This window comes from Microbulbifer sp. SE14, from assembly GCF_059834885.1.
In genome coordinates this window covers 1-93,432 of the sequence record NZ_JCBAJA010000024.1, presented here as the reverse complement: position 1 = coordinate 93,432, position 93,432 = coordinate 1, and the positions used below count along the sequence as shown (strand labels likewise).

The window sequence follows — 93,432 nt, the reverse complement described above, 5'->3', positions numbered from 1 at the left end:
CGGCGATGGCCTCCGGGTAGCGGGATTGCCGCAGCAGCTTGTCGGCGGCCGCCAGCAGTACCGGCAGCGCCCGCTGGTCCGCGGGCCAAGTGTCGGCGAACTTCAGGCTGGGGGCTGGGGGCTGGCACGATTGTGGCCGTAGGAGCCTGCTTGCAGGCGAATGGCTACGGAGCTCCGCTCCATTCGCCGGGCACATCCCTGTGCCCGGCCCTTCGGGCAGCTTCGCTGCGTCAAATCGCTCCAGGCGATTTGATCGCTTGCAAGCAAGCTCCTACATGATGGCTCCATCTCAAGCTCGACGTTCTCAGCAGACCTTGAATAAATTCACCGGCACAAAAAATAAGGGCGATCACAAGGATCGCCCCTATGGATCAGACACCGGAGAAATTTATTTCTCCAGCACCTCGATCCGATCCACCTTCTGGAAACCCCGCGGCAGCTTGTTGCCGCGGCGGCCGCGCTCGCCGTGGTAGTGCTCCAGCTCGGGGATCTTGATCCTGGTGTGGCGCTTGCCGGCGTGGATCACCAGTTGGGCATCGCCCTCCAGCACCGCGATGCCAACCACAACCTCCTCGCGGCTGGCGGCGCGGGCCGAGGGGATATTGACGATCTTGTTGCCCTTCCCCTTGGCCAGCTCCGGCAGCTCCGACACCGGGAACACCAGCATGCGGCCCTCGCTGGTCACCGCGGCCAGCAGCGCCTCTTTCGGATTCTCCACCACACAGGGCGGCAGCACCCGCGCGCCCTTGGGCAGGGTCAGCATCGCCTTGCCCGCCTTGTTGCGCGACTGCAGGTCCGCCAGTTTGGCGACGAAGCCGTAACCGGCGTCCGAGGCCAGTAGCACCCGCTGCTCGTCGCTGCCCATCAGCAGCCCCTCGAAGGTGGCGCCGGAGGGCGGGTTGATACGGCCGGAGAGCGGCTCGCCCTGGCCCCGCGCCGACGGCAGCGAGTGGGACGCTATCGCATAGCTGCGGCCGGTGCTGTCCAGTAGCAGCGCCGGCTGGTTGCTCTTGCCGCGGGCGGCGAACTTGAAGCTGTCGCCGGCCTTGTAGTTGAGTGCGGCCGGGTCTATGTCGTGGCCCTTGGCGGCGCGGATCCAGCCCTTCTCCGACAGCACCACGGTGATCGGATCCGAGGACAGCAGCTCCGCCTCACTGAAGGCCCTGGCCTCCTCGCGCGCGACGATCGGCGAGCGGCGCTCATCGCCGAACTCGCCCGCCGCCTGCAGCAGTTCCTTCTTGATCAGGCTCTTCAGGCGGCGCGCGCTGTCCAGGGTCTTGGTCAGCATATCGCGCTCTTTTTCCAGCTCCGCCTGCTCGCCGCGGATCTTCATCTCCTCCAGGCGCGCCAGCTGGCGCAACTTGGTCTCGAGAATATATTCCGCCTGCACCTCGGTGAGCTCGAAGCGATCCATCAACTCCCGCTTGGGCTCGTCGTGGGTGCGGATGATCTCGATGACCTCGTCGAGATTCAGGAAGGCTACTAACTGGCCGGCCAGCAGGTGCAGGCGCCTCTCCACCTTGTCGAGGCGGAACTGCAGGCGGCGCCTGGTGGTGACGGTGCGGAAGCTCAGCCACTCGCCCAGTATCTTGTCCAGGGACTTCACCTGCGGGCGGCCGTCGATACCGATCATATTCATGTTGATGCGGTAGCTGCGCTCCAGGTCGGTGGTGGCGAACAGGTGGTTCATCACCGCGTCCACATCCACGCGGTTGGACTTGGGCACTATGACGAGGCGGGTCGGGTTCTCGTGGTCCGACTCATCGCGCAGGTCGGCCACCATCGGCAGCTTCTTGGCCTGCATCTGCGCCGCTATCTGCTCCAGCACCTTGGCGCCGCTGGTCTGGTAGGGCAGAGCGGTGATGACGATATCGCCCTCCTCCCTGCTCCACAGCGCGCGCATCTTCACCGAGCCGCGGCCGGTCTCGTAGACCTTCTGGATCTCCGCCCGCGGCGTGATGATCTCCGCTTCGGTGGGCATGTCTGGGCCCTGGATGTATTCGCACAGCTCGGCGACGGTGGCCTTGGGGTTCTCCAGCAGCGCCACGGTCGCGTCGACCACCTCGCGCAGGTTGTGCGGCGGAATGTCGGTAGCCATGCCCACGGCGATGCCGGTGGTGCCGTTCAGCAATATGTTGGGTACCCGCGCCGGCAGCACCGCCGGCTCGTCCATGGTGCCGTCGAAGTTCGGCTGCCAGTCCACGGTGCCCTGTCCCAGTTCCGACAACAGCACCTCGGAGTATTTGCCCATGCGCGACTCGGTGTAACGCATGGCGGCGAAGGACTTGGGATCGTCCGGGGAGCCCCAGTTGCCCTGGCCGTCGATCAGCGGGTAGCGGTAGCTGAACGGCTGCGCCATCAGCACCATTGCCTCGTAGACGGCGCTGTCGCCGTGGGGGTGGTACTTACCGATCACGTCGCCCACGGTGCGCGCGGACTTCTTGTACTTGGCGGTGTTCTTGAGCCCCAGTTCGCTCATGGCGTAGACGATACGCCGCTGCACCGGCTTCAGGCCGTCGCCGATATTGGGCAGGGCGCGGTCCAGGATCACGTACATGGAGTAGTCCAGGTACGCCTTCTCTGTGTATTCCTTCAGCGGCAGTCGCTCTGTGGCCTCAAAGACGGAGGTGTCGGTCATACAGCTCTCGTTATTCTGTTCGGAAGGAGCGGATTATGGCGGCGATTGGCGGCCGGTTCAAAGAGCGGCTCACTCAGGGACCTGCAAATTTGCGGGCTCGGGGCCCGCGGGCAGTTCATTTTGCAACCAGGAGCGGAACAGCTCGACCTTTGTTCGCTGCTCCCCGCCAACACCCAGCAGGTAGTAGGCAAAGCCGGGCAGGCGGCACTCCGCGCGGTAGGGCTGTAGCCAGCCGTGGCGGACGGCGGACTCGACCAGCAGGTTGCTGGCGAACGCCAGGCCCTGGCCTGCCAGGGCCGCCTGGATTACATGCAGTTCCTGGTCGTAACTGTGTTGCGGCGGCCTTTTTCCACGCGGCGCAAAGCGCCGCCGCCACTGTGACGCCGTAATGGCGGGCAGCCGGGGATTCTTCCAGCGGGTTTCAAACAGCGGGACCGGCTCGCCTTTTTCCAGCCGCGCGATGCAGTCGGCGGTGCCGTAAATTCCAAACTCCTCGCGAAGCAACAGCTCCGCCCCGCTCTCGGCCGGCAGCCGCCCGTAGCGAATGGCAACGTCCACCCGCCGATCGCGCTGCAGATCCACCAACCGCTCATCGGTCTGCACCACCACCCGCAAGTCCGGATAGGCGCGGTAGAAGCCCTGTAATCGCGGCACCAGCCACAGGGAGGCAAAGGCACTGGTGGTATTGATGGTGAGCGTCTCGGGTTGGCCGGCGATCTCCTCGATCGCATCCGCCAGAGTCTGCAGGGACAGGCGCGCGGCGTCCGCCAACCGCCGGCCGGCCCCGGTCAGATGCACCGCGCGTGTGCGTCGCTCGAACAGCGCCGTGCTCAGCTGCGCCTCAAGGTTGCGGATCTGGTGGGAGACCGCCGTGGGTGTGATATGCAGCTCCTCCGCCGCGGCCTTGAAGCTCCCGAGACGCGCGGCAGCCTCGAATACCCGGATGCTGTTCAGGTTGCTCAAACCACTGTACATATCGCCGCCCACAGATGAAATTTTTTCATCTATAGGTGAGAAAGCATCCTTTGTCAACGCGGCCTCCGGAAAGCATATTTGCAGTACAAACCCAGACAGAAATCCGGAGTCCAATATGAAAAAGATACTGAAGATAGACGCAAGTGCGCGCAGCGCCGACAGTGAAGTGCCGGCCCACCGCTCCCTGTCCCGGCTCCTGTCGCGGCATTTTCAGGAGCAGTGGCACAAGCACAACAACGGAGATCTGTTCATCCACAGGGATGTGGGCGCGATGCCGCCGGCCTTTATCAGCCAGGACTGGATAGCCGCGGCGTTTACCCCGGAGGCCCGGCGCAGCAGGGAGCAGCGGACACTGCTGGCGCTGTCCGACCAGCTGATCGATGAGGTGACACAGGCAGACCTGATACTGGTCGCTACGCCCATGTACAACTACGGCATGCCCGCCAGCCTCAAAGCCTGGTTTGACCAGGTGATTCGGGTCAACAAAACCTTCACCTTCGATCTGGACCGCGGCGACTTTCCGCTGGAGCCTGTGCTCTCCAAAAAGACCCTGGTGCTGCTGAGCGCAAGTGGCGAGTTCGGCTTCGGGGCTGGCGGCATCCGGGAATCCATGAACCACCTGGGCCCCCATGTGCGCACCTTGGGCCACTACCTGGGTGTCGAGGACTTTCACGAGATTCGCATCGAGTACCAGGAGTTCGGTGATGACAGGCACCGAAAATCGATCGAGGATGCACTCCGGTCTGTGGAGCAATTGGTAGAGGCATTGACCGGGAAAGTGCACGCAATGGTTTGAACTAAACCCAGGTCAGTGAAAGCAATGAATCAACTTTCACGCCACCTGTGGTAACTTCTCCTGCATCCTGAAAAAGAACGACCCCTAATGGAATACGGGAGACCACTGATGCCCACTCTGTTCGCCTTCCTGCACCACCTCACCGCCTTCGCCCTGGTCGCCGCCATCGCCATGGAGCTGGTGCTGCTGGGGCAGAAGTTCACCATTGAGAGCGCGCGCAAGCTGCAGGTCATCGACCGGGTCCTGGGCATTTCCGCCGGCCTGTTGCTGGTGGCGGGCCTGTTGCGGGTTTTCTATTTCGAGAAGGGCGCCGCCTACTATTTCCACAATGGCGCCTTCCACGCAAAACTGGGCCTGTTTTTCCTGGCCGCCTTCCTGTCCATTTACCCGACGGTGCGCTTTATTGCCTGGAACAAATCCCTGAAACAGGGGCAGCTGCCGGATGTCAGTGAGAACCAGAGGAAGCTGATGCGCAGGATTGTACATATCGAACTGGCGGCGATCGTGGGCATACTGCTGTTCGCGGCGATGATGGCGCGGGGCGTCGACCAGTTCAGCTGAACAAGAAAAGAAGGCTGGGCGAAACGGACAGAACATTGGCGAAACTCACCCTCAAAGGCGTCGCTATCGGCGACCTGGAAAAAGTCGACCTGGAAGTGGCTGCCGGGGAGATCGTCTGCCTGTCCGGCCCTTCCGGTGCCGGCAAGAGCCGCCTGCTCAGGGCAGTCGCGGACCTGGAGCCCCACAGCGGAACAGTGCGCCTGGGCGATGTGGAGCAGGCCTCTGTGCCCGGCCACCGCTGGCGGCGCTCGGTGATGATGGTGCCGACGGACAGCGCCTGGTGGTTCGATACCGTAGGCCCGCACCTGGACAAACCCATGCCCAAGGCCCTTAACGCCCTGGGCTTCGGCGATGAAACAGCCGACTGGTCGATAGACCGGCTGTCATCCGGGGAAAGGCAGCGCCTGGCCCTGGCGCGGGCCCTGTCCCGCGAACCGAAAGCGCTGCTACTGGACGAACCCACCGCCAACCTGGACGACAAGACCACCCGGCAGGTGGAGGAATGGCTGCAGTCAGTGATTCGCGAACACCGCTGGCCGGTACTCTGGGTGGCCCACGATCGGGAGCAGATACGGCGGGTGGCCAGGCGGCACTTCCACATCGAGGACTCGCGACTGGTGGAACGGGAGCTTCGGGAATGAATGCCATCGCCCTGTCCTGGTGGCAACTGGCCCTGGCGTCCTCCCTGGTGCTGGCGCTGGCCGCCTGTACCTTTGTCGCACGCCTGGGCGTGGGAAAATCCCTGCTGGTAGCCGCGGCGCGCACCGCGATCCAGCTGGCGCTGATCGGCGTCGTACTGGAGGCGCTGTTCGCGGTGGGCAGCCTGCACTGGGTGGCGCTGATGGGATTGGCCATGCTGCTACTCGCCGGTCGCGAAGTGGTCGCCCGGCAAAAATACCGGCTGCGCGGCGGCTGGAGCTTCGCCATCGGCACAATGTCGATGTTTATCTCCGCCTTCAGCGTGACGGTGCTGACCCTGATCGCGGTGATAGGCCCAGAGCCCTGGTACGAACCCCAGTACGCCATCCCGCTGCTGGGCATGCTGCTCGGCAACACCATGACCGGCGTGGCCCTGGGCCTGGACCGGCTCACCGAGAGCGCCCGCCGCTCCCGCAATATCATCGAAAACCGCCTGATGCTCGGCGAACCCTGGGCCCGGGCCTGCGGCGACTTCCGTCGCGAGGCCATGCGCGCGGGGCTGATGCCGATTATCAATTCCATGGCCGCGGCCGGCATCGTCTCCCTGCCGGGCATGATGACCGGCCAGATACTTGCCGGCAGCCCGCCGGCACTGGCGGTGAAATACCAGATACTGATCATGTTCACCATTGCCGCCGGCACCGGCTTCGGCACCTTCGCCGCGGTGGCCGTCTGCGCGCGGCGGCTGTTCGACGGGCGGGAGCGGTTGCGGGTGGACCGGTTGACGTCGGGTGGTCGCGACTGATTTTCCGGGGGAAGCTGTAGAGAAACCGCAACGCGGCAGTAATGAGGCGGGATTTCCGAGAGCATAAAAGTGGCGGCGCGCAGCCGCCAGCACCATGTTAAAAGCTCACGCTTACCTCAAACTGCATAGAGTTTTCCGCGCCCTTATCGCCGGTATAGCTGAAGTAGGCCAGGGAGCCGGAAATACTTTCATTGAACGCAAAGCGCGCGAAGGGCTTCAGGTAGGTGTCGCTTTCTATGCTGATATCCTCGCTATAGCAATTGCGACAATTTGTGATACCGCGATCGATATCAAAGTAGCGATAACCCGCGTTCAGGCCCAGTGCAAAGCCGTCGCTGAGGGGGTACTGGATACCGCCGTCGAAATAGAGGGAGCCGGCATCGATGCTGGAATCCTCGGTGGACTCGTCGCCGGTCCAGTCGTTTTCCACTCTCTGGGAGAACTCGTCCTCATCATCGATAAAGAAAAAGCTGGCACCGGCGGTAAAGTTGAAAAGGCCCTTTTCACCGCTGTAGCTCACACCCAGCCCAAAACCGCTGTCGGAGATACCGTTGGCCGCGGCGATATCGCTGTTGAAACTGATCATCTCGCCGCTGAGGCCCCAGCTGCCGCGGTATTCCGCGGACTCACTGCCTACCTCTTGTGCCGCCGCCGCGGAAGAAACAGCTCCCAGAACCAGGCCAACCACCAGATTTTTGTATTTATACACTTCAAATTTCCCCTAAAGACTCAATAGGAGATCGAATTAGAAAATTGTGCCTGAGTGATTTCAACAAGTGCACTGTGCCGGCGCAAACGATGTGACGCAGATCACAAAAAAACCGGAACCAAATGATAAAATCGAACAGTATTGCGAGCAGGGCCATAACCCCTTAGCACGTGCGAAGTCCGAGAATGGCCTGAAATGCGGCCGGACCAGCGTTCGGCGACTGGCAGGTTCTGCTGTCAGGATTATCAGAACTCTGTTCAACCGGAGATGCCAAGATAGACATATTCGAAGTGGATCGAAGACTAAGGAGTATCGCTATTGGTCTACTGATCGCCGTTGGTAAGGTGCTTCTCCCGCGCCTCATTAATCAGACCGCCAGCCTTCAGGGTCTCTATCTCCTCTTCGGAGAGATCGTGTTGCAGTTCTACCGTTTCACCGGTGGTATTGTTTTTCAGCTCCACCAGTTTGCCGGGTTTCAGCTGCTCGACGGGCTTGTCGATTTCCAGCGCCGCGTCCTGTTCCAGCTTGTCGTAGTCGGAAGGGTCGCTGAACAGCAGCGGCAGTACGCCGAAGTTGACCAGGTTGCGGCGGTGGATGCGGGCCATGCTCTTGGCGATCACGCAGCGTACGCCCAGGTAGCGCGGCGCTATGGCGGCGTGTTCGCGGCTGGAGCCCTGACCGTAATTCTCTCCGCCGACGACGAAGCAGTCGCCCTTCAGGTCCATGGCGCGCTGGTAGAAGTTTTCGTCGACGCGGGAGAAGGTGTAGCGGCTGATTTCCGGAATGTTGGAGCGCAGCGGCAGTATCTCGGCGCCGGCGGGGAGTATTTCGTCGGTGGAGACATTGTCGCCGGCCTTCAGCAGCAGAGGTCCCTTGAGGGTTGTCGGCAGCTTCTCGAAGTCCGGCAATGGCTTGATATTGGGGCCCTTGACCAGTTCTACCTCTACCGCTATCGCCCCTTCAGGTAAAGAGTCCTGCGGCGGTTGCAGCAGGGGGCGCATATCCGGCAACTCTTCCGGTTCCTCAAACGTCGGGTAATCCATATCCAGGTCGCGAGGATCAGTGATCTCGCCTTTCAGCGCGCTGGCTGTGGCGACTTCCGGGCTGCACAGGTAGACCTGGTCCTCCTTGGTGCCGGAGCGACCGGGGAAGTTGCGCGGCACTGTACGCAGGCTGATGCGGCCGCTGGCCGGGGCCTGACCCATGCCGATGCAGCCGCCGCAGCCGGTCTGGTGCAGGCGCGCGCCGGCCTGCAGCAGTGTCGTCAAGTCGCCGCTGCGACTGATTTCCTCGAGCAACTGGCGCGAGGTGGGGTTGATATCGAAGGAGACATTGTCGTCGACGCGTTTGCCGGCGACCATGCGCGCGGGAATCACGAAATCCCTTAGGCCCGGGTTGGCGGAGGAACCGATATAGCTCTGGTAGATCGGTCTGCCCGCCACCTCGCGCACCGGTACCACCTTGTCCGGGCTGGACGGGCAGGCAATCAGCGGCTCGAGTTTGGACAGGTCGATGGTGTCCTCCTCGTCGTAACCCGCGCCCTCGTCGGCCTTCAGTTCGACATAGTCATTTTCCCGCTGCTGCTGCTTCAGGAAGGCTTTCACGGCATCGTCGGCGGGGAAGACGCTGGCTGTGGCGCCCATCTCCTGGCCCATATTGGCGATTACATGGCGATCCATCGCCGTGAGTTTTTCCAGGCCGGGGCCGCGATACTCGACGATCTTGTTGACGCAGCCCTTGACGGTCTGCCGGCGCAGCATTTCCAGGATGATGTCCTTGGCGCTGACCCAGGGCGGCAGTTCGCCCTCGAGGGTTACGCCGAGCACTTTCGGCATCTTCAGTGCGAAGGGCACGCCGGCCATGGCCATGGCCACCTGCAGGCCACCGGCGCCGATCGCCAGCATGCCCATGGAGCCGGCGGCGCAGGTGTGGCTGTCGGAGCCGAGCAGCGTCTTGCCGGGAATACCGAAGCAGGACATATGCACGGGATGGCTGACGCCGTTGCCGGGTCGGCTGTACCAGAGGCCGTACTTGCGGCAGGCACTCTGCAGGAACAGGTGATCGTCGGCGTTCTTGAAATCCGTCTGCAGCAGGTTGTGGTCGACATACTGGGCGGACACTTCGGTCTTTACCCGTGGCAGTCCCAGCGCCTCGAATTCCAGCATCACCATGGTACCGGTGGCGTCCTGAGTCAGGGTCTGGTCGATCTTCAGCTCGATCGGGGTGCCCGGCTCCATGGAACCGCTGGCGAGATGGTTCCGGATCAGTTTCTGTGCCAGGTTCATGGCCATAGTTTTCACCATTTGCAAAGTATCCGCTTTGAGTATTACCCGCGGCGCCCCCTCTCCCTAAAGGGGAGACGCTAGTTGGAGAATTCCACCCGCGGTTCGTCGAAATCACGTCCATTGTAGTCCGGCGCGCAGGGGATCAATTCGCGGGCGGATATGCCCGCATCCAGCAGGAAGCTCTCTACCTTGCGGCTGCGTTCCTGCGCCAGGCGCTCGAATTCCTCGAACAACATCAGCGGCGGATGGCGATAGAAGGACTCGCGCGCCTTGCGGCTGCCGCCCAGACCGGGAGTGGAGTTCGGGTAGAGTGCGTGCCAGTCGCGCGCATTGGCGATACCGCAGATGCCGGGGCGGGCGTCCTGCCGCTCGCGCAGGGTGTCGACCATCTCCCGCAGCTGTTCCCGCGCCTCAGCGCTGAGTTCCACACTGCCGGGTTCGAAAGTAATCGGGTCGAAATCCACCGCGCGGAACCTTCCCCAGGCGAACTTGGCCAGGGTGTAGAAGCCGATCGGGGTGAAATAGCTGAGCAGGGATTCAAGGATCGCCCGTTGCAACAGGTGGCTGAAGATGAAGCTGAAGGAGAATTTCGGGTCATAGAGATCGCCGGTTACCGGCATTTGGAAGCGGACATTGCCCTGGCCGTCCTTCAGCAGCATCAGCGCAATATCCAGCGGAATAAACGACGACTCCACCGGCAGCTGATCATCTTCGCGCACGCGGCGTACCTTGATCTTGTTCAGTTCCATATCGGCGAAGGCATCGACCTTGTTTTCGCGTATCCGGATATTCAACACCGCGTCCAGCTGCCCCTGCAGTATCTTGTAGCCGAGCAGCCTGGCCATATAGGGCGTGGCCGGGATCAGGCTGGTATTTTTGATATAGCCGGTCAGGTTGGCGTTCCATTTTCGGATACCCAAGTAGTCGATGGTGCCGGCCAGCTGAAACTCGCCGAAGCCGCCGGGGCGCCCGTTCAGCAGCACTACCGAGGAGGGGTGCTCCGGGTGGTTGCTGACATTGAGCATGGTCAGGTAGATGGCCCTGATCGGCAGCCGCGCCCGGTACTGGCCCCCGCGGTCCACCCAGGTGAAGGTGCCGAAGCGCACGTCGAGTTCGTGGATAAGGTAGCGAAATCCCAGCTTTTCGGTCACGGCTTCCGCCGCGCGCACCAGCGGCGTTTCACCCCTACCGGTCAGCACGGCGAGCTCCTGCAGGAGCGGGTATTCCCCCGCACGATTGCGCACCACTATCAGGCGGGGCCGCAGCGCGTCGACCTTGACGATCTCCAGTTGGCGGCCGATCTTGTCGTACTCAAATTGCTCCACCGCCATTCCCGCCAGCCGGCCCACCACGGAATGTCGATGGTATTCCGGCGCGTCCTCGGGCCGCTCGAAGAGGGCGAAGTCCGCAGCTTCCGCCCGCAGGAAGCGAAACTGCGCCCTGTTGCTGAGCAGCTGCTCCACTGTGACACTTTCCCCGCGCACCAGCTGTCGCCCGTCGCCGGACAACAGCTGTATACCTTCGAGCCGCAGCTGCGCCAGCGCCAGGCCCTCATCGCCAGCGCGATAACTGCCGCTGGTAGCGACGCGTTCCACTACCAGGCAGTGGTCCACGCGTTCGATATAGCCGCGGGGCAAGCAGCCGGTGACCCTCTCCAGTTGCAGTTGTTCCGCCACCACGGCACCGGTGCCGAAGCGCAAGCGCTCCGAGAAGAGGGATTCCAGTTGCAACAGCTGCGCCGGCAGCCCCGCTGGGTAGTCCGGCTGGATCAGCCGCAACCCTTCTATGGAGAAACCGCGCAGTTCGGTGATGCGACCCGCGGCGGTATCGATGCGCTCGATAGCACCAAGCCGGACGCGCCCCAACTGGTAACAGGGCGCCAGGCGCGTATCCCCCAGGGCACCGCTTGGCAGGCAACCGCTCAGGCCGGACAGGCTGCCGATCGACGCCTCGTCGCCACCATAGGCGAGATGGTCCAGTTGCAGTTGGGCAATTTCCCAGGGCTCACCGGACTCACGGCCGATGGCCAGCCCCGTCAGTTGAACACTTCCGCCGATGGAAAAGGGCGCAGTTAGCGAGATCGCCTGGGTTCCGGGCAGGTAGAGGTCACCCAGGCGGATACAGCCCTCTCCCAATGGGCCCTCCATCGCCGCGGCGATATCCTCGGCCATTTGCCTTACCGGTCCGGCGAGACAGCCGCGGAAGTCGTGCACCCGTAGATCCGTGACCCACAGGGTGCGGCCACCGTTCCAGCGCAGTTTTTGCCAGCTAAGCCGCTGGAACCCCATATCGGCGTATTCACCTTCCTCCTGCCACAGGGCTATCGGTTCCGAGTGCAGCGCCCCCAGTTCCAGATTTGTTGCGGCGGACGTCAGGCCGATGCGGTTGACGCCGGCAAAGTCCAACTCTTCCGCGGTGACGCAATCTGCGATGCTCCAGGTGCGCAGGTTTTCGGGCACCAGGGTCCGGAGCCCGCAGGCGAGCAGCCTGCGCACTTCCAGTCCGTGCAGTTCCAGTGCCTGCGGGGTCAGCGCCACTCGCGCCACCTCGATGGCATCGATGGTCCACAGGGACTCCGCCACCGGCGCCACTTTCAGTTGTGTTTCGCCGAGGGTGAGCCCGGTTTCCTGCCCAGTTCCCTCGCTGCGCAGATCCTGCGCGGAAACACAGCGCGGCAGGCCGGAGCGCAGGGTAAAGTCGTGGGGCAGGCAGGCGTGCAGTTCAGCCGCGGTAAGATTCCGCACCTTCAACTCGGTGGGCCTGTTTGCGCCGCGGGGCCAGCGTATTTCCAGTTGCGGCGCCAACAGTTTCTGCAGATCGACGACATACTGCTCGCCCTCTTCCACCAGCATTATCCGCTGCGCCAGTGTGCCGCTCAGGTCCGCGGAAACTTTTCGGCTGTCGACAGCCAGTTCGAAGTTTTCTCCCAGGCGCAGATCCCGCAGTTCCGCGCAGCGGATATCCAGGGCCGGAGCTTTCGTTCCGGGCGCGAGGCAGGCGGAAAAGTCTTTCACGGAAAACTGCGGCAGGGAAACGTAAGTGCTGCGATACGGCGGGGGCAGATAGCGCAGGCGCGCGGCCGGCAGGCGCAGGCCATTCAGTTGCAGCAGCTCCCTTCCCGCCGGGGTCTTGGCGAGGGCGTGATCGAGGGTCAGCTGTCCCGCCTTGAAGTCCACACCGCCCTGCCAGGCAACGGCCAATGGACTGTGCTGGCGCAGGTTGCGCAGGTCGAAGCAGGCGGGCATCTGTTGCGGCTTTTTATAGAGCAGCTGTGCCCAGCTTTTTGGCAGACAGCCCTGCAGGCGGCTCAGGGAAGCGCTGCGCAGCTGCAGATTGGGGCTGGCGATATCCGGCAGCCGTGCAGCGTCATCCGTGGCACCATCCGCGGTCGTCGGGCCGTCGCGGCGGCGTTGCGCCAGTTCCTCCGGCAGCAGGCCTTTTTCATCGCCGTAGGTTTCATCCCCACCGCTTTCCATTTCCGGGCTCGGCGGCTGTCCCGCGGTGACCGGCATTGCCACCGAGCCGCTCTGGCCGCGGTCGACCCAGGGGTGGTCGCTGTCGGCATTGCGGCGCAGGAAGCCTTCGCCGGTGTGCAGTTTCTGCAGCAGCAACCCCCTGTCGCCATTCAACTGCTCCGCGAGCAGCAGCCGCTGCAGCTGCAGTTCGCCCGCTATCAGGTAGCCGTCCTCACCGCCCCGCCAGGCGAAGTTGCCACGCCCGCGCAGGTTCGCCAACTCCGCACACAGTGGCTGCAGTTTCGCCGGCAACAAACCATCCGGCAGGCAGCCGGACAGGGACTGCAGGCCGAAATCCTGCAGCAGCAACGGCGCCTCCGCACCGAACAGATTGATACGCTGCCAATGCAGCTTCTGCAGCCGCAACTGCGGCTGTCCCTCGAGCCCGAGCCGGAACTGGGCCAGCTTCAGCGGGCCGCTGGCAAATCCCCAGGGGCTTTGCTGTGCGCGCGATGCAAAACGCAGCTGCAGCGGCTCGGCACTGTGCAGCCCGGAGAGGCGCAGGCAGTAATCCGGCCGCTGCCACAGCTGCCCGGGGATACAGCCGATGGCGCTCTCCAGTTCCACGCTGCCGATTGTCAGCCGGCGCGTCGTGCCGCTGTATTCCAGTGCGCCGAGCAGCGCCAGGTGGGCGGTGAGCGGATTGTGGATATCACCCTCCAGGTCCAGCAGCTGCACCTGCTGCAGGCGGGCGGGGCCGGTGTTCACCGCCAGTTTCTTACTCCAGTCGAAAGCCACCGGGTCCGGCAGCTGCAGGGTGCCGGCGCGCACGCAGTAGTGATGATCCTGGTTGCGCAGGCCCGTCGGGCACCAGTAGAAGGCGCTGGCGCCGCCGCTCTGCCAGCTCAGCTTTTTCTGCGCGCGGACATAGTCGAAGTCGACCAGTGACAGCGTCTGCGCGCGCCAGTTGTGCCAGCGCCGACCGGCGTGGCGCAACGCTATGCCCTGGCCGCTGGCGCGGTGCCAGCGCACCTCGGCGCCCCTGCCGAAGCTGAACAGCAGATCCCCCTCGAGCTGCAGCCGCCGCGCGACGCCACAGTGACCTATCAGGCGCCCCAGGGCCGGCAATGCGTCGGCCCAGCGCTGCGGTGGGCAACTGCCGAACATGCGCGCCGCCAACTCGTCCGCCGTGATCCGGTTGCCGGGACGCCGGTAGAGGCCTCCGGTCAGTTCCAGTTTCACCAGCGCGGTATCGACTTTGCCCGAGTTTTTCTCCTGCATCAGCAGGTTGCGCAGGCTGAGTTTCTGCGCACCTATGGTGAGATCCAGCGGTTCGTCGCCGCGTCGCTGCATGCCCAGTAAAAAGTCCCGCAGCTGCAGGTTGTCGAACCCGACACAGCTCGGAGAGGACCAGGCCGGGCGGTGGCGATAGCAGAGGGTGCCGTCGCGAATGCGCACCCAGTCCAACAGCAGTTCAAAATCGCGATCCCTGCGCGGCCCCTGTCCCAGCGCCCAACCGCCGATCTCCCACTGGCGCCCGCGCTCGCCGATACTGGATTCCAGGTCCATGTAAGCACCGTCCAGGAAGGCCCGCTGCAGTCGCACGTTGCCGCGCAACAGTTGCCACCAGCTGTAGTCGAGCATCAGTTCCCGGGCGCGGAAGCCGCGGCCGTCTGCATTTTCTATATCTATGCCGCGGGCGACGACGCGCAGGTTCGGGATCGAAACCCGCAGGTGGGCGATCTCACCGTGCAGCCCGCGCTGCTGCAGCCACCTTTCGATATAGGGGGTCAATAGCGTGGAGACGGTGATGGATGCGACGCCCAGCAGCAACAGCACAGCGACCAGCCACCACAGCAGGCGTCGGACCGGGTCGATAAGCTGGGAACTCTTTAGTGGCATTCTTGAAAAGCGGCGCCGGAATGAATTTAGCGAACCCCGAGGCAAAGCTGGGCCCAATAAGTAAAGACCAAGTTGAAAGCTCCGAACGGCCCTGCTGCCGATCGACCAATTTTAAGTGCCGCTCGGTAAAGACTTATGCTGGCGCCGGCATTCGCGATAATGCGCCCGCGCGCCGCCGCAGGCTGTCTACTATTTATCCAGCGGCTAGAATATGCGGCAGTTTATGTCGCGCAGTTTTTCCGCCGCGACAGTTACAGCACCCTTTCATTTTTTTGCCGGCGAGAAACCATGCAGGAGTACCCCAATTACCAGGACATAGTCCTGGTCGGTGGCGGCCACGCCCATGCGATAGTGCTGCAGATGTGGGCCATGAACCCGCTGCCCGGCGCGCGCCTGACACTGGTTTCCCCCCAGGTGCAGACCACCTACTCCAGCATGCTGCCGGGGATGGTGGCGGGGCACTATCGGCTGGACGAAACCCATATCGACCTGGGGCGCCTGTGCCGCGCCGCCGGCGCGCGCTTCATGCAGGCTTTCGCCCACGATATCGATCCGCTGGAGAGAAAGATCTCCCTGCTCGGACGCCCGGACCTGGAGTACGACCTGCTGTCCCTGGACGTGGGCACCACGCCGGCGCGGGACCTGCCGGGTTCCGAACTGGCGATCCCGATCAAGCCCATAGGGCACTTCCACCGCTACTGGCAGCAGCTGCAAAAGCGCGTGCACAACAGTCGCGCCTCGCTGAAGCTGGGCGTGGTCGGCGGCGGCGCCGGCGGCTGCGAGCTGGCCATGGCCATGGCCCACGCGCTGGAGGAACAGCTCTACTCCGGCCGCGTCGAGGTGCACCTGATCCACAACGGCGACAGGGTGCCGGAGGGTTATCCGCTGTTGGCACGCAGCCTGGTGGCGCGGGAACTGAAGCGGCTCGGTGTCCGCCTGCACCGCAACTGGCCGGTGGCGGCGATTACCGAAGAGGGCGTGCAGGGCGAGGACGGCCAGGCGCTGGCGCTGGACCGGGTGCTGCTGGCCACCAACGCCTGTGCCCCGCCCTGGCTGGCCGGTTCCGGGCTGGCCCTGGACGAACAGGGCTTCGTGCTGGTGGACGCCAAGCTGCGCGCCTGCGGCCATGACAATGTACTCGCAGCCGGCGATGTGGCCAGCTTCGCCGGGCAGCCGCTGCCGAAAGCCGGCGTCTACGCGGTACGCCAGGGGCCGGTGCTGTTCCACAATCTGCGCGCGACCCTGACTGGAAAGGCATTGAAAGACTATCGCCCGCAGAGACACTTCCTCAGCCTGCTCTCCTGCGGCGGCCAGCGCGCGGTGGCGGTGCGCAACGGCATGGCCCTGGTGGGTGGCCCCCTGTGGCGCTGGAAAAACTATATCGACCAGCGCTTTATGCAGCGCTTCAGCGAGCTGCCGGTGGCACATGACATGGGCAAGCGGGAATCCATGCGGCCGCGGGAAATAATCAGCGAGCGCCACGGCGAAACCCTCGCGGCCACGCGCTGCAGCGGCTGCGGGGCCGAGGTGCTGCACCGCACACTAAAGAAGCTGCCGGTACAGCAGTCCGGCTTTTTACGAGGCGGTACCGGCGACGACGCCGCGGTGATGGAGCTGCCCCGGGACAAACTGCTGGTACAGAGTTCCGGCCAGCTGCGCGCCCTGGTCGCAGACCCCTGGCTGTTCGGCCGCCTGGCGGCGCTGCACGCCCTGTCCGACCTGTTCGCGATGCATGCGCGGCCGATCACCGCCCAGGCGCTGGTGACCCTACCCCTGGCCGTCGCCGAACTCACCCGGCGCGATTTACAGCAGTTACTGGACGGAGTCGTTTGCGAACTCAACCGCCACCAATGCGCCCTGGCCGGCGGCCACACCGCCGAGGGCTCGGAGTTGCAGTTGGGCCTGACAGTGAACGGCCTCGCCGACCCGGACCAACTGCTGGAGAAAACCGGCGCCCGCGCCGGCGACTGCCTGGTACTGAGCAAGCCCCTCGGAACCGGCGCTATCTTCGCCGCCGAGGGCCTGGGCAAGGCCAAGGGCCGCTGGGTGCAGAAGGCGTTGGAAACCATGCTGCAGAGCAATGCCGCGGCCGCAGAGCTGTTCGCCCGCCACGGCGCCCATGCGCTGACCGATATCACCGGCTTTGGCCTGCTCGGCCACCTGCTGGAAATGCTCGCCGGCGACCGGCGCCAGGACACCACCTTGGGCGCGACCCTGATCGCCGAGCGACTGCCGCTGATTCCCGGCGCGGCCTATTGCGCGGACCACGGCTGGCTCTCCAGCCTGCAGCCGCAGAATGCCGCCGCCTACGGCCATATCGACAACCCGCAGGAATGGCGGCAGCTGCCCCACTGGGAACTGCTCGCCGACCCGCAGACCTGCGGCGGCCTGCTGGCCGCGGTGCCGGCGGACAGCGCCGGGGACTGCCTGCAGGCGCTGCAGCAGGCCGGCTGCAGCCAGGCGGCGATTATCGGCACGGTGACCAGTGTCGGGTCGGCACTGCGGCCAGTCCGCCTCCTGCACAAGGGACACTGGCGCGAACTGGTCGCGCGGGAAGCGGAAAGCCTGCACAGTCAGATCTGAATTTGCCAAACCGGATTTGGCGGGAGATACTACCTGTCAAACAGCCCGCCGATACACATAAGGGCATCCCCAAGAACTTCCACCGTAGGGTGCGCCGGGAAGGACCGAAGTTTTAAGGAAAGCCTGTAAAAACTGTTCAGCGGCACAAGAAGAAATGGTCTTCACAGATTGGGGAATCGGCTTTTTTGCAAGCTCAGGAAGACCATAGTTATGAAGAAAATCGTAATCGTTGGCGGCGGTGCCGGCGGCCTGCAACTGGCCACCCGGCTCGGCCACCATTTCAGTTTCACACCATTCCTCAAACGCCGGCGCAAGTCCCCCGCCGCACAGATCACCCTGGTCGACAGGAGCCGCACCCATATCTGGAAACCCCTGCTGCACCAGGTGGCCACTGGCGCGCTGGACTCCAGCCTGGACGCGCTCAATTACCAGGTACATGCGCGCGCCAACGGCTTCAATTTCCAGCTCGGCAGCCTGCAGAACCTGGACCGCGAGCGCCGCGTCATCGAACTGGCGCCGGTAGTCGACGACGAGGGCCGGCAGCTGGTGCCGGCGCGGGAACTGGAATACGACTACCTGGTGCTCTGCATCGGCAGCCAGAGCAATGACTTCCACACCCCCGGCGTGCGCGAACACTGCGTTTTTCTCGACAGCAGTGAACAGGCGCGGCGTTTTCACCGCCTGCTGCTGGACCGCTTCCTGCAACTGGAAACCCGCACCGCAGAAAAAGTGCAGATCGCCATTGTCGGTGGCGGCGCCACCGGGGTGGAACTGTCCGCGGAACTGGTGGATGCCAGCCGGCAGATGGGCAACTATTATTCTCCAAATCGGGGCCATATCCAGCGCAATTCCCTCAGTATTACTCTGATCGAGGCGGGACCACACCTGCTGCCGGCGCTGCCGCCGCGCCTGGGCAACAACGCCGAGCGCGAACTCAGCAAACTGGGCGTGCGCGTGCTCACCGGCTGCGCCGTGGCCGAGGCCAGCGAAGACGGGCTGATCACCAGGGACGGCGAGAAGATCCCCGCCTCCGTCCGCGTCTGGGCTGCCGGCGTCAAGGCGCCGGACTTTCTCGCCCAGCTGGACGGCCTCGCCGTCAACAGGCTGAACCAGATCGAAATCACGCCGGATTTGCAGTCGGCCAGCGACCCGAACATCTTCGCTCTCGGCGACTGCGCCGGCTGTATCGATATTGCCGAACAGCGAGTGCCGCCGCGCGCCCAGGCGGCACAGCAGATGGCCGGCGTGGCCGAGCACAACCTGATCGCGAAGATCGAGGGCGGGCCGCTGAAGCAGTTTCGCTATCGCGACCGCGGCTCGCTGGTATCGCTGAGCAAGCACACCGCAGTGGGCAACCTGATGGGCACACTGGTCAAGGGCAGCCTCACCATCGAGGGCCGCATCGCCGGCCTCGCCTACCGCTCCCTCTACCGCATGCACCTGGCCGCGGTGCACGGCTGGGCCAAGGCGATGCTGATCTACTTGGTGGGCCAGGCAAACCGCTTTGTTAAACCGCGGTTGAAAATGCATTAATCTGCCGCCCGGGGGCGCGGAGCTCCAGCTCCGCACGCGGGCCACAGGCCCGCTCCGGGCGAACCTTGTGTTCGCCCAAACATACTACCGGGTCGGAAGCAAAGAATACCCCTCTCCCGGGACACGCTGTGAATACGTCCCTGTACGCTCGTAATCGGCATCCCTGCCTCATACGGTCCCGGGAGAGGGGTATTCTTCCCTTCCGCCTTATTAGTAACTGGAAAAATAAAGTGCATTATCAGCGCATCGTCATACTCACCGGCGCCGGCATCTCCGCCGAATCCGGCATCCGCACCTTCCGCGGCGCCGACGGCCTGTGGGAAAACCACCGCCTCGAGGACGTGGCCACCCCCGAGGCCTTCGAGCGCGACCCGCTACTGGTACAGCGCTTCTACAACGAGCGCCGCCGCCAGCTGCTGTCCCCGGAAATCGCCCCCAACGCCGCGCACCTGGCGCTGGCGCAACTGGAGAAACACTTCCCCGGCGATGTGCTGCTGGTAACCCAGAATATCGACGACCTGCACGAACGCGCCGGCAGCCGCAACCTGATCCATATGCACGGCGAACTGCTCAAGGCCCGCTGCAGTGTCAGCGGCCAGTTGTTCCCTCTCCGCGAGGACCTCACCGTCGATGCGGTATGCGAATGCTGCCAGCGCAGCGGCACCCTGCGCCCCCATGTGGTCTGGTTCGGCGAAATGCCGCTGGAAATGGAGCGCATCTACGATGCCCTCGGCGACTGCGACTTGTTTATCAGCATCGGCACCTCCGGCAACGTCTACCCGGCGGCGGGCTTTGTCGAATGCGCCAATATGGCTGGCGCGCACAGTGTGGAGTTGAACCTGGAGCGCAGCAGTGTCGGCGATGCCTTTGCGGAGCACCGCTATGGGCCCGCATCGGATGTGGTCACGCAGTTTGTGCGTGAATTATTGGCAGCTGGTGGCGACAACTAATCCTGCGCTGACAATTCGGCTCTGGTGTCGGGCCCGAAGTAACCGATGGGAGAGGTAAAGAGGGGCGGGATGTGAAGATGGGAAACCCTCCCGGCACCGAAATATCCGGCACCGGGAATTCGATAAGAACAGAATCAGATCTTCCACTCTTTCACAGTTTCCAGGCCATGCTCCGCAATCCAGTCATTCAACTGTTTCGGGTTGCGCTTTTTCTTTTCCACGGTGGCGCCGGTGTAGGGGTTGCGGTAGTGGCCGGTATCCAGTTTCGGCTCGCTGGACTTGCTGGTAGCGGCGCGACGGGTGCGGCGGGGGGCTTCACCCTCTCTCTTCAGCGTGCGCGCCACGCGGGCTTTCAGGGTCTGTACGAAGCCCGGTGCATTCTCGTCGTTCAGCTGGCCAACCAGCCAGTTCACTATTTCCTCGCCGCGGACGACGAAGAATTCCTCTTCCGCCATATCGTATTCTGCTGCCAGGTTGATCAGCGCCTTGTCGAAGGCGATTGCACCCTCTTTCTTGCGCTCTACCTGGGCCATCTGCTGCTGCAGTTCTTCGATTCTGGCCTGGTGTTCTGCGATTTGCTGTTCAATCTGGTCGTATTCTTGAAACATTCAATAAACCTCGATGGCTGCCATTAAAAATACACAAATAGAATCTGTGCCGGGCACAGCATTAAGTTCCGGAATTCGGAATAGATAAAATTGTTTAATAACACCACCGGACAAAACTATAAGTCCGACGGGCTATAACGCTTAAACCGATATATCGGCGCAAAATTGACCGTATAAGGTACAAAGGTCTGCACGGGATTTATACGGCAAACACTGGAAATAAGATTAGTCGGGAACAGGCCGCCACACGACCTATACCGCAGTGTCGCTTATATCACTCGACCGAGGCGGCGAATAATAAGCCTTCGCCGGCAAATATCAATAGCAATTTACTATATTGTACCAGAGCCCCACTGCAATCGAATACACGATAGCTATTGGGGAGCGTCTAGTGACTATTTTATGACCCGTTAGACCGGTTTCAGTTCCATGTCCAAATCCCGCGATATCCACCATATCCCAACTCTGGCCGCACTGATGACACCATTTCCCTACCATATCGATATCAATGCCACCGTGGAGGAGGCCCTGGCGCTGATGGAGGAGCACCAGGTGCACCACCTGCCAGTCACCCGCGACGGGGACCTGGAAACGGTCATATCCCGCGGGGATATCGAGCGAGCCAACTCCCCGGGGCACCGGCTGGAGGAGCAGCAGCTGTATGTGCACGACCTCTGCGCCCGCCGCCCCTATATCGCCGATATCCACGACCCACTGGACAAGATACTGCTGGCCATGGCGGATACCGGTATCGGTTCGGTGCTGGTGATGCGCGAAGGGGAGCTGGCAGGCATAGTGACGGTTACCGACGCGCTGCGCTTCTGCGGCAGGTACCTGGCGGAGCTGGCACAGTCGGTGGATGACTCGGTCGCCTGACGGCGAGCGGTCAGTGGTGAGCGGTCAGTGCCGTGTATGCCAATTCGCACCAATCACCGACCACTAACCACCGACCACTCCTCAAAGCGGCCATACCCACAACAGCATGGGCACGCTAACCACCACCACCAGTATCTCCATCGGCAGCCCCATCTGCCAGTAATCGCCGAACTTGAAGCCGCCAGGGCCCAGGATCAGGGTGTTGTTCTGGTGGCCCACCGGGGTCAGGAAGGCGCAGGATGCCCCTATGGCCACGGCCATCAGGAAGCTGTCCGGGTTCACGTTCAACTGACCCGCGGCAGAGAGGGCGATGGAGCACATCACCGCGGCAGTGGCGGCATTGTTCATGAAGTCCGACAGGGTCATGGTCACGACCAGCAGTATCACCAGCGCTATCAGCGGGCTGCCCTGGGCCACGTTGTCGAGCATCCCCTGGGCGATCAGGTCCGCCGCCCCCGTCTGCTCCATCACTTCCGCCACCGAAATGAGCGTGCCCAATAGCACTATTACTGAGCCGTCGATGGCCTCGTACATGCCCCGCAATGGCACCACCTTCAGCGCCATGAATGCCAGGGCACAGGTGGCAAAGGAAATGGCTGCCGGCAACAGGCCGAAGGCGGCGCCGCCCACCGCGATAGCCATGGCCAGCAGGGCCACCGCGGCCTTTTCCTTGTTGGGGATGACAATGTCCCGCTGGGCCAGGGGCACACAGCCCTGTTCGTAGGCGAAGGTGTTCAGGGCGTCGTCGGTGCCCATCATCAGCAGGGCATCGCCAGCCTGCAGCGGCGTGGATCTTAGCCGGCGCACCGAGCGGCGCCCCTGGCGCGACAGGGCCAGCAGTTGGATCTCGTAGCGCGCCGGCAACCGCAGGAACTGGGCGGTGCGCCCGACCAGGGACGAATCCGGCATCACCACCAGCTCGCGCAGCTGGATATCGGCCCGCTCACCACTGGGCTTCTCTTTTTCCTTTTCCTTCTTTTTCTCTTCTTCCTTCCTTTTTTCTTCCCCGCCTTTCTCCTTCTGTTCGCCGTCCTCCTCGCCCTTTTTCTCGCCTTTTTCCAGCTCCGCCGCCAGCTTCAGCCCCAGACTGGAGATGGCTGCGGACAGGGCCTCCGGTTCCGCCTCGATCACCAGGATGTCGCCGCTGAATACCCGCTGCCAGGGGGTGGCCGGGGACACGCGGGCTTCGGTATGAACCACCCCCACCACCTGGGCGTCCTCGTTCTCCAGCATCTGCGCTATCTCGCGCAGGTTCTTGCCGGCGGCGGCGCTCTTGTCCTCCACCAGCGCCTCGGTCAGGTAGGTGCCGGTATCGAAAGTGGCCGCGCCCGCCTGGGTGCGCGCCGGCACCAGACGCCAGCCGATCAGGGCAACGAACAGTATCCCTACCAGCGCCACTACCAGACCCACCGGGGTAAAATCGAACATGCCGTAGCTGCCAGCGCCGGCGCTGGCTCGAAAGCCGGACACGATAAGATTCGGCGGTGTACCGATCAGGGTGGTCATGCCGCCGAGGATGGTGCCGAAGGACAGGGGCATCAGCACTTTGCCCGGCGGCAATTGGTGTTTGTCTGCCACGTCCGAGGCCACCGGCATCAACAGTGCCATGGCGCCGACGTTGTTCATGAAACCGGACATCAGCGCGCCGATACCGGTCAGGGCCGTGATCGTCAGGGTAATGCTGCCCCGCTTGGGCACCACCCGCTGCGCCAGCGCATCCATGGCGCCGGTATTCTGCAGACCTCGGCTCAGGATCAAGACGCAGGCCACGGTCACCACTGCCGGGTGGCCGAAGCCGTCAAAGGCATTCTCCGGATCGATCAGGCCGGTGAAGACACAGGCCAGCAGCGCCGCCAGCGCCACCATATCGTGGCGCCAGGGCCCCCGGATAAACAGCACTATGGTGACCGCGAGAATGATGAGAATGGTCAACTGATCCACAGTCATGAACAATTGCGTCCCTGCCACCTGTTAATTCATCGCCGACTATTCAGGTTACACTGCGCTGAAATTCCGGGAGACACGATTTGCGCCAGAACACCGCCGATTACAAAAGACTCTTTCTCGACGACACGCCGCTGATGGACGCGCGCGCGCCGGTGGAATTCGCCCGCGGTGCCTTCCCCTGCGCGGAGAACCTGCCGCTACTGGACGACCGCCAGCGGGAGCTGGTGGGCACCGAATACAAACGCAGGGGCCAGCAAGCCGCCATAGACCTGGGCTGGCGCCTGGCCACCCCGGAGGTGCGCACCGCGCGCCTGGAGGCCTGGAGCGACTATGTGCGCCGCCACCCGGAGGGCTACCTCTACTGCTTTCGCGGCGGCCTGAGATCCCGCACCACCCAGCAGCTGCTGCGCGACCAGGGTATCGACTACCCGCTGGTGGAGGGCGGCTACAAGGCGATGCGCAACTTTTTACTGGAAGAGCTGGACAATCAGTGTGAGCGGCTGCCCCTGATCGTGATCGCCGGCCACACCGGCTGCGGCAAGACTGAACTGATCCAGAAGGCCCCGCGCGCCGTGGACCTGGAGGGCATAGCCCGCCACCGAGGCTCCAGCTTCGGCCGCACCGGGCAGGAGCAGCCGGCGCAGATCGACTTCGAGAATTGCATCAGTATCGACCTGCTGAAGCTGGCGCAGCTACCGGGAGCCGTGTTTGTGGAGGACGAGAGCCGCCTGATCGGCCGTTGCGCCCTGCCACCGGTGCTGCAGGAGGCCATGAAGCGGGCGCCGCGGGTGCTGGTACAGGAGCCGGTGGAGGCACGCGCACAGCGTATCGTGCGCGACTATGTCGACCAGGCACTGCCGCGCTTCGCCGGCTCGGAGCAGGGTCCGGTCGAGGCATTGGGAGAGGAGCTGCGCGGCAACCTGGGCAGGATCCAGAAACGCCTCGGCGGGCTGAGATACCGGCAACTGGACGAACAGCTGGAGGCCGCGAACCGGGAGCTGGCCTCGAGCGGCAGCGCCGATGCGTATATACCGGTGGTGGTGGCACTGCTACGGGAATACTACGACGGCATGTACGATTACCAGATCGGCAAGCGCGAAGGGGGGGTGCTGTTTCGCGGCAGTTTCGACGAAGTGGCAGAGTGGCTGGTGAGCGATCGCTTCCTGCAGGAGCGGCCGGGCAACAGCGTCCCCTGCTAGGTCTTCAAGGCTATCCGCCGCAATTTAAAACGCCGCGCCACAATCCAGTCCCGCAACCGCCGCGGCAGCCAGCGCGCCATCCACGGCAGCAGGCTGCTCTTGTTGCCGATGCGCACTATCGCCGGCGGCCGCTTCTTGAGCAGCTCCTTCACCAGCTTCCTCGCCATGGCGCTGGCCAGAGTGGCGTTCTGCTGTGACTCCTGTGCCCGCGCCCGCACCACCTCCTCCTGGCGCTTGTACCAGGAATCCGGGGCCAGCAGGCCGCGCAGGGAGACCTCGGCGTGGCGGCCAAACTCGGACGCTATGGCACCGGGCTGCACCGTCATTACGCGGATACCGAAGGGCTTCAGTTCCAGGCGCAGCACCTCGGAAAGGGTGTGCAGCGCCGCCTTGGACGCGCAGTAGGCGCCGGAGAAGGGAGTTGGCATGACGCCGGACACCGAACCGATATTGCAGATAAGGCCGCGACGCTCGGAGCGCATCAGCGGTGCGCAGGCGCGGATCAGCGCCATGGGGGCAAACACATTGGTGCGGAACTGGTTTTCCAGCGCTCTGGTATCCAGCTCCAGCAGTGGGCCCATCTGGCCGAAGCCGGCATTGTTGACGAGGATATCCAGGCGGCCGTAGGCGGCCTTGAGGGCGTGCACCACTCGGTTGATATCCGCCTGGGAATTGACATCCAGGGCCTCGGTGGCGATACCCATGTCCGCAAGTTCCTGCAGGCTCTCCGGACGCCGCGCGGTGGCGATGACGATGGTGCCGCGGCGGTGCAGGGCCAGGGCCAGTTCGCGGCCTATGCCGCTGGAGCAGCCGGTGATCAGCGCCACCCGATCCGGCACCACATAGCCGCGGCCGATCTGCGCCAGGCTCTCGGCGGCGAAGGTATGGTCGGATGGTCGGAATCTGGAAGCCGGCGGTTTACTCACGGGGACTGCTCCGCTTGCTGTTGCTTGAAATGCGGGTTGTCGATGATGCCGAAAATATTGCCGTAGGGGTCGAGGAAACTGGCCATCCGTATCCCCTCCCCCACGTCCACGATTTCACCGTGCTGGCGCGCGCCCAGCGCGTTGATGCGCTCCACCTGGGCGGCGATGTCGCCCACGCCCCAGTAGGCGATGACGCCGTCGGCGCGGCTGGTGACACTGCGCGCGTCCGGGTTCAGGCCCAGTTCGTAGCCGCCGACATTGAAGCCCACATAGCACTCGGAATCGAAATAGGGCTCCTGCTCCAGCAGTTGGGTGTACCAGGCCCTGGCCTCGGCGATATCGGTGACGCCGTAGATCACTGTGCGCAGGCCGAGAAACTGCCCCATTGAGACTCCCATGATTATCTACTGCAGTTCGTGCTCCAGCTGCTCGAGCAGGTCCAGCGGCTCCAGCTCGATACCTTCCAGCTCCGAATTCCAGTTGATGCCAACCAGCAGTACGTCGTCATGCATGCCGGTCAGCCAGTCGTCCATGAATTCTTCCAGGTCGATGGCTACTACCTGGTAGTCGGCCCAGTCGCCGTCGGCGTGGATCTCGGCAAACTCGCGCTGGGACCAGAAGGGCATAACGTCTGTCTGCGGATACTTCTCCGATTCGCACAGGGCAAAGCCCTCGTCCCCCTGCAGCGCCCAGACACAGCCCTGTTCCGTGGCCTCGGGCAGAAAGCGCGCGCAGTTGTCCTCGAAATCGTCACTCAGGGGTTCGACTTGCATGGGTTCACTTTTCCGGGCTTTTGAAGGGAATTGGAACGCAGTTTACGCCAGATTTCCGGGGGCACCAACGACCTGGCGCCAACCTTGCGCATCGCAGCGGTTCATGAAATTCATTCGGCGAGCGTCAACTTTTATTTGACCCGCTCAAAGAGCGCCATGGATTCGACGTGGTCCGTGTGCGGGAACATATCCATTACCCCGGCCTTGGCGAGGCGATAGCCGAGTGTCGCCAGTTCGCCCGCGTCCCGCGCCAGGGTGGCCGGGTTGCAGGACACATAGACAACCCTCCTGGCACCGAAGCGCGCCAGTTGGCGCACCACCTCCAGGGCGCCGCCGCGCGGGGGATCCAGCAGTACCCTGTCGAAACCGCCGGCGGCCCAGGAATGCGCCTGGATATCCTCCGTCAAATCGGCGGCGTGGAAGCTCACGTTTTTCAGGCCGTTCAGGGCTGCGTTGTCGATGCCCCGCTGAGTGAGCGCCTCCTCACCCTCCACCCCCACCACCTCGCGGGCGCGGCGCGCCAGCGGCAGGGTGAAATTGCCGAGGCCGCAGAAGAGATCCAATACCCGCTCATTCGGCTGCGGGCCCAGCAGTTCTATCGCCTGCGAGACCATCTGCCGGTTGATATTGAAATTGACCTGCACGAAGTCCAGCGGGTGGAAGCGCAGGGTCAGGTCGAATTGCGGCAGCTCATAGCTCAGGTATTCAGCACCGCCCTCGGGCCAGATCCGGTGCGCGCTGGACGCGTCAGTCGGCTGCAGGTACAGGTGAATGCCGGTATCGGCGGCGAACTGCAGCCAGCGTTCGCGGTCCGCCTCGGCCATCGGTTTCAGGTGGCGCAGCACCATGGCCGCGGCGCCCTCGCCGACCGCCACTTCCAACTGGGAGAAATGCGCGCGGCCGTCGCTGTCGTTGACCAGCTGTTTCAGGCGCGGAATCTGCGCGGCTATGTCCGGGTGCAGCACATGGCACTCGCCGATATCGGTCAGGTCGTTGGAGCGCTTTTCGCGGAAACCGAATACAAGTTCTTTTTTTCCCGAAGGGTTCTTTATAACGCGCATGCCGATGCGCCCCTTGCGCCGGTAGCCGAAGGGTTCGGCTACCAGCGGTGGTAACATCTCCGGCACTTCTATATCGCCGAAACGGGCCAGCTGATCCAGCAGGATGGCCTGTTTTTCCCGGATCTGTGCCCCGGGCTGCAGATGCTGTACGGAACAGCCGCCGCACAGGGCCACATGGGGACAACGCGGCTCGCAGCGGTCCGGGGACGGCTGCAGGATTTCCACCGTCGCACCCTCGTCGAATCGCGAGCGGCGTGACGTATAGCGGAACCTGACCTCTTCGCCGGGCAGTGCATTGTCGATAAATACCGTCTTGCCGCCGACGCGGGCTATGCCGCGCATATCGTGGCTGAATTTTTCCACCGTCGCCTCGGCCCGCGCGGGCAGCGGCTTTTTTGTGGGTTTCGAAGGGGAAAAGAAGCGAGGCTTTTTGGCCATAAATTAAAAAAGCAAATCGAATAGTAGTTGTAGGAGCCTGCCTGCAGAGGGGGATCAACCAGCGGCATCAGAGAGTGAGGCGGTGGCCGTTGTCCCGCAGCCAGCGCCGCAGTTCCCGGTAGCGCGGGCAGGCGCTCTCCACCAGTTGCCAGAAGGCACGGCTGTGGTTGTGGTGGCGCAGGTGGGAGACCTCGTGGGCCACCAGGTAATCCACCACCGGCTCCGGCGCCTGGCAAACCAGCCAGTTGTACTGCAACTCGCCGCGGATGCTGCAGTGGCCCCACTTGCTCCTGGTGCGGCGCACGCGCACGTCGCTGAATTCCAGCCCCAGTTGCTCGGCCAGGCGCGCGGACTTGTCCGTCAGCAGCGCCAGCGCCTCGCGCTGGTAGAGCCGCTGCAGGGCGGCCTGCAGCTGGCTTTCATCCGGCTGGCGGTGACGCGTGTAGAGGGAGATTGTATCGGCGTTTATGCCGCTTGCGCTGCTGCGCTCCGCGCGCAGCAGCGGCAGCCGCCGGCCCAGCCACGGAAAATGTTCCCCGAAGACAAAATCGTAGGCGGGCACCTGCGCCGCGCGCTCACCGGCACGCAGCAATTGCGCGCACACCCAGTGGATATTTTCCTGCAGGAACTGGTGGCCATAGCGCGCAGCGCAGCGCTCGGGAATGCGCACCTCGACACCGGACGCCGCCAGCACCAGGCCCAGGCGCTTGCGCCGGCGCGAGCGCACCAGCCGGTAGGGAATATCCTCGTAGACGAACTGTTGGAGCTGGTTCATTGACCGCCGTGCGGCACCACCGCCATGGTGATGCGGGAGATGCAGCTCAGCTTGCCACCGGGGGCGCTGATGCGGATTTCCCACACCTGGCTGCTGCGGCCGATATGCACGGGTTTGGCGGTGCCGCTGACCTCACCCTCCGCCACCGGGCGCAGGTGGTTGGCGTTGATCTCCTGGCCGACGCAGTAGAATTTTCCCGTGTCCACCACCAGGTTGGCGCCGATGGAGCCGAGGGTCTCCGCCAGCACCACACTGGCGCCGCCGTGCAGTATGCCGAAGGGCTGGCGGGTGCGCTCGTCCACCGGCAATGTGCCCACCAGGTAGTCGTCGCCGATTTCGGTGATTCTCAGACCGATATGGCCGGGCATGCAGCCGGCGGCGCTCTCGTTCAGTTGTTCGAGGGTGGGTTTGGTGTGCCAGATTGCCATGGGGTTACTTCCAGATTGAAAAATTCCGTGGCGGCCCTGCTGCCGGTGGCCATCCGGGAAAAAACCTCATCGGTAATATTTCCCGGATGGCCACCGGCAACAGGGCCTTCGCGTCGAGATTTTGTCTCGCCCGATTGTGCAGGGGCGAACCTTGTGTTCGCCCGAGCGGAGCTGCCCGGGTCAATAGAAAAAACCGAAACCAAAACCAAAGCGGTGCAACTGCATATCCAGCAGGCTCAGCTCCCGTCTCAGTGAGCTGCGACGGAATTGCAGGGCGCGGATACTCTGCTCGTCCTCGGCGCTGGCCAGCGCCGCGTTTACCGCGAAGAGCTCGCGCTCAACATAATCGTGGCGCTGGGCCAGGCGAAGATATTGAACTTCCACCTGGTAGTCGGCCAGGCCGCGCTGGTATTCGGTCATAAACAGGTCGGCGGTGGGGCCGGTGCAGACGCCCTCGTAGCTGTTGCCGCGGCGGCCCTGGTAGTAGCCGTTCTCCGGCGTGCAGAATTGCTCCACCCCCTCCTCGTGGCCGCGCAGCCAGGCCTCCGTATCCACGCGCGCGCCGTACTCCTGGCATTTCTGCGCTATCTCGTACACCAGCGACTGGCCACGCCCGCGGGCGCCGTCCTGCAGGCCGCGCTCGTACCAGAGGCCGGCCCGGCACTCCTCCTCGGAGACCAGGGCGCAGCCGGCGAACAATGCAGGCAACAGTATCAGAAGTCGTTTCAGGGTGTTCATGGCAAAATCAACCAAAGCGCTTGTCGGCGACAAAGGGATTCGTCTGTCGCTCCTGCCCGAAGGTGGACATGGGGCCGTGGCCGGGGATAAAGCGCACATCGTCGCCCAGTGGCCACAGCTTTTCGGTGATGGAGCGGATCAGTGTGTCGTGGTCGCCCTTGGGAAAGTCAGTGCGACCGATGGAGCCGGCGAAGAGGACATCGCCCACCAGCGCCAGCTTGCCCGGGCGGTGGAAGAAGATCACATGGCCGGGGGTGTGGCCCGGGCAGTGGTGCACTTCCAACTCTTCATCACCGACGGTAACTGTGTCGCCCTGTACGAGCCAGCGGTTCGGGGTAAATGCCTCCACCGGCGGAAAGCCGAACATCTGCGTTTGCAGCGGCAGCTGCTCTATCCAGAAGTTGTCATCCTCGTGGGGTCCCTCCACCGGCAGTTGCAGCTGTTTGGACAGGGCCGCGGTGCCGCCCACATGGTCCAGGTGGCCGTGGGTCAGCAGGATCTTCTCCAGCTTCAGGCCGCGCTCTTCCACTGCCGCCAGTATCTTCTCCAGGTCGCCGCCCGGATCCACCACCGCGGCCCGCCTGCTGTCGTCACACCAGAGCAGGGTGCAGTTCTGCTGGAAGGGCGTGACCGGGACAGTGTGGAATTGCAGCGACATAACGAAACCAGACCTTCGGGAAATGGGACGCGGATTATACCGCGGCCGCCGCCGGAGTTCGCGCCGCTGCCGCCGGGCGGCGCCCGCGGCTCTTCTTCAGCAGTTCGCGCAGGTCCTCGAGCAGCTGTTGCTGCACCAGTTCACTGTTCCAATAGCCGTCGTGGGACACCAACTGCGGGCCCCAGTGGGACGCGCTCCAGTCCGCCAGCGGGCGGGTCTCGTAGTCCCGGTACACCGCCTGGTTGTAGGAGGGGGAGAGCGGCTTCAGCGGCCAGCCGAAGAGATCATCGGGGTGATAGAAGTTCTTCCAGCGGAAGTTGTAGCCGCGGGTATCGGCGGTCACCGCCTGTATCTGGTCCCTCGGCATGCCGGCGCACCAGAGGGGATTGGTGGCACCGAGGGTATACCAATGGCTCAGGGTCTTCAGGCGCAGGAAGAGGTCGCGGGCCGAGCCCTTGTGCACGCCGCGGGGACCGCCGTCGCGCCATATGCCGAAGTTGACACTGGTCTTCTGCGCGTCCCACAGGTAGTTGGAGAGGTTGACGCAACCCACCGAGTGGCTGAGCAGCACCACCGGCGCATTGTCGGAAGCGGCCTTGGCCGCCTTCTCCAGGGTCGCGTAGATCGCCTGCTGGGCCTTCTCGTAGTTGCCGCCGCGCTGCTGGATATCCCCCATCTGCGCCGCCGTCTCGGCCATGCCGTAAAGCATGAATTTACGCGCGCGCAGGAAGTCCATGTCGCGCTTTTGCATGCCCTCGAAGACCCGCTCGATATTGGTCTGCAGGTGCGCCTGGCAAAGGATGGTGTCGCAGTGCAGCCGCGACCAGTCGTCCCCCAATCCCTCGCGCAACGCCGCGAACAGCGGTTCGGCAAAGCCCTCGTCCACCGCCCCCATGCCCGGCGCCGCCAGGATTACTATATCGGCCATTTTCCGCCCCGTTTTAGTTGTATCTGGCGCTCAGGGTAGCTCACTTGGCCCAAGCGCCCGTCGTTATTGTGAAAATGGACACCGCTGAATTGGACGAAACTACCACTTAGTCCACAGATTGCAAAGGAAGTCCCGCCCCGCGGACCGGCACAATGCCAGGCCTTGCCGGTCGGAGCCCTTGGGTTCCGCCCCTAGTCCCCCAGGGAGGGGGATGTAACAGCCCTGTCGCCGCGCCACCCTTATGGTGCATAATTGCGTCTGTACAAAAATCAATCATTCAAGACGACCGGCATTCAGCGATGCTACTGACCTCCAAATACAGCCTGCCGGACTGCCCGGAGCACACGCTGGCGCGCCCGCGCCTGCTGTCGCTGCTGAACGACAGCCACAGCGACCAGCTACTGCTAGTCACGGCACCGGCCGGCTACGGCAAGACCACCCTGGTCTCCGCCTGGGCCGCGGCCCAGGACAACCCGGTGGCCTGGTACTCCCTCGACGCCAGCGACAACGAACCCGGCCAGTTCTGCCGCTACCTGGTGGAGAGCGTGCACCGCGCCACCGGCAACGGCGTGCCGGAAACCCATAAAGAAACGCACCAGTTGCTCGGCGCGCGGCAGCGCCTAGATCCCTCCCTGGTGATCAGCCAGCTTCTGGCGGAACTGCGCGGCCTGCCCAGCGAACTGCGCATCGTACTGGATGACTACCACCAGATAGACAACGAGGCGGTGCACGATGCCACCCGCTTCCTGCTGCGCCACGCCCCCGCCGGTATCGGCGTGGTGCTGACCAGCCGCAGCCAGCCCCCCCTGGGCCTGGCCTCGCTGCGCGTGGCCGGCCGCCTGCTGGAGCTGGGCAGCGACGAACTGGCGCTCAACACCGAAGAGATAGCCCAGCTGCTGCAGCAGCGGCTGCCCTTTACCCTGGACAGCGACCGCGCCGAACAGTTGCACCAGCTCAGCGAGGGCTGGCCACCGGCGGTACAGCTGTTCGCCCTCTCCGTGCGCGACCGCGACGAGGTGGACCGCTACCTGGCGGAACTGGAGCGCGGCCACAGCCATATCCTCGACTACCTGGCCGAGGAGGTGCTGGAGCGGCTGGACCCACAGCTGCGCGAACTGCTCGCCTGCACCTCGATACTGACCCGCGTCAACGCCCGACTGGCGGAACAGCTGAGCGGCCTCGACGGCGGCCAGCAGTTGCTGGAACAGGCGGCGCGACGCGGCCTCTTCCTGCAGGCGCAGGACTCCAGCCGCCAGTGGTTCCGCTACCACCCGGTCTTTGCCCGCTTCCTGCAGCGCCAGCTCACCGACCCGTCGCGCCTGCAGGCACTGCACCGCGCCGCCTGCGACACCTGGCAACAGCTGGCCCAGCCGCTGGAGGCACTGCGCCACGCGCTGGCGGCGGAGGACCTGGAGCGGCTGCGGCAGCTGCTGGCGGCGCAGGGCGAACAGCTGCTGCGCGAGGGCCAGACCCGGGTGGTCAACGACTGCCTCGACTGGCTCGGCGCCGACGAACTACAGCGCAACGCCCGCTTCACCCTGCTCGCCGCCCGCATGGCGCGAGACAACTTCGAGCACGACCGCTGCGAGAAACTCCTGGCCACCGCCGAGAGCTGGCTGCAGCGCGAGGACCCGCGGCAGTGGCGCGAGTACGAGGGCGCCTTCGCCGCCGCCCGCGCCCAGGCCGCCGTGGCCCGCGGCCAGACACTGCTGGCCAAGGAGTACGCCGAGGAGGCCCTGAACCTGCTGCGCGAGGACCAGCCGGGGGAGCGCATCGCCGCCCTGCTGGTCACCGGCGAGACCGGCTTCTGCCTCGGCGAACTGGAACGGGCCAGTGCGCACATGCAGGAGGTGGAGGCCCTGGCCATCGCCGAACACGACTACCCCAGCGCCGCCTGGGCCATCTGCCAGCAGACCGAGATCGCCATCGCCCAGGGCCTGCTGAAAAAGGCCTCGGCGCTGCAGGAGCGCGCCCAGTTACTGGTGCAGGAACATCACCTGAGTGGCCTGCCCATCTCCGAATTCATCTGCCGCCTGCGCGGCCAGCTGGAGTGGGAACGGGGCAACCTGGACGCCGCTGCCGCCTGTGCCCGCCGCGGCATGCAGATCAATCGCAAGGTGGGTGAGCGCTGGCTGCTGCCGGAGTACACGCTGTTGTTGAAAGTGGCCCAGGCCAGGGGGGAGAAAGAGGAATCCCTGGAGTGGCTGGCGCGCATCGACCGGCTGCTGACCGGCGAACGCTACCACCGCGACTGGGTGGCCAACGCCGACGCCGCTCGCATGCGCGCCTGGCGCGCCCTGGACGACCACCAGGCCATAGCCGCCTGGCTGGAGCAGGCGGAAGCGGTGGCGGACAGGCCCAGCAACCACTTCGAGCAGTGCCACGGGCGCAACCATGTGCGCGCGCTGATCGAGCTGCACCGCTGGTCCGATGCCAACCGCCTGCTCGCCCGCCTGCAGCAGCTGGCGCGGGACTGCGGCCTGGTCACCGACTGCCTGCGCAACCTGGTGCTGGAGGCGCACCTGCTGTGGCTGCGCGAGCGGCGCGACGGCGCCGTCAATGCGATCCGCGAGGCGCTGAGTATCGCCGTGGAGCGGGATTTTTGTGCTTCCTTCCTGCAGGTCGGCAAGCCGCTGATCGTGATGCTGAAGGCGGCCCTGGAAACCGACTTGAGCGAGGCGGAGGCCGACCGGGCCCGGGAGCTGATCAGGCAGGCCCAGCAGCAGCCGGAGCTGGACGGCGGTATCCGCATCGAACTGGACGAAACCATCATCCGGGAGATACTCGACAGCGATGCCGTGCCCGACTTCCTGCGCCACTCGCCCCTGACCCCGCGGGAGTGGCAGGTGCTGAACGCCATCCATTCCGGCCTCTCCAACGAGCGCATCGCCCGCCACTTCAAGGTGGCCCCCAGCACCATCAAGACCCATATCCGCAGCCTGTACCAGAAGCTGGACGTGAAGGACCGCCAGGAGGCCATTGCGTTGGCGGAGCAGATGCTGCGCTCGGTGCAGGATCAGCCCTAGATCGGGACTCGGGAAGATCGTAGGGTGGATAAGCGTCCAGCGCATCCACCAACCCTGGTGGCGGATGCGCTGGACGCTTACCCGCCCTACGGCCGCTCCTACAGGGATAATCGCCAAACCTGCCTGTCCTTCCCCCTCCTCCCCGCGCAGGGAGGAGGCAGCCCCCGGCTGGCGCCGCCATACTCACCCTATCCTTTATGGGCGTGGGCCCCGCCCGCGATCACGAATAATGAAATAGGCAGTAACCTATGAGCGGCAACAATGGAGAATGGTGGCGCAACGGCGTTATCTACCAGATCTACCCCCGGAGCTTCTGCGACGCCAACGGAGACGGCATCGGCGACCTGCCGGGCATCACCCGGAAGCTCGACTATGTGCAGTCCCTCGGTGTGGACGCCATCTGGATCTCACCCTTCTTCAAGTCGCCGATGGCGGACTTCGGCTACGACGTATCCGACTACCGCGACGTGGACCCCATCTTCGGCAATCTCGCGGATTTCGATGCGCTGATCGAGGCCGCCCACACGCGCGGCCTGAAAGTGATCATCGACCAGATCCTCAGTCACTCCTCCGACCAGCACCCCTGGTTCGAGGAGAGCCGTTCCAGCCGCGACAACCCCAAGGCCGACTGGTATGTCTGGGCCGATCCCAAACCGGACGGCAGCGCACCGAATAACTGGATGTCCAATTTCGGCGGCAGCGCCTGGCGCTGGTGCACCCGCCGCCGCCAGTACTACCTGACCAACTTCCTCAGGGAACAGCCGGACCTGAACCTGCACAATCCGGAAGTCCAGGAGCAGCTGCTGGCAGACCTGAAATTCTGGCTCGACCGCGGCGTGGACGGCTTCCGCCTGGACGCCATCAATCACGCCTTCCACAACCGGTCACTGGCCGACAACCCGCCGCGCCCGCTGGAGCTGGACGAAAAGGGCCTGCCACCGGTCAACACCTACCAGTACCAGTGGCATATCCACGACAAGTCCCAGCCGGAGAACCTGGTGTTCCTGCAGCGGGTGCGCCAGCTGATGGACCAGTACCCGGGCACCATCACCATGGGCGAAGTGGGCGACGACAACACCCACAAGGTCATGGCCGAGTACACCACCGGCGAGCGCCTGAACATGGCCTACTCCTTCGACCTGCTGACCGAGGAGTGCTCTGCCTCCTTCCTGCGCAATACCCTGGAAAAGAACCGCGAAGTGATCGAACAGGGCTGGCCCTGCTGGTCCATCAGCAACCACGACGTGCCCCGCTCCTTCACCCGCTGGAACAAGGGCTTCGAACCGGAGCAGGCCCTGGCCCGCGCACCGCTGTTCCTGCTGATGCAGCTGACCCTGCGCGGCAGCGTCTGCCTCTACCAGGGCGAGGAGCTGGGTCTCGAAGAGGCGGATATCGCCTTCGAGGACCTGGTGGACCCCTACGGCATCAATTTATGGCCGGAATTCAAGGGTCGCGACGGCTGCCGCACCCCCATGCCCTGGAGCAACAGCGGCGAGATCAACGCGGGCTTCTCCAAGGTGAAGCCGTGGCTGCCGGTACCCCCGGAGCACCACCACAAGGCGGTCAGCGTGCAGGAAGGGGACTCGCACTCGATGCTGAACCGCTTCCGCGCCCTGCTCGACTGGCACAGGAACCAGTCGCCGGCGCTGGCCACCGCCGGGCAGGAGGTGGTGGATACACAAAACGACCTGCTGGTGTTCTACCGCCGCGCGGAAAAAGAAAGCTATCTGGTAGCACTGAACCTGGGCAAGGGCGAAGAGACCTTCGCCCTGCCCGAGGAGATGGCCAATGCGGAGGACATAACCCCGCCGCTATTCACCGGCGAACGCGATGGCGAGAGGCTGGTGCTGCCGCCGGCCGGCGCGCGGGTGCTGCACCTGAAGAAGAACTAAACGGCAATTGCCGAGCACACCCCTGTGCTCGGCCCTTCGGGCAGCTTCGCTGCGCCAAATCGCTCCAAGCGATTTGGTCGCCTGCAAGCAGGCTCCTACGAAGCACCCTGTAGGAGCCTGCTTGCAGGCGAACAACGAAATCAGGAAAGAATACAGAAGTTCAAGAAGCGCCCCGGTGCCAGAACCGCCATTCGTCCGCCGGGGCGCTTCGCCCTGTCAACTCCCAAGCAGTTTTTGCGCGTCTCTCCTTTCGACGTCTGCTTCCCTCGCCGGCCCCGTGCCGGCTTTTTTTTGTGAGATGGGGAAGTTATTTCTCGACGTGCGCTTCGATCAGCGTCTCGGCGATGCGCGGCAACATCTCGGCGGGGGCGTCGCCGCCTTTCAGCGTGAGCAGGGAAATATAGGCCCCCTCGACCAGCAGGTAGAGGGCATCCGCCAGGGTGTCGGGATCGCGCGCCTCTATTTCCCGGCACAGCCCGCGCAACCGCTCGCGAATACGGATTTTGTTCTCCACGATCACCGCACGCCCGGGGTGATCCTCCTCGTGCAACTCGACCACGGCATTGGCCATGGGACAACCCCGCGGCTGCGCATCGCACTGGTGGCTGAAGGCCGCCATCAGCGCCATCAACTGCGCCCTCGGATTCCCGGCGTGTGGCGCCACGACACTGTCCCACCAGGCCCAGAAATCACGGTCGTGATCGCGCATGCAGGCCGCGACCAGTTCGTCCTTGGAATTGAAATTGCGGTAGAGGGTCATCTTGGTGGCGTCGGCCTCGCAGGCGATGCTCTCCACCCCCACCGCGCGGATGCCGTAGCGATAGAAGAGATCCTTGGCCGCCTCGAAGATGCGGTCCCGCGCCGAGCGGCGAACTTCGGGGGCGGCGATTTCATTATTTTTTGCTGCACACATGACATGACCCTGTTGACCCGAGAGTGACCGGTCAGTAACATCCGGAATGTTACCGAACGGTATCGTCACATTCTTGCGGGACCCGCCTCTCAAGTCAAGGTCGGGCCCGCCCCCCGCCAAGTGAAGAAGGAGTTTCGTCATGAATCGTCGCCCCCCCATAGCGCCGCTGGCCCTGCTGGCTGCGGTCATCGGCACCGGGGCCCTGCTCGGCACCTGGAAATACGGCGCCCTGCAGCGGGCCGAGGCGGCCTCCGCCGCCCAGCCGGAGCCGATGGAAACCGTCACTGCGGTGGCGGCAGAGGCGCGCCAGCAGCAACCCACCACCACCGCCGTCGGCACCGTGCTGGCCCTGCGCTCGGTCAGTCTGCGCAACGAACTGCCCGGCACAGTGAGCCGTGTGAACCTGAGTCCCGGTGAAATCGTCGAGGCCGGCACCGTGCTGGTGGCCCTCGATGTGTCGGTGGAAGAGGCGGAGCTGGCGGCCAGCCGGGCCCAGGCCCAGTTGGCCGACACCGTCTACCGGCGCCTGTCGCGGCTGCGCGAGAGCGGCGCCGTGTCCCAGGACGAGCTGGACCGCGCCAGGGCGGAGCTGGATGTGGCCCAGGCCGGCATCCGCCGCGCCCGGGCCGTGATAGCGCGCAAGACCATCCGCGCCCCCTTCCGCGCCCGGGTCGGCATCGCCGACCTGCACCCGGGCCAGTACCTGGACCAGGGCACGCTGCTGACCACCCTGCAGGGCGTGGGCGACGGCGTGCACGTGGACTTCACCGTGGCCCAACAGGTGGCGCAGCAGCTGCGCGAGGGGGATGCGGTGGAGATCCTCGCAGGCGCCACCGCGCAGCCGGCCGGCGCCACCATCGTCGCCCTGGATGCCCGCGTCGATCCGGAGACGCGCAACGCTGCGGTGCGCGCGCGCATCGGCGGCGCGGAACGCACACCCGCACCGGGCGCCTCGGTACAGGTGCGGGTGCCGGTGGGCCCAAGCCGCCCGGCGGTCACCGTGCCGGTGAGCGCGCTGCGCCGCGGGCCCGAGGGCGACCGCGTCTTCGTGATCGAGCAGGACGCAAACGGCAACAGCCGCGCCCGCCAGCGCCTGGTGCAGGCCGGCGCGGTGCTGGGGGACAGCGTGGTGATCGAGCACGGCCTGGAAACCGGAGAGCAGGTCGCGGCGACCGGCTCCTTCAAACTCTACGACGGCGTGCTGGTGTCCGTTGCGGCCGAACAGCTGGCCAGCACCGGGAGCACCACCGGCGCCGGCAGCCTCTAGGCAGCAGATCCCAAAGGATTAAGGAAGATTTACCATGCGTGCGTTTACCGATGTCTTTATCCGCCACCCGGTGCTGGCACTGGTGGCCAACCTGCTGTTGCTGGTGGTCGGCTGGCGGGCCCTGTCGTCCCTGCCGGTGCAGCAGTACCCGACCCTGGAGAGTTCCTCGGTGGTGGTAACCACCGTCTACACAGGCGCCAGCGCCGAAACGGTGCGCGGTTTCCTGACCACGCCGATTGAGCGCGCCGTCGCCGCCATCAGCGGCGTGGACCATATCGACTCCACCAGCCGCGCCGGCGTCAGCACCGTCACCGTGCACCTGAAACTGAACCACAACAGCACCGCGGCCCTGGCCGAGGTCACCGCGCGCCTGCAGCAGGTGCGCTCCGAGCTGCCGGCGGAAGCTGAGCCACCGGTGGTGGAAGTGCAGCGCGCCGACCGCCCCTACGCCACCTTCTACCTCGGCTTCACCTCCTCCGAACGCGACGTACCGGCGCTGACCGACTGGCTGTCGCGCACCCTGCAGCCACAACTGGCGACCCTGGAGGGCGTGCAGCGGGTGACCTTCGAGGGCGCGCAGCAGCTGGCCATGCGGGTGTGGATAGACCCGGACCGGCTGGCGGCGCTGAACCTCTCCCCCGGCGACGTGCACGCCGCCCTGCAGCGCAACAACTACCTGGCCGCCGTGGGCCGCACCAAGGGCGACTGGGTGCAGGTCAACCTGCTGGCCAACACCGACCTGCGCTCGGTGGAGGAGTTCGCCAACCTGATTGTCGCCGAGCGCGAGGGCGCCACGGTGCGCCTGCGCGACGTGGCCCGGGTGGAGCTGGGCGCCGAAGAGGCGGAGATGGTGGCCAAGTACAACACCCAGGAAAACGTCTACCTGGGCGTCTGGCCGCTGGTGGGCTCCAACGAGCTGGAGGTGGCGCAGCGCCTGAAGGACGAGATGGAGCGTATCCGCCCGACCCTGCCCCAGGACGTGGAGATGCGCCTGGTGTGGGACGGCACCATGTTCATGCGCGACGCCCTGAAGGAAATCAACAAGACCCTGATTGAAACCATCCTGATCGTCGGCCTGGTAGTCTACCTGTTCATGGGTTCCATCCGCACCGCGCTGGTGCCGCTGATCGCCATGCCGGTGTCGCTGGTGGGCGCCGGACTGGTGATGTACATGGCCGGCTTCAGCCTCAACCTGCTGAGCCTGCTGGCCATAGTGTTGTCGGTGGGCCTGGTGGTGGACGACGCCATCGTCGTGGTGGAGAACGTCGAGCGGCATGTGCGCGAGGGCAAATCGCGGATCGCGGCGGCGCTGGCCGGCGCGCGCGAACTGCGCGGGCCGGTGATCGCGATGACCATCACCCTGGCCACCGTCTATACCCCCATCGCCTTCCAGGGCGGACTGACCGGCGCCCTCTTCCTGGAGTTCGCCATCACCCTGGCCGCCGCAGTGGTGGTGTCCGGTTTCGTGGCCCTGACCCTGTCGCCGGTGATGAGTTCGCGCTTCGTGCACCCCCACGGCAAGGAGGCCTGGCTGACCGTGCGCGTCAACCGCATCTTCGATGCGGTGAGTCGCCTCTACGCCCGCGCATTGGATTCCGCCCTGTCCATGCGCTGGGCGGTGGTGGCGACGGCGCTGATGGTGACCGCGGCCGCCTGGCCGCTGCACCACTTCTCCAAGAAGGAGCTGGCGCCGGTGGAGGACCAGAGCCATATCAGCCTCTTCTTCGAGGCTGCGCCGGACTCCACCCTGGCCGCCAGCAACCGCCACTCCCAGGCTGTGGCCGGGGCCATCACCGCCCTGCCGGAGACCGAATTCACCTGGTCGCTGACCGCGGCCTGGGGCGGCTTCGGCGGCCTGGTGGCCAAGGACTGGAAAGAGCGCGAGCGCTCCACCGCGGAGATGTTCGGCGACGTCTACGCCGCCGTATCCCAGATACCGGGGCTGCGCGTCTTCCCCAGCCTGGACGCGCCCCTGCCGACGCCGGGCATGTACGACGTGGAGATGGTGCTGCTCAGCGACGCGCCCCTGGAGGAAATGCAGGCCCTGGCCCAGCAGGTGATGAACGCCGGCTGGGCCAGCGGCAAGTTCCTCTACGTGGACAGCGACCTGAAGATCGACCTGCCCGAGGCGCGGGTGGTGCTGGACCGGGAGCGGGTGGCCGACCTGGGCCTGGACCTGGCCGGTGTGGCCCGCGAACTGGGTACCCTGCTCGGCGGCGGCTACGTGAACCGCTTCAACTACTACGACCGCAGCTACAAGGTGATACCGCAGCTGGGGGACGAGGACAGGGCCACATTGTCGCCGCTGCTGGACCTGAAGATCCGCGGGCCCGGCGGCGAGCTGGTGCCGGTGTCCTCCTTCACCCGCATAGAGACGGAGACGGCGCCGCGCGCCCTGCACCGCTTCCAGCAGCGCAACGCGGTGCGCATCTTCGGCGGCGTCAATCCCGGCGTAACCAAGGAGGAGGGACTGCGGGTGCTGGAGGAGGCGGCCCACAGCGCCGGCGGCGCCCTGGCGGCCATCGACCACGCCGGCGAGTCGCGCCAGATCCGCCAGGAGGGCGGCACCCTGTCCGCCACCCTGGGCTTCGCGGTGCTGCTGATTTACCTGGTGCTCTCGGCCCAGTTCCAGAGCTTCCGCGACCCGCTGATCGTACTGCTGGGCTCGGTGCCCCTGGCCATCTCCGGCGCGCTGCTGTTCACCTTCCTGGACTTCACCACCCTCAACATCTATTCGCAGGTGGGGCTGATCACCCTGGTGGGCCTGATCGCCAAGAACGGCATACTGATCGTCGAGTTCGCCAATACCCTGCAGGCCCGCGGCCTGGCCAAGATGGCGGCGCTGCGCGAGGCCTCCCTGACCCGCCTGCGCCCGGTGCTGATGACCTCCGCCGCCACAGTGTTCGGCCACCTGCCGCTGGTGCTGGTGTCCGGCCCCGGCGCCGAGGCGCGCAACAGCATCGGCACGGTGCTGGTCACCGGTATGGTGCTGGGCACACTGTTCACCCTGTTCGTGGTGCCGGTGTTCTACTCGCTGATCGCGAGCGAGCGACGCTCGCAAGCCGAGCCGGAGGAGGTTGTCGCCGCCGGCGAGCCGCCCAAACTGGCTCTCGCCTGACGACCCCGACGCGCTTTTCGGAGTCTTCTTTCCCCGCCGGCCTTGTGCCGGCTTTTTTCATTCGGGCCATCCATGGCCCTCACCCTGCGGGCAGCCTTCGGCTGTGCAAAACGGTAGTCCTGCCGTTTTGTATTCCCTATTCTCACCCCCCATGGCAACCGGGAGAGAAACCGTATGAATGTTAAGGAATTTGCCAGGCGCGCAGGCATCAGTCCGCACACCGTCCGCTATTACGAAAAGATCGGCCTGCTGCGGGATATCCAACGCCTGCCCAACGGCCACCGCGACTTTTCCGAAAAAGACATCGCCTGGATCGGCTTTGTGCAGCGGCTGAAGGAAACCGGCATGCCCCTGGAGCAGATCCACCGCTATGCAGACCTGAGGGAAGAGGGTGAATCGACTCTGGAAGAGCGCCAGCGGCTTCTGGAAGAACACGCCGCCACACTGGAAGAAAACCTCGCCGAACAGCAGCGCCACCTGGAAAAGCTCCGTGAAAAAATCGTCCTCTACGAATCCGCGACAGGCGGGCATAAAACGCCCTTGACTTAGAGTCCACTCCAACCCCTAGGCTGCCGCTGAACCTGTCGGCAGGAGCAAAGGCCAGTGCAAAACAGAAGTCCAGCCCCAGGCAACCGGGCCAGAAGGGGTTTTCTCCACACGGCCGGGCTGCTGGCTGCAGCGGCCTGCGGCCACTGCGCCCTGCCCAGCTGTTCTTTATTTTCTCGGGAGGAAAACATGAACGCAGACAACGATGAGCGCTTCAAACGGGGCTGGGAAAAACTCAGGGAAATAGACGGGGAGGCGGGCGAGCGGGTTATCGAGTCCCTGAAGAGTATCGCCCCGGACCTGGGGCGCTACACCATCGAATTTCCCTTCGGGGATATCTACAGTCGGCCCGGGCTGGATCTCAAATCGCGAGAGATCGCCACCGTCGCCGCGCTGACTGCCCTGGGCAATGCGGCGCCGCAGCTGAAGGTGCATATCCACGGAGCTCTGAATGTGGGCTGTACTCCGCAGGAAGTCATAGAGGTCATTGTTCAAATGGCCGTCTACGCGGGTTTCCCGGCCGCATTGAACGGCGCCTTTGCGGCCCGGGAGGTTTTCTCAGAGCGCGGGCTGATCGAGGCGTAAAGTGCGGTTCAGGGGCGGGAAGTTTTTGTTGGGTACCGCAGCCGGCGTTGCAGCGACCTTATATCGGTAGAGGGGGTGCCCTGGCTGCGGAAACCAGCCTGAACTGGAAGCATTTCCCGGCCGGTGAGAAGGGTTTCTTCCGCGCGCCGGGACTGCTCAGCGGCGCTCGCGAAGCGATTCTTATTGACGGTGGTTTTGCTTTTCCCGATCACCCTGCAAATCGGCGCCAAGGGTGAAATGAAGTGGGGCTGATGGCGGTGGGGGTAATCTCGGCATCGGCTACCCGGCCTAAACCACAGCGGCGGACAGACTCTCGGTGAGGAAGGCGGCCAGCGGCCGCACCAGCTCCGCCTGGGCGGTATCCTCGCCGATCAACACTATCTCGGTCATCGGCAGCGGCGGCCAGTGCTCCGGTACGCGCAGTTCCTTCAGCCCCTCGCGCACGAAGGCGCGGCCGAGAACCGTGACGCCGAGGCCGCCGGCCACCGCCGCCTGGATGCCCATCAGGCTGCTGGCGGTGCAGGCCGGGTACCAGTCGCGGCGCAGCGAGTCCAGGGCCCCGGTCATCACCTCGCGATAGGTGCAGGGCGGCGGCAGCAGCACCAGCGGCAGCGGCTCGCCGAAGTCCGCCTCAAAATCCGCGGCCGCCATCCACACCAGCGGCTCGCGCCAGATGACCCGGCCGCGCTTGGCCTCGCCGTCCCGCTTGGCGATCACCGCGTCCAGGTCCCCGGCCTCGTAGGCGGCCAGGAGTTCGCAGCTCATGCCGGTCTTCAACTCCAGGTGCACGGCGGGATAGAGGCGGCGGAAGCGCGCCAGCACCCCAGGCAGCTGCTGCGGAATAAAATCCTCGGCCACCCCGAGGCTCAGGCTGCCCACCGCCGCCGGCTCCAGCAGTTCGCGCACCGAGGCGTCGTTCAGTTCCAGTATCCGCCGCGCCGCCACCAGCAGCTGTTCACCGTCGCCGGTCAGGTTCAGGGAGCGGCTGCTGCGCTCGAACAGGCGCCGGCCGACACTCTCCTCCAGGCGCAGTATCTTCTGGCTCACTGCGGACTGGGAGCGCCCCACCACCTCGGCGGCGGCGGTAAAGCCGCCGCTCTCGGCCACGGCGACAAAGGCCCGCAGCAGGTCTATCTCCAGGTCCGGATAGCGCATGGTCGCCCACCTAGTTACAAAACGAATCAATCCAATTAAAACTATTCGTTTCTCTTCTTTTCGGCAAGCCCCTAAGCTTTTATCAACGTCACTAGTCACCCCCGGACTCGGAAAAGGATGCCAGAGTCCAATGCCAAGGCCCTGATGCCGGGGGCCATTTGGGAAAAGCGCCTGCGGCCGGTGGACAGACCAATGAGGCTTTTCCCAAATGGCCACCGGCAGCAGGGCCGCCCAAGATTTTCTCACTGGCGACAGGGGGCGTGAGTAGTTATTTCTCAACAAAATGATTGCTACAGAAAGAGGAGCAACCCAGATGAAAGCCATTGGCTACTACAAACCCCTGCCCGTCGACGACGAGGAGTCCCTGCTCGACCTGGAACTGCCACTGCCGTCCCCCGGTTTGCGGGACATCCTGGTCAAGGTGGAGGCGGTGTCCGTCAACCCGGTGGACACCAAGGTGCGCGCCGGCGCCACGCCGCCGGAGGGCAACGCGCGCATTCTCGGCTTCGATGCCGCCGGCACCGTCGAGGCGGTGGGCCCGGAAGTGACGCTGTTCAAAAAGGGCGATCAGGTCTTCTACGCCGGCGCTATCGACAGGCCCGGCAGCAACAGCGAATACCAGCTGGTGGACGAGCGCATCGCCGCGCGCAAACCGGATTCCCTGTCCTTCGCCGAGGCCGCCGCGCTGCCGCTGACCGCCATCACCGCCTGGGAGCTGCTGTTCGATCGCCTGCGCGTCCCCTACGGTGTAAAGACTCAGGATGACGCCCTGCTGATTATCAACGGCGCCGGCGGCGTCGGCTCGATACTGACCCAGCTAGCCGCGCGCCTGACCGGCCTGACGGTCATCGCCACCGCCTCGCGCCCGGAGACTGTCGCCTGGTGCAAGGCGATGGGTGCCCACCATGTGGTCAATCACCGCGAGCCATTAAACGAGGAACTAAAACGGATCGGCATTCCCCAGGTGCGCTATGTGGCCTCCCTCACCGGCACCGACCAGCACCTGCCGGCCATCGTCGAGCTGCTCGCCCCCCAGGGCGCCATGGCGGTGATCGACGACCCGGCCACGCTGGATATCAAGCCTTTCAAGAGCAAGTGCCTGTCGGTGCACTGGGAATTTATGTTCGCGCGACCGGTTTACCAGACGGCGGATATGGCAGAGCAGCACCGCCTGCTGAGCGAGGTGGCCGCACTGGTGGACGCCGGTGTGCTGAAGACCACGCTGAAGGAGGAGTTCGGCACCATCAATGCCGCCAACCTGCGCCGGGCCCACGCGGCCCAGGAGAGCGGGCGCAGTATCGGCAAGTCGGTGCTGGCCGGTTTCTGAATTCGCGTTGTGCGGGATTGATAGAACTGCGCCGGGTTTAAGGGCTTTTTACTCCAGACTGCACAGGTCTGTCCGGTGCGGCACCAGGTTAAAACTCAAGTTTCGGAGTTCACAGGTGTTGCCAGGCCGGAAGGGAAGAGCCTTCGAGCGGCCCTGCTGCCGGTGGCCACCTGGAAAAAAACCTCATCGGTAAATATTTGCCAGGTGGCCACCGGCAGCAGGGCCTCCCACTGTGCCACCCGCAGTCTTCCTGCCCTCGATGTGAACTCCGAAACTTGAGTTAAAAACCCTACTCCACCCCCCAGCGGCAGACGCCTTTAATGTCTATTTCGGCACCGAGGCGCCTATAGAAGCTGATGGCCTGGTGATTATCCTGTTGTACTTCCCACCTCAATCGATGAAGGCCGCGGGCCCCGCAGATTTCCCTGGCTTTGTGCATCAATGCTTCACCGGCCCTTTTCCCACGAAATCTCTCCCATACGAAGACATCATCGATATTCATATAAGAAGAACCGAGCCAGATCGAGTAATTCCAGGTGTAAGAAAGATATCCCGCCACCTCCCCGTCTATTTCCGCCAGCAGAATCCCGAACTTTGGCGAGGGACCAAACCCGGATTCTTCTAGCTCAGCCCTGTCTGTTACAACGTATTGCTCCTGATCGTGGTACCGCGCTATAGCCAGGATCAAGTCGTATACAGCATCGATATCAGTCCCGGTTGCTTCTCTGACAGAGATCACTCAATTCTCCTCTTTTAGTTTTATCGATCGTTCTCGGTAGCGGGCAAAGGCGACATGGCACTGTTCGGCAGATCTGACCTCGCCCACCGCCGCTTTCCCTCCAGGCGGTATTCACGATACCTCTCGGCTCCACTAGCATAATCCTGCATTCACTCCCTGCAACAGGCCCGTGCTCCTTGCCCTTGGGAACCACGAACCTTTCCCCCACCTCCAAGGTCACTATCCCATCCCTGAACTCGATGTCCAGGCTGCCTTCTATGACAATGAACACCTCATCCGTCTCCTCGGGGAGCCCGGATCAGGAGATTGAGACCGAGACGCGGAATGAGCTGATGTGCGGATTCGGCTGGCCGATCACGATTTTCAACCGCTCCCACTACGAGGATGTCCTGGTCCAGCGGACTCTTAATGTTAGTGTGCAATCATTAAGATATTAACTGGAGCGCCCCTACCATAGTCGCGGATACCATACTCACCGAGGCTCTTGCTCTATGATGATTATCACCAGTGCATCCAGAACGGCAAGATCGTGATCGACGACATTCCGGTGTTGGGCGCAGAGTTTATCCTGCCCTTTAAGGCCAGGGCCTGACTTGACCCCACCAGCCATAAAAATGGAGGCCAGTCTGTTGACAGTAAAGCCATTAAAAGCATCGCAATGATGTGTTTCGCTTGTCTGTCTTGCCCGCCCCCACCCAACAGATTGATATGGCGGAGTCTATTAAGCAGGACATGGTGGAATTTTTGACGGCCATGACCGTTGAAGAAGGGTTGAATCTGCGGGACTTCGGTATCCCCAACCGCCTAACAAAAGTGTTGGAAAATCTGCGCACCATCCATCAGCTGGGAGCTTAACCGGACGGCTAATCCTCACTGCGCCTTTCCACCCAGCGCCCGGCAAAAAAAACCAGCAGGCCGCCGGCGGCCAGTACCGCGCCCACCAGTCCGGTGGAGGACCAGATGAAGCCCGCCTTCACCGTCACCCCGGCCAGCCAGGCACCCAGGGCATTGGCCAGGTTGAAGGCGGCGTGGTTGAGGGAGGCGGCGAGGGTCTGGCCGCCCTCGGCCACGTCCATCAGCCGGGTCTGCAGCGGCGCGCCCAGGGCCATGCTGGTGCCCACCAGCCCGACGAAAAGCAGCCCCAGCCACGCGGAATTGGCGGCGAAAAAGAAGAGCCCCTGCACTGCGGCGCACCAGACCAGGATCAGCGGAATCGCCCGCAGCAGGTTCCAGTCCGCCACCCGCGCACCGATCAGGTTGCCGAAAATGCCGCCCAGCCCGAACAGCGCCAGCACCAGCGGACCGAGGGATTCGGCCATGCCCGCCTGCTCGGTGAGGGTCGGCATCACATAGCTGAAAATCGCGAACATACCGCCGAAGCCGACGCCGGCAATGCCCAGGGTAAACAGCACTTGGTGCTTCGCCAGCGCCGACAGCTCCCGCAGCGGGCTGGCCTCCGGATCCCGCGGCTGTACCGGCACGAAGCGCCACACCAGCAGCGCGGTGAGCAGCGCTATGGCGCCGACCGCAGTGAAGGCCAGCTGCCAGCCGAACAGGTTGCCCGCCCAGGTGCCCAGCGGCGCGCCGATCAGTATCGCCACCGTCAGCCCGCTCATCACCCGTGCCACCGCCCGCGCCCGCTGCTGCGGTTGCACCGCCGCCGCGGCCACCAGCGCGGCCACGCCGAAATAGGCCCCGTGGGGCAGGCCGGCGACAAAGCGCAGCGCCACGAAGGACCAGAAGCCCGGTGCAAAGGCACTGGCGATATTACCCAGGGCGAAGACGATCATCAGCACGATCAGCAGCGCGCGCCGGGGCGCCCGCGCGGCCAACACGGAAATAATCGGCGCACCCACCACCACCCCCAGGGCGTAGCTGCTGATCGCGTAGCCCACATCCGGCGCGGTCACATTCAGGTCCGTGGCCACGCGGTTCAGCAGGCCCATGATCACGAATTCGCTGGTCCCGATACCGAAACCGCCCAGGGCCAGGGCGAATTCGGCCAACCCGGAACGGGAAGCGGGAACCGCGCGCCCCTCGGCGACGGCTACGGGAATTGCGGGGGAGGACATCTGGGGTTTCCTTACATCTGGTGGAAAAAACAGCGGAAGAGTGACCGCCATTCATAACATTGCGATATCTGTGCCAGCTTGTCATCAACCCCCGCAATCAAAACAGGGGGATGAGTTGCTCGATTGCGGAAAGAAATTTGCAGTATTGGAAGCTGCTGACAATTTGGTTACAGCAGCCGCGGATCGACCGCATCCGCCATCGCCTCATAGCCCTTGTCTCCCGGGTGCAGATGGTCGCCGGAATCGTAGGCGGGAAGGAAGCGGGACGGGCGCTGCGGGTCCCTGACAACCGCATCGAAATCGACCACCGCATCGAACTCCCCGGAGCCGCGAATCCAGCGATTCACCGCCTGCCGCAGCTTTTCCTTTTCCGCGGAGTAGTAGCCGGCCATCGGGGTCTGGTCCAGTGCGCCCTCGAAAGGCGTCAGGGTGGCGCCGACAATGCGCACGCCACGAATATGCGCCCGCGCGATCAGCTGGCGATAAACGGCGATCAATTGCTCCGCCGACGGCAGCTTTTTGTCCGGAGCCAGCGCCGAGCCCGGCCAGCCGATATCGTTGATACCCATCAGCACGATAACGGTTTCCACACCCGGCTGGCCCAGCACATCCCGCTCGAAGCGGGCCAGAGCGTTTTCACCCATCAGGCTGGCGAGCAGGCGCGCGCCGGAGATGCCCGCGTTGACCACCGCGATATCTTCCTCCGCCAGGCGCGCGGCGAGGAAATCCGGCCAGCGATGGTTGCTGTTCAGGCTGGAGGTATTGCCGTCGGTAACGGAATCGCCGAAGGCCGCCACGGCCCGCGCTTTCCCGGCGGTGTCCACCAGTATGCCGCTCAGGAAAATTCGCGTGTTGGTGGTGTCTTGCACCTCCATTTCCCGCTTATCCACCTGGTTGCCGGCGCCGATATAGGCGGTCTGCAGGCCGTCCCAGTGGAAGGTCTCCGGCGGCGTCGGCTCCGGCAGGAAGAGGCTGACCGCAAGCTGCTGCAGCGGCGCCACCGCCAGGTCTACCGGATCGCTGATCACCTCCGCACCCTGCGGAATAAGCAGTTGTTTCTCGCCGGAAAAAGTCAGCGCGCGGTTGGAACCGGGCACGATTTCCGATTCGCCTCCGGACAGCGCCAGCTGCGCGGCGTCTATCCGCAGTGGCCGGGAGCCGTACTTGTTGGACAGCACCACCCTCACCCGCTCGCCGCCGATACTGATCCGCGCCACCTGGCGCAGTGTCTGGTTCCAGAGGTGGAAGGGCGCATTGGTCGGCAGCGCAAAATCGCCGCCCCACAACGGCTGCGGGCTGGCAGACCAGGTGGCAACCCAGTTGCGCTCGCTTTCCCCGGCGGCCTGCGCCAACGGCACAGCAAGAACCGTCCAGGCCAGGAGCAGACAAAAGAACCAATTGCGCGGTGCGCCCTGTCGATTGAATTCCATTCGCTGTTCTCCACTACTGTCGCCATCAGGCGATGGTGTCCACCGCGCCGCCGTCCACCCGCAGGGCCGCGCCGGTGGTGGCCGAGGCCAGGGGTGAGGCCACATAGACCACCATATTCGCCACCTCCTCCACCGTCGCCGGGCGCTGGAGTATGGAACTGGGCCGCTGCTCCTTGACGAAGGCCACCCCCACCTCCCCGATCGACTGGCCGGACTTTTCCGCGTCCTCCCGCAGCATCTCCTCCACCCCCTCGGACAGGGTCGGCCCCGGCAGCACCGCGTTGACGGTCACACCGCTGCCCGCCACCCGCTTGGCCAGGCCGCGGGCAATGGCGAAGCCGATGCCCAGGGTGGAACCGGTCACTATGGCGGTCTTGCCGGATAGATCGATGTTCATAACAAACTCCCGTTTTACATTTATCCACACGGATGGGCCGCGCGCATCTCCATTTCAGAATGTTTCCCGGCCTTTTCCAGGCGCAGGCTCAGCAGCGCGGTGGCAGTCGCGGCCAGCGGTACCAGCGCCGCCACCCAAGTGAGCGCGGCCAGCCCCAAACCCAGATCGATCACATAGCCGCCCAGCCAGGCACCGATGGCGTTGCCCAGATTGAAAGCGGCGATATTGAAACTGGAGGCGAGGCTCTGGCCCGCGCCCTCGGCCTTGGAGAGCACCCACATCTGCAACGGCGGCACTGTGACAAAGGCAGCGGCGCCCAGCAGGCCGACGAAGATCACCGCGGTAATTTTGCTGTGCACGGCGAAGGTCATCAGCCCGAGCACCACCGCCAGCAGCAACAGGCTACCGAGAACGGTCGGCACCAGCCGGCGGTCGGCGAGGCGCCCGCCGAGCAGGTTGCCGGCGATCAACCCGGCACCGAACACCAGCAGGATCGGCGACACCGCGGCCTCATCGAATCCGCTGACTTGCGTGAGGATGGGCGCGATATAGGTGAACACTGCGAACACACCGCCGAAGCCCAGCACCGTAGTCAAGAGCCCCAGCAAAACTGGCGCCCGCGCCAGGGCGCGCAGGTCCGCGCGCCAGTCTGCGGCGGCGGGTGCCGAGTGATCCCGCGGCACGAAGGCCGCGATCACCGGCAGCGCCACCAGCCCCACCAGAGTCACCGCCCAGAAGGTGGCGCGCCAGCCGAACGCCTGCCCGAGCCAGGTACCGAAGGGCACGCCGAGAATGTTCGCCACCGTGAGCCCGGTGAACATGATCGCAATGGCTGAAGCCTTCCGATCCACCGCCACTAGTCCGGTGGCGACAATTGAGCCAACCCCGAAGAAGGTGCCGTGGGCGAAAGCGGTCACCACCCGCGCCAGCATCAGAATTTCGTAGTTGGGCGCCAACGCACAGGCGGCGTTGCCCAGGGTGAAGATCCCCATCAGCACCAGCAGCGTCAGCTTGCGCGGCCAGCGCGCAGTGAGCGCGGTCATCACCGGCGCACCCACGACCACACCCAGTGCATAACCGGAGATCAGCATGCCCGCCGCCGGAATGGAAACCGCGAGATCCGCGCTCACCTCCAGCAGCAGGCCCATAATCACAAACTCGGTGACGCCGATACCGAAGGCGCCGGCGGTGAGTGCCAGCAGCGCCAGCGGCAGGCGCAGTGAACCGGTTGCAGTTGCGGAACAGTTCATTGCGCCCGCTCCGCCAGCGCTTCCAGCAGCAGCTGCGCCACCTTCTCCGACGAGGCCGGATTCTGGCCGGTTATCAGCAGGCCGTCGCGTAGGGCAAAGGGCTCGAAGTCGGGGCCGGTTTTCACCGTCGCGCCCAGTTCGCGCAGACGGCTCTCGAGCGCGAAAGGCACCACGCCCATAAAGCCGGCGGCACGCTCCTCACTGTCGGTGAAAGCGCTGAGGGTGCGCCCGGCCACCACCGGTTTGCCGTCCGCATCGCGCGCGCCGACCAGTGCCACCGGTCCGTGGCAGACGGCGGCCACCGGTTTATTGGCAGCCAGGAACTCCGCCACTATGCGCCCCACCAGCGGATTCTGCGGCAAATCCCACATGGTGCCGTGGCCGCCGGGGAAGAAGACTGCGTCGAAGGACTGCCAGTCCACCTCCGCCAGCGCGCGGCTGGATTTCAGCGCGCGCTGCGCCTCCGGGTCATCCAGGAATTTTTCCACCTGCGGAGGGTTTTCGCCGCGCGGACTCAGGCTGCGTGGGTCCACCGGCAGTTCGCCGCCCGCGACGGAAACCACCCGCACCTGTATCCCCGCCTGTTGCAGTTCCATATAGGGCACCGCCAGTTCATCCAGCCACACGCCCGTGCGCTCGCCGCCGGGGCCCATCTCCCCGTGGGAAGTCACAATAATCAGCACCTGCAGCGCCTTATTGATTACTTCGATCATTACCTGCCTCCTTTCTAACAATACTCGGCGGGCACTATTGTGGTGTCGCGAGGCGCTGCCGATAATTGGCATTTCCTATAAAACACTTTTAAACAGTATTTGAAAATGCCAAATCTGAACGACCTGCGCCTGTTCGTGGAAGCCGCCCGCCTGGGTTCGCTCAGCGCCGCCGCACGCAGCCTGGAGCGCACCCCGGCGGCGGCCAGCGCCAGCCTGAAGCGGCTGGAAGAGGAGCTGCAGGTGCGGCTGGTGGAGCGCAACACCCGCAGCCTGCGCCTGACTCCCGAGGGCCTGCTGTTCCGCGAGCGGGTGGAGCCGGGGCTGGCGCTGCTGGAGGACGCCCGGCAGTCGGTGCACCGCGACTGCGCGGACGTCAGCGGCGAGATACGCCTGACCGCGCCGGTGGACTTCGCCCGCCAGTGGCTGCGCCCGCTGATGGATGAGTTCCAGGCCCTGCACCCACAGGTGCGCTTCACCCTGCTGTCCGGCGACACGCTGCGCGACCTGGTGTCGGAACCCCTGGACCTGGCACTGCGCTACGGCGAACTGCCGGATTCGGCGCTGGTGGCACGGCGGCTGCTGGACAACCGCCGCCTGGTGGTGGGCAGCCCGGCCTATTTCAAGCGGCGCGGCCACCCGCAGCACCCGCAGGACCTGCTCAGCCACAATTGCCTGATCTATTTCAGCAGCGGCGGCGCCTACCGCCGCTGGTCCTTCCAGCGCAAACGCGAGACCCTGGTGGTCGAGGTGAGCGGCGACCGCACCTGCGACGACGGCGCCCTGGTGCGGGAATGGGCACTGGACGGCGCGGGCCTCGCCTACAAGAGCGAACTGGATGTGCGCAGGGATATCGAGGCCGGCCGGCTGGAGCCGGCGCTCACGGACTGGAGGGGCAGCTCGGCACCGCTGAACGCAGTCTACCCGGGCGGCGGGCCGCGGCCGGTGCGGGTGCGGCGGTTTGTGGAGTTTCTGCGCGAGCGGCTGGGCAAATAGCGGATTGAAGGGGGCAAAGAAAGTGAAGCTCTGGCGCTCGGATATAGCGGAGCGCGCCGTCAGCGAAGTGCAAGTTGGCACCAGGTACGTGCTCAGCCTCGGCTGGGTCCCTGGAAGCTGAGAATGCGGCCCGGCAGGGTTTCGCTGTCGGGCGCCATTCGATGATGGCTGTCAGCCGCCCTGCTGTGCAAACGCGGCCATATCCATCCACACCAGCTCCCAGATATGCCCGTCCAGGTCGCGGAAGGCGCGGCCGTACATAAAGCCGTAGTCCTGTGTCTCCCTGAAAATGCCGCCACCCGCGGCAACGGCCTTGTCGATCAGTTCGTCGACCTCCACGCGGCTTTCGGCGGACAGGCAGACCAGCACCTCGGTGCTCTTGTCCGTGTCGCAGATCTCCAGCCCCGGCGTAAAGCCGCTGAACTTGTCGCGGGTGAGCAGCATGACAAAGTTGCTGTCGCTGACAACCATACAGGTGGCGGTGTCGTCGGTGAACTGGGGATTGAACTCGAAACCGAGCCGGGAGAAGAACTCGATGGATTTACCCAGGTCGGCGACGGGCAGGTTGACGAACATTTTTCTGGACATGGTGTTTCCTCGATGTAACCAGGTTTAAAGAAGTTTGCGTAACCTGGTCGCGGGGGTGCTCCGCCAATCGACAGGGGCTATTAAAAATTTTCGCAGGAGCCCTCCTCTCTCCCCACCCGCTTTCAAACCCGCGCGCGCAGAAAATCGGCAAACACCCGCAGCTTGGCCGGCAGATGCCGGCGGGACGGATAGTAGAGGTAGAAGCCCGGCGAGGCGGGGGACCAGTCTTCCAGTACCGATTGCAGCCGGCCCGCCTCCAGGTGCTCGCGCACCGCGTCCTCCAGCAGGAAGCCCAACCCGAGGCCGTCCAGCACCGCTCGCAGCAACAGGTCGTTGTCATTGCTGGTCAGGGGCCCCTCCACGGCGATCTGGCAGCGGTGCCCGCGCCGCTCGAAATCCCAGCGCTCCACGGCGCCGCTGCCAGTGTAGCGGTAGCGAATGCATTCGTGTTGCAGCAGGTCCTGCGGCTGATCTGGCGCACCGCGGCAGGCCAGGTATTGCGGGCTGGCCACCACCAGCCAGCGCAGTGGCCGGCTCACCGGCAGCGCCACCATATCCTGCTCCAGCGCTTCCCCCAGGCGGATGCCGGCGTCGAAGCCGCGGCTCACCAGGTCGGTCAATGTGTCCTCCACCAGGATTTCCACGCGGGTCTGCGGGTAGGCGCGGGCGAAATCGGCGAGCGCCGGTTCCAGCAGGTGCGGTACTGCGAGACGCGGCGCGGCAATACGCAGTGTACCGGATGGCTGGCCGCCCCGTTCGTGCAGCTGCTCCACCGCCGCCTCTATCTCCCCCAGGGCCGGCGCTATGCGCTGCAGGAATTCACACCCGGCCTCGGTCAGTCCCACCCGCCGGGTGGTGCGCTGCAGCAGGCGGGTGCCGAGGCGCGCCTCCAACTGGCGCATCGACTGGCTCAGCGCCGAGGGGGATACCTCCAGTTCCGCCGCGGCTCGGGTGAAGCTGGCGTGGCGGGCGACGCAGGCAAAGGCCTGCAGGCTGTCCGTAAGCATAGGCAGATTAGTAAGTTTTTCTTAATAGTGAATAAAGATAGTTGCTGTTTTTCCACTTAATCGCAATCCCTAACCTTCGACTGCACGGGCCGCCGGGCCCCAATACCAATCACTCGCAAGGAGCAGTCCAATGAACAGTGCAACCTCAACCCCCCCGCGCAGCCTGCAGGGCCGCGTGGCCATAGTCACCGGCGCCAGCTCCGGCATAGGCCGCGCCAGCGCGCTGGAGCTGGCCGAACGCGGCGCCAGGGTGGCCGTGGCCGCGCGCCGCGAACCGGAGCTGGAACAACTGGTGGCGGAAATCCGCGAAGGCGGCGGCGAGGCGCTGGCGGTGCGCACCGATACCTGCCGCGAAAGCGATATCGAACGGCTGGTGGCGGCCACCCTGGCCGAATACGGCAGCATCGATATCCTGTTCAACAACGCCGGCACCGAGGGCGTCTTCGCCCCGCTGCTGGAGCAGACCGCCGAGACCTACGACCAGGTGTTCGAACCCAATGTGCGCGGCGTCTTCCTGATGATGAAACACGCCGGCAAAGTAATGCTGGAGCGGGGCAGCGGCACCATTATCAATAACGCTTCCATGGGCGGCCTGATCGGCTTCGAGAACGGCGCCCTCTATATCGCCACCAAACACGCGGTACTGGGTATGACCAAGACCGCGGCGATCGAGTGGTTCCAGAGCGGCGTGCGCGTCAATGCGCTCTGCCCCGGGGTTATCGATACGGCAATGCCCGGCCGCATCTGGCCCTCGGCGGAAGCCATGCAGGAGTTCGCCCGCGCCAGCGTCGCCGGGCGTGCGGGGGCCCCCGAGGAAATGGCGAAGATAGTCGCCTTCCTCGCCTCCGACGACGCCTCGTTTATTTCCGGCCACGGCCTAGTCGCCGACGGCGGTTACACCATCGCTTAAAAAGGAAAAACCATGGAAAAACCATTGACCCTGGTGGCCCTTATCCGCGCCAAGGCGGGTATGGAGGAGGAACTCGGCCGGCGCCTGCAGGCGCTGGTGGCTCCGACCCGGGAGGAGCCCGGCTGCATCGACTACGACCTGCACCGCTCCGACGAGGACCCGGCGCTGTGGATGCTGTACGAGAACTGGCGCTCCCGGCGTGACCTGGACCTGCACTTCGAGACGCCCTACCTGAGGGATTTCCTCGGCCGCGCGGAAGAATTGCTGGCGGAGGAAATGGACCTGCGGTTTTTCTCGCCGGTGTCCGTGCAGGATTAGCGATCAATCTTCTGCGGAATACGCGATGGACACGGATTGTCTGTCGCTAACTGAAACATCCAGATAAAAACGCCGTTTTTCCAGCGCCCTTGCGCCGAGGCGCCGGTAAAAATCAATGGCGCGTTTGTTCCATGCAGGAGTCTGCCACTGCATCTCCACCAGCCCCGACCTGCGAGCCTCCGCTACAACACTGTCCAGCAGTCGCCGGCCAATACCCATTCCACGCCGGGCCTCGCACACATAGAGGCAATCCAGGTGCAGATATTCCGCAGCGGTCCAGGTACTGAACTCGCGGCTGGCCGCGGCGTAGCCAAAGAGATTTTCCGCATCCGCTGCCAGCCACAGGTGCACCCGCGGCCCTGCGCCGAAAGCGGCGGCCGCCAGCCGCTCCGGGAGCTGCGCGTCGGCGCAGAAAGAGGCCGCCTCGAAGGCTGCGTGTTCGGCGATCAGCGGCAGCAGCTGCGGAATGTCGGCCGGCGTCGCCGGCCTGATTTCTATTTCCACTGATTCTCAGCCGCGGGCCAGGCCGAAGCCCTCGTCGATCCAGCCGGTAACCCCGCCGATCATCTCCTTCACCGGTCGTCCCAGTTGGGCCAGTTTCAGTGCCGCCTTGGTGGAGCCGTTGCAGTGGGGCCCGGCGCAGTAGACGACAAACAGTGCGTCCGCGGGAAATTCCGCCAGGCGCGCCGGGGTGAGCTTCCGCGTAGGGATATTGACGGCCCCGGGCAGGTGGCCGGCGGCGAAGAGCGTCTCCATGCGCACATCCACCAGCACAAAGTCCTGCTGCTGGTGATTCATCGCGTACCAGACGTCCGCGCAGTCGGTCTCAAACGATAACCTGGCGGCGAAGTGGGCCGCGGCCTCGGCGGCATTTGCGGCCGGGGTCTTGCTGACGGTGGTGCTGGGTGAATTGGCGACTGGGTCGGTCATGGCTGGGTCCTTGTGTTGATTGCTGTGCGTGAATTGTCGGTATTCGACCCGCCATCGGTAACTGGCAATTTTGCCAAGGTTCGTATAATTTCTGCCAACCCGCTTTTGGAGACCTGCCCATGTCCGACAATCATTCTGTCGCCCTGGTGGCCTACGACGGCCTGTGCACCTTCGAATTCGGCGTGGCGGTGGAGGTGTTCGGCCTGCCGCGCCCAGAGATGGCCCAGTGGTACGACTTCCGCGTCTGCGCCGCGGAGCCGGGCCCGCTCAGGGCCACCGGCGGTATCCGGGTGCTGGCCGATGGCGGCCTGGAGGATCTGAGGAGTGCCGGCACAATCGTCGTGCCCGGCTGGAAAGGCATCGATGTGCCGGTGCCGGCGGAACTGCGGCAGGCGCTGCGCGACGCCCTCGGGGCCGGCGCGCGGCTGGTTTCCATCTGCTCCGGCGTGTTCGTGCTGGCGGCAACCGGCCTGCTTTCCGGGCGCCGCGCCACCACCCACTGGCGCTACGCACAGCAGCTGGCTGCGGCCTATCCCGATATTCAAGTGCAGGCGGAAGTGCTCTATGTGGACGAGGGCGACCTGCTCACCTCCGCCGGCAGCGCCGCGGGCCTGGACCTGTGCCTGCATATAGTGCGCAGGGATTTCGGTGCGCGCGTCGCCAACCAGGTGGCGCGGCGGCTGGTGATACCGCCACACCGGGACGGCGGCCAGGCGCAATTTGTGGAGGCGCCGCTGCCGGAGAAGCGTGCGGAAATATCCGCGCTCTTCGACTGGACGCGCCGCAACCTGCACCGGGAACTGAGCATCGACACCCTGGCCCGGCGCGCGAATATGAGCCAGCGCACCCTGATCCGCCGCTTCCACGAAACCGTCGGCTGCGCCCCCAAGCAGTGGATACTGCGCGAGCGCATCAACCGCGCGCGCAATCTGCTGGAGGCCAGCAGCCGCTCCGTCGAACAGATAGCGGCCGAATCCGGCTTCGGCTCCGCGGAAAACCTGCGCCACCACTTTCGCGAGCAGTTGCACACCTCCCCCGCCGCCTACCGGCGACGATTCGCCGAATCGGTTTAGTCCAGGTAGGCGGGGAATTCCGGCAGCGCGGCAAAATCCTCCGGTGCGTGCTGGATCACCAACCTGGCCCCGTGTTTTTCGATCAGCTTGCCGATGCGCTCGAAAGAGGCGAGCGTCTCCGCCCGGCTGGTGTTGATCGCCGGGATCCGCGCGTGGCGAAAATTGGCGCGGGTGTGGTAGAGATCACCGGACAGAAGCAGGGTACCGGCATTGGCCAGTCGCAGCATCAGCACTTGGTGGCCGGGCGTGTGACCGGGCGCGCGCAGTATGCGCACAGAGCCATCGCCGAAGACATCGCGATCCAGGTCGAGCAGCTGTTTATCCGCCTCGTCTAAAACTTTCAGGCCGCCCGGGTCGACGCCAAAGGGCGTCGGCGAGCCCAGCGCCCATTCCAGCCCGCGGCGGTTGAGCAGGAAGGTGGAATCCGCAAACTGCGACGCGTTGCCGGTGTGATCGAAATGAAAGTGCGAGAAGGACACGAACTCGATATCCGCCGGTGCCAGTTCCAGCTGCTGCAACTGTGTACGCAGGGTGACCGGTATGCGCGCGGTAATGCCCGGGGCTATTTCCACCCCGCCCTGCCCCGCCAGCCTGTCTCCCAGCCCGGTGTCCCAGATCAGGTCACCCCGCGGGTGCCGGATCAGGAAGCAGGGCACCGTCATGCTGCCACCCACGCCGGCGTACTCACCCGTGTCCTCGAACAGCGCCATGCTTTCCAGCTTCAGACTTCCGCAGTCCATGGCGTAAAGGCGCGGCCCTGCCGGCGCCGCCGACAGGGACTGCGCCACTGTGACGGCAATGCAGAGCAGGAGCCCGCTGACGATTGGCCTCAACATAAAACCTCCAACTGGTACTGATTAAAAACGCGAGATGGTCAGACTACCGTTGATCAACCCTCTCCAGTTACGATACTTTCTCCTGCTATTGATTCCTGAATTTCTACAATGGTGGGCCTATGGCAGATCGGCTGGCGGGCGTCCGGGTTTTTGTGGAGGCGGTGGAGGCGGGCAGCTTCTCGGCCGCGGCGGAACGGCTGCACCTGTCGCGCTCCGCAGTGGGCAAGGCCATAGCGCGACTCGAGGAGCGCCTGGGCACGCGACTTTTCCATCGCACCACCCGCACACAGAGCCTTACCAATGAAGGGCAGTTGTATTACGAACACTGCAAACAGGCGCTTGAACAGCTGCGCGCCGGCGAAGCCATGCTGGAATCCGGCAGAAAAGAAGTGCGCGGCCTCCTGCGGGTCAGCGTACCGGTGCTGTTCGGCCGCTACTGCGTGGCCCCGGTACTCACTCGCCTGGCGCAATCCCACCCGGAGCTGGAACTGGAGCTGTCATTCAGCGATCGCAATGTGGCGCTGATCGAGGACGGCTTCGATCTGGCCGTGCGCAGCGGGCGCCTGTCCGGCGACAACCTCATAGGACGCAGGATTGCGCAACATCATATGTGCCTCTGCGCCGCGCCCGCTTACCTGCAAGCCAAAGACGCCCCGCGCTCGCTCGACGAACTCGGAAAACATGAGGCCATTGTCTACCAGAGTGGGGGCCGCCGGCGCAGCTGGCTGTTTGCGCAGGAGGATGGCAAACGGATTGAAATAGAGCCCGCGGCGCGGCTGCGCTTCGACGACCTGGAGGCCATCGCCGATGCGGCCGTCGCCGGCCTGGGCCTGGCCTGGCTCCCCTCCTGGCTGATCCGGGAGCGGCTGCACAGCGGCGGACTGGTACAAGTGCTGGCGGACCGCCCGGGATTCAGTTTCGACATTCACGCCCTCTGGCCGCAGACACCGCAACTGCCCTACCGCTTGCGAGTGGCAATTGATGTTCTGGTAGAGCAGCTGCCGCCGCTGACCACGATCGGCAGCTATCGATCAGATGCGGTGGAAAAACGACGAGACGACATCCCGGCGCCAATCTCCTGAGGATACACTGGGCAGCTGTCCCACAGAAAAGGAGTTCTCGAATGATGAGATCAATTTACAAAGCTTTGACGACAAGACTGCGGACAAGCTTATCGATTGCGATTGCGTTCACCCTGGTTTTGCCCAAGGTGCTCCACGCCGAATCAATGCCCGAATCTTCCGCCGTACATCAATTGCGCATTTACGAGTTGTACAAAGACAATACCGGCGCTTTTCACGATCGCTTCCACAAGCACGCCATGCGGATCATGGAACGCTACGATTTCAACATCGTATCCACCTGGGAAAGCGAGCAGGAGGACAAGGTGGAGTTTGTCTACCTGCTGAAATGGCCCGACGAGGAGACCATGAAGGCGCAGTGGGAAAAGTTTATGGCCGACCAGGAGTGGAAGGACATCAAGCAAGTCACCGGCAAGAAACACGGAAGGTTTGTCAACGGCATCGAAGACCGCAAGCTGATTCTTACCGACTATTCACCGCGCGATTCCCTGGCCCTATAGCCCCGTCTCCTGCAAGGTGCCGGGGAGCCGTATTTCAAGAGCCGGATGAAGGAGAAGCGGCTAATCTTCTCCCTGCAGTTCCCGGCTCATAAATACGCTGTAAGGATCCTCCTTGTAATCCGCAAAGGGCCCGCAGTAGCTGAAGCCGAAGCGACTGTAGAGCCTCCTGGCCGGCTCGAAGGCAGCCGCCGAGCCGGTCTCCAGGCTCACCCTTTGGTAGCCGCGCCGGGAGGCTTCCTCGAGGATATGCTGCAGCAACTGCGCCGCGACGCCCTTGCGTAAATGGGCCGAAGCCGTGCGCATCGACTTTATCTCCCCGTGGCGCGCATCCAGCACCTTGAGCGCACCGCAGCCGAGCAGTTCCGGTCCCTCCCAGGCGCTCCAGAAGGTGATTTCCGGCCGGCGCAGGGCTTCCAGGTCCAGGGCGTGGATACTCTCCGGCGGGGAGTGCAGCCCCATATTACGCAGGTGCTCATTCAGCAGCGCAGCCACTTCGGGCCCCGTCAAATCGTCGACCTTGATTTCCATAATCTCTTCCACCTATCGACCGAAAATAACCCGCCGTCAGATAAGCAATAATTGTGCCCAAGGGCCCTGCGCGAACCTAACCCAGCTTGTACTGCAGGTGCTGCCTGACACCGGGCCAGTCGTAGTTGGTGATGCTGAAAATCACCGAATCCCTGATCCGCCCGTCCGGCAGTACCTTGTGGCTGCGCAGGACGCCCTCTTGCTTGGCACCCAGCCGGAGTATCGCGTTGCGGGAGGTCTGGTTGAGGTAGTCGGTCAGGAACTCCACGCGGTTGAGGCCGAGGGTCTCGAAGGCGTGGGTCAGCATCAGCAGCTTGGCCTCGGTATTGACATGGGTGCGTTGGAAGGATTTGCCCAGGAAAGTGAAACCGATTTCCACCCGCCGGTCCTGCAAGCTGGCGTGCATGAAGCGGGTGGAGCCGGCGATGCGGCCGGTTGCCTTGTCCACTGTAGCGAACGCCAGGCCGTCACCCTGCTCCCAGGCCGCCTCCGCGTCGAGGAAAAATTCGTCCAACTCCTCCACCGATGGCACACTGGTGAAGAACAGCTTCCACAGCTCGCCGTCCTCTATGGCCCCCGCCAGCGCCTCCCGGTGCTCCCGGGCCAAGGGCTCGAGGCGCACATGCCGGCCTTCCAGGGTAACCCGCTCAAATTTCATCGCTCTACTCCAAAATCCCCGTTTATCCGCTGCCAGCCCCAGGAGTGCAGTCGGGCCAGTGTCAATTATCCGCGCCATTATCGGAATGCAGGACATTGGGCTCGGAAACCGGCGTGCCGTCCGCGTGGAAAAAGGGCGAGGGCCGGTCCTTTCCCGTGATTTTCCACAGCGCCAGCTTGTAAACAGTCCTGACCACTTCTGTCATCGGGAAACCGCGCTTCCTGATTTCCTCCGGAAGCCCCTCGCTGGCAAACCTGGTACCCGAATAGCCGCGCACCGGTCCCAGGTCCCTGTCGCGGGACTCCCGGTTATCCATAAAACTGTGAATCATGCCGACGAAGGGACCGGTCGCGGACAGGGTATTGCCTATCGGCGTCTTGCAGCACCCCGTGTACCAGCGGAACATGCCCTTTTCGCTCAGGCGCAGGCAAAGGATCTTCTCGCGGCCTTTGGTGATTTCGATCTGGGAGGGCGTCAACTGGAAAATATCCGTGCCGCCGTACTCGTCCAGTACATCGCCTGCGCGATCCAGGCAACGGGTGAAGGCCTGGCAGTCATCGCAGTAGCAGACGACCCGGTTGCCGGAAGCCGGTGTCACCCCTCTTGCGACACCCTGTACTTCGCCGCAGTCGCACTTCAACGGTATATCGGCCACAAGTTCCTCCCTGTCTTCCATTTACCGGGTTACTTCAGCACTTTTATCGAGACTCATTCTTTATCCCGAAACAGTGCTCGTCCGCCGGGAAGCTTCCGTTCCTGACTTCCCGGGCATACTCGGCGAATACTTCCCTGATCTGCACACTGAGATCAATGTATTGTTTGGCAAATTTCGGCGTATAGTCGGAGAAGAGGCCGAGCATATCCTCGGTGACCAGAACCTGCCCGTCGCAGGCCGGCGAGGCACCGATGCCAATGGTCGGAATAGACACGGCCGCAGTCACCTGCCGCGCGGCACTTTCGAACACGCCCTCCACCAGCAGGGAAAAAGCCCCGGCCTGCTCGTAGGCCCTGGCCTCCCTGACCAACAGATCCGCTGCGGCCTCGTCCCGCCCCTGCGCCTTGAAACCGCCCATTGCATTGGCGTGCTGGGGCCGCAGGCCGATGTGGGGCATCACCGGAATGCCCCGCTGCACCAGGAACTCCACAGTTTCCACCAGTTCCAGCCCGCCCTCCAGCTTCACGGCCTGGGCCCCGGTTTCCGCCAACACCCGCGCCGCGTTCCTGAACGCCTGTTCTTTCGACTCCTGGTAGCTGGCAAAGGGCATGTCGACCACGACACAGGCCCGCTTGGCCCCGCGCAGAACCGCGGCGCCGTGGGCGATCATCATTTCCAATGTGACCGGCAAGGTGGAGTCGAAACCGTAGGCCACCATGCCGGTGGAATCTCCGACGATGATCAGATCAACGAAAGGGTCCATCATTTCCGCCATCGGCTTGGTATAGGCAGTGAGAGAAACAATGTTTCCCCTACCCTTCATCGACCGGATTTTGGTAATGGTGACCTTGTCATTTGAAGTATGAGCACTCATAACGCCTCCACTGCTCAGTTTTGACGGCAACCTTCTCTGACAGAAGGCATCCAAAACGAAGATCCCGCACCGCCACTCAACGGAGCGGTGCCCTGTTGTAAATAACCGGCATCTGTCCCCGCCACTGATGCCAGAGCTGATCAGCCGTCAGCAGTTCGGCCATAAAGTGGGCCACGTTGATCCTGCTGGTCTCACCCGCATTGAAGATCGCGCTTCTGGTCGGCGAGGGGTGCAGGTCGTATCCGGTAACCTCGTCCTCGTCCAGCAGGCTGTCCGGGCGTACCACGGACCACTGGATATCCTTGTCCGCCTGGCCGACTTCCGTGCGCAGGAAATCAGCAGCCCTTTCATTGTCCAGCTGGGGGGGCACCAGGACGCGGACCAGCCCGATGACGCATTGCTGGGCAAGGGAAACCCTTTCAGGAATATCCCGGTTGCTGTTGCCGGCGGTATTCATCAGCACAAACCTGACGGGCTCCTGCGGCCCGTTGGCTTTGATGGCATTGCACAGCCTGCGGGTGGCATCGGTCACCAGCCTGCGCGGGTGGCCGAAAATCCCCTTGAAACTCAGGTTGTGGCCCAGGCAGGAGGCGACGGCATTACAGCCATCAACATGCTCGGACATTTCCGTATCACTCAGTTCCAGAAGGCTCGCGTGAATCACAGACAGTTTGGCGCGGCTGCGGATATCCTCCGGTAGCCTTTCCGGCGATCGCACCATGGCTCTGACGGTCCGCCCCCGATCGAGTAGCTGTCGCACCAGCAAACGGCCAGTGGCCCCGCTGGCGCCTACTACGAGAACTGTCATTGCGCTTCCCTCCCTGGGTTCCAACTATTTTCCCGACAATATTATGGGTGCTTCCATAAATCTACTACGCAGTCGCCATGGCCTCAGCAAGATTCTGTACAAAATCCATAAAGTCCCGCTCACACCCGCTGGTAAATCCCACCACCAGTCCCTGGGGTACAGGATCTTCCCGCAGGTAGTGCTTGCTCAGGGCCAACACCTCAAAGCCCCGTTCCACCATCTGCCGGGCGATATCCCGATCGGAATACTGCCCATCCAACATCAGGGTGAGGTGCATGCCGTGTGGGCGCGTCTCTACGGAGACCGGCAGCTGGTATTGGCTGAGCAGCTGTAACAGCCGGTCCCGCTTGTCGCGATACAGGGCCCGCATCTGGCGCAAGTGCGCCAGGAAATAGCCGCCCTGGATAAAATCCGCTATCGCATTCTGCATCAGGATCGCAGCGGCGCCATCGCTGAATTCCTTGGTCGCGTGGAATTTTTCCAGCAGCGCCTCGGGCACCACCATATAACCTACGCGCAGCTCCGGGGACAGCACTTTGGAAAAGGTGCCCACATAGATAACCCGCTGGGCGCTGTCCAGCCCCGCCAGCGCGGTGAGCGGTTCGCCATCGTAGCGGTACTCGGCATCGTAGTCGTCCTCGATGATCCAGCCGTCGGTCTCGCCGGCCCAGTTCAGGATTTCGAGGCGCCGCTCCAGGCTCAGAGTGGAGCCGAGGGGGAACTGGTGCGACGGAGTCAGGCAAACCACCTTCGGACCGCCAGCGGGCGACTGCAGGACGCGATCGAAGCGGGCCCCCTGCTCATCCACCGGCAGCGGCTGTAATCGGAAGCCACAGGCACTGAACGCCTGGCGCGCGCCCTGGTAGCCGGGATCCTCCACATAGACCTGCTCGCTGAACGCCCGCAGCACCCTTGCCGCCAGGTAGAGGCCCTGCTGGCCGCCGCTGGTAATCAGCACCTGCTCTTCGCGGCAGCACACCCCGCGGTAGGCGCCCAGATAGGCGCCGACCAGTTTGCGCAGGCGCCGGGCACCCGCGAGCGGCGGCCTGGATCTGGCAACGGTCGCCTGCCTCAGTGCACCGCGCAGCACCTTGTTCCAGGCGGGAGATGGAAAATGCCCGGCATCCGGCAGGGCGAAGCCCAGGCGCAGGGGAAGGGGTGGTTCGGCCGCGGCGGTTCCGGGCTGGCGCCCCGCCGCGCTCCGCTTCGGGTTCAGCAGTGCGCGCGCCGATATTCCGCGTACGATCGTCCCCCGCCCCACCGCCGAGTCGACAAACTGCTCATCCGCCAGCAGTTCGTAAGCGGCAATGACCGTATTGCGCGCAACGCCGATTTCCGCCGCCAGCTCCCGCGATGACGGCAGCTGTACACCGGCCTGCAGGTTACCGTTCAGAATCAGGTCGCGGATATAGGCGTACAACTGGCGGTAGCGCGGTGTGTCGCTATCCCCCTGGAACACAATGGCGCTGAACGGAATACCGCTGGTCGGTTTCATAAAAGGACCCATTGGGCCGCCGGTAATGGATCTACCGCCTCACCACCGCGCCCCTTAAGCTGGGTCCATCGGAAACAAGGGGGATCTGATGAAGAAATACGTGATGCCGGCACTATTCTGGCTGTTCCTGATGCACGGCTCAAGCGCCACCGCCCAGGCGACCGACCTTTCCGTGAAATTGATCGATGGCGGCGGGTTTTCACTGCGCCGGGATGCGAACGGCAAGCCGTTGCTGCTGAAGTTCTGGGCCACCTGGTGCCGCGCCTGCCTCAAGCAGATGCCGGACTACCGGCAGCTCCATGAGCAGTACGGCGAGCGGGTGCAGTTTCTCGCAGTCAATGTCGCCATCAACGATTCACCGCACCTGGTCAAGGCCGCGGTACGCGAACACGGACTGGCGATGCCCGTGGCCTACGACGAGATGGGTGAACTGTGGAATCGCTTCAACGTTATGGGCACGCCCATGTACCTGCTGCTCAATGCCGAGGGGGAAACCGTCTTCAGCGGCTACCGCCACGACGAACGACTGATACGGGCACTGGAAAAACTTTCAGCTGCAAAGCAGAGCGCCGCACCCCGGCCGCCGCCGCTGCTGGCCGACTTGGACGGCAATGCACAGCAACTGGTTCCTGATCCCGGAGAGATAGTGATCGCCTATCACTTTGCCACTTGGTGCGAATCCTACCTGAAGGATACCGATGCGGAGCGCGTGCAGGCCTGCGCGGGGTTTCGCCGGGGTATCGAGCGGCTCGGGCAGATACCCGGCGTCAGGCTGATCGGCTTCGCCACCCGCTACAGCAGCGACAGCGAAAGCCTGCGGCGCTACCGGCACCAACACCGTATCGACCATCCCCTGGTTTTCGACGAGGACGGGATATTCGCCAGGCACTTCGCTGTGCGGGATTTTCCCCACCTGGTCGTGCTGCGCCAGGGTGCCGCCCCCCGGCACTGGCAGCGTATCGATGACAGTCTGCTTCGACATTTGCAACCCTGATCACTGAGGAAACCACCCATGAACATGACCGCCATAGCCGAATTGCCGACCCGCTCCGCTCCCGCTACCGATACCCCCTGGGTCCCCCTGGGCGAGGGCAAGGCATTCAAGCCACTGCGCTTCCTGCGCGACAACCGCGGCTTTGTGGAACTGCTGCGGCTGGAGCCGGGCGTGGAGATAGGCTGGCACCGCCACACTGGTGAAGTGCACGCATACAACCTGCAGGGTACGCGCGAACTGCATACGGGCGAATGCATAGGACCCGGCGACTATGTGTACGAGCCGACCGGGAACACCGACAAGTGGCGCGCTATCGGCGATGTGCCGCTGGTAGTATTCGTGGTGGTCACGGGCGAGGTCGAGTACCTGGATGCCGACGGCGAAGTGAGTGCCCGCTACAGTGCGGGGACACTGCTGGACCTCTACCGGCATTATTGCGAACAGCAGGGGCTGGCAGTTCTGGACCTGGTAGACTGAGGAACTTCCGTGCTATACCCTATGGCTGGATGTGCGCCGAGGGCCTGCGCAGCGGAATTTCCTTAAGCGGATTCCCGCCATCGATAAAAAGGCGGCCGTCCTCGGTCAAGGATCGGGCGATACAGAGAAGTGCGGCCCGCTCGATTTCCGGGTGGCGCCCATCCAAGGCGCCAACCCGTGTGGCGAACGCAATGTCATAGAGTGCCTCACCTTCATCCAGGGAAAACTCCTCGACCGCCACCTTACGAAACTCCAGCCGCCCGGAACCGATCTGTTCCCCGGATCCGGCAATAGCCTGCGCGATAGCCCTGGCCGAGCGATCGATAGCGAGAACATGCCCTCGCCCTATACGCTCGGCGACGGCGCGGGCGGCAACGCCGGGCCCACAACCGATCTCGAGCACGCGCATACCCGGCCGCAGAGGAAGCGCCTCGACTATCGCCGCCAGTCTCGGAGAAATGGTTCCAGCCATAACACTTTATCCGAACTTACCTTTTATTCCCCGAACTGCTTTTATTCCCCGAACTACTTTGGCACTCCATCAGGAATCACAGGGGCTTATGCTGGGTACCTTCTCCCGGGGTGATGAATATCACCCTGGCCTTCGCATCAACTTTTGCGGTATGCCAGACACCTTGCGGCACAATGACATAATCCCCGCAATTCTCGAGCGTAAGAGACTCTTCGCCAGACTCCAGCTGCAAGTGGAAATGCACTTTCCCGGACAACAGAATGACCACCTCATCGCCTTTCGGGTGCATCTCCCATTTCGCCCAGTCTTCCGCAAACTCATAAGCTGAAACCAACTCATGCCCTTCAAAGCCATTGTACTCCCTTCCCAGGCGCTCATACAGGGAGGAATCATTTCTCTCCACCACTGCCCGCTTCTCCGGGGCGATTACCACAAAATGATCGAAGACTGATCGAATCGCGTCCTGCATATCATAACCTCCTCTATTGGTACTTTTTCGGCACGTAGCGATAGCGCCCCGTTATTTGGTACGTACAGCATACCATCAAGCTTTTTGCATGAATTCATACTGTATATTGCTATTATCAAAAATATATATCTTACCCCGCTGAGGGTGCACAGGAAATCGCCCTCCATTGTGAATCATGAGCGTCCATGATTCTGTCTTCGATCATTTGCTTCCTCCGGCTTCTCCGTCAATGAAAGGGGCGCACCTCGACCGGCGCCCGGCAGGCGACGGCCGCCTTCCGCCCCCATGCCAGTGCCTCGCTCAGGTCAGCGGCTTCCAGCACCCAAAAACCACCCACGTGCTCCTTGGTTTCCAGATATGGTCCGTCGGTGATGAGCACCTCACCATCGGGTTGCGGCCGCAGCGACCTCGCGCAGTCCGCAGGAAGCAGGCCACCAACGAAAACCCTGACACCAGCGGCCTTCATCTCGTCGTTGAACGCGTCAATATCGCGGGCCATCGCTTCGTCCTCTGCGACGGCCGGATCGTAGTCATCGGGGTGGTGAATAGCAACCAAATACTGCATCCTGATTTCTCCTGTAACGATCTTCGGGCAGGACAGTTGAGCTAACAAGGCCGTAGAAAAAATTCACGACAACACCGTCTACGGCTGCTTTCAAGTTATTGGGTCGCTCGCAGGTATAGCCGCCGAGTCCATCCACATGGCCCCCAGCTGGGCTACAGCCTGTGCGCCGTCGTCTGTTAGTCGAACACCGAACCCCGATTTCGACAGAACAGAAAAATCGACATTCCTGCACTCTTATCCAGCCAGGACAAAACGGTCTTCGAGCCTCGAACCCCATACGTTCAGCCCTTCGTAACCTTATGTTTCATTGACATTTCCCTGTCCTTAGCAAGACCGCTCGAATATCGGTCGCGGAGACCGTTATTCAAGCATCGGCGACGCGCTGCACGCTGGGGGCGCCGCGCTCCAGCAGGGCCCAGGCGTGGTCCCTGCCCGCGGCAATCAGTGCAGCCCCGGCCCCGCCGATACTGGTTTGCAGGGTGCCGGCCAGGGGTAGCACCAGTTGGTGGTTGTCGTGGTGGTGCCGCCGGGTCTCCCGGTCATAGCTGCGCAGGTCAAGCAACAGGCTGGAACTGGACATGGGCCGATAATAGCGCCCCGGTGAATCCATGGATGGCTCTAACCGAAGCTGCCGTCATTCCCTTTTGATGTAATCGCCCACCGGCATTCGATCCTACCATCGTTTCCACTTGTTGTGGCTGCGGCCACGGCGGCCCACTCTGCGGCGAATGCCGGAATATATCGGCAGGTCGCGCTGGGGAAAAAATCACTGCTTGTTGTCGCGTCGCCGGACGTGAGGGAGTCTTTTGCCCCGCAAAGGTGCGCGCAGCGGGCACCGCTCGCAAATCGCTGTTGTTTGCAAATCTTTTGCAATAGAGAGGTGCGCAATGCTAAGCCGTTCTTCCCTGCTAAAAAGATCTTCACTGGCTGCCCTGCTGATTGCCGGCGGCTCCGTACTACTAAGCCCACTGGTCCAGGCCGTCGACTACGGTTACCAGTTCCTGCGCCAGGGAACCACCTACCAGGATCGGTGGGTGGGACAAGCCTGGTGGCGCCCCGAAGTTGTCGGCGGCACACCGCATATCAGGATTGTTCTCAGCGAGCAGAAAGCCTACTTCTACAGGGGCGGTCGCCTGGCCGGCATTTCGCCGGTCTCCACCGGGATGGCCGGGCATCGCACCCCCACCGGCAACTTCCGTATCTCGGAAAAGAAATACAACCACCGCTCCAATCTCTACGGCCACTACGTCAGTCGCGGCGGCTATGTGCTCAGGAGCAACGTGGATGTACGCCGTGATCGCAGACCTCCCGGAGCCATTTTCCGCGGCGCGTCCATGGATTACATGATGCGCATCAACGGTGCCATCACCATGCACGCGGGGCATGTGCCCGGCTACCCGGCCTCCCACGGCTGTATCCGCCTGCCCTGGCATATGGCGAAGATCTTCTTCCAGAATGCCACCGTGGGCACCAGGGTTTCCGTGGTGCATTGAGCTCAGCGGTATCTGGATTCCGGCCTGCGCCGGAATGACGACAGTAGGATGTAGGGGCGAACCCTGTGTTCGCCCTCGATGTTTCAGGTGGGGTCTTTCAGGCCGGTTTTTTCCTCCGCCGCCATCCGCACGAAATAATCGTGGGCCGCGCGGTTGACGAGCTTCGCCAGCAGCAGCGTGGAGGTCATGGTCGGAATCGCCATGATCGCGTACATGCCGATAATGATGCTGTTGACCGCATTCAGTGAGGCCACGGCGCCTATCACGATCAGCGCGATATAGGCCGCCGAATAAAATCCCTGCCAGCGGCTGCCGAACAGGAAGACGAAACACTTCACGCCGTAATACCAGAAGGTGACGATAGTGCTGAACGCCAGCGGCAACACCATCAGCAACAGCAGTATCGGCCCCCAGTGGCCGAACACCTCGGAGAAGGCATTGGCGGTGAGCGTCACCCCCTCGATGCCCTCGCTCCCGGCCCAGGCGCCGGTAAGCAGAATCACCAGCGCGGTGCAGGTGCAGATCACCAGCGTATCGACAATCGGCCCCACCATCGCCACCACGCCCTCGCGGATCGGCTCGCGGGTCTTGGCCGCGCCGTGGGCCAGGGATTCGGTGCCGATGCCGGCCTCGTTGGAGAAGGCCCCGCGGCTGATACCGGTGGCGATCACCGCGCCCAGGGCGCCGCCGGCCACCGCCTTTCCGGTGAAGGCATCGGTGAAAATCAACGCGAAGGCGGCCGGCACCTGCTGCCAGAAATAGCCGATCACGATCAGCGTCAGCGCCAGGTAGAAGAGCACCATACCCGGCACCACCCGCACCGCGAACTTGCCGATGCGCTGGATGCGCCCGGCGATCACCACCGCGGCCGCTGCGGCCAGTACCAGGCCGACGACGAAATCGAACATCAACGAGCCGTCTGCCGGCACCCAGCCCAGCGGCACGGCGAAGGATTCCCGCAGCAACTGCACCGTCTGGTTGGACTGGAACACCGGCAGCATGCCACACAGCCCCGCCACTGCGAACAGCATCGCCAGCGGCATCCACTTCCTGCCCAGCCCCTCGCGGATCACATACATGGGCCCGCCCTGCAGCTCGCCGGCGGAATCCCGCCCGCGGAACATCACCGCCAGGGAGGCGGTGTAGAACTTGGTGGCCACGCCGACCAGCGCGGTCACCCACATCCAGAAGATGGCGCCGGGCCCGCCGGTGCTGATGGCGATGGCCACCCCGGCGATATTGCCGAGCCCCAGGGTGCCGGACAGGGCCGTGGACAGCGCCTGCCGGTGTGGCACCTGGCCCGGGTCGGTGGGATCGTCGTACACACCGCGCAGCAGGTCGACGCTGTGGCCCAGGTGGCGATAAGGTCGGCCGCGGGAGTAGATCAACAGGTAGAGGCCGCCGCCCACCAGCAGTACCAGCAGCGGGGTTCCCCAGACAAAGGAAGCGAAGGCGGCGAGGGCCCTCTCTAGGATCAAGAGGATGGAGGCGAGAAGGGACATGGAAGCAGTTTCATTCTATTCAAACCCATCATCCTGACGGATTTTGAAACTGCTCGCAAACACCGCCCGGCATGTTGGGCTTCGCTACGCCCACTCCAACCTACGCGTAGGTTGGGGTGAGTCTCGCGAACCCCAACATCAGGAGTTCTTCACCACCTTGATCGGCGGGCGGCGGCGCGGTGGAGCGTCCGACTGGCGCCGCACCAGGGTGTAGTCCAGCAGCAGTTGCCGGCACTCCTCCTCCTTGCCGGCGCGGCGCGCGCGCACCTTCTTCACCAGCAGGTCCACGGCGGCGCGGGACATCTCGATAATGGGCTGGTGAATGGTGGTCAGCTCCGGCCAGATGGTGGTGGCCAGCGCCGTGTCGTCGAAGCCGCACACGCTGAGATCGCCGGGCACGTCCAGGCCGCAGCGGTGGGCCACGGCGACAGTGGCCGCGGCCATATCGTCGTTACTGGCAAAGATGGCCGTGGGAATCACGTCGCCGCCGAGCAGCTGCTCGGCGGCGTCCAGGCCCGATCGGTAGGTGAAGAGGCCCTGGGCCACCAGTTCGCCCGGCGCCTCCAGGCCCGCCTCGCGCAGGGCGTCGCGGTAGCCCTCGAGGCGGCGCTCGCTCGCTACCTGGTTGGTGTCGCCGACGATAAAACCGATGCGCTGGTGCCCCAGGGAAATCAGGTGGCGCGTCATGGCGTGGGCGGCCCGGTAGTCGTCGATACTCACCGCGGAGACATTCTCCTGCGGGCGGCTGGTGGCGATGGCCACCGCCGGGGTGTCATTCGAGTCGAGCACTTCCAGCAGCTGCGGGGAGTCGGACAGCGGCGGCGGCAGCAGTATGCCCTCGACACCGCGGGAGATCAGCCGGTAGGCCACCTCCTCCGCATCCAGCTCCACATCGCACTTCTCCACGATCAGCTGCACATTGTAGCGGCTGGCCTGCTCCAGGCCGCCGACCAGCAGCTCGCTGAGGTAGGCGGCACTGGGGTTGCTGTACAGCAGGCCGATATTGATCTGATCCGCTCCCGCCAGGCTGCGCGCCGCGCGGTTGGGCGTGTAACCGAGGGCCTCGATGGCCGCATTGACCGCGTCCCGGGTCCGGGCCCGCACATTGCTCTCGCCGTTGATCACCCGCGACACCGTCATCGGCGATACGCCGGCCTCGCGGGCGACATCACTGATGGTGGGCGCGCTGCCGCGCTGGCGACGAGGTTGTCTCTGCTTCACTTTTCGTTGGCCTGCATAGGTTGCAACAACCGCCCGATAGTAACAGAAAAATGCGGGCCCGCTAGCCGTACATCACTTCGCCCGGCCCTCCCCCGGGCAAGCAAGGAATGACCGTTCCGGAGGACAGACGCGCCAGAATCAAGAGGACGGCATGTCGGCGGGACAGTACTTTTCCAGGAACTTGTGATGTATGGGCATATTGTCCACAGCACTGGCAATATTTTGCTGGAGTGATTCGAGTGCTCGCCGCAGGCGCTCATCCCCCAGCAAGGCCCCCATATGGTGGTGGCTTCGGGGCATCAACCCCTGCCCGATCATCACGAACAGCCACGAGGCAGTGCGGAAGAGCTCCTCGCTCGCAGGCCTGACATAACCACTGTCACTGAAAAGCTCAATGCGCTCGGTAAGCGTATCCGGGATACCCATATCGCGGCAATCGCGCCAGAAGGACGTGTCGTCGCGCCGTGTCAGCTTGTAGTGCAGGATGATGAAATCACGGACCTGCTCAAAGTCGTCGCGCATTTGCTTGTTGTAACGCGTAGCGAGCGCATCGAGATTCCCGTCAAATGGAAATAGCTGGATCAGGCGCATGGCGCCGATCTGGATAAGATGGATGCTGGTACTCTCAAGCGGCTCAAGGAAGCCGCTGGAAAGACCGATCGCGACGACATTCTTGTCCCACGCCTTGCGACGACGCCCCGTCACGTAGCGAATGAGACGCGGCTCCGTGAGGGGCTCCCCTTCGAGATGATCGAGCAGCTCGCCATGTGCCCCCGCTTCCGATTGATGCGCGCTGCAGAAAACCAGGCCGTTGCCCACACGATGTTGCAGCGGTATACGCCATTGCCAACCGGCACTGCGCGCCATGGCCCGCGTATAGGGCGGTGCGCCCGCGGTCGCTTCAGTTTGCACCGCGAGCGCGCTGTCAGTCGGCAGCCAATGGCGCCAGTCTTCGTAGCCGGCAGCGAGGGTCTGTTCGATCAGGAGACCGCGAAAACCGGTGCAATCAACGAATAGATCACCGCTCACCCGATCGCCGCTTTCCATCACCAGCGCCGTGACATAACCGTTCCCAGGGTCCTGCTCGACGCGCGCGATCTTGCCCTCGATGCGCCTGACACCCTTGGGCTCGAATTTCCGGCGCAGGAACCCGGCGTAGAGTCCCGCATCCAGGTGATAGGCGTAGTTGATCTTCGACGACTCCGATACCGCGAACTTGCCCGCGGCCGCGGCCTGGTGTTCGAAACAATAATCACCAATATCACCGCCGAACCCTCTGGCTTTCGCCATTAACCACATATGGTGAAAATCGGCCATCCAGGTCGATTTGCCGACATCGCCGAACGGGTGGATATAGCGATCACCGATCCTTCCCCAGTTTTCGAATGATATTCCCAGCTTGAAGCTCGCCTGGGTTGCGCGCATGAATTCGCGTTCATCAATGCCCAAGAGTGCATGGAATGACCGAAAAGTGGGAATGGTCGCTTCGCCCACGCCCACCGTACCGATCGCGTCGGATTCCACCAGGGTGATATCCAGCAGGGGCCCCAGCTGCTGCGCGAGTGCCGCCGCAACCGTCCAACCAGCTGTACCACCGCCGGCGATAACAACGCGCTTGATTGCCTGCTCCCGCTGTTTCTGCATACCGGAATCCCTCAGCGATTGAGACGGCGCAGCAGCACAGAGCGCAGGCGCCGGGCCCTAGATTCATCCAATGGCCCGAGATAGCCGCGCGCAGCATCGGGTAAGTGTGCAGCTACCCGTCCCGCCGGCCCGAACACGTAGTAATCAAACATGGCGCGCCAAGCGCGCTTTTCCGGTTCGGGACGATCGCGCAAACTCAACAGCGCGTGTAACAAAGTGTTCTGCGGAGTGTCCACGAAATCAGGCACAGTGTTCCACCAGTAATTGACCATGATATTGAAAGGGTCGAGCGCGCTGACCTGATGCCACCACATCGCCGGCAGGTACAACGCATCGCCGGGTTCTAGCTCGGCCACCTCTCCAGCTGCCAGGGCCTCACGCAGCCCCGGAAAGCGCTCGAAATCCGGGGCATCGATATCGGCCATGGTGACCACCTGTCCACCCGGCGTCGGCTCCAGGGGGCCCGGATAGAGGTTCGCCACTTGCTCCGGCGGGAACAGCGCAATGCGGCGTCGCCCCACCAGACAACAGACCATGTTGTGCGACAGGTCATGATGGGCCAGCGCCGTGGTACGGTTTCCTATCCAGGCGCTCACCATCGGCGAGTTGTTTGTAAATATGTCGTGGTTGAGTAACAAGTCGTTCTCCGCCCGAAACCCTGGCAGGAACAGATCGACGTCGGTCGAACCAATGTAGAAGGAGGGCGCGGTCGAATCATCGAGATGTTCCAGGATTCGATCGAGATATTCGCCCAGGTCGCCCTGGTCCGACTGGAAGTTGAGTTGTGTGGCATCATCCGTGTAACCGAAGCGCCCCTTGAGTTCGGGCCGTGCGATGAAGGCAGTGATCCGGCGCCCCCGGTAAAAGGATTTCAGGTAGTCTGCTGCCTGCCGGGGCGAAACCGTACACGTCAGTGGCCAATCGCTCACCAACCCCTTGATCACCACCGGCCTCGCGCCGGCCATGAGCGCCTCGAAGGGAATTTCGTCTGGCGCGACACCTTCTATTACCCGTGTCTCGCTTGGAATCTGCGTCATAATGTCAGTTCCGCTGGGCAGCGCGTTTGCGGTTCTTGAGCTCGATCAGCCACTCGATATTACCGAGTGAATCGGCCACCATCAGGGCCAGCTTCAGGTAGCCGGCTCGATTCAAGCGCTCCAGAGAAGGTCCGTCAAGCGCCGCCAGCCGTTCGTGACTGATGGTAAAAAAATCCGGTAACCTGTACTGCACCCGGTCATCGAGACTGACCTTGATCTCCATCGACTCAATCAGCTCCGCCTCAGCAAAAGCAGCGAACATAGGTTTCGCGGCCTCCGCGCCATGGACGATGAGTTTCAGTATGCGATGGATGTGTTGAAGGTACGGAGAATGACCACCGTGTTTCAGGAATACCGGCTCGCCCTCTGCTCGGCTGATCCGGGGGTGGTCGAGATTGACATGGATCATTGGCTCGGGGTTCGCCGACCCGCCTGTCTCCTGCTGGTGAAGGCCGATGAGAAAGGGGCCGCGTTGCTGGATGGCCGGCACGTAGCGGGCATTCCAGCCGGCCTCGTCCAGAAACAGGTTTTCCCCCTTGTCGAGCCCCAGCAGCGCAACCGCCTGAAAACCTTCTTTCGGGTCTCTGCGAAACAGGATGGGATATTCCCGCTGCACAAAGGCGAACTCTGTGGGAAAGACCAGCGCCATATTGACGCTATCCCCGAACTCGGCTGAATGACCGGTTCTAACCCTGAGGTCCTTGTGCTTCACATTATCCAAAAGAGCGGTGTTCGCCATGAGAATATCCGGTGAAATATAAATGAATACTACCAAACTCAATGAACGCAAAACCAGTCTGGCGCGAATACTACAGCCATTCAAGTGCGTTAACGGACCCTGATCCCGATAAAAAGAAGGGCCGCCATTGCGGCGGCCCTTCCTGCCTCGCTCAAGTCAAGGGTTTACCATTTGTACCGCAGGCCCAAGGCATAGCGCGGCTCGAGTTCGTAAGCCCAGATGACCATTTTCTCCTTGCGGCGATACTGCAAGTGATCCTCGCCGGTCAGGTTGATGCCTTCGAACTGCAACTGGAAGTTATCGTTGAGGTCGTATGTGACGTTCAAGTCAAACTGCCCATATGCCTCGGTGTACTGCGGACTCCTGCTTCCGCCCTGGTTGGTGGCGTTGAGGAAGTCGTCGCGCCAGTTGTAGGCAAGGCGGGCAGACCAGCCGTAGTCCTCGTAAATCAGCGTCATGTTGGCCGTGTCCGACAGCCCCACCAGGGCAAACTGGTTCTCATCCGGATCCTGACCGGGGTCGGCCTCCACGTCACCGTTCACTATCGTATAGCTGCCCGCAATACCGAAGCCGGTTTCACCGAAAAAGTGCTGCCCGGCGATTTCCCAGCCATCGATCCTTGCGTCCTCTTCGTTGATAGGCTTGCTGACCCGGAAATCCATAAGCGGATCGTTACCGTCGGCTTCCACGTCGTAAAGGCCGAGAATCTCGTCGACATATTCCTGGGGCAGTTGACCGCCGCTCAGATTGGACTCGAACTCTGCCCGCGCTGCGGCAACGTCACCGTTATTCGCGTCGATAAGCGCCACCATCGTGAAGAGGTTGGCCGGGGAGCGGTCGATGCCCAGGTCATCAATCACGTCGAGAGCATCACCCGAGCGTGAGCCGGGCACACCCGCCGTCGGGTCGCGCAGGTCAAACAGCGACTGATTGAACACCCCCGTTCCCACAAAGTTCTTCACGGTCTTGTCAAAGTAGCCGACGGACACATAGCTCGAATCCGCGAAGTACCACTCGAACGAGGCGTCGAAGTTCTTTGACTCCAGCGGCACCAAGCCCGGAGAGCCCGTATTACCACCCGACTGGCCGCCGAGTACGGTGGGATTATTCGGATTCTGGTGCGACGTCGCGGCGAAGAGATTGCTGTAGGGCACGCGGCCGATGGTCTCACTGTACGAGAGACGCGCCACGAGGTCTTCAGTCAAGTCAAACTTCAGATCAAGGTTTGGCAACAAGTGGTCGTAGCTGGCTGTGCCCACGACATCCAGCTTCTCGCTGCTGAACCGGGTCACGAAATCGTTGTCCGCTCCCCACACGATGGCAGTCGGCACGGACTGCAGTGAGGTCGACTCAACATCCGTCTCCTCGTAGCGCAGGCCGGCGTTCAATTGGACCGGGATACCGGCCAACTCTGTGTCCAGTTGATAGCGGGCATAGTACGCCATGATATCTTCCTCGACCCAGTTCTGACTGGCGTTCACGGACACAGCATTATCCGCATAGGCCAACTGGAGTATCGGGAACAACTCGGCTGCGTCTCCCCGGAAGGCCGCGTCTGCCTGACCAACCGGGTAATCGTTGAACTGGCACTCGAGGCAGAAAGCCTCCACGAGGCCTGGCGCCAGCTCTTCGAGATCCCGCGGATTTGACGCACCCCAGGTGCCGAGATCCTGATAGGTGTCGGACGAGGCCACGTAGACTTCGGTATCGCGATAGTTCACGCCGAAATCGAGCCGGCTTGTATCCCAATCAAATGAATAACGCAGATCCAGCTCTTTAACGTCGCTGTCCTGTTTCTGCGTGGCACTCCGCTGCGCCTGGGTGGCGAGATCACCCGCGTCGATAACGCCGTTGTTGTTACCCTTGCCGGAGTCGTCGAAGGTGTAACTCTGAACCGGGAAACCACTTCTCCAGTCCACCGAGTGCTGCGAGATAACCGGTGCAGCAAAGGCCACAAAGGTTGCCGTGTGGCCCAGCGGATTGTTCGGCCGCGCCTTGCCCCCCGAGGTGTGCCCGTCGAACCGCAGTGTCTGGTTGTCAGCCAGATCCCATTCCATATTCAGTCCGAGCGAGTTGATCGACTCCTTCGTGGCACGATTGGTCTGCTCGAAACCCATGTCCTTGGTGCCGTCGTTGTTCTCCTGCATGAACAGCGCCTGGGAGACAGGTCCGTCACCATCGAAGATGAGTTCATCAAACGGCGTGGCGAACCAGTTGGTCTGCTCGACCCGCATTTCCGTCTGCTCGTTGTCGACGTAGGTGTAGTCCGCGGTAAACCTCAGGGTATCCGACGGGGCGTACTGCACTACGAGCTGACTATTCAACCGTTTGCGGCTGATTTCGCTGTAGTCGTAGCGACTGTCCTGCGGAATCGCGAACAATTCGCCCTCACCGGGTACATTCTGGTAGTTGCTGGGGTCGCCGCCTGCACGAACTTTGCTGGTATCCGACATGAAATCGCCGTCTCCCCGAGAGACCACCCAGTCGTTCGTCTGCCCCATCGCCGCCCCGGAATCGCGCTCGGAAAATGAGCCGGTAAGAGCGACACCGAAGGTCGAATCGTCATTGGACCAGTTGAACAGGCCGGAAACCTCGGGCTTCCAGTCATCGCCGTTTGGCCCGGCACTCAAGTCGTTGATGGATTTGGCCGATAGGCTTACCGTATCGTCCGATTCGAGCGGACGAATCGTCTTGATATCGATGGTGGCGCCAAGGCCGCCGGACGGCAGCAGGGCATTGCCGGTCTTGTAGACTTCCAGGCCCGAGACACCTTCGGCAGCCACGTTTTCGAATCCGAAACTGCGCCCCTGGGCACCAGTGTAATTGTCGCGCTGCCCGATAATCCCGACTGTGGCGGTTGGCAACGTCCGGCCATTCAGGGTGACCAGGTTGAAACCGGGCCCGAAGCCGCGAACCGTGACTTTTGAACCTTCACCATTTTGGCGGTCGATCGCAACGCCGGAAATACGCTGCAGGGATTCCGCCAGGTTAGTGCTCGGGAACTTACCCATATCCTCGGCGGAAATGGCATCGACCACACCACTGGAATCGCGCTTGATATCCATCGCGCGCTCCAGAGCACTGCGGATGCCGGTGACCGTGACCTCCTCCAGCGCTTGTGACGAATCCTGGGCCATCGCCTGGTGGGTTCCGGCCATTGCGGCCATCACCATGATGACTTCGGACAGTTTTTTCTTTTTATACATACAAGGTCTCCCCTCATCGGATTTTCCCGCCGGGCCTTACCCCCGACCACGCACCTCCGAGAGTGCTCCAGCGGTTTGGTTATTGTGTTGCTTCCCGGGTGGTACATCCCGGACAAAATGTTACCGCTACCATAAAATAGTAAAGCCATTTCTCACTTTATTTCAAGCTCTTTACAGCTCTTACGGTAATAAAGGCCAATTGAGTGGTAGCGCTTAACAACTCAGCGGACGCGCATTTCGTCAATTGTCCTGCGCACAGGCATGAAACGGATGGAGGAGTCGAATCGTCCCCCCCGGTATGGGCTTTTGGGGGAGAGGGGCTGCTCACTTTGTGGCACTAAGCCGACGCCGGGGCTCCCCCCACTGTCGGCATTCTTTTTTACCGCCCCTCTCTCCCAGCCCCGTTGACTCACGCCATCCTTGGCGCTCGCCCGCTTCGCGGGCGCCGTCGGCGTCCAAATTTGATCCCGTCAAATTTGTCCCGCAAGTGGGGAAGGGGAGCCCTGAGCTTTCGGGGTTTGCTCAATCGGCCGCTGCCCGCGGCCATATCACCACGCGGTCGCCGGCTTCGCGGTAGACGCTGACCGGCAGGGATTTCTCCAGCATGGAGAGCATTGTCTCGACCTGGTCCGCGGAAAAGGAGGTGGTCAGCCGCAGTTCCGCCAGCTGCGGCGCGCCGAGCACTATCTTGCCCTGGCGGTAGCGGTTGGCGTCCGCCACCACTTCCGCGAGCCGCGCATCGCGGTAGATGAGTTTGCCCTGGCGCCAGCCGGCCAGCTCCTCGGGAATCACCGGTTCGACCTTCCCGCTGCCCTGTGCCCCCATGCGCACGGCCTGGCCGGCGAGCAGGCGCACTTCACTGGCTGCCTCCCCGGGGCCGCCCGGGCTGCTCTCGCGACTCACATCCACTATCCCCTCTTCCACGGCGACCTTGACGCCGCCGGGGGCGCGGTGCACTTCGAAGCGGGTGCCCACCACCCTGACGCGGGTATCGCCGGCGGCGACATAGAAGGGGCGCGCGGGATCGCCGGCGACGGCGAAAAATGCCTGGCCTTTCACCAACACCAGGTCGCGGCGGCGCTCGCCCAGGCTGGCTTCGATGCGCGAGTCGGCGCCGAGGGTGATTTCGCTGCCATCCGCCAGGGTGACGGTGCGCGTCTGGGCTATCCCGGTGACGTAGCTGCTGGTTGCGGGGGAGCGATTCCACGGCGTGTCGATACAGACTATGCCGATGGCCAGAACCATCACCAGTGCCATCGCGAGTACCGGGGCCGGCGCCAATGTGCGCGCAAGGAAATCGCGCGCGCTTGCCCACCAGCCATTGGGCTCGGCGCGCAGCCGCGCCCCTTCGGTGGCGTCAATCGCCCGCAGGCCTTCGCAGATCCGCTCCAGTTGCCGGTAGCTGGCGCCGTGTGCCGGCTCCGCCAGCCACTGTTCGAATTCTGTCTCTTCCCGCGGACTGAGATGGCGCTCGTGCCGGAGCATGAACCACTCCCGCGCCCGGTCATCCACAAGCTTCCGATTGCGCCCCTGCGCCATCACAAGTCTCCACCATTGGCTCGCAGCTCGGCCTGGCAAGCCGCCAGCGCCTTCGCCACATGTTTCTTTACGACGGTCTGCGACAGGCCCTCCCGCCGCGCGATTTCCGCGTAGGACAGGCCGTCGACACGATTCATCAATAACAGCCTGCGCCGCTTGTGCGGCATGCTCCAGAGCACGCGACTGATCAACCCCAGCAGTTGGCGCCCCGCCACTGCCCTTTCCGGGCTCAGGCTGTCGACCTCCCGCTCCGGGTCTCCCTGCACCGCCTGCGCGAAGCTCCTGCGCACCTGGTTGCGGCGCAACTGGTCGATGGCGGCGTTGTTGACCGCCCGGTACAGGAAGGCGCGGACGTTCTCGACCTCCACCGTCTCGAACTGGGGCGCAAAGCGCGCAAAGGCCAGCTGCACCAGGTCCTCGGCCTCGGCCACGCCCAGCCCGAACTTATTGGTGGCGTAGCGGCACAACTCCGGATGGTGCTCGCGGTAGTAGTCGCCGAGGGTCTTGTTGCGGGATCCCTCGCTGTTTTCTGCCGTCTTTTCAGGCACCGGGAAGCCGGCACGCGCTTGCAGCATGGCTATCGTTCACTGTTGTTATTCTCTCATCTCGCCCAACTGGGACGCAGGGGCACCGGCAATCGTCCCCCCACCAACTGAAAAAACAGGGCCGGTCAATCGAACTGCAGCCCCAACTGAACGCCGAAGGTGCGGGGCGGGGCCAGGTAGAATTCCGGGTGCTCCAGTTCCGGCGTCTGCACGTCGTAGCGCACCACCTCGTCCGTCAGGTTCTCGCCGTACAGCTCCAGCCACCAGTTGCCGGCGCCGGGCTCTATTCTGATGCCGGCATCCCAGCGCCAGTAGGCCGGCTGGAAATCGATGTTCGCGGCGGAACCGTTGGGATCCTCCACCCAGAGGCCGGTGCGGTTGTCCAGCAGTACACCGCTGCGCTGGCCGCGGTTGGCCTCGTCGAAAAAGACCTCGTCGGAGTAGCGCAGGCCGAGCCGCGAGGTGAGCCGCAGCAGATCCCGGACCATCAGGCTGTGGCTGTAGTTGAGGCCGAAGCTGAGTCGCGGCGCCTGCTTGAGTCGGTTGCCACTGAAATCCACCAGATCCGGATTGTCGGCACCGGCGGCAGCCGGGTTCCAGGTCCGGCCGTAGCGCGGGAAGTCGTTGTCCACGCCGAGAAAGCGGTCGTAACGGGCGTCGAGCAGCGACACGAAGCCGCTGAGGCGTCCGTTGAGGCTGGCGGCCCAGTTGAGCTCCAGCTCCAGGCCGCGAATGGTGGCTGAGGCGGCGTTGGTGCTGCGCACCCGCTCGAAACCCCGCTCGTCCACGGCGACGCCGGATACCTGCAGATCCCGGTAATGGGTCTCGAACAGGGCGCCGTTGACGGTCATGGCGCCGTCGAGGAGGCCCAGCTTGAAACCCAGTTCCAGGTTGGCACTGGTCTCGGGTTCCACATAGGCGCGCACGTCGGGGTCGTCGCTGTTGTTGCGGGCGATGAGTTCCGCCAGGGCCGCGCGGAAGGCGGGATCGTCACCGCCGCCGTAGACGCCGGCCAGGCCACCGCCGTCCTGGACCATGCCCGGCTTGAAACCCTCGGCGTAGAGAAGGTAGAGCAGGGTCCGCTTGCCCGGTTTGTAGGAGAGCCGCGCCATCTGGGTGGTGCTGCGCCAGGAGCGGGACACGTCGTTGTAATTGCTGACGAAACACTGGCCCTCTTGTGCGGACTCGCGGTTGACCGCCACCGGGCCCAGTGCGCCGCCACGGTCGGCGCGGATCAGGTCCGGGCAGCCGATATTGCGCCCGCCGCGGTCGTAGCGCTGGTCGCGCCCGCTCCTGGCACCAGCGGACAGTTGCCAGCGGGGCGACAGGTCCAGATCCAGCTGGCCGTAGACGGCGGCGAGACGCGAGCCGCGGTCCGGCTGCTGGAAGCTGTGCGAGGGCGCGCCGCCCCAGCCGCTGCCGTCGCTGTCCTGGTGCTCGAGATCAAAGCGGATGTCGTTGCGCTCGCGGAAATCGAAATAGGCCAGCAGCCAGCGCAGCGCCTCGTCGTCACCACTCTTTAGCTGCAGTTCGTGCTGGCGCGAGACGTTCTCGGCCCAGACGGTGTGGTGGCTCTGGTGGTAGATCAGGGGGTCCGTCTCGCTGCCCGGGGCGCCGCTGCGGTCGCCATCCCAGATCTGGCTGCGCCGCATGCGGCTGTAGCCGCTGATGTAGGTGAGGTCGATGCCGTTATCCAGGGTCCACTGCAGGCGGCTGCGAAAGCTGTCCTGCACCAGGTCGGTGCGGCCAGGGGTGTCGATCAGCACCGGGGTGTCGTAGTCCGCCACCGGCAGGCTGCCGGCGCCGCGGTCTTCGAAGCGCTCGTAGCTGGACCACCAGTTGAGCCCGTCGTCGAGCTGCCAGTCGGAGCTCAGGCGGTGGCTGAACAGGTCGGTATTGTTGTAGCGCCGCGCCGCGGCGGTGGATGCAGAGCCGGGGGCGAATCGGGTATAGCCGTCGGATTCGTCGGAGACGCCGGCAAGCCGCAGCGCCCAGTCGCCGGTCACCGGCAGGTTCACCACACCGCTCAGCTTCCTGCGCCGGTAGTTGCCGAGGGTGGCTTCGACGCGGGAGAAGGCTTCCCCTTCCGGTTTCGCCGTGTGGTAGTTGATGACGCCGCCGGTGGAGTTGCGCCCGAACAGGGTGCCCTGGGGGCCGCGCAGCACTTCCACCCGGTCCAGGTCGTACAGCATGGCGGCGGGACCCTGGCTGCGGCTGCTGTAGATGCCGTCCACATGGATGGCGAGACCCGGGTCCCCGGCCTCGGTGTAGTTGTCGGAGCCCACGCCGCGCAGGTAGAGCATCGACGCCGTGTGATCGCCGTTGCGCGCGATCTCCAGGCTGGGCACCTGCTCGGCGAGTTGGTACAGGGTGTCTATGCCGCGCCCGGCGAGCAGCTCACCGTCGAGGGCGGTCACCGCCATGGGCGTGTCCTGCAGGTTGGTGTGCCTCTTGCTGGCCACGACCACCACCTCTTCGAGAGTGGGCCTGTCTGCGGCGGTTTTCCCGGACGCGGCTGGTTCACGCCCGGCTTCCGCTGCCGACGGGGGCAGTATCACCAACCCCTGGCCGTCCACCTGTTTGAAGCCGAGCCCCGAGCCTGCCAGCAACTGTTGCAGGGCCTCCGCGGCCGGCTTCTCTCCGCTCAGTGGTGACGACTGTCCCGCCAGGTCGATCCGCGACGAGGCCAGCACCGCCAGGCCCGACTGGCGGGAGAATTCCAGCAGCGCCCGGTCCAGCGGCTGCGCTGGTATGTCGAAACGGTGGCACTGCGCCAGCAGCGACGCACCATCGCTTTCCAGGGCGGATGATAGGCTGCCGCCGACACCCAGGAATGCCGCCAACAGGAACGGGAAAGCTGACCGAATGTGGTGTCTCATAATCGCCGGGAGGCGCGGGGGCGGAGCCGGTGAGGCCGCGGCGGGCCGCCAGCGCACTATTTATTGTTATGACTGTGCAAAGTACACCGGCAAAAGGCGGCAGATCAACCGCGCCCCACTACTTCAGGGCACCGGCTGCGCCCGGTAGTACTCCAGCGAGTGCGCGGGCTCGCGCACGCCCTCGGGCAGCGCGCGACCGGACACTTCGCGGAAGTAGGCGATGCTGGCGTCGCGCCACCAGCGCGCCTCGCGCTGCTGTATGGCCAGGAAGCGCTCGGTCTTGGCGAAGCGCTCCGCGTCCACGAAGGGTTCCAGTTCAGCCCAGGCGTCCCGCATTGCATCCACTTCATTCACCCCGCGGTCGTAGCGGTGCACAAGCTCCGCCCACAGGCTGCGGCCGGATCCCATCGGGTAATCCCAGGGCAGGTGGTGGAACCACAGCAGGTAGTCGTCGGGCACGGAACTGCGGCTGCCGAAAAGGCGCGCGACCGGTGGCGCATACTGGGCCACCGCATCGCTGCCCTCGGCGGTGCGATCGAAGCCGATGCCGTTGCGGTCGGCGCGGTGGTAGTAGGCGGGATTCCACTCCGGGCGGCCCAGATCGTCGACCCAGGGCGCCGGCCCGTAGTGGTGGTCGGTGCCCATCAGGTGGGCCAGCCCCAGCGGGGTCATGTAGTCCACCGCCGCCTGGCGCGAGCGCAGCATGATGTCGCGGGCGGGCTCGACGAAACGCTGGTCCGGGGTGAAGGTCATTTTCAGCCACTCCCCGGCGATATCCCGCGCGGAAAGATCGGGATTCCAGGCCAGGCGGCCGAAGGCGTACCAATTTGACTGGTTGAAGATGGAACCGCTCCAATCGCGGTCGCTGCCGATATTGGAGACGCCGGCGATGCCGGTGTGGGTGTAGCCGTGCAGGCTGCCGTCGATGACGCGGGCTACGGTGGCGCTTCCCCCGCAGCTTGCCACTCCATCCCCGTAGGAGTGGCCGTTGGCCGCGATTGACGGGCCTGCGGCTCGCTTTGCCCCCTCCCCCGGCCCCTCCCCCGCAAGCGGGAGAGGGGAGCTAGCCCCAGCCACTCTTCCGGCCTGGCAGGTATCCGCATCCAGCACCTCCTCGAACAGCGGGCCCAGGTACACCAGGTGGGTGGCGAAGCCCAGGTACTCCTTGGTGATCTGCAGCTCCAGCATCAGGTTGGTCTCCTCCATGGCGCCGAACAGCGGGTGGAAGGGCTCGCGGGGCTGGAAGTCGATGGGGCCGTTCTTGACCTGCAGTATCACATTGTCGGCGAAGCGGCCGTCCAGGGGCTGGAACTCGCTGTAGGCCTGCTTGGCCCTGTCCTCGGGATTGACGTCCGAATAGACGAAGGCGCGCCACATCACCACGCCGCCGTGGGGCGCCAGGGCCGCGGCGAGCATATTGGCACCGTCGGCGTGGCTGCGGCCGTAGTCCTGGGGCCCCGGCTGGCCCTCGGAGTTGGCCTTGACCAGGAAACCGCCGAAATCGGGGATGGCCGCGTAGATTTCATCGGCCTTTTTCTTCCACCAGCCGCGCACCGCCGGATCCAGCGGGTCGGCGGTTTCCAGGCCGCCGATCTCCACCGGCGCGCTGAAGCGGGCGGAGAGATAGACGCGGATGCCGTAGGGGCGGAATACGTCGGCCAGCGCCGCGGTCTTGGCGATATAGCGCGGGGCCAGGCTGTCGGCGTTGGTGTTGACGTTGTTGAGCACGGTGCCGTTGATGCCAACGGAGGCATTGGCGCGGGCATAGTCGGTGTAACGAGGGTCCGCGTATTCCGGCAGCTTCCACCAGTCCCACAGGGACTGGCCGGCGTAGCCGCGCTCGACGGTGCGGTCCAGGTTGTCCCAGTGGTTCAGCAGGCGCAACTGGATGCGCGGGTGGCTGGCGATATCCAGCTCCGCCAGGGGCTGGCGGGTCTGCAGCAGGCGCAGAAAGTGGAAGGCGCCGTAGAGGACACCGATATCGCTGTTGGCGGCGATGGCGATCGCCTTGCGGCCGCCGGTGTCGACGCCGCGGATCAGGTAGCCCTCCTCCCCCAGGGATTCCAGCGGCAGCTCCAGGCTCGCGATCAGGGGCGACGAATCCGGCGTGCCGACCAGCAGCGCGCCCTTCCCGCGGATTTTTTCCGCCAGGGTTGGCGCCTCGCCGAGCAGGCCCGCCAGGCCGCGCCGGAGTTCGCCCCGCGCCGCGGCCAGGGTCGGCGACGGGGATTGCGGCATCACCAGCGAGCGCAGCGACTCGCGGTAGGCCGAGCGCCACTCGGGCTCCAGCGGCCGGTAGCGCAGCCACAGGTCGTAGCCGTCCTCGGCCGAGGCCAGTGGTGCAATCAATAATGACAGCAGCAGTGCCGCGCGGCACACCAGCAGGGATGAACATCGCATCGCCGAATCCTCGTTATTGTTTTTCTCTCGCTCAGACTGCGCGCGGTCTTTGACCAAACGTAACTACTCGCCCATAGGAAATCCGCATCGATTTACGGGGAATAGTTACGACCGAACCTTTGACAAAGACCGGCGCTGATTTATTATGGTAGCGCTATCATAAACTGAAAAACAACAATAACGATGGGAGGAAGAGCAGCGTGCTATCCCCACAGCGACTAACACTACGACTGCCCCGACTGCTTCTCGGCCTCGGCGCCGGCGCCGGACTGGCCGCACTGATGGCCTGCAGCGGCGGCAAAACCAGCGCCACCCTCTACCGGGATGCGGGCGCACCGGTGGACGCGCGGGTCGAGGACCTGCTGGCGCGCATGACCCTGGAGGAGAAGGTGGCCCAGGTCACCACCCTGTGGCAGGACAAGGCGAATATCGTCGACGCCGACCTCAATTTCGATCCCGCCAAGGCCCGCGACCTGCACCCCCACGGCATAGGCCAGATCGCCCGCCCCTCCGACCGCCGCGGCGCGCCCGACACCGGGGAGGGCGGCGGCCAGCGCTGGCGCAGCCCGCGCAACACGGTGGCATTTATCAACGCGGTGCAGGACTACGCGCTGAACGAAACCCGCCTCGGCATTCCGGTGCTCTTCCACGCCGAGGCGCTGCACGGCTACGCGACTCGCGATGCCACCAGTTTTCCCCAGGCCATAGCCCTGGCCAGCAGTTGGGACACCGAACTGGTGCAGCGGGTGAACCGGGTGATTGCCCGCGAGGTGCGCGCCCGCGGCGTGCCGCTGGTGCTGTCGCCGGTGGTGGATATCGCCCGCGACCCGCGCTGGGGACGCATCGAGGAGACCTTCGGCGAGGACCCCTACCTGGTGGGCGAGATGGGCGTGGCCGCGGTCAGGGGGCTGCAGGGAGACAGTCTGCCGCTGGCGGACGACCGCGTCTTCGCCACCCTCAAGCATATGACCGGCCACGGCCAGCCGGAGAGCGGCATCAACGTGGGCGCGGCGCCCTTCGGCGAGCGCACACTGCGCGAATATTTCTTCCCGCCCTTCGAGCAGGTGGTCAGGCGCACGCAACTGGGCGCACTGATGGCCTCCTACAACGAGATAGACGGCGTGCCCAGCCACGTGAACAAGTGGATGCTGAACGACGTGCTGCGCGGCGAGTGGGGCTTCGAGGGCGCCGTGGTCAGCGACTACGAGGCGATCGAACAACTGGTGGACCTGCACCACCTGCTGCCGGATATGGAATCCGCAGCCGCCGCCGCCCTGGACGCCGGCGTGGACTCCGAACTCCCGGACGGCCGCGCCTACCCCACCCTCGCCGACGCGGTGCGCGGCGGCCGCGTCCCCGAATCGCAACTGGACCAGGCAGTGCGGCGCATGCTCAGGCTGAAATTCAACGCCGGCCTGTTCGAGAACCCCTACGCCGATGCCGACAGGGCCGAGGCGGTCATCGAAGATCCCGACACCCGCCAACTGGCCCTGGAGGCCGCGCGCAAATCCCTGGTGCTGCTGAAAAACGACGGCGCCCTGCCCCTGGATGAATCGGCAATAAAAACCCTGGCGGTCATAGGCCCCAACGCCGCGGTGGCGCGCCTGGGCGGCTACTCCGGCCTGCCGCGCCAGCGGGTCAGCCTGCTGGACGGCATCAGGGCGCGATTCCCCGGCGAGGTGCGCTACGCCGAGGGCGCGCGCATCACCGAAAGCAGCGACTGGTGGGCGAGCGAGGTGCAGCTCGCCGACCGCGGGGAAAACCTGCAGCGCATCCGCGAGGCGGTGGAGACGGCCCGCGATGCCGACGCCATAGTGCTGGCCCTCGGCGATACCGAGCAGACCAGCCGCGAAGCCTGGGCAGGCAACCACCTGGGGGACAGGTCCAGCCTGCGCCTCGTCGGCGAACAGGAGGAACTGGCGCAGGCGATGTTCGCGCTGGGCAAGCCGGTGATCGTGGTGCTGATCAACGGCCGCCCGCCGGCGCTGGAGGAAATCGCCGCGGGCGCCAACGGCCTGATCGAGGCCTGGTACCCGGGCCAGGAGGGCGGCACCGCCCTGGCCGAGGCACTTTTCGGCGACACCAATCCCGGTGGCAAGCTGCCGCTCACCTTCGCCCGCAACGTGGGCCAGCTGCCCCTCTACTACAACCACAAACCCAGCGCCCGGCGCGGCTACCTGTTCGACGACAAGAGTCCGCTGTTCCCCTTCGGCTTCGGCCTCAGCTACACGGAGTTCGAGATAGGCGCGCCGCAGCTGTCGGCACAGTCGATCAAGTCCGATGGAAGCGTAAAGGTAACAGTGGAAGTACAGAATACCGGCGAGCGCGCCGGCGACGAGGTGGTGCAGCTCTATATCCGCGACAGGGTCTCCTCGGTGACCCGGCCGGTGAAGGAACTGCGCGGCTTCGAGCGCGTATCCCTGCAGCCGGGGGAGAAACGGAAAATCGAATTCACCCTGGATTCACAGGCCCTGTCACTGTGGAACAGCGCCATGCAGCGGCTGGTGGAGCCGGGGGAATTCGAGATTATGGTTGGGCCCAATTCCACCGATTTAAAAACGGTTACATTGACGGTGGAAACGTGAATTCGCGAACCCGGCCGATCGCCCCCCTGTAGGAGCCTGCCTGCAGGCGAAAAAGAACGGAGCTCCGTCGCGATTCGCCTGCAAGCAGGCTCCTACAAAGAAACCGTATTTGATATCAAACAATAAAGCCGGAGAAAAACAACGATGATGCAGAAGAAGCTCTTTATCGCACTGCTTGCCCTGGGAACCACAATGTCCGCCGCCGCGGAAGAAGTCCCCGACGTCATCCAGAAAGAAGCCGAAAACCGCCGCATGGCCCAGGAGCGCAAGTTTACCTCCCAGCCCCTGGTCAACCACATCTACACCGCCGACCCCTCAGCCCACGTGTGGAACGGCAAACTCTACATCTACCCCTCCCACGATATAGAAACCGATATCCCGATGGACGACACCGGCGCGCACTTCGCGATGCGCGACTACCGCATCCTGTCCATGGACAAAATCGGCGGCGAGGTAACCGACAACGGCGTGGCCCTGTCCGTCGACCAGGTACCCTGGGCCAAGCGGCAGATGTGGGCGCCGGACGCGGCCAGGAAAGGGGACAACTACTACCTGTATTTCCCGGCCAAGGACAAGCAGGACATATTCCGCATCGGCGTCGCCGTGAGCGACTCCCCCACCGGCCCCTTCAAGGCGATGGAAAAACCCATTCCCGGCAGCTACAGCATTGACCCGACCGTGTTCGAGGACGACGGCGAGCACTACCTCTATTTCGGCGGCATCTGGGGCGGCCAGCTGCAGCGCTGGCAGACCGGGGAGTACGTGGCGGAGGACAGCTACCCCGCCGCCAGTGAGCCGGCCATAGCGCCGATGGTGGCAAAACTCTCCGACGATATGCTCAGCTTCGCCGAGAAGCCGAAAAAAATCCTGCTGCAGTACCCGGACGGCAAACCCATTGCCGCCGGCGACAACGACAAGCGCTTCTTCGAGGCCGCCTGGCTGCACAAGTACGGGGACACCTACTACTTCTCCTACTCCACCGGTGACACCCACAATATTGCCTACGCCACCGGCGACAATCCCTACGGCCCCTTCACCTACCGCGGCGTACTGCTGGAACCGGTGCTGGGCTGGACCAACCACCACTCCATCGCCGAGTTCGACGGCCAGTGGTATCTCTTCTACCACGACACCCAGCTGTCCGGCGGCCAGACCCACCTGCGCAACGTGAAGATGATGCCGCTGGCCCACAACGACGACGGCAGTATCCGGACCCTGAGTGCCTTTGCGGACTGAGCCATGAATAAATCATTTAAGTACTATTTGCTGCTCGCGGCCCTGTCCTGTGCCGGTGCGGCGCAGGCACAACCGGCCGTACACACCCTGGAAAACGACCACCTGAGCTACCGCTTCACGCCGCAGATCGGCGGCCGCGGCCTCGGCTTCTCCGCCGCGGGCATGGACAACCTGCTGAAGCTGGGCACCGCGGTGACAGAGCAGCCGGATCCAAAGGTCTCCGCAGAGGCGGGGGCTATCCCCTACTTCGGCCATATCGTCTGGCCCGGCCCCCAGGGCGACTGGTGGCAACAGCAGGCCGTCAACACCGAACGCCGCGCGGAAAAGGCCGTGTGGCCGCCGGACCCCTTTACCGTGTTGAGCGATTACAGCCTGGCCGAGATGAACGAAACCTCGGCAAAAATCGTCTCCCCCGTCAGCCCGGTCACCGGCCTGCAGCTGACCAAGGAGTTTGCGCTGCAAGGTGATGCCCTGCTGCACCGGGTGCAAGCCACCAACCGCCGCGACGAGAGTGTCAGCTGGGATATCTGGTTCAACACCCGCGTCGGCCCGGACGCCCGCATCTATGTGCCGGTGACTGATTTCGACCGCGACCTGCGCCTGGAGAAATTCCCGGAAATGTCCGCCGAGGCAGAGGCGGATAAGGAAAAACGCCAGCGCGGCTTTTTCGATTTCGCCCGCGGCGAAAAGATCAAGGCCAAGGCCTTTATAGAACCCGCCGCCGGCTGGATCGCCGTCTTCACCCGCGGCCAGCTGTTCGCGATCGAATTCCCGCAGCAGCCGCGGGAGTCGATCCACCCGGACCAGGGACAGGTGGAACTCTACCTGGAACAGGACCCGGCCGACCCAAACAGCGGCGTGCTGGAACTGGAAGTACACGCACCCTACAAAACCCTGGCCCCCGGCGGCTCCATGACCGCAACGGAAAAATGGCGCGCAGTGGCCTATACAGGAGAGGACACCCTCGAGGGGCACTTACAGGCACTGCGAGAACTCGATCTCGAAGGGCTTTAATCGGGACTCGGAACTCGGGACTCGGGACTCGGAACTCGGCCGTAGGGGCGAACCTTGTGTTCGCCCGCGCGGGCCGCAGGCCCGCTCCCCTCTCCCGCTTGCGGGACAAATCGGCAGGACAGCCGATTTGGACGCCGAAGGCGCCCGCGAAGCGGGCGAGCGCCAGGGACGGCGCGAGTCACTGGGGCTGGGGGAGAGGGCAACAAGGCTTCTCTGGCTGAAACCACTGCCGATCGCGGCCACGGGCCGCTTCCGGCCGAGCCGCTCCTACAGCGTCAACCCCAAATTCTTGGAAGAAGGAATCCATGCCAAAAATCACCGCCGCCCGCGTCATCATCACCAGCCCCGGGCGCAACTTCGTCACCCTGAAAATAGAGACAGACGCCGGCGTGCACGGCGTCGGCGACGCCACCCTGAACGGGCGCGAACTGGCCGTGGCCAGCTACCTGGAAGACCACGTCATCCCCTGCCTGATCGGCCGCGACGCCCACAAAATCGAGGACACCTGGCAGTACCTCTACCGCGGCGCCTACTGGCGCCGCGGCCCGGTGACCATGTGCGCCATCGCCGCGGTGGATATGGCCCTGTGGGACATCAAAGCCAAGCTCGCCGGCCTGCCGCTGTACCAGCTGCTCGGCGGCGCCTGCCGCGAGGGCTGCATGGTCTACGGCCATGCCAACGGCGAAACCATCGAGGACACCCTGAAAGAAGCCCGGCGCTATATCGAGCGCGGCTACCGCGCCGTGCGCCTGCAGTCCGGCGTGCCCGGCCTCAAATCCACCTACGGCGTCTCCAAAGACAAGGATTTCTACGAGCCCGCGGACGCGGACCTGCCCACCGAAAATATCTGGTCCACGGAAAAATACCTGCAGAGCGCACCGGAACTCTTCGCCGCCGCGCGGGAACAGCTGGGCTGGGATGTGCACCTGCTGCACGACGTCCACCACCGCCTCACGCCGATAGAGGCGGCGCGCCTGGCCAAAGACCTGGAGCCCTACCGCCTCTTCTGGCTCGAGGACGCGGTGCCGGCGGAAAACCAGGCCAACTTCCGCCTGATCCGCCAACACAGCACCACCCCGCTGGCGGTGGGCGAGGTGTTCAACACCATCTGGGACTGCAAGCAGCTGATCGAGGAACAGCTGATCGACTATATCCGCGCGACGGTGCTGCACGCCGGCGGCATCACCCACCTGAAGCGCATCGCCAATCTGGCGGAACTCTACAAGGTGCGCACCGGCTGCCACGGCGCCACCGACCTGTCGCCCATTACCATGGCCGCGGCACTGCATTTCGGCCTGTCGATCCCCAATTTCGGCATCCAGGAGTACATGCGCCACACCGCCGACACCGACGCCGTCTTCCCCCACCACTACCAGTTCGCCGACGGCTATTTGCATCCCGGCGAGGCGCCGGGGCTGGGAGTGGATATCGACGAGGCGCTGGCGCAGCGATATCCGTACAAGCGGGCCTACCTGCCGGTGAACCGGTTGGAGGACGGGTCCATGCACGACTGGTAAGCCGAGAGCCACGGCCCGGCTCGCCGGCCTGCATGCCCGCAGTAGGATGGGCAAAGCGAAGCGTGCCCATCAAATGCCTGGTTGCGCTTCACCCCCATTTCCACGCAGAACGCGCACAAGGCAAGTCGCCCCCGCTGGCGGCATTACGTGGTCAACCTATGGAAATGATGACGCTTGGCAAGGCTTTACAGAATGCCCTCCCGTTTCTCGTGCCTGTCTTCGTCTATATCGCGGTCCTTCGCCTCTGGAGAGGGATCCAACTTCCCGAGATTGCAGGAAGGCTCGGCCTGTCCCTGGGGAACGTGCAATCCTACATATATGCCTGCATTGTTACCGCGTTTGTGATCTTGCCGACCATATGGATTTCATCTTGGGCAAGCACGTTCCAGGGCTCAATGCTCGGACCTTATGCTGGTGTTGCCGCAGGAGTCGTCTCGGTTTCTTCTGCGCTCTTTTATGGATTCATTGCGACCGGGATACCGGAGGAGTTAGTGTTCCGTGGCCTCATCGCTGGAGCACTCTTCCGTCGGCTGTCCTTTTGGAAAGCCAATCTAATTCAAGCGAGCATCTTTCTCGCACCGCATCTCCTGGTCCTGATCTTCGCCCCCCAGCTTTGGCCCATCGTTATCCTGCTGCCCTTCGGAGTCGGACTCGTAGCCGGCTGGCTTAGGCATTCTTCGGGCAGCATTTGGCCTGGCGCGCTGTTTCACGCCATACCGAATTCGACGGGCGCCTTGTATATAATGAATTGGAACGGATAGCGGCGTCGCGTCTGAAAGAGATACTCGCTGAACATGGCTGGCCGGTATTGGTCGGAGATAGCGCTGCGGCACATCCAAATATTGAGCATTTTATGTACAGCCCTTGTCAGGCCGAAGCATATGACGCCGTAACGAGCCAGTTGCACAATCAGATTAATTGTAGTGGCATAGTGAATCTGGTCACCTGGTTTTGAGTGTATGATCACTCACAGAGAAAGTCAGGTGGATATGATGACGAAGAAGAGAAATTTCAGCCCGGAATTCCG

81 protein-coding genes are annotated in these 93,432 nt (G+C 63.7%); 31 read left to right on the top strand and 50 right to left on the bottom strand.

Annotated features, from left to right (window positions below; all coding sequences use genetic code 11):
• Positions 1-388 precede the first annotated feature (388 nt).
• Together parC and AC6R19_RS16495 are read right to left on the bottom strand one after the other, a co-directional pair.
• The gene (gene parC, locus AC6R19_RS16500) at positions 389-2,638 is read right to left on the bottom strand and encodes a DNA topoisomerase IV subunit A (protein ID WP_500580951.1); all 2,250 of its coding nucleotides are present in this window, start codon (positions 2,636-2,638) and stop codon (positions 389-391) included.
• 69 nt (positions 2,639-2,707) lie between these two features.
• On the bottom strand, positions 2,708-3,613 hold the full coding sequence (locus AC6R19_RS16495) for a LysR substrate-binding domain-containing protein (protein WP_500580950.1): 906 nt from the start codon (positions 3,611-3,613) through the stop codon (positions 2,708-2,710).
• A 115-nt stretch (positions 3,614-3,728) separates the two neighbouring features.
• On the opposite strand from AC6R19_RS16495, the gene AC6R19_RS16490 reads away from it, so the two are divergent.
• From AC6R19_RS16490 to AC6R19_RS16475, 4 genes are all read left to right on the top strand, one after another.
• The gene (locus AC6R19_RS16490) at positions 3,729-4,409 is read left to right on the top strand and encodes an FMN-dependent NADH-azoreductase (protein WP_500580949.1); all 681 of its coding nucleotides are present in this window, start codon (positions 3,729-3,731) and stop codon (positions 4,407-4,409) included.
• A gap of 108 nt (positions 4,410-4,517) precedes the next feature.
• Complete coding sequence (locus tag AC6R19_RS16485) at positions 4,518-4,970, top strand: DUF2214 family protein (RefSeq protein WP_500580948.1); 453 nt, start codon at positions 4,518-4,520, stop codon at positions 4,968-4,970.
• A gap of 35 nt (positions 4,971-5,005) precedes the next feature.
• Positions 5,006-5,611, top strand: a complete 606-nt coding sequence (locus AC6R19_RS16480; RefSeq protein ID WP_500580947.1) for an ABC transporter ATP-binding protein — start codon at positions 5,006-5,008, stop codon at positions 5,609-5,611.
• Positions 5,608-6,414: an ABC transporter permease gene (locus AC6R19_RS16475; RefSeq protein WP_500580946.1), complete on the top strand. Its 807-nt coding sequence runs from the start codon at positions 5,608-5,610 to the stop codon at positions 6,412-6,414. The genes AC6R19_RS16480 and AC6R19_RS16475 overlap by 4 nt, the downstream gene beginning before the upstream one ends.
• Positions 6,415-6,511: 97 nt before the next feature.
• On the opposite strand, the gene AC6R19_RS16470 is transcribed toward AC6R19_RS16475, so the two are convergent.
• The 3 genes from AC6R19_RS16470 to AC6R19_RS16460 all read right to left on the bottom strand — a co-directional run bounded on the left by AC6R19_RS16470 (position 6,512) and on the right by AC6R19_RS16460 (position 14,765).
• Complete coding sequence (locus AC6R19_RS16470; RefSeq protein ID WP_500580945.1) at positions 6,512-7,123, bottom strand: outer membrane beta-barrel protein; 612 nt, start codon at positions 7,121-7,123, stop codon at positions 6,512-6,514.
• A 323-nt stretch (positions 7,124-7,446) separates the two neighbouring features.
• Positions 7,447-9,414, bottom strand: a complete 1,968-nt coding sequence (locus AC6R19_RS16465; RefSeq protein ID WP_500580944.1) for an aconitate hydratase — start codon at positions 9,412-9,414, stop codon at positions 7,447-7,449.
• A 71-nt stretch (positions 9,415-9,485) separates the two neighbouring features.
• Positions 9,486-14,765: a DUF748 domain-containing protein gene (locus AC6R19_RS16460; protein ID WP_500580943.1), complete on the bottom strand. Its 5,280-nt coding sequence runs from the start codon at positions 14,763-14,765 to the stop codon at positions 9,486-9,488.
• 288 nt (positions 14,766-15,053) lie between these two features.
• Between AC6R19_RS16460 and selD the strand changes: the two genes are divergently transcribed.
• The 3 genes from selD to cobB all read left to right on the top strand — a co-directional run bounded on the left by selD (position 15,054) and on the right by cobB (position 19,831).
• The gene (gene selD / locus AC6R19_RS16455) at positions 15,054-17,348 is read left to right on the top strand and encodes a selenide, water dikinase SelD (RefSeq protein ID WP_500580942.1); all 2,295 of its coding nucleotides are present in this window, start codon (positions 15,054-15,056) and stop codon (positions 17,346-17,348) included.
• A 210-nt stretch (positions 17,349-17,558) separates the two neighbouring features.
• Positions 17,559-18,881 carry an NAD(P)/FAD-dependent oxidoreductase gene (locus AC6R19_RS16450; RefSeq protein WP_500580941.1) on the top strand — a complete coding sequence of 441 codons (1,323 nt, stop codon included), beginning with the start codon at positions 17,559-17,561 and terminating at the stop codon, positions 18,879-18,881.
• Between the two features lie 128 nt (positions 18,882-19,009).
• Entirely contained in the window at positions 19,010-19,831 is an 822-nt protein-coding gene (gene cobB / locus AC6R19_RS16445; RefSeq protein ID WP_500580940.1) for a Sir2 family NAD+-dependent deacetylase, read from the top strand.
• A gap of 134 nt (positions 19,832-19,965) precedes the next feature.
• On the opposite strand, the gene AC6R19_RS16440 is transcribed toward cobB, so the two are convergent.
• Positions 19,966-20,439 carry a hypothetical protein gene (locus AC6R19_RS16440; protein WP_500580939.1) on the bottom strand — a complete coding sequence of 158 codons (474 nt, stop codon included), beginning with the start codon at positions 20,437-20,439 and terminating at the stop codon, positions 19,966-19,968.
• A 429-nt stretch (positions 20,440-20,868) separates the two neighbouring features.
• Here AC6R19_RS16440 and AC6R19_RS16435 point away from each other — a divergent pair, with 429 nt between their 5' ends.
• Positions 20,869-21,315: a CBS domain-containing protein gene (locus tag AC6R19_RS16435; protein WP_500580938.1), complete on the top strand. Its 447-nt coding sequence runs from the start codon at positions 20,869-20,871 to the stop codon at positions 21,313-21,315.
• A gap of 81 nt (positions 21,316-21,396) precedes the next feature.
• Here the strand turns inward: AC6R19_RS16435 and AC6R19_RS16430 are convergent, their stop codons facing one another.
• The gene (locus AC6R19_RS16430) at positions 21,397-23,262 is read right to left on the bottom strand and encodes an SLC13 family permease (protein ID WP_500580937.1); all 1,866 of its coding nucleotides are present in this window, start codon (positions 23,260-23,262) and stop codon (positions 21,397-21,399) included.
• An 80-nt stretch (positions 23,263-23,342) separates the two neighbouring features.
• Here AC6R19_RS16430 and mnmH point away from each other — a divergent pair, with 80 nt between their 5' ends.
• Positions 23,343-24,461 carry a tRNA 2-selenouridine(34) synthase MnmH gene (mnmH, locus tag AC6R19_RS16425; protein ID WP_500580936.1) on the top strand — a complete coding sequence of 373 codons (1,119 nt, stop codon included), beginning with the start codon at positions 23,343-23,345 and terminating at the stop codon, positions 24,459-24,461.
• Here the strand turns inward: mnmH and AC6R19_RS16420 are convergent.
• The 9 genes from AC6R19_RS16420 to AC6R19_RS16380 all read right to left on the bottom strand — a co-directional run bounded on the left by AC6R19_RS16420 (position 24,458) and on the right by AC6R19_RS16380 (position 31,186).
• On the bottom strand, positions 24,458-25,387 hold the full coding sequence (locus AC6R19_RS16420; RefSeq protein ID WP_500580935.1) for an SDR family oxidoreductase: 930 nt from the start codon (positions 25,385-25,387) through the stop codon (positions 24,458-24,460). The genes mnmH and AC6R19_RS16420 overlap by 4 nt on opposite strands.
• Entirely contained in the window at positions 25,384-25,785 is a 402-nt protein-coding gene (locus tag AC6R19_RS16415; RefSeq protein ID WP_500580934.1) for a VOC family protein, read from the bottom strand. The genes AC6R19_RS16420 and AC6R19_RS16415 overlap by 4 nt, the downstream gene beginning before the upstream one ends.
• 6 nt (positions 25,786-25,791) lie before the next feature.
• Complete coding sequence (locus AC6R19_RS16410) at positions 25,792-26,160, bottom strand: DUF2750 domain-containing protein (RefSeq protein ID WP_500580933.1); 369 nt, start codon at positions 26,158-26,160, stop codon at positions 25,792-25,794.
• A gap of 131 nt (positions 26,161-26,291) precedes the next feature.
• Positions 26,292-27,659, bottom strand: coding sequence for a 23S rRNA (uracil(1939)-C(5))-methyltransferase RlmD (gene rlmD, locus AC6R19_RS16405; RefSeq protein ID WP_500580932.1), 1,368 nt, complete (start codon positions 27,657-27,659; stop codon positions 26,292-26,294).
• Between the two features lie 67 nt (positions 27,660-27,726).
• Positions 27,727-28,434 carry a M48 family metallopeptidase gene (locus AC6R19_RS16400; protein ID WP_500580931.1) on the bottom strand — a complete coding sequence of 236 codons (708 nt, stop codon included), beginning with the start codon at positions 28,432-28,434 and terminating at the stop codon, positions 27,727-27,729.
• Positions 28,431-28,862: a hotdog fold thioesterase gene (locus AC6R19_RS16395; protein WP_500580930.1), complete on the bottom strand. Its 432-nt coding sequence runs from the start codon at positions 28,860-28,862 to the stop codon at positions 28,431-28,433. The genes AC6R19_RS16400 and AC6R19_RS16395 overlap by 4 nt, the downstream gene beginning before the upstream one ends.
• 180 nt (positions 28,863-29,042) lie before the next feature.
• Positions 29,043-29,600, bottom strand: coding sequence for a DUF2799 domain-containing protein (locus AC6R19_RS16390; RefSeq protein ID WP_500580929.1), 558 nt, complete (start codon positions 29,598-29,600; stop codon positions 29,043-29,045).
• Positions 29,601-29,607: 7 nt separating this feature from the next.
• Positions 29,608-30,258: an MBL fold metallo-hydrolase gene (locus AC6R19_RS16385; RefSeq protein ID WP_500580928.1), complete on the bottom strand. Its 651-nt coding sequence runs from the start codon at positions 30,256-30,258 to the stop codon at positions 29,608-29,610.
• Between the two features lie 34 nt (positions 30,259-30,292).
• A complete protein-coding gene (locus AC6R19_RS16380; RefSeq protein WP_500580927.1) occupies positions 30,293-31,186 on the bottom strand; it encodes a hypothetical protein in 894 nt (297 codons plus the stop codon).
• Positions 31,187-31,485: 299 nt separating this feature from the next.
• Between AC6R19_RS16380 and malT the strand changes: the two genes are divergently transcribed.
• Positions 31,486-34,212 (top strand): HTH-type transcriptional regulator MalT, encoded by a 2,727-nt coding sequence (gene malT, locus AC6R19_RS16375; RefSeq protein ID WP_500580926.1) that lies wholly within the window; start codon positions 31,486-31,488, stop codon positions 34,210-34,212.
• A gap of 248 nt (positions 34,213-34,460) precedes the next feature.
• Positions 34,461-36,104: an alpha-amylase family glycosyl hydrolase gene (locus tag AC6R19_RS16370; RefSeq protein ID WP_500580925.1), complete on the top strand. Its 1,644-nt coding sequence runs from the start codon at positions 34,461-34,463 to the stop codon at positions 36,102-36,104.
• Positions 36,105-36,411: 307 nt separating this feature from the next.
• Here AC6R19_RS16370 and AC6R19_RS16365 read toward each other — a convergent pair whose 3' ends face one another.
• Positions 36,412-37,017 carry a TetR/AcrR family transcriptional regulator gene (locus AC6R19_RS16365; RefSeq protein ID WP_500580924.1) on the bottom strand — a complete coding sequence of 202 codons (606 nt, stop codon included), beginning with the start codon at positions 37,015-37,017 and terminating at the stop codon, positions 36,412-36,414.
• A gap of 139 nt (positions 37,018-37,156) precedes the next feature.
• Here AC6R19_RS16365 and AC6R19_RS16360 point away from each other — a divergent pair, with 139 nt between their 5' ends.
• From AC6R19_RS16360 to AC6R19_RS16345, 4 genes are all read left to right on the top strand, one after another.
• Positions 37,157-38,284, top strand: coding sequence for an efflux RND transporter periplasmic adaptor subunit (locus tag AC6R19_RS16360; RefSeq protein WP_500580923.1), 1,128 nt, complete (start codon positions 37,157-37,159; stop codon positions 38,282-38,284).
• A gap of 34 nt (positions 38,285-38,318) precedes the next feature.
• Complete coding sequence (locus AC6R19_RS16355) at positions 38,319-41,402, top strand: efflux RND transporter permease subunit (protein WP_500580922.1); 3,084 nt, start codon at positions 38,319-38,321, stop codon at positions 41,400-41,402.
• Positions 41,403-41,576: 174 nt separating this feature from the next.
• Positions 41,577-41,951, top strand: coding sequence for a MerR family transcriptional regulator (locus AC6R19_RS16350; protein ID WP_500580921.1), 375 nt, complete (start codon positions 41,577-41,579; stop codon positions 41,949-41,951).
• Between the two features lie 186 nt (positions 41,952-42,137).
• Positions 42,138-42,533 carry a carboxymuconolactone decarboxylase family protein gene (locus AC6R19_RS16345; protein ID WP_500580920.1) on the top strand — a complete coding sequence of 132 codons (396 nt, stop codon included), beginning with the start codon at positions 42,138-42,140 and terminating at the stop codon, positions 42,531-42,533.
• Positions 42,534-42,821: 288 nt separating this feature from the next.
• Here AC6R19_RS16345 and AC6R19_RS16340 read toward each other — a convergent pair whose 3' ends face one another.
• Positions 42,822-43,688, bottom strand: coding sequence for a LysR substrate-binding domain-containing protein (locus tag AC6R19_RS16340; RefSeq protein WP_500580919.1), 867 nt, complete (start codon positions 43,686-43,688; stop codon positions 42,822-42,824).
• A 313-nt stretch (positions 43,689-44,001) separates the two neighbouring features.
• Here AC6R19_RS16340 and AC6R19_RS16335 point away from each other — a divergent pair, with 313 nt between their 5' ends.
• A complete protein-coding gene (locus AC6R19_RS16335; protein WP_500580917.1) occupies positions 44,002-45,015 on the top strand; it encodes a zinc-binding alcohol dehydrogenase family protein in 1,014 nt (337 codons plus the stop codon).
• Positions 45,016-45,304: 289 nt separating this feature from the next.
• On the opposite strand, the gene AC6R19_RS16330 is transcribed toward AC6R19_RS16335, so the two are convergent.
• Together AC6R19_RS16330 and AC6R19_RS16325 are read right to left on the bottom strand one after the other, a co-directional pair.
• Positions 45,305-45,754, bottom strand: a complete 450-nt coding sequence (locus AC6R19_RS16330) for a GNAT family N-acetyltransferase (protein WP_500580916.1) — start codon at positions 45,752-45,754, stop codon at positions 45,305-45,307.
• Positions 45,723-46,025 carry a cupin domain-containing protein gene (locus tag AC6R19_RS16325; protein ID WP_500580914.1) on the bottom strand — a complete coding sequence of 101 codons (303 nt, stop codon included), beginning with the start codon at positions 46,023-46,025 and terminating at the stop codon, positions 45,723-45,725. Before AC6R19_RS16325 ends, AC6R19_RS16330 begins: the two co-directional genes overlap by 32 nt.
• A 437-nt stretch (positions 46,026-46,462) precedes the next feature.
• Here AC6R19_RS16325 and AC6R19_RS16320 point away from each other — a divergent pair, with 437 nt between their 5' ends.
• Positions 46,463-46,609, top strand: coding sequence for a hypothetical protein (locus tag AC6R19_RS16320; protein ID WP_500580913.1), 147 nt, complete (start codon positions 46,463-46,465; stop codon positions 46,607-46,609).
• An 8-nt stretch (positions 46,610-46,617) separates the two neighbouring features.
• Here the strand turns inward: AC6R19_RS16320 and AC6R19_RS16315 are convergent, their stop codons facing one another.
• From AC6R19_RS16315 to AC6R19_RS16295, 5 genes are all read right to left on the bottom strand, one after another.
• Positions 46,618-47,826 (bottom strand): MFS transporter, encoded by a 1,209-nt coding sequence (locus AC6R19_RS16315; protein ID WP_500580912.1) that lies wholly within the window; start codon positions 47,824-47,826, stop codon positions 46,618-46,620.
• A 167-nt stretch (positions 47,827-47,993) separates the two neighbouring features.
• Positions 47,994-49,256, bottom strand: a complete 1,263-nt coding sequence (locus tag AC6R19_RS16310; protein ID WP_500580911.1) for an SGNH/GDSL hydrolase family protein — start codon at positions 49,254-49,256, stop codon at positions 47,994-47,996.
• Between the two features lie 25 nt (positions 49,257-49,281).
• The gene (locus AC6R19_RS16305) at positions 49,282-49,653 is read right to left on the bottom strand and encodes an SDR family oxidoreductase (protein ID WP_500580910.1); all 372 of its coding nucleotides are present in this window, start codon (positions 49,651-49,653) and stop codon (positions 49,282-49,284) included.
• A gap of 20 nt (positions 49,654-49,673) precedes the next feature.
• Complete coding sequence (locus AC6R19_RS16300) at positions 49,674-50,903, bottom strand: MFS transporter (protein WP_500580908.1); 1,230 nt, start codon at positions 50,901-50,903, stop codon at positions 49,674-49,676.
• Positions 50,900-51,616 carry a type 1 glutamine amidotransferase domain-containing protein gene (locus AC6R19_RS16295; protein ID WP_500580907.1) on the bottom strand — a complete coding sequence of 239 codons (717 nt, stop codon included), beginning with the start codon at positions 51,614-51,616 and terminating at the stop codon, positions 50,900-50,902. The genes AC6R19_RS16300 and AC6R19_RS16295 overlap by 4 nt, the downstream gene beginning before the upstream one ends.
• A 105-nt stretch (positions 51,617-51,721) precedes the next feature.
• Between AC6R19_RS16295 and AC6R19_RS16290 the strand changes: the two genes are divergently transcribed.
• On the top strand, positions 51,722-52,609 hold the full coding sequence (locus AC6R19_RS16290) for a LysR family transcriptional regulator (protein ID WP_500580905.1): 888 nt from the start codon (positions 51,722-51,724) through the stop codon (positions 52,607-52,609).
• A gap of 171 nt (positions 52,610-52,780) precedes the next feature.
• Here AC6R19_RS16290 and AC6R19_RS16285 read toward each other — a convergent pair whose 3' ends face one another.
• Both AC6R19_RS16285 and AC6R19_RS16280 read right to left on the bottom strand, forming a co-directional pair.
• Entirely contained in the window at positions 52,781-53,197 is a 417-nt protein-coding gene (locus tag AC6R19_RS16285; RefSeq protein ID WP_500580904.1) for a VOC family protein, read from the bottom strand.
• Positions 53,198-53,319: 122 nt separating this feature from the next.
• On the bottom strand, positions 53,320-54,204 hold the full coding sequence (locus AC6R19_RS16280) for a LysR family transcriptional regulator (protein ID WP_500580903.1): 885 nt from the start codon (positions 54,202-54,204) through the stop codon (positions 53,320-53,322).
• A gap of 130 nt (positions 54,205-54,334) precedes the next feature.
• On the opposite strand from AC6R19_RS16280, the gene AC6R19_RS16275 reads away from it, so the two are divergent.
• Both AC6R19_RS16275 and AC6R19_RS16270 read left to right on the top strand, forming a co-directional pair.
• Positions 54,335-55,114: an SDR family NAD(P)-dependent oxidoreductase gene (locus tag AC6R19_RS16275; RefSeq protein WP_500580901.1), complete on the top strand. Its 780-nt coding sequence runs from the start codon at positions 54,335-54,337 to the stop codon at positions 55,112-55,114.
• A 12-nt stretch (positions 55,115-55,126) separates the two neighbouring features.
• Positions 55,127-55,432 carry a putative quinol monooxygenase gene (locus AC6R19_RS16270; RefSeq protein ID WP_500580900.1) on the top strand — a complete coding sequence of 102 codons (306 nt, stop codon included), beginning with the start codon at positions 55,127-55,129 and terminating at the stop codon, positions 55,430-55,432.
• 3 nt (positions 55,433-55,435) lie between these two features.
• On the opposite strand, the gene AC6R19_RS16265 is transcribed toward AC6R19_RS16270, so the two are convergent.
• Together AC6R19_RS16265 and AC6R19_RS16260 are read right to left on the bottom strand one after the other, a co-directional pair.
• Positions 55,436-55,936 (bottom strand): GNAT family N-acetyltransferase, encoded by a 501-nt coding sequence (locus AC6R19_RS16265; RefSeq protein WP_500580899.1) that lies wholly within the window; start codon positions 55,934-55,936, stop codon positions 55,436-55,438.
• A gap of 6 nt (positions 55,937-55,942) precedes the next feature.
• Entirely contained in the window at positions 55,943-56,362 is a 420-nt protein-coding gene (locus AC6R19_RS16260) for a rhodanese-like domain-containing protein (RefSeq protein ID WP_500580898.1), read from the bottom strand.
• 119 nt (positions 56,363-56,481) lie between these two features.
• On the opposite strand from AC6R19_RS16260, the gene ftrA reads away from it, so the two are divergent.
• Positions 56,482-57,435, top strand: a complete 954-nt coding sequence (gene ftrA / locus AC6R19_RS16255) for a transcriptional regulator FtrA (RefSeq protein WP_500580897.1) — start codon at positions 56,482-56,484, stop codon at positions 57,433-57,435.
• On the opposite strand, the gene AC6R19_RS16250 is transcribed toward ftrA, so the two are convergent.
• The gene (locus AC6R19_RS16250) at positions 57,432-58,271 is read right to left on the bottom strand and encodes an N-acyl homoserine lactonase family protein (RefSeq protein ID WP_500580896.1); all 840 of its coding nucleotides are present in this window, start codon (positions 58,269-58,271) and stop codon (positions 57,432-57,434) included. The two genes, ftrA and AC6R19_RS16250, sit on opposite strands and share 4 nt — an antisense overlap.
• Positions 58,272-58,390: 119 nt before the next feature.
• Here AC6R19_RS16250 and AC6R19_RS16245 point away from each other — a divergent pair, with 119 nt between their 5' ends.
• Positions 58,391-59,353, top strand: coding sequence for a LysR family transcriptional regulator (locus AC6R19_RS16245; RefSeq protein WP_500580895.1), 963 nt, complete (start codon positions 58,391-58,393; stop codon positions 59,351-59,353).
• Positions 59,354-59,499: 146 nt separating this feature from the next.
• Positions 59,500-59,853: an NIPSNAP family protein gene (locus AC6R19_RS16240; RefSeq protein ID WP_500580894.1), complete on the top strand. Its 354-nt coding sequence runs from the start codon at positions 59,500-59,502 to the stop codon at positions 59,851-59,853.
• Between the two features lie 60 nt (positions 59,854-59,913).
• Here the strand turns inward: AC6R19_RS16240 and AC6R19_RS16235 are convergent, their stop codons facing one another.
• From AC6R19_RS16235 to pdxR, 6 genes are all read right to left on the bottom strand, one after another.
• Entirely contained in the window at positions 59,914-60,381 is a 468-nt protein-coding gene (locus tag AC6R19_RS16235) for a GNAT family N-acetyltransferase (RefSeq protein ID WP_500580893.1), read from the bottom strand.
• Between the two features lie 76 nt (positions 60,382-60,457).
• The gene (locus AC6R19_RS16230; protein WP_500580892.1) at positions 60,458-61,039 is read right to left on the bottom strand and encodes a GNAT family N-acetyltransferase; all 582 of its coding nucleotides are present in this window, start codon (positions 61,037-61,039) and stop codon (positions 60,458-60,460) included.
• 61 nt (positions 61,040-61,100) lie between these two features.
• Positions 61,101-61,694: a DUF6151 family protein gene (locus tag AC6R19_RS16225; RefSeq protein ID WP_500580891.1), complete on the bottom strand. Its 594-nt coding sequence runs from the start codon at positions 61,692-61,694 to the stop codon at positions 61,101-61,103.
• A gap of 43 nt (positions 61,695-61,737) precedes the next feature.
• A complete protein-coding gene (gene panB / locus AC6R19_RS16220; protein WP_500580890.1) occupies positions 61,738-62,568 on the bottom strand; it encodes a 3-methyl-2-oxobutanoate hydroxymethyltransferase in 831 nt (276 codons plus the stop codon).
• 76 nt (positions 62,569-62,644) lie between these two features.
• Entirely contained in the window at positions 62,645-63,376 is a 732-nt protein-coding gene (locus tag AC6R19_RS16215) for an NAD(P)-dependent oxidoreductase (protein ID WP_500580889.1), read from the bottom strand.
• Between the two features lie 64 nt (positions 63,377-63,440).
• Complete coding sequence (gene pdxR / locus AC6R19_RS16210; RefSeq protein WP_500580888.1) at positions 63,441-64,871, bottom strand: MocR-like pyridoxine biosynthesis transcription factor PdxR; 1,431 nt, start codon at positions 64,869-64,871, stop codon at positions 63,441-63,443.
• A gap of 88 nt (positions 64,872-64,959) precedes the next feature.
• On the opposite strand from pdxR, the gene AC6R19_RS16205 reads away from it, so the two are divergent.
• Positions 64,960-65,865, top strand: coding sequence for a TlpA family protein disulfide reductase (locus AC6R19_RS16205; RefSeq protein ID WP_500580887.1), 906 nt, complete (start codon positions 64,960-64,962; stop codon positions 65,863-65,865).
• Between the two features lie 18 nt (positions 65,866-65,883).
• On the top strand, positions 65,884-66,342 hold the full coding sequence (locus AC6R19_RS16200; protein ID WP_500580886.1) for a cupin domain-containing protein: 459 nt from the start codon (positions 65,884-65,886) through the stop codon (positions 66,340-66,342).
• A gap of 19 nt (positions 66,343-66,361) precedes the next feature.
• Here AC6R19_RS16200 and AC6R19_RS16195 read toward each other — a convergent pair whose 3' ends face one another.
• From AC6R19_RS16195 to AC6R19_RS16180, 4 genes are all read right to left on the bottom strand, one after another.
• Positions 66,362-66,814 (bottom strand): SAM-dependent methyltransferase, encoded by a 453-nt coding sequence (locus tag AC6R19_RS16195; protein ID WP_500580885.1) that lies wholly within the window; start codon positions 66,812-66,814, stop codon positions 66,362-66,364.
• Between the two features lie 76 nt (positions 66,815-66,890).
• Positions 66,891-67,283, bottom strand: coding sequence for a cupin domain-containing protein (locus tag AC6R19_RS16190; protein ID WP_500580884.1), 393 nt, complete (start codon positions 67,281-67,283; stop codon positions 66,891-66,893).
• A gap of 226 nt (positions 67,284-67,509) precedes the next feature.
• A complete protein-coding gene (locus tag AC6R19_RS16185; protein ID WP_500580883.1) occupies positions 67,510-67,848 on the bottom strand; it encodes a YciI family protein in 339 nt (112 codons plus the stop codon).
• A 364-nt stretch (positions 67,849-68,212) separates the two neighbouring features.
• Positions 68,213-68,428, bottom strand: coding sequence for a hypothetical protein (locus tag AC6R19_RS16180; protein ID WP_500580882.1), 216 nt, complete (start codon positions 68,426-68,428; stop codon positions 68,213-68,215).
• A 307-nt stretch (positions 68,429-68,735) separates the two neighbouring features.
• On the opposite strand from AC6R19_RS16180, the gene AC6R19_RS16175 reads away from it, so the two are divergent.
• On the top strand, positions 68,736-69,341 hold the full coding sequence (locus AC6R19_RS16175; protein ID WP_500580881.1) for a L,D-transpeptidase family protein: 606 nt from the start codon (positions 68,736-68,738) through the stop codon (positions 69,339-69,341).
• A gap of 83 nt (positions 69,342-69,424) precedes the next feature.
• On the opposite strand, the gene AC6R19_RS16170 is transcribed toward AC6R19_RS16175, so the two are convergent.
• From AC6R19_RS16170 to AC6R19_RS16125, 10 genes are all read right to left on the bottom strand, one after another.
• Positions 69,425-70,843 (bottom strand): alanine/glycine:cation symporter family protein, encoded by a 1,419-nt coding sequence (locus AC6R19_RS16170; protein ID WP_500580880.1) that lies wholly within the window; start codon positions 70,841-70,843, stop codon positions 69,425-69,427.
• Positions 70,844-70,981: 138 nt separating this feature from the next.
• The gene (locus AC6R19_RS16165; RefSeq protein WP_500580879.1) at positions 70,982-72,064 is read right to left on the bottom strand and encodes a LacI family DNA-binding transcriptional regulator; all 1,083 of its coding nucleotides are present in this window, start codon (positions 72,062-72,064) and stop codon (positions 70,982-70,984) included.
• A 138-nt stretch (positions 72,065-72,202) separates the two neighbouring features.
• Positions 72,203-73,708, bottom strand: coding sequence for a tryptophan halogenase family protein (locus AC6R19_RS16160; RefSeq protein WP_500580878.1), 1,506 nt, complete (start codon positions 73,706-73,708; stop codon positions 72,203-72,205).
• Between the two features lie 11 nt (positions 73,709-73,719).
• Positions 73,720-74,745: a cupin-like domain-containing protein gene (locus AC6R19_RS16155; protein WP_500580877.1), complete on the bottom strand. Its 1,026-nt coding sequence runs from the start codon at positions 74,743-74,745 to the stop codon at positions 73,720-73,722.
• Positions 74,746-74,749: 4 nt separating this feature from the next.
• Positions 74,750-75,484 carry a SapC family protein gene (locus tag AC6R19_RS16150; RefSeq protein ID WP_500580876.1) on the bottom strand — a complete coding sequence of 245 codons (735 nt, stop codon included), beginning with the start codon at positions 75,482-75,484 and terminating at the stop codon, positions 74,750-74,752.
• A gap of 164 nt (positions 75,485-75,648) precedes the next feature.
• Entirely contained in the window at positions 75,649-78,690 is a 3,042-nt protein-coding gene (locus tag AC6R19_RS16145; protein ID WP_500580875.1) for a TonB-dependent receptor, read from the bottom strand.
• Positions 78,691-79,212: 522 nt separating this feature from the next.
• On the bottom strand, positions 79,213-80,229 hold the full coding sequence (locus tag AC6R19_RS16140; protein ID WP_500580873.1) for a FecR family protein: 1,017 nt from the start codon (positions 80,227-80,229) through the stop codon (positions 79,213-79,215).
• Positions 80,229-80,804 carry an RNA polymerase sigma factor gene (locus tag AC6R19_RS16135; protein ID WP_500580871.1) on the bottom strand — a complete coding sequence of 192 codons (576 nt, stop codon included), beginning with the start codon at positions 80,802-80,804 and terminating at the stop codon, positions 80,229-80,231. The genes AC6R19_RS16140 and AC6R19_RS16135 overlap by 1 nt, the downstream gene beginning before the upstream one ends.
• Before the next feature lie 95 nt (positions 80,805-80,899).
• Entirely contained in the window at positions 80,900-83,653 is a 2,754-nt protein-coding gene (locus AC6R19_RS16130; RefSeq protein WP_500580870.1) for a TonB-dependent receptor, read from the bottom strand.
• 123 nt (positions 83,654-83,776) lie between these two features.
• Positions 83,777-86,053 carry an alpha-glucuronidase family glycosyl hydrolase gene (locus AC6R19_RS16125; RefSeq protein WP_500580869.1) on the bottom strand — a complete coding sequence of 759 codons (2,277 nt, stop codon included), beginning with the start codon at positions 86,051-86,053 and terminating at the stop codon, positions 83,777-83,779.
• Positions 86,054-86,253: 200 nt separating this feature from the next.
• Here AC6R19_RS16125 and AC6R19_RS16120 point away from each other — a divergent pair, with 200 nt between their 5' ends.
• From AC6R19_RS16120 to AC6R19_RS16100, 5 genes are all read left to right on the top strand, one after another.
• On the top strand, positions 86,254-88,638 hold the full coding sequence (locus tag AC6R19_RS16120; RefSeq protein ID WP_500580868.1) for a glycoside hydrolase family 3 N-terminal domain-containing protein: 2,385 nt from the start codon (positions 86,254-86,256) through the stop codon (positions 88,636-88,638).
• Between the two features lie 252 nt (positions 88,639-88,890).
• Positions 88,891-89,874: a glycoside hydrolase family 43 protein gene (locus AC6R19_RS16115; RefSeq protein WP_500580952.1), complete on the top strand. Its 984-nt coding sequence runs from the start codon at positions 88,891-88,893 to the stop codon at positions 89,872-89,874.
• 3 nt (positions 89,875-89,877) lie between these two features.
• The gene (locus AC6R19_RS16110) at positions 89,878-90,888 is read left to right on the top strand and encodes a DUF4380 domain-containing protein (RefSeq protein ID WP_500580867.1); all 1,011 of its coding nucleotides are present in this window, start codon (positions 89,878-89,880) and stop codon (positions 90,886-90,888) included.
• Between the two features lie 305 nt (positions 90,889-91,193).
• The gene (manD, locus tag AC6R19_RS16105; RefSeq protein ID WP_500580866.1) at positions 91,194-92,405 is read left to right on the top strand and encodes a D-mannonate dehydratase ManD; all 1,212 of its coding nucleotides are present in this window, start codon (positions 91,194-91,196) and stop codon (positions 92,403-92,405) included.
• Between the two features lie 158 nt (positions 92,406-92,563).
• Complete coding sequence (locus AC6R19_RS16100) at positions 92,564-93,166, top strand: CPBP family intramembrane glutamic endopeptidase (protein WP_500580865.1); 603 nt, start codon at positions 92,564-92,566, stop codon at positions 93,164-93,166.
• Positions 93,167-93,432: the final 266 nt, after the last annotated feature.

What these genes read in the sequence shown, in the direction of transcription:
- AC6R19_RS16125 (WP_500580869.1), bottom strand. Translation starts at nt 86,053, where the DNA reads ATGCGATGTTCATCCCTGCTGGTGTGCCGCGCGGCACTGCTGCTGTCA.
- AC6R19_RS16215 (WP_500580889.1), bottom strand. Translation starts at nt 63,376, where the DNA reads ATGACAGTTCTCGTAGTAGGCGCCAGCGGGGCCACTGGCCGTTTGCTG.
- AC6R19_RS16290 (WP_500580905.1), top strand. Translation starts at nt 51,722, where the DNA reads ATGCCAAATCTGAACGACCTGCGCCTGTTCGTGGAAGCCGCCCGCCTG.
- AC6R19_RS16300 (WP_500580908.1), bottom strand. Translation starts at nt 50,903, where the DNA reads ATGAACTGTTCCGCAACTGCAACCGGTTCACTGCGCCTGCCGCTGGCG.
- AC6R19_RS16160 (WP_500580878.1), bottom strand. Translation starts at nt 73,708, where the DNA reads ATGCAGAAACAGCGGGAGCAGGCAATCAAGCGCGTTGTTATCGCCGGC.
- AC6R19_RS16380 (WP_500580927.1), bottom strand. Translation starts at nt 31,186, where the DNA reads ATGGCCGATATAGTAATCCTGGCGGCGCCGGGCATGGGGGCGGTGGAC.
- AC6R19_RS16115 (WP_500580952.1), top strand. Translation starts at nt 88,891, where the DNA reads ATGGCCCAGGAGCGCAAGTTTACCTCCCAGCCCCTGGTCAACCACATC.
- AC6R19_RS16170 (WP_500580880.1), bottom strand. Translation starts at nt 70,843, where the DNA reads ATGTCCCTTCTCGCCTCCATCCTCTTGATCCTAGAGAGGGCCCTCGCC.
- AC6R19_RS16285 (WP_500580904.1), bottom strand. Translation starts at nt 53,197, where the DNA reads ATGTCCAGAAAAATGTTCGTCAACCTGCCCGTCGCCGACCTGGGTAAA.
- AC6R19_RS16280 (WP_500580903.1), bottom strand. Translation starts at nt 54,204, where the DNA reads ATGCTTACGGACAGCCTGCAGGCCTTTGCCTGCGTCGCCCGCCACGCC.
- AC6R19_RS16145 (WP_500580875.1), bottom strand. Translation starts at nt 78,690, where the DNA reads ATGTATAAAAAGAAAAAACTGTCCGAAGTCATCATGGTGATGGCCGCA.
- AC6R19_RS16385 (WP_500580928.1), bottom strand. Translation starts at nt 30,258, where the DNA reads ATGTCGCTGCAATTCCACACTGTCCCGGTCACGCCCTTCCAGCAGAAC.
- AC6R19_RS16200 (WP_500580886.1), top strand. Translation starts at nt 65,884, where the DNA reads ATGAACATGACCGCCATAGCCGAATTGCCGACCCGCTCCGCTCCCGCT.
- AC6R19_RS16155 (WP_500580877.1), bottom strand. Translation starts at nt 74,745, where the DNA reads ATGACGCAGATTCCAAGCGAGACACGGGTAATAGAAGGTGTCGCGCCA.
- panB (WP_500580890.1), bottom strand. Translation starts at nt 62,568, where the DNA reads ATGAGTGCTCATACTTCAAATGACAAGGTCACCATTACCAAAATCCGG.
- AC6R19_RS16205 (WP_500580887.1), top strand. Translation starts at nt 64,960, where the DNA reads ATGAAGAAATACGTGATGCCGGCACTATTCTGGCTGTTCCTGATGCAC.
- AC6R19_RS16180 (WP_500580882.1), bottom strand. Translation starts at nt 68,428, where the DNA reads ATGTCCAGTTCCAGCCTGTTGCTTGACCTGCGCAGCTATGACCGGGAG.
- AC6R19_RS16490 (WP_500580949.1), top strand. Translation starts at nt 3,729, where the DNA reads ATGAAAAAGATACTGAAGATAGACGCAAGTGCGCGCAGCGCCGACAGT.
- AC6R19_RS16250 (WP_500580896.1), bottom strand. Translation starts at nt 58,271, where the DNA reads ATGTTGAGGCCAATCGTCAGCGGGCTCCTGCTCTGCATTGCCGTCACA.
- AC6R19_RS16305 (WP_500580910.1), bottom strand. Translation starts at nt 49,653, where the DNA reads ATGAACATCGATCTATCCGGCAAGACCGCCATAGTGACCGGTTCCACC.
- AC6R19_RS16365 (WP_500580924.1), bottom strand. Translation starts at nt 37,017, where the DNA reads ATGTGTGCAGCAAAAAATAATGAAATCGCCGCCCCCGAAGTTCGCCGC.
- parC (WP_500580951.1), bottom strand. Translation starts at nt 2,638, where the DNA reads ATGACCGACACCTCCGTCTTTGAGGCCACAGAGCGACTGCCGCTGAAG.
- AC6R19_RS16430 (WP_500580937.1), bottom strand. Translation starts at nt 23,262, where the DNA reads ATGACTGTGGATCAGTTGACCATTCTCATCATTCTCGCGGTCACCATA.
- AC6R19_RS16485 (WP_500580948.1), top strand. Translation starts at nt 4,518, where the DNA reads ATGCCCACTCTGTTCGCCTTCCTGCACCACCTCACCGCCTTCGCCCTG.
- AC6R19_RS16360 (WP_500580923.1), top strand. Translation starts at nt 37,157, where the DNA reads ATGAATCGTCGCCCCCCCATAGCGCCGCTGGCCCTGCTGGCTGCGGTC.
- AC6R19_RS16345 (WP_500580920.1), top strand. Translation starts at nt 42,138, where the DNA reads ATGAACGCAGACAACGATGAGCGCTTCAAACGGGGCTGGGAAAAACTC.
- AC6R19_RS16150 (WP_500580876.1), bottom strand. Translation starts at nt 75,484, where the DNA reads ATGGCGAACACCGCTCTTTTGGATAATGTGAAGCACAAGGACCTCAGG.
- AC6R19_RS16355 (WP_500580922.1), top strand. Translation starts at nt 38,319, where the DNA reads ATGCGTGCGTTTACCGATGTCTTTATCCGCCACCCGGTGCTGGCACTG.
- AC6R19_RS16190 (WP_500580884.1), bottom strand. Translation starts at nt 67,283, where the DNA reads ATGCAGGACGCGATTCGATCAGTCTTCGATCATTTTGTGGTAATCGCC.
- AC6R19_RS16100 (WP_500580865.1), top strand. Translation starts at nt 92,564, where the DNA reads ATGGAAATGATGACGCTTGGCAAGGCTTTACAGAATGCCCTCCCGTTT.
- AC6R19_RS16450 (WP_500580941.1), top strand. Translation starts at nt 17,559, where the DNA reads ATGAAGAAAATCGTAATCGTTGGCGGCGGTGCCGGCGGCCTGCAACTG.
- AC6R19_RS16275 (WP_500580901.1), top strand. Translation starts at nt 54,335, where the DNA reads ATGAACAGTGCAACCTCAACCCCCCCGCGCAGCCTGCAGGGCCGCGTG.
- manD (WP_500580866.1), top strand. Translation starts at nt 91,194, where the DNA reads ATGCCAAAAATCACCGCCGCCCGCGTCATCATCACCAGCCCCGGGCGC.
- AC6R19_RS16465 (WP_500580944.1), bottom strand. Translation starts at nt 9,414, where the DNA reads ATGGCCATGAACCTGGCACAGAAACTGATCCGGAACCATCTCGCCAGC.
- AC6R19_RS16340 (WP_500580919.1), bottom strand. Translation starts at nt 43,688, where the DNA reads ATGCGCTATCCGGACCTGGAGATAGACCTGCTGCGGGCCTTTGTCGCC.
- selD (WP_500580942.1), top strand. Translation starts at nt 15,054, where the DNA reads ATGCAGGAGTACCCCAATTACCAGGACATAGTCCTGGTCGGTGGCGGC.
- AC6R19_RS16370 (WP_500580925.1), top strand. Translation starts at nt 34,461, where the DNA reads ATGAGCGGCAACAATGGAGAATGGTGGCGCAACGGCGTTATCTACCAG.
- AC6R19_RS16460 (WP_500580943.1), bottom strand. Translation starts at nt 14,765, where the DNA reads ATGCCACTAAAGAGTTCCCAGCTTATCGACCCGGTCCGACGCCTGCTG.
- AC6R19_RS16335 (WP_500580917.1), top strand. Translation starts at nt 44,002, where the DNA reads ATGAAAGCCATTGGCTACTACAAACCCCTGCCCGTCGACGACGAGGAG.
- AC6R19_RS16270 (WP_500580900.1), top strand. Translation starts at nt 55,127, where the DNA reads ATGGAAAAACCATTGACCCTGGTGGCCCTTATCCGCGCCAAGGCGGGT.
- AC6R19_RS16400 (WP_500580931.1), bottom strand. Translation starts at nt 28,434, where the DNA reads ATGAACCAGCTCCAACAGTTCGTCTACGAGGATATTCCCTACCGGCTG.
- AC6R19_RS16175 (WP_500580881.1), top strand. Translation starts at nt 68,736, where the DNA reads ATGCTAAGCCGTTCTTCCCTGCTAAAAAGATCTTCACTGGCTGCCCTG.
- AC6R19_RS16110 (WP_500580867.1), top strand. Translation starts at nt 89,878, where the DNA reads ATGAATAAATCATTTAAGTACTATTTGCTGCTCGCGGCCCTGTCCTGT.
- AC6R19_RS16495 (WP_500580950.1), bottom strand. Translation starts at nt 3,613, where the DNA reads ATGTACAGTGGTTTGAGCAACCTGAACAGCATCCGGGTATTCGAGGCT.
- AC6R19_RS16185 (WP_500580883.1), bottom strand. Translation starts at nt 67,848, where the DNA reads ATGCAGTATTTGGTTGCTATTCACCACCCCGATGACTACGATCCGGCC.
- AC6R19_RS16310 (WP_500580911.1), bottom strand. Translation starts at nt 49,256, where the DNA reads ATGGAATTCAATCGACAGGGCGCACCGCGCAATTGGTTCTTTTGTCTG.
- AC6R19_RS16245 (WP_500580895.1), top strand. Translation starts at nt 58,391, where the DNA reads ATGGCAGATCGGCTGGCGGGCGTCCGGGTTTTTGTGGAGGCGGTGGAG.
- AC6R19_RS16195 (WP_500580885.1), bottom strand. Translation starts at nt 66,814, where the DNA reads ATGGCTGGAACCATTTCTCCGAGACTGGCGGCGATAGTCGAGGCGCTT.
- rlmD (WP_500580932.1), bottom strand. Translation starts at nt 27,659, where the DNA reads ATGGCCAAAAAGCCTCGCTTCTTTTCCCCTTCGAAACCCACAAAAAAG.
- AC6R19_RS16240 (WP_500580894.1), top strand. Translation starts at nt 59,500, where the DNA reads ATGCCCGAATCTTCCGCCGTACATCAATTGCGCATTTACGAGTTGTAC.
- AC6R19_RS16315 (WP_500580912.1), bottom strand. Translation starts at nt 47,826, where the DNA reads ATGTCCTCCCCCGCAATTCCCGTAGCCGTCGCCGAGGGGCGCGCGGTT.
- AC6R19_RS16260 (WP_500580898.1), bottom strand. Translation starts at nt 56,362, where the DNA reads ATGACCGACCCAGTCGCCAATTCACCCAGCACCACCGTCAGCAAGACC.
- AC6R19_RS16235 (WP_500580893.1), bottom strand. Translation starts at nt 60,381, where the DNA reads ATGGAAATCAAGGTCGACGATTTGACGGGGCCCGAAGTGGCTGCGCTG.
- AC6R19_RS16230 (WP_500580892.1), bottom strand. Translation starts at nt 61,039, where the DNA reads ATGAAATTTGAGCGGGTTACCCTGGAAGGCCGGCATGTGCGCCTCGAG.
- malT (WP_500580926.1), top strand. Translation starts at nt 31,486, where the DNA reads ATGCTACTGACCTCCAAATACAGCCTGCCGGACTGCCCGGAGCACACG.
- AC6R19_RS16295 (WP_500580907.1), bottom strand. Translation starts at nt 51,616, where the DNA reads ATGATCGAAGTAATCAATAAGGCGCTGCAGGTGCTGATTATTGTGACT.
- AC6R19_RS16135 (WP_500580871.1), bottom strand. Translation starts at nt 80,804, where the DNA reads ATGCTGCAAGCGCGTGCCGGCTTCCCGGTGCCTGAAAAGACGGCAGAA.
- AC6R19_RS16140 (WP_500580873.1), bottom strand. Translation starts at nt 80,229, where the DNA reads ATGGCGCAGGGGCGCAATCGGAAGCTTGTGGATGACCGGGCGCGGGAG.
- AC6R19_RS16475 (WP_500580946.1), top strand. Translation starts at nt 5,608, where the DNA reads ATGAATGCCATCGCCCTGTCCTGGTGGCAACTGGCCCTGGCGTCCTCC.
- AC6R19_RS16410 (WP_500580933.1), bottom strand. Translation starts at nt 26,160, where the DNA reads ATGCAAGTCGAACCCCTGAGTGACGATTTCGAGGACAACTGCGCGCGC.
- AC6R19_RS16440 (WP_500580939.1), bottom strand. Translation starts at nt 20,439, where the DNA reads ATGTTTCAAGAATACGACCAGATTGAACAGCAAATCGCAGAACACCAG.
- AC6R19_RS16130 (WP_500580870.1), bottom strand. Translation starts at nt 83,653, where the DNA reads ATGAGACACCACATTCGGTCAGCTTTCCCGTTCCTGTTGGCGGCATTC.
- AC6R19_RS16390 (WP_500580929.1), bottom strand. Translation starts at nt 29,600, where the DNA reads ATGAACACCCTGAAACGACTTCTGATACTGTTGCCTGCATTGTTCGCC.
- AC6R19_RS16435 (WP_500580938.1), top strand. Translation starts at nt 20,869, where the DNA reads ATGTCCAAATCCCGCGATATCCACCATATCCCAACTCTGGCCGCACTG.
- AC6R19_RS16350 (WP_500580921.1), top strand. Translation starts at nt 41,577, where the DNA reads ATGAATGTTAAGGAATTTGCCAGGCGCGCAGGCATCAGTCCGCACACC.
- AC6R19_RS16320 (WP_500580913.1), top strand. Translation starts at nt 46,463, where the DNA reads ATGGCGGAGTCTATTAAGCAGGACATGGTGGAATTTTTGACGGCCATG.
- pdxR (WP_500580888.1), bottom strand. Translation starts at nt 64,871, where the DNA reads ATGAAACCGACCAGCGGTATTCCGTTCAGCGCCATTGTGTTCCAGGGG.
- AC6R19_RS16395 (WP_500580930.1), bottom strand. Translation starts at nt 28,862, where the DNA reads ATGGCAATCTGGCACACCAAACCCACCCTCGAACAACTGAACGAGAGC.
- ftrA (WP_500580897.1), top strand. Translation starts at nt 56,482, where the DNA reads ATGTCCGACAATCATTCTGTCGCCCTGGTGGCCTACGACGGCCTGTGC.
- AC6R19_RS16415 (WP_500580934.1), bottom strand. Translation starts at nt 25,785, where the DNA reads ATGGGAGTCTCAATGGGGCAGTTTCTCGGCCTGCGCACAGTGATCTAC.